Source organism: Brevibacillus sp. MS2.2 (genome assembly GCF_013284345.1).
Taxonomy (GTDB): domain Bacteria; phylum Bacillota; class Bacilli; order Brevibacillales; family Brevibacillaceae; genus Brevibacillus; species Brevibacillus brevis_C.
The window spans coordinates 1-115,343 of the sequence record NZ_JABSUZ010000017.1 but is presented as its reverse complement, the minus strand read 5'-3'; the positions used below and the strand labels follow the sequence as shown (position 1 = coordinate 115,343).

Annotated in this window: 105 protein-coding genes, 1 pseudogene and 2 other annotated features (1 of these 108 running past the window's edge); of the genes and pseudogenes, 74 read left to right on the top strand and 32 right to left on the bottom strand. The window is 48.5% G+C overall.

Going from position 1 to position 115,343, the window contains the following annotated elements; genetic code table 11:
* Both ahpF and ahpC read right to left on the bottom strand, forming a co-directional pair.
* Positions 1-175 carry the beginning of an alkyl hydroperoxide reductase subunit F gene (gene ahpF, locus HP568_RS16895; protein WP_048031803.1) on the bottom strand. It extends 1,355 nt beyond the left edge of the window, so only the first 175 of its 1,530 coding nucleotides appear in the window; the start codon lies at positions 173-175; its stop codon lies off the left edge, out of view.
* 13 nt (positions 176-188) lie between these two features.
* Complete coding sequence (ahpC, locus tag HP568_RS16890) at positions 189-752, bottom strand: alkyl hydroperoxide reductase subunit C (protein ID WP_056496515.1); 564 nt, start codon at positions 750-752, stop codon at positions 189-191.
* A 307-nt stretch (positions 753-1,059) separates the two neighbouring features.
* Here ahpC and HP568_RS16885 point away from each other — a divergent pair, with 307 nt between their 5' ends.
* Positions 1,060-1,551, top strand: a complete 492-nt coding sequence (locus HP568_RS16885; RefSeq protein WP_173629694.1) for a PH domain-containing protein — start codon at positions 1,060-1,062, stop codon at positions 1,549-1,551.
* Positions 1,552-1,553: 2 nt separating this feature from the next.
* A pseudogene (locus tag HP568_RS16880) lies at positions 1,554-3,074 on the top strand (PH domain-containing protein).
* Positions 3,075-3,114: 40 nt separating this feature from the next.
* Here the strand turns inward: HP568_RS16880 and HP568_RS16875 are convergent.
* A complete protein-coding gene (locus HP568_RS16875; RefSeq protein WP_173629693.1) occupies positions 3,115-3,507 on the bottom strand; it encodes a VOC family protein in 393 nt (130 codons plus the stop codon).
* Positions 3,508-3,661: 154 nt separating this feature from the next.
* On the opposite strand from HP568_RS16875, the gene HP568_RS16870 reads away from it, so the two are divergent.
* Positions 3,662-4,372, top strand: a complete 711-nt coding sequence (locus HP568_RS16870) for a DUF421 domain-containing protein (protein WP_048031808.1) — start codon at positions 3,662-3,664, stop codon at positions 4,370-4,372.
* Between the two features lie 71 nt (positions 4,373-4,443).
* Here HP568_RS16870 and HP568_RS16865 read toward each other — a convergent pair whose 3' ends face one another.
* Positions 4,444-5,049, bottom strand: coding sequence for a hypothetical protein (locus HP568_RS16865; protein WP_254551288.1), 606 nt, complete (start codon positions 5,047-5,049; stop codon positions 4,444-4,446).
* A 111-nt stretch (positions 5,050-5,160) separates the two neighbouring features.
* Positions 5,161-5,991 (bottom strand): MBL fold metallo-hydrolase, encoded by an 831-nt coding sequence (locus HP568_RS16860; RefSeq protein ID WP_173629692.1) that lies wholly within the window; start codon positions 5,989-5,991, stop codon positions 5,161-5,163.
* 139 nt (positions 5,992-6,130) lie between these two features.
* Here HP568_RS16860 and hrpB point away from each other — a divergent pair, with 139 nt between their 5' ends.
* Entirely contained in the window at positions 6,131-8,635 is a 2,505-nt protein-coding gene (hrpB, locus tag HP568_RS16855) for an ATP-dependent helicase HrpB (protein ID WP_173629691.1), read from the top strand.
* A 254-nt stretch (positions 8,636-8,889) separates the two neighbouring features.
* Here the strand turns inward: hrpB and bluB are convergent, their stop codons facing one another.
* On the bottom strand, positions 8,890-9,543 hold the full coding sequence (gene bluB / locus HP568_RS16850; protein ID WP_048031811.1) for a 5,6-dimethylbenzimidazole synthase: 654 nt from the start codon (positions 9,541-9,543) through the stop codon (positions 8,890-8,892).
* A 137-nt stretch (positions 9,544-9,680) separates the two neighbouring features.
* Here bluB and HP568_RS16845 point away from each other — a divergent pair, with 137 nt between their 5' ends.
* Genes HP568_RS16845 through HP568_RS16820 form a run of 6 tightly spaced genes read left to right on the top strand, consistent with a single transcriptional unit; the run spans position 9,681 to position 15,422 of the window.
* Positions 9,681-10,364, top strand: a complete 684-nt coding sequence (locus HP568_RS16845; protein ID WP_048031812.1) for a response regulator transcription factor — start codon at positions 9,681-9,683, stop codon at positions 10,362-10,364.
* A complete protein-coding gene (locus tag HP568_RS16840; RefSeq protein ID WP_173629690.1) occupies positions 10,330-11,763 on the top strand; it encodes a HAMP domain-containing sensor histidine kinase in 1,434 nt (477 codons plus the stop codon). The genes HP568_RS16845 and HP568_RS16840 overlap by 35 nt, the downstream gene beginning before the upstream one ends.
* Before the next feature lie 48 nt (positions 11,764-11,811).
* Positions 11,812-13,221 (top strand): efflux RND transporter periplasmic adaptor subunit, encoded by a 1,410-nt coding sequence (locus tag HP568_RS16835; protein ID WP_309142225.1) that lies wholly within the window; start codon positions 11,812-11,814, stop codon positions 13,219-13,221.
* Positions 13,222-13,225: 4 nt separating this feature from the next.
* Positions 13,226-13,957, top strand: coding sequence for an ABC transporter ATP-binding protein (locus HP568_RS16830; protein ID WP_173629689.1), 732 nt, complete (start codon positions 13,226-13,228; stop codon positions 13,955-13,957).
* A complete protein-coding gene (locus HP568_RS16825; RefSeq protein WP_173629688.1) occupies positions 13,944-15,155 on the top strand; it encodes an ABC transporter permease in 1,212 nt (403 codons plus the stop codon). The genes HP568_RS16830 and HP568_RS16825 overlap by 14 nt, the downstream gene beginning before the upstream one ends.
* A 51-nt stretch (positions 15,156-15,206) precedes the next feature.
* On the top strand, positions 15,207-15,422 hold the full coding sequence (locus HP568_RS16820) for a hypothetical protein (protein ID WP_017250899.1): 216 nt from the start codon (positions 15,207-15,209) through the stop codon (positions 15,420-15,422).
* 370 nt (positions 15,423-15,792) lie between these two features.
* On the opposite strand, the gene HP568_RS16815 is transcribed toward HP568_RS16820, so the two are convergent.
* Positions 15,793-16,134, bottom strand: a complete 342-nt coding sequence (locus HP568_RS16815; protein ID WP_048031817.1) for a hypothetical protein — start codon at positions 16,132-16,134, stop codon at positions 15,793-15,795.
* A gap of 216 nt (positions 16,135-16,350) precedes the next feature.
* Here HP568_RS16815 and HP568_RS16810 point away from each other — a divergent pair, with 216 nt between their 5' ends.
* Genes HP568_RS16810 through mscL form a run of 3 tightly spaced genes read left to right on the top strand, consistent with a single transcriptional unit; the run spans position 16,351 to position 18,614 of the window.
* A complete protein-coding gene (locus tag HP568_RS16810; protein WP_173629687.1) occupies positions 16,351-17,199 on the top strand; it encodes a nucleoside hydrolase in 849 nt (282 codons plus the stop codon).
* 4 nt (positions 17,200-17,203) lie between these two features.
* A complete protein-coding gene (locus HP568_RS16805; RefSeq protein WP_173629686.1) occupies positions 17,204-18,136 on the top strand; it encodes a nucleoside hydrolase in 933 nt (310 codons plus the stop codon).
* A 13-nt stretch (positions 18,137-18,149) separates the two neighbouring features.
* On the top strand, positions 18,150-18,614 hold the full coding sequence (gene mscL, locus HP568_RS16800) for a large conductance mechanosensitive channel protein MscL (protein ID WP_048031820.1): 465 nt from the start codon (positions 18,150-18,152) through the stop codon (positions 18,612-18,614).
* Between the two features lie 36 nt (positions 18,615-18,650).
* Here mscL and HP568_RS16795 read toward each other — a convergent pair whose 3' ends face one another.
* Positions 18,651-19,424 (bottom strand): YheC/YheD family protein, encoded by a 774-nt coding sequence (locus tag HP568_RS16795; RefSeq protein WP_048035733.1) that lies wholly within the window; start codon positions 19,422-19,424, stop codon positions 18,651-18,653.
* Positions 19,425-19,585: 161 nt separating this feature from the next.
* Between HP568_RS16795 and HP568_RS16790 the strand changes: the two genes are divergently transcribed.
* From HP568_RS16790 to HP568_RS16730, 13 genes are all read left to right on the top strand, one after another.
* Positions 19,586-20,422, top strand: coding sequence for an AraC family transcriptional regulator (locus HP568_RS16790; protein ID WP_173629685.1), 837 nt, complete (start codon positions 19,586-19,588; stop codon positions 20,420-20,422).
* 77 nt (positions 20,423-20,499) lie between these two features.
* On the top strand, positions 20,500-20,865 hold the full coding sequence (locus HP568_RS16785) for an MmcQ/YjbR family DNA-binding protein (protein WP_048031822.1): 366 nt from the start codon (positions 20,500-20,502) through the stop codon (positions 20,863-20,865).
* Between the two features lie 5 nt (positions 20,866-20,870).
* A complete protein-coding gene (locus HP568_RS16780; RefSeq protein ID WP_048031823.1) occupies positions 20,871-21,248 on the top strand; it encodes a VOC family protein in 378 nt (125 codons plus the stop codon).
* A gap of 316 nt (positions 21,249-21,564) precedes the next feature.
* Positions 21,565-22,785: an anhydro-N-acetylmuramic acid kinase gene (locus tag HP568_RS16775; protein ID WP_048031824.1), complete on the top strand. Its 1,221-nt coding sequence runs from the start codon at positions 21,565-21,567 to the stop codon at positions 22,783-22,785.
* Positions 22,786-22,811: 26 nt separating this feature from the next.
* Positions 22,812-24,347 carry an ABC transporter substrate-binding protein gene (locus HP568_RS16770; protein WP_173629684.1) on the top strand — a complete coding sequence of 512 codons (1,536 nt, stop codon included), beginning with the start codon at positions 22,812-22,814 and terminating at the stop codon, positions 24,345-24,347.
* A 72-nt stretch (positions 24,348-24,419) separates the two neighbouring features.
* A complete protein-coding gene (locus HP568_RS16765) occupies positions 24,420-25,361 on the top strand; it encodes an ABC transporter permease (protein ID WP_048031826.1) in 942 nt (313 codons plus the stop codon).
* Positions 25,362-25,376: 15 nt separating this feature from the next.
* Positions 25,377-26,210, top strand: a complete 834-nt coding sequence (locus HP568_RS16760; protein WP_048031827.1) for an ABC transporter permease — start codon at positions 25,377-25,379, stop codon at positions 26,208-26,210.
* A 25-nt stretch (positions 26,211-26,235) separates the two neighbouring features.
* A complete protein-coding gene (locus HP568_RS16755) occupies positions 26,236-27,456 on the top strand; it encodes a serine hydrolase domain-containing protein (protein ID WP_173629683.1) in 1,221 nt (406 codons plus the stop codon).
* An 18-nt stretch (positions 27,457-27,474) separates the two neighbouring features.
* Positions 27,475-28,449, top strand: coding sequence for an ABC transporter ATP-binding protein (locus HP568_RS16750; protein ID WP_048031829.1), 975 nt, complete (start codon positions 27,475-27,477; stop codon positions 28,447-28,449).
* Positions 28,446-29,414 (top strand): ABC transporter ATP-binding protein, encoded by a 969-nt coding sequence (locus HP568_RS16745; RefSeq protein WP_048031830.1) that lies wholly within the window; start codon positions 28,446-28,448, stop codon positions 29,412-29,414. Before HP568_RS16750 ends, HP568_RS16745 begins: the two co-directional genes overlap by 4 nt.
* A gap of 44 nt (positions 29,415-29,458) precedes the next feature.
* Positions 29,459-30,367, top strand: a complete 909-nt coding sequence (gene murQ, locus HP568_RS16740; RefSeq protein WP_048031831.1) for an N-acetylmuramic acid 6-phosphate etherase — start codon at positions 29,459-29,461, stop codon at positions 30,365-30,367.
* Positions 30,368-30,394: 27 nt separating this feature from the next.
* Positions 30,395-31,810, top strand: a complete 1,416-nt coding sequence (locus HP568_RS16735; RefSeq protein WP_173629682.1) for an FAD-binding oxidoreductase — start codon at positions 30,395-30,397, stop codon at positions 31,808-31,810.
* Positions 31,803-33,122: a (Fe-S)-binding protein gene (locus tag HP568_RS16730; protein WP_173629681.1), complete on the top strand. Its 1,320-nt coding sequence runs from the start codon at positions 31,803-31,805 to the stop codon at positions 33,120-33,122. Before HP568_RS16735 ends, HP568_RS16730 begins: the two co-directional genes overlap by 8 nt.
* 36 nt (positions 33,123-33,158) lie before the next feature.
* On the opposite strand, the gene HP568_RS16725 is transcribed toward HP568_RS16730, so the two are convergent.
* Both HP568_RS16725 and ytvI read right to left on the bottom strand, forming a co-directional pair.
* Positions 33,159-34,403, bottom strand: coding sequence for a pyridoxal-phosphate-dependent aminotransferase family protein (locus tag HP568_RS16725; RefSeq protein ID WP_173629680.1), 1,245 nt, complete (start codon positions 34,401-34,403; stop codon positions 33,159-33,161).
* 60 nt (positions 34,404-34,463) lie between these two features.
* Entirely contained in the window at positions 34,464-35,495 is a 1,032-nt protein-coding gene (gene ytvI / locus HP568_RS16720; RefSeq protein WP_048031835.1) for a sporulation integral membrane protein YtvI, read from the bottom strand.
* 263 nt (positions 35,496-35,758) lie between these two features.
* On the opposite strand from ytvI, the gene HP568_RS16715 reads away from it, so the two are divergent.
* From HP568_RS16715 to HP568_RS16645, 15 genes are all read left to right on the top strand, one after another.
* On the top strand, positions 35,759-37,033 hold the full coding sequence (locus HP568_RS16715; protein WP_173629679.1) for a cation:dicarboxylate symporter family transporter: 1,275 nt from the start codon (positions 35,759-35,761) through the stop codon (positions 37,031-37,033).
* Positions 37,034-37,479: 446 nt separating this feature from the next.
* A complete protein-coding gene (locus tag HP568_RS16710; RefSeq protein ID WP_173629678.1) occupies positions 37,480-38,388 on the top strand; it encodes an NUDIX hydrolase in 909 nt (302 codons plus the stop codon).
* A 24-nt stretch (positions 38,389-38,412) separates the two neighbouring features.
* Positions 38,413-39,273, top strand: coding sequence for a TIGR02452 family protein (locus HP568_RS16705; RefSeq protein WP_048031839.1), 861 nt, complete (start codon positions 38,413-38,415; stop codon positions 39,271-39,273).
* Complete coding sequence (gene pnuC / locus HP568_RS16700; RefSeq protein ID WP_173629677.1) at positions 39,270-39,983, top strand: nicotinamide riboside transporter PnuC; 714 nt, start codon at positions 39,270-39,272, stop codon at positions 39,981-39,983. The genes HP568_RS16705 and pnuC overlap by 4 nt, the downstream gene beginning before the upstream one ends.
* Entirely contained in the window at positions 39,971-41,029 is a 1,059-nt protein-coding gene (gene nadR / locus HP568_RS16695; protein WP_173629676.1) for a multifunctional transcriptional regulator/nicotinamide-nucleotide adenylyltransferase/ribosylnicotinamide kinase NadR, read from the top strand. The genes pnuC and nadR overlap by 13 nt, the downstream gene beginning before the upstream one ends.
* 41 nt (positions 41,030-41,070) lie before the next feature.
* On the top strand, positions 41,071-41,658 hold the full coding sequence (locus tag HP568_RS16690; RefSeq protein ID WP_173629675.1) for a DUF1802 family protein: 588 nt from the start codon (positions 41,071-41,073) through the stop codon (positions 41,656-41,658).
* 33 nt (positions 41,659-41,691) lie between these two features.
* On the top strand, positions 41,692-42,672 hold the full coding sequence (locus tag HP568_RS16685; protein WP_173629674.1) for a quinone oxidoreductase family protein: 981 nt from the start codon (positions 41,692-41,694) through the stop codon (positions 42,670-42,672).
* A gap of 67 nt (positions 42,673-42,739) precedes the next feature.
* Positions 42,740-43,219 carry a GNAT family N-acetyltransferase gene (locus HP568_RS16680; protein ID WP_173629673.1) on the top strand — a complete coding sequence of 160 codons (480 nt, stop codon included), beginning with the start codon at positions 42,740-42,742 and terminating at the stop codon, positions 43,217-43,219.
* A 234-nt stretch (positions 43,220-43,453) separates the two neighbouring features.
* Positions 43,454-43,891 (top strand): RrF2 family transcriptional regulator, encoded by a 438-nt coding sequence (locus HP568_RS16675; RefSeq protein ID WP_048031845.1) that lies wholly within the window; start codon positions 43,454-43,456, stop codon positions 43,889-43,891.
* Between the two features lie 62 nt (positions 43,892-43,953).
* Positions 43,954-44,343: an IDEAL domain-containing protein gene (locus tag HP568_RS16670; protein ID WP_048031846.1), complete on the top strand. Its 390-nt coding sequence runs from the start codon at positions 43,954-43,956 to the stop codon at positions 44,341-44,343.
* Between the two features lie 30 nt (positions 44,344-44,373).
* A complete protein-coding gene (locus tag HP568_RS16665; protein WP_048031847.1) occupies positions 44,374-44,937 on the top strand; it encodes a thioredoxin family protein in 564 nt (187 codons plus the stop codon).
* A 32-nt stretch (positions 44,938-44,969) separates the two neighbouring features.
* The gene (locus tag HP568_RS16660) at positions 44,970-46,175 is read left to right on the top strand and encodes an MFS transporter (RefSeq protein WP_082195888.1); all 1,206 of its coding nucleotides are present in this window, start codon (positions 44,970-44,972) and stop codon (positions 46,173-46,175) included.
* Between the two features lie 157 nt (positions 46,176-46,332).
* A complete protein-coding gene (locus HP568_RS16655) occupies positions 46,333-47,718 on the top strand; it encodes a VWA domain-containing protein (protein WP_254551284.1) in 1,386 nt (461 codons plus the stop codon).
* A gap of 67 nt (positions 47,719-47,785) precedes the next feature.
* Positions 47,786-48,044: a binding site (T-box leader), on the top strand.
* Positions 48,045-48,113: 69 nt separating this feature from the next.
* Positions 48,114-51,194: an isoleucine--tRNA ligase gene (ileS, locus tag HP568_RS16650; protein ID WP_173629672.1), complete on the top strand. Its 3,081-nt coding sequence runs from the start codon at positions 48,114-48,116 to the stop codon at positions 51,192-51,194.
* Positions 51,195-51,379: 185 nt separating this feature from the next.
* Complete coding sequence (locus HP568_RS16645) at positions 51,380-52,354, top strand: Gfo/Idh/MocA family protein (protein WP_048035735.1); 975 nt, start codon at positions 51,380-51,382, stop codon at positions 52,352-52,354.
* A 79-nt stretch (positions 52,355-52,433) separates the two neighbouring features.
* On the opposite strand, the gene HP568_RS16640 is transcribed toward HP568_RS16645, so the two are convergent.
* Positions 52,434-53,024 carry a TetR/AcrR family transcriptional regulator gene (locus tag HP568_RS16640; RefSeq protein ID WP_048031850.1) on the bottom strand — a complete coding sequence of 197 codons (591 nt, stop codon included), beginning with the start codon at positions 53,022-53,024 and terminating at the stop codon, positions 52,434-52,436.
* Positions 53,025-53,174: 150 nt separating this feature from the next.
* Between HP568_RS16640 and HP568_RS16635 the strand changes: the two genes are divergently transcribed.
* Both HP568_RS16635 and trpS read left to right on the top strand, forming a co-directional pair.
* Positions 53,175-53,813: a DUF2306 domain-containing protein gene (locus HP568_RS16635; RefSeq protein ID WP_173629671.1), complete on the top strand. Its 639-nt coding sequence runs from the start codon at positions 53,175-53,177 to the stop codon at positions 53,811-53,813.
* 126 nt (positions 53,814-53,939) lie between these two features.
* Positions 53,940-54,194 (top strand) — a binding site (T-box leader).
* Between the two features lie 104 nt (positions 54,195-54,298).
* The gene (trpS, locus tag HP568_RS16630; RefSeq protein WP_173629670.1) at positions 54,299-55,285 is read left to right on the top strand and encodes a tryptophan--tRNA ligase; all 987 of its coding nucleotides are present in this window, start codon (positions 54,299-54,301) and stop codon (positions 55,283-55,285) included.
* A 166-nt stretch (positions 55,286-55,451) separates the two neighbouring features.
* Here the strand turns inward: trpS and HP568_RS16625 are convergent, their stop codons facing one another.
* The gene (locus HP568_RS16625; protein ID WP_048031853.1) at positions 55,452-56,345 is read right to left on the bottom strand and encodes a LysR family transcriptional regulator; all 894 of its coding nucleotides are present in this window, start codon (positions 56,343-56,345) and stop codon (positions 55,452-55,454) included.
* A 196-nt stretch (positions 56,346-56,541) separates the two neighbouring features.
* Between HP568_RS16625 and HP568_RS16620 the strand changes: the two genes are divergently transcribed.
* From HP568_RS16620 to HP568_RS16580, 9 genes are all read left to right on the top strand, one after another.
* Positions 56,542-57,477, top strand: coding sequence for a dipeptidase (locus tag HP568_RS16620; protein ID WP_173629669.1), 936 nt, complete (start codon positions 56,542-56,544; stop codon positions 57,475-57,477).
* A gap of 35 nt (positions 57,478-57,512) precedes the next feature.
* Positions 57,513-58,571: a DmpA family aminopeptidase gene (locus HP568_RS16615; protein WP_173629668.1), complete on the top strand. Its 1,059-nt coding sequence runs from the start codon at positions 57,513-57,515 to the stop codon at positions 58,569-58,571.
* A gap of 72 nt (positions 58,572-58,643) precedes the next feature.
* The gene (locus HP568_RS16610) at positions 58,644-59,453 is read left to right on the top strand and encodes an alpha/beta fold hydrolase (protein WP_048031856.1); all 810 of its coding nucleotides are present in this window, start codon (positions 58,644-58,646) and stop codon (positions 59,451-59,453) included.
* 94 nt (positions 59,454-59,547) lie between these two features.
* Positions 59,548-60,054: a hypothetical protein gene (locus tag HP568_RS16605; RefSeq protein ID WP_254551282.1), complete on the top strand. Its 507-nt coding sequence runs from the start codon at positions 59,548-59,550 to the stop codon at positions 60,052-60,054.
* Positions 60,051-60,575 carry a hypothetical protein gene (locus tag HP568_RS16600; RefSeq protein WP_048031858.1) on the top strand — a complete coding sequence of 175 codons (525 nt, stop codon included), beginning with the start codon at positions 60,051-60,053 and terminating at the stop codon, positions 60,573-60,575. The genes HP568_RS16605 and HP568_RS16600 overlap by 4 nt, the downstream gene beginning before the upstream one ends.
* Before the next feature lie 421 nt (positions 60,576-60,996).
* On the top strand, positions 60,997-62,094 hold the full coding sequence (locus tag HP568_RS16595) for an NAD(P)-dependent alcohol dehydrogenase (RefSeq protein WP_048031859.1): 1,098 nt from the start codon (positions 60,997-60,999) through the stop codon (positions 62,092-62,094).
* A 17-nt stretch (positions 62,095-62,111) separates the two neighbouring features.
* The gene (locus HP568_RS16590; protein WP_173629667.1) at positions 62,112-63,572 is read left to right on the top strand and encodes an aldehyde dehydrogenase family protein; all 1,461 of its coding nucleotides are present in this window, start codon (positions 62,112-62,114) and stop codon (positions 63,570-63,572) included.
* Positions 63,573-64,103: 531 nt separating this feature from the next.
* Positions 64,104-66,041, top strand: a complete 1,938-nt coding sequence (locus HP568_RS16585) for a sigma-54-dependent Fis family transcriptional regulator (protein ID WP_173629666.1) — start codon at positions 64,104-64,106, stop codon at positions 66,039-66,041.
* An 89-nt stretch (positions 66,042-66,130) separates the two neighbouring features.
* The gene (locus HP568_RS16580) at positions 66,131-67,456 is read left to right on the top strand and encodes a serine hydrolase domain-containing protein (protein ID WP_173629665.1); all 1,326 of its coding nucleotides are present in this window, start codon (positions 66,131-66,133) and stop codon (positions 67,454-67,456) included.
* Between the two features lie 71 nt (positions 67,457-67,527).
* On the opposite strand, the gene HP568_RS16575 is transcribed toward HP568_RS16580, so the two are convergent.
* Positions 67,528-67,863 (bottom strand): DoxX family protein, encoded by a 336-nt coding sequence (locus HP568_RS16575; protein WP_173629664.1) that lies wholly within the window; start codon positions 67,861-67,863, stop codon positions 67,528-67,530.
* Positions 67,864-67,948: 85 nt separating this feature from the next.
* Complete coding sequence (locus tag HP568_RS16570) at positions 67,949-68,374, bottom strand: MarR family winged helix-turn-helix transcriptional regulator (RefSeq protein ID WP_048031864.1); 426 nt, start codon at positions 68,372-68,374, stop codon at positions 67,949-67,951.
* A gap of 208 nt (positions 68,375-68,582) precedes the next feature.
* On the opposite strand from HP568_RS16570, the gene HP568_RS16565 reads away from it, so the two are divergent.
* From HP568_RS16565 to HP568_RS16555, 3 genes are read left to right on the top strand one after another with little or no spacing between them, the layout of a single operon-like run.
* Positions 68,583-69,902, top strand: coding sequence for an ABC transporter substrate-binding protein (locus tag HP568_RS16565; RefSeq protein ID WP_173629663.1), 1,320 nt, complete (start codon positions 68,583-68,585; stop codon positions 69,900-69,902).
* An 18-nt stretch (positions 69,903-69,920) separates the two neighbouring features.
* On the top strand, positions 69,921-70,871 hold the full coding sequence (locus HP568_RS16560) for a carbohydrate ABC transporter permease (protein ID WP_048031866.1): 951 nt from the start codon (positions 69,921-69,923) through the stop codon (positions 70,869-70,871).
* Positions 70,871-71,704, top strand: coding sequence for a carbohydrate ABC transporter permease (locus tag HP568_RS16555; RefSeq protein ID WP_056496357.1), 834 nt, complete (start codon positions 70,871-70,873; stop codon positions 71,702-71,704). The genes HP568_RS16560 and HP568_RS16555 overlap by 1 nt, the downstream gene beginning before the upstream one ends.
* Here the strand turns inward: HP568_RS16555 and HP568_RS16550 are convergent.
* The 10 genes from HP568_RS16550 to nikC all read right to left on the bottom strand — a co-directional run bounded on the left by HP568_RS16550 (position 71,701) and on the right by nikC (position 80,936).
* A complete protein-coding gene (locus HP568_RS16550) occupies positions 71,701-72,579 on the bottom strand; it encodes a phosphotransferase family protein (RefSeq protein WP_173629662.1) in 879 nt (292 codons plus the stop codon). The genes HP568_RS16555 and HP568_RS16550 overlap by 4 nt on opposite strands.
* Positions 72,580-72,650: 71 nt before the next feature.
* Positions 72,651-73,097, bottom strand: a complete 447-nt coding sequence (locus HP568_RS16545) for a hypothetical protein (RefSeq protein WP_048031869.1) — start codon at positions 73,095-73,097, stop codon at positions 72,651-72,653.
* A gap of 132 nt (positions 73,098-73,229) precedes the next feature.
* Positions 73,230-74,123 carry a DMT family transporter gene (locus HP568_RS16540; RefSeq protein ID WP_048031870.1) on the bottom strand — a complete coding sequence of 298 codons (894 nt, stop codon included), beginning with the start codon at positions 74,121-74,123 and terminating at the stop codon, positions 73,230-73,232.
* Between the two features lie 22 nt (positions 74,124-74,145).
* Positions 74,146-75,474 carry a sodium:solute symporter family transporter gene (locus HP568_RS16535; protein WP_048031871.1) on the bottom strand — a complete coding sequence of 443 codons (1,329 nt, stop codon included), beginning with the start codon at positions 75,472-75,474 and terminating at the stop codon, positions 74,146-74,148.
* A complete protein-coding gene (locus tag HP568_RS16530; RefSeq protein ID WP_017250974.1) occupies positions 75,471-76,175 on the bottom strand; it encodes a response regulator transcription factor in 705 nt (234 codons plus the stop codon). Before HP568_RS16530 ends, HP568_RS16535 begins: the two co-directional genes overlap by 4 nt.
* Positions 76,176-76,179: 4 nt before the next feature.
* Complete coding sequence (locus HP568_RS16525) at positions 76,180-76,974, bottom strand: sensor histidine kinase (RefSeq protein WP_173629661.1); 795 nt, start codon at positions 76,972-76,974, stop codon at positions 76,180-76,182.
* A 95-nt stretch (positions 76,975-77,069) separates the two neighbouring features.
* Positions 77,070-78,062: an ABC transporter ATP-binding protein gene (locus HP568_RS16520; RefSeq protein WP_173629660.1), complete on the bottom strand. Its 993-nt coding sequence runs from the start codon at positions 78,060-78,062 to the stop codon at positions 77,070-77,072.
* A gap of 5 nt (positions 78,063-78,067) precedes the next feature.
* The gene (locus tag HP568_RS16515; RefSeq protein ID WP_048031874.1) at positions 78,068-79,090 is read right to left on the bottom strand and encodes an ABC transporter ATP-binding protein; all 1,023 of its coding nucleotides are present in this window, start codon (positions 79,088-79,090) and stop codon (positions 78,068-78,070) included.
* Between the two features lie 12 nt (positions 79,091-79,102).
* Positions 79,103-80,023 carry a nickel ABC transporter permease gene (gene nikB / locus HP568_RS16510; protein WP_048031875.1) on the bottom strand — a complete coding sequence of 307 codons (921 nt, stop codon included), beginning with the start codon at positions 80,021-80,023 and terminating at the stop codon, positions 79,103-79,105.
* 13 nt (positions 80,024-80,036) lie between these two features.
* Positions 80,037-80,936: a nickel transporter permease gene (gene nikC / locus HP568_RS16505; RefSeq protein ID WP_048031876.1), complete on the bottom strand. Its 900-nt coding sequence runs from the start codon at positions 80,934-80,936 to the stop codon at positions 80,037-80,039.
* A 180-nt stretch (positions 80,937-81,116) separates the two neighbouring features.
* Here nikC and HP568_RS16500 point away from each other — a divergent pair, with 180 nt between their 5' ends.
* The 7 genes from HP568_RS16500 (at position 81,117) to HP568_RS16470 (ending at position 90,639) form a co-directional block, all read left to right on the top strand.
* Entirely contained in the window at positions 81,117-82,352 is a 1,236-nt protein-coding gene (locus HP568_RS16500) for an amidohydrolase (RefSeq protein ID WP_173629659.1), read from the top strand.
* Between the two features lie 16 nt (positions 82,353-82,368).
* Positions 82,369-83,592, top strand: a complete 1,224-nt coding sequence (locus HP568_RS16495) for an amidohydrolase (RefSeq protein ID WP_048031878.1) — start codon at positions 82,369-82,371, stop codon at positions 83,590-83,592.
* A 34-nt stretch (positions 83,593-83,626) separates the two neighbouring features.
* Positions 83,627-84,844, top strand: coding sequence for an amidohydrolase family protein (locus tag HP568_RS16490; protein ID WP_048031879.1), 1,218 nt, complete (start codon positions 83,627-83,629; stop codon positions 84,842-84,844).
* A gap of 180 nt (positions 84,845-85,024) precedes the next feature.
* Positions 85,025-85,699 (top strand): ABC transporter ATP-binding protein, encoded by a 675-nt coding sequence (locus HP568_RS16485; protein ID WP_048031880.1) that lies wholly within the window; start codon positions 85,025-85,027, stop codon positions 85,697-85,699.
* Entirely contained in the window at positions 85,662-86,840 is a 1,179-nt protein-coding gene (locus HP568_RS16480; protein WP_048031881.1) for an efflux RND transporter periplasmic adaptor subunit, read from the top strand. Before HP568_RS16485 ends, HP568_RS16480 begins: the two co-directional genes overlap by 38 nt.
* Positions 86,841-86,858: 18 nt before the next feature.
* Positions 86,859-89,741: an ABC transporter permease gene (locus HP568_RS16475; protein WP_217366634.1), complete on the top strand. Its 2,883-nt coding sequence runs from the start codon at positions 86,859-86,861 to the stop codon at positions 89,739-89,741.
* A gap of 4 nt (positions 89,742-89,745) precedes the next feature.
* Positions 89,746-90,639 carry an ABC transporter ATP-binding protein gene (locus HP568_RS16470; RefSeq protein WP_173629657.1) on the top strand — a complete coding sequence of 298 codons (894 nt, stop codon included), beginning with the start codon at positions 89,746-89,748 and terminating at the stop codon, positions 90,637-90,639.
* A 328-nt stretch (positions 90,640-90,967) separates the two neighbouring features.
* On the opposite strand, the gene HP568_RS16465 is transcribed toward HP568_RS16470, so the two are convergent.
* On the bottom strand, positions 90,968-91,855 hold the full coding sequence (locus HP568_RS16465; protein WP_173629656.1) for a LysR family transcriptional regulator: 888 nt from the start codon (positions 91,853-91,855) through the stop codon (positions 90,968-90,970).
* Between the two features lie 112 nt (positions 91,856-91,967).
* On the opposite strand from HP568_RS16465, the gene HP568_RS16460 reads away from it, so the two are divergent.
* Positions 91,968-93,350, top strand: coding sequence for an MFS transporter (locus tag HP568_RS16460; protein ID WP_173629655.1), 1,383 nt, complete (start codon positions 91,968-91,970; stop codon positions 93,348-93,350).
* Between the two features lie 12 nt (positions 93,351-93,362).
* Here HP568_RS16460 and HP568_RS16455 read toward each other — a convergent pair whose 3' ends face one another.
* On the bottom strand, positions 93,363-94,247 hold the full coding sequence (locus tag HP568_RS16455; RefSeq protein WP_173629654.1) for a LysR family transcriptional regulator: 885 nt from the start codon (positions 94,245-94,247) through the stop codon (positions 93,363-93,365).
* A 133-nt stretch (positions 94,248-94,380) separates the two neighbouring features.
* Between HP568_RS16455 and HP568_RS16450 the strand changes: the two genes are divergently transcribed.
* The gene (locus tag HP568_RS16450) at positions 94,381-95,583 is read left to right on the top strand and encodes an MFS transporter (RefSeq protein WP_173629653.1); all 1,203 of its coding nucleotides are present in this window, start codon (positions 94,381-94,383) and stop codon (positions 95,581-95,583) included.
* Positions 95,584-95,652: 69 nt separating this feature from the next.
* On the opposite strand, the gene HP568_RS16445 is transcribed toward HP568_RS16450, so the two are convergent.
* Positions 95,653-96,495: a DUF92 domain-containing protein gene (locus HP568_RS16445; protein ID WP_173629652.1), complete on the bottom strand. Its 843-nt coding sequence runs from the start codon at positions 96,493-96,495 to the stop codon at positions 95,653-95,655.
* A gap of 215 nt (positions 96,496-96,710) precedes the next feature.
* On the opposite strand from HP568_RS16445, the gene HP568_RS16440 reads away from it, so the two are divergent.
* Positions 96,711-97,085 carry a nuclear transport factor 2 family protein gene (locus HP568_RS16440; RefSeq protein ID WP_048031889.1) on the top strand — a complete coding sequence of 125 codons (375 nt, stop codon included), beginning with the start codon at positions 96,711-96,713 and terminating at the stop codon, positions 97,083-97,085.
* Between the two features lie 86 nt (positions 97,086-97,171).
* Here the strand turns inward: HP568_RS16440 and HP568_RS16435 are convergent, their stop codons facing one another.
* From HP568_RS16435 to HP568_RS16425, 3 genes are read right to left on the bottom strand one after another with little or no spacing between them, the layout of a single operon-like run.
* The gene (locus HP568_RS16435; protein WP_173629651.1) at positions 97,172-97,882 is read right to left on the bottom strand and encodes a B3/B4 domain-containing protein; all 711 of its coding nucleotides are present in this window, start codon (positions 97,880-97,882) and stop codon (positions 97,172-97,174) included.
* 28 nt (positions 97,883-97,910) lie between these two features.
* Entirely contained in the window at positions 97,911-98,549 is a 639-nt protein-coding gene (locus tag HP568_RS16430) for a LysE family translocator (protein ID WP_173629650.1), read from the bottom strand.
* Between the two features lie 33 nt (positions 98,550-98,582).
* Positions 98,583-99,206 (bottom strand): FMN-binding negative transcriptional regulator, encoded by a 624-nt coding sequence (locus HP568_RS16425; protein ID WP_173629649.1) that lies wholly within the window; start codon positions 99,204-99,206, stop codon positions 98,583-98,585.
* Between the two features lie 102 nt (positions 99,207-99,308).
* Here HP568_RS16425 and pdxR point away from each other — a divergent pair, with 102 nt between their 5' ends.
* Positions 99,309-100,688, top strand: coding sequence for a MocR-like pyridoxine biosynthesis transcription factor PdxR (gene pdxR / locus HP568_RS16420; protein WP_173629706.1), 1,380 nt, complete (start codon positions 99,309-99,311; stop codon positions 100,686-100,688).
* Positions 100,689-101,009: 321 nt separating this feature from the next.
* Here pdxR and HP568_RS16415 read toward each other — a convergent pair whose 3' ends face one another.
* A complete protein-coding gene (locus HP568_RS16415) occupies positions 101,010-102,251 on the bottom strand; it encodes an amidohydrolase family protein (RefSeq protein ID WP_048031894.1) in 1,242 nt (413 codons plus the stop codon).
* A 285-nt stretch (positions 102,252-102,536) separates the two neighbouring features.
* On the opposite strand from HP568_RS16415, the gene HP568_RS16410 reads away from it, so the two are divergent.
* Complete coding sequence (locus HP568_RS16410) at positions 102,537-104,006, top strand: amidohydrolase family protein (RefSeq protein ID WP_173629648.1); 1,470 nt, start codon at positions 102,537-102,539, stop codon at positions 104,004-104,006.
* Positions 104,007-104,062: 56 nt separating this feature from the next.
* On the opposite strand, the gene HP568_RS16405 is transcribed toward HP568_RS16410, so the two are convergent.
* Positions 104,063-104,845: an SDR family oxidoreductase gene (locus HP568_RS16405; protein ID WP_173629647.1), complete on the bottom strand. Its 783-nt coding sequence runs from the start codon at positions 104,843-104,845 to the stop codon at positions 104,063-104,065.
* Positions 104,846-105,076: 231 nt separating this feature from the next.
* Here HP568_RS16405 and HP568_RS16400 point away from each other — a divergent pair, with 231 nt between their 5' ends.
* The 7 genes from HP568_RS16400 to HP568_RS16370 all read left to right on the top strand — a co-directional run bounded on the left by HP568_RS16400 (position 105,077) and on the right by HP568_RS16370 (position 115,067).
* A complete protein-coding gene (locus HP568_RS16400) occupies positions 105,077-106,150 on the top strand; it encodes a branched-chain amino acid aminotransferase (protein WP_048031897.1) in 1,074 nt (357 codons plus the stop codon).
* A gap of 366 nt (positions 106,151-106,516) precedes the next feature.
* Positions 106,517-107,233 carry a GntR family transcriptional regulator gene (locus HP568_RS16395; RefSeq protein WP_048031898.1) on the top strand — a complete coding sequence of 239 codons (717 nt, stop codon included), beginning with the start codon at positions 106,517-106,519 and terminating at the stop codon, positions 107,231-107,233.
* Positions 107,234-107,259: 26 nt separating this feature from the next.
* Entirely contained in the window at positions 107,260-107,892 is a 633-nt protein-coding gene (locus HP568_RS16390) for a sterol desaturase family protein (protein WP_048031899.1), read from the top strand.
* A gap of 243 nt (positions 107,893-108,135) precedes the next feature.
* The gene (locus tag HP568_RS16385; RefSeq protein WP_173629646.1) at positions 108,136-109,740 is read left to right on the top strand and encodes a glutathione ABC transporter substrate-binding protein; all 1,605 of its coding nucleotides are present in this window, start codon (positions 108,136-108,138) and stop codon (positions 109,738-109,740) included.
* A gap of 812 nt (positions 109,741-110,552) precedes the next feature.
* On the top strand, positions 110,553-112,139 hold the full coding sequence (locus HP568_RS16380) for a glutathione ABC transporter substrate-binding protein (protein ID WP_048031902.1): 1,587 nt from the start codon (positions 110,553-110,555) through the stop codon (positions 112,137-112,139).
* Between the two features lie 100 nt (positions 112,140-112,239).
* Positions 112,240-113,811, top strand: a complete 1,572-nt coding sequence (locus HP568_RS16375; protein ID WP_173629645.1) for a glutathione ABC transporter substrate-binding protein — start codon at positions 112,240-112,242, stop codon at positions 113,809-113,811.
* A 35-nt stretch (positions 113,812-113,846) separates the two neighbouring features.
* Positions 113,847-115,067 carry an amidohydrolase family protein gene (locus HP568_RS16370; protein ID WP_173629644.1) on the top strand — a complete coding sequence of 407 codons (1,221 nt, stop codon included), beginning with the start codon at positions 113,847-113,849 and terminating at the stop codon, positions 115,065-115,067.
* Positions 115,068-115,343 lie beyond the last annotated feature (276 nt).

The following is a 115,343-nucleotide window of genomic DNA, read 5'->3' as shown; positions in this document are numbered from 1 at the left end:
TTAGTTCTGCCTTCTCCACACTGATCTTCAAAGACATGCTGGCTAACTCATCAATCAGTGCAAGCATCTCAGAAGATGCCTCATCGGTGCCTGCACTGACTTTGAGTACAATATCGCCTTCCAAGAGCTCGAGATATTGTTCTAGTTGCGCTTTGATTTCTTGGTCAAGGGCCATTATCTATCACACCTTAAATTTTGCCTACGAGATCAAGGCTTGGTTTCAGTGTTTTGCCACCTTCTTGCCATTTTGCTGGGCAAACTTCACCTGGATTGTTGCGAACGTATTGTGCTGCTTTGATTTTGTTGATCAGAGCACTTGCATCACGGCCAATGCCACCAGCAGTAATCTCAACAGCTTGGATGACTCCGTCTGGGTCGATGATGAAAGTACCGCGATCTGCCAGACCTTCAGCTTCGATTAATACGTCGAAGTTGCGGGAGATCACATGGGAAGGATCGCCGATCATGATGTATTCTACTTTACCGATTGCTTCAGAGCTGGAGTGCCATGCTTTATGAGTGAAGTGAGTATCTGTAGAAACGGAGTATACTTCCACACCGAGTTCTTTCAAAGTTGCATATTGGTTTTGCAGATCTTCAAGTTCAGTAGGGCAAACGAAAGTAAAGTCTGCTGGGTAGAAGCAAACTACGCTCCATTGACCTTTGAAGTTTGCTTCAGTTACTTCGAGGAATTTACCTTTTTGGAATGCTTGTGCTTTAAAAGGCAATACTTCAGTTCCGATGAGTGACATAGTGTTAGCTCCTTTATATGTTTTTTGTATTTACATATTCAGGACATGCGTAACGAGGCATGCTTGAATATAATTTACAATGATTATTATTTAATAAATGATTCAGTAAGTCAAGTTTTTTATAATGATTATAATGTGATAATTTTTACAAGACGTTTTAACCATTATTTAGTATGATTCGAACGGCATCAGAGTATTCGTTTGCTGTGCGAAAAATTGACCATTCGTGCGTAGAAACCGAGCGGATTGTTTTACGTATGAAATAAAGAGCGAATTGACAGCGGAATAAACATACAGGAGTGATGATATGCCATCTCCAATTAGCGCACCGCAAAAATGCTTGTCCAAGGACGCGTTCAAGGTACAGCTTATTACCGAGGGGATTACGGTTGTGATCGGGCTTGTTATTTTGGCCGTACTTTATTATCTAGATAATCGTTTTGCCTGGAAGGAATGGATTGGATGGAGTCTGCACGGATTGCTCGTTATCGGCATGATCGCGACGATTTGGTCTTTTGTCGAGCCGTATTTTTTATACAAAAGCTGGCGGTATGATATCGATGAAGATTTCCTGCAAATGAAATTCGGGGTGATCACAGAGAGACATTTCCTTGTCCCTATGACGAAAATCCAAGCAGTCTCAACAAAACAAGGACCGATTTTACGAAAATATGGACTGTACACCATTTCGATAAAAACGATGGGCTCCTCGCACGAAATTCCAGGATTGCCGGGGGATGTCGCTGCTCAATTAAGAGAACAGATTGCACAATACGCCAAATTAAAGGAAGTGGAGTAGCGATGGAAGCAAAACGATACCATCCACTAACTATCCTTTTTGATCTCATCATCCAAGTAAAGCATCTGTTTTTTCCTGCGTTGATTTTGTTTGTGTTCAATTATGACTCGACAAACGCATTCATTACATACGGGAGAATTGTTTTTTACTTCTATGTAGGAGGGATGCTGATCTATCTGCTTTTGAAATGGGTCTCGTACAAGTATAGGCTGGATGAAACGGCTTTCCATCTATACGCAGGGATTTTTACGAAGACAAAGCAGACCATTCCTTTTACCAAAATCCAAAACGTCAATCGACATACGACGTTGCTGCACCGGATTTTTAAAGTGACTTCTATCCGATTTGAGACAGGGATGGTTGGCGATGATTCTAGAGTGGAATTCGCGGTGATTTCTCTGAATGAAGCAGATCGACTGGAGGCTTACACGAAACAGGGAATGCGTTTATAAAAAGAGCCTGAAGCTGAAGCCGAAGGGAAAGAAGGAGACGCGACCTCTTCGGGGGAAATCGGTACGCCGTCTGCCACTCCTGAGCGAATTATTCACTTTACGCCAACGAAAAAAGAGATTACCAAGGCTTCCTTCACTTCTCTCAGCTTCCTCGGGATGATTACGTTACTGGTATGGGCGTATTTCAAGCTCACCGAATATATCGACGTGGAGGAGCAGGTAGTAGGTATTTATTCGCTGATTACGAGCTCGTGGACATTTATCACGCTGACAGCCGTTGGACTACTCGTCCTATCCATCGTATTCGGCATGGTTACGACCTATATTCGTTATGGAAAATACGAGATTTCGTCGGATCATGAGCGGATTTACATTGCCAAAGGAGTCATTGAAGAAACAGCTTTTTCGATTGCAAAAGAGAGAGTGCAAGCGATTAAAATCAAACAATCCTTGTTAAAGCGCATGTTGGGTCTCGCCGAAGTCAAGCTGACGGTTGTCGGCGGGGATAGTGATTCGGATAAAGATAAACAGGATGTCAGCTCGCTCTATCCATTTTTACCGGTAAAACGTGCGTATGAGATGATCTCCGAAATATTGCCTGCTTATGAAGTGAAGGAAGAAATGACGAGTCTCCCCAAAAAAGCGTTATGGGTTCGCTTGGTCAGATCGAGCTGGATTTGGATCATAGGCACAGGTGCGCTTTCCTATTTCAAGCCGAATATTTGGGGGTGGGAGCAAGCGTGGTGGGTCATATCCATTGCGTTGACACTGATCATCCTGGCCTTTGAAGTCATTGAATTCTGCAACACCCGATACACCTTGAATGATCACTTTATTCAGTTCCAAACAGGGAGCCTAACTACGACTTTATTTGTCTCCAAACGAGAAAAGATTATCGAGGTAAACGTCAAAAGGGGTCTCCTGCAAAAACGGCTAGGGCTTGCTTCGATCAAAACGGTCAATCGCGCCAAACCAGTGAGTCATAAAGGGGTAACAGATGTGCCGATAGAGTTGGCGGAAGGGTTTTATCAGTGGTATATGGGACGTAGAAAAGAGATCAAAGTAGAATAGAAGAAGAGGGGACGTAGAAGGAAAAGGAGAACCTTTCCCTCTACGTTCTTGTGCTTTCAAACAGCTCCAGCCATTCCCCATCCGGACCTTTGAAGAACATATAACGCGAACCGTTCGGCAGTGTGGTTATTTCCTGATCGATAAAGGATACATGTAGTTGCTCTAAACGGTCGATTTCAGCTTCGAGGTTGTCCACAGCAAACGCAAGGTGGTGGACCTTGCCCTCTACTGGCAGAGAATCGTTATATCCGTGAATGAGCTCCAGCTCTGTCTCTGTGCTTCCTGGAAAGCCAAGAAAAGCAAGCGTAATGACTCCGTTGGAATGGGAGAGCTTTCCTTTTAGCTCCATCCCAATCACTTCCGTGTAAAAGGCAATCGAGGCCTCCAAATCTTTTACCATCAATCCCAAATGCTCCAGTTTTTTGATCGCCATATCACTTCATTCCTTTCTACAGGTCTGATTTTTTCTATTGTAGAAGAATTTGAAGAAAAAGTCTGTATGCCCAAGCAGTCATGATAGGTTTTCAAATGATGAACATGGCTATAATTGGGCTATGGTGCAAATTTCGTCATCCCCGGGGTGGAGCATGGAATCTATTGTGGAAATGATTGCGAGAGCAGTACTGGCTTTTGCGATCATGATGATCATTACAAGGATGTTGGGCAAGCAGACAATTGCGCAAATGACGTATCACGACTTTGTCGCGGCGATTACTTTGGGGGCGCTGACAGCAAATCTTGCTTTTAACAACATGATCAAAATATCGCATATGATCGTGGTGTTACTCACTTTTAGTGGCATCGCCTATTTGCTCATGATCCTTTCTCTGAAAAACCGGAAAATGCGAAAATGGTTTTCGGGTCAACCGACGGTGATTATCCAGGATGGAAGAATTCTGGAAGATAACATGCGCAAGCTAAAACTGTCTTTGGATACGCTGAATCAAGAGCTGAGGGAAAGAAACATTTTTAATATCGAAGAAGTTCAATATGCTGTGCTGGAGTTGAATGGAGAGGTATCGGTTCTGCGAAAACCGCAGTTTCTGCCTGTCACTCGTGGAGACTTGAAACTGAAAATGGGGGCGAGGCAGACATTCCCGATTGAATTGATCATGGATGGCCAAATCATCCAGAGCAATTTACGTCAACATAGCCTAACCATCGAGTGGCTACTCTCACAGGTGGGCAAAAAAGGCTTGAGCGTCGCGGAAGTGAATTACGCCGTGATTAGCTCCAATGGACAAATTTATTTCGACCCGTATGATGACCATATCAGCAATCCGATCGACAAAGAATAAGGATTAGCAAAAAACCTCCGTGATGGAGGTTTTTCATTTGCTCGAGTATTGGCTGAGTGTTCCTGATTGCTTCAAATAGGTATAAAATCTGTGCAAAATAGTGATAGCTTCTTTGAGCGAGTCAGCATGTCTCCACCCTCGAACTTGCCGTTCCATGCAGTCATGATCCCTGTTTTTTGCAAGAGCGCGAGATTGGTTCCGAGGATTCCGCTGTAGTCATCCGTAAACAATATTTCATCGCCATTTTGGCCAAAGAGAAGCGGATACAGGATGTTCGTTTGGTCTCTCCCAGCTTCGTTGTACCGACCATCCTGCTTGAAAAAAGCTTCAGGTGAATTTGGGTCAAGCGAATACTGATTCAAGATGATGGGAATATCCCGCATGCCAGAAAGGATTTGTAAGACCTCTGCCGCTGGAATGTCTTGGTTTTCTAACATAAAGACGGGCAGGATCTTTGCCGCACCAATTCGATTTAGTTTCGTGTCTGGGTAAAAAAAGTAGCCGTTGGAAGAATAGCGGACAGCGTTCCACCAGTCTCTTGTGACGATCGAGCTGATCTCCGTGTACGCCCAGTGATTTTTGGGCACGTCGGCAAATCGCTCGATGCGATAGTCACTGTAATCTGTCTTTTGGTTAGCTTTATACGGTCTGTAACGATCAAACAGGCGATAGATCATGACGGTCAATTCTGCTTTGTCTACCAATCTTTCAGGCTGGAAGCGTCCGTCAGGATAACCGCTAACAACCCCCTTATGTTCTCCTCTCTTTTTTCTATGAAATGGTAAGGATTATCCTTCCAGTATACTATCCGGTGTAGGAAAAGGAAGGTGTTCTGCAAGAACAGATGTGACGATATGCAACGAGTCAAACTCGCCAGATGAAGCCGTAATGATCGGCGGTTTAGAGGTAAACAGTTGCTTGTTAATTGCATGGGGAGAAAGCCCTTTGCTATGGAAATGCAGGATTTCCCCAGACAGATTCTCCAAATGCTCCAGCTTTTGTTGCAAGCATGTTTTCCCGTCTGGATGATATCCGGAATGGGCGCAAAAGATCGACTTGAAGTCACACGCGAGGACCTTACGAAGGGAATTCATCAAGGTGGGGACCGATTCTTCTCGTAATATGACCTTCGTTTTCACACCCATAAAAAGATCGCCACAGAACAAGCGACCGGTCCTTTCATCCAATAAGGCTATATGGTCATGGGCATGGCCGGGGGTATCAAGAACTTTCCATTCGATGGAGCGAGAGTGATGGACGTCACCCAAAGGTTGGGCCACAAACGGATCGCGAATCCCCCAAGTAAGCTTACGGTAGAAAGGATATTGTGCTTTTTGCGAGCAAATATTCACCCCTTTTTCGTGAATGAAAAGAGGGACCTGCTTGTGCTGGGCAATCCACGAGGCGGTACCGACATGGTCTTCATGGCTGTGCGTCAGTACGACCGAATCAAACGAGGCTTCCTGAAACCTGTGAACGAGAGCTTGCTCGAGTACTTTCGGGCCAGTATCAATCAGCATGCCATCCGTCACATAGACATAAATCCCTGATTCCCAATCCCCAACGCGAACAATCCCTTCCAGACATGCCACGTCTTCCTGATGATGAATGTGAATCATGCCGCACACCTCCCATCGTGATGGAATCATTATACTATTGAATGATTATTCAGTCATTTTTTGTTTGCGATCTACACTCATCCTTCATCCCTGTATCATGTATGATGAATAGGGATGATTGCTTGTATGAGGTGAAAACATGAATGCATTGCCGATAAATGAAGTATTGCCAGAGCTGGTAGGCACGCTGTGCAAAGAGACGAACGCAGTATTGGTCGCAGCTCCGGGTGCGGGGAAGACGACGCGGGTACCACTGGCCTTGCGTGAAGAAGCTTGGTTACGCAATCGTCGAATAGTAATGCTGGTCCCGCGCCGACTGGCCGCACGTCAAGCTGCTACCTACATGGCTGCCTTGCTGGGGGAAGAAGTTGGACAAACGGTCGGATACCGGGTCAAGCGCGAGTCAAGAGTAGGGCCAGACACTCGGATTGAAGTGATTACAGAAGGAATTTTAACGAGAATGCTACAGGATGATCCAGAGCTATCTGATGTCGGTCTTGTTATTTTTGACGAGTTCCACGAACGGAATTTGCACGCGGATTTAGGACTGGCCCTAAGTCTTCAAGCACAAAGCTTGTTTCGGGAAGACCTGCGAATTCTCGTGATGTCCGCTACGCTCGATGCCGAGCCTGTGTCAGCCTTGCTGGAGAATGCTCCTGTTATCAGTAGTAAAGGCAGGATGTTTCCGGTGGAGACGCACTTTTTGACTTCCCCGATGGAGGGGCGTCTGGAGGAAGCGGTTGTCCAGATGATCTTCCAAGCGTTGAGACAAGAAGAGGGAGATATGCTCGTCTTTTTACCAGGAGCCAAAGAAATTCACCGGGTGCAAGGTTTGCTTGAACAAAGCGGTGTGGGCACGAATATCCGGATTGCGCCTCTTTACGGAAACTTGTCGCAGGAGGAACAAGATAAGGCGATCCAGCCCGGGAAAACAGGGGAGCGCAAAATTGTCCTCGCCACCTCTATTGCCGAGACGAGCTTGACTGTCGAAGGTGTGCGCATCGTGATTGATAGTGGATTAAAACGGGTCCCGCGCTTTTCTCCACGAACAGGGATGACGAGGCTGGAGACAGCAAAGGTATCAAGGGCGTCCGCAGACCAACGCAGAGGAAGGGCTGGGCGGCTTGCGCCCGGAGTCTGCTATCGACTGTGGACAGAGCAAGAAGATCGCATGCTCATTCCCCAGCAGGCACCTGAAATTATGGAAGCGGATCTGGCTGTGCTCGCTTTGGAGCTGGCTCTGTGGGGTGTTGGGTCGTCGGACGAGCTGGATTGGCTGAATCCTCCGCCGAAGCCAGCGATGGCACAAGCTCAAGAGCTGTTGCTTCAGTTGGGCGCATTAGATGAGTGGAAGCAGATCACACCACATGGACGAGTGCTGGCTGGGATGGGTGTGCATCCGAGATTGGGCCACATGATTCAAAAAGCGAATGAGCTGGGGGAAGGTGATCTGGCTTGCGAGCTGGCTGTCCTCTTGGAAGAACGAGATATTGTGCGGGGGCGCCAAGCGTCAGCAGATGCGGATATGCGTACGCGTGTTGAACTGCTTCGTCAGGTAGCAAACAAACAGAGTGAGGCAGTGGAGCTTCCGATTGATGTAGGAGCATGCAAAAGACTTTGTAAGGAGGCGGCGCACTTCAAACGGGGATGGGCAAACAACCAGTCTGGTGACACCTCCACTCGTACAGAAGCGACGGGAAGACTGCTGGCGTTTGCGTACCCGGACCGGATTGCCCAGCGAAGGGCAGATGGACGTTATTTGCTTCGCAATGGGCGCGGGGCGGCTTTTTCCGTGCAGCAACCACTGGCTGCTTCACCGTATATTGTGGCAGCAGAACTCGATGACCAAGGCGCAGATAGTCGGATATTACTGGCGGCTAGCGTGGAAGAAAGCGACCTGTTGAAGGATTGTGCGATGCAGATTACCGAACGAATGAACGTATGGTGGGAGCATACAGCGGGGGCAGTTCGCAGCCGCAAGCAAAAGCGGTTGGGGGCGATCTTGTTGGCGGATATAGCTGCGGAGGCTTCACCAGATGAGGTGTTAACAGCGTTTTTGGACGGAATAAAAGAAGAAGGCTTGGAGATTTTGCCGTGGAATCAGCAGGCGAGACAGTATCGGGAGCGTTTGCTCTTTATGCAACGTCTGGAGGAAGGCTGGCCGAATGTGGAAGATGAGGCACTACTTGTTTCCCTGGAGGAATGGCTCGCTCCCCATGTGTATGGTTTCAAAAGAAAGGAAGACCTGCAGTCGCTGTCAGTGGCGACGTTGCTAGAGAGTATGCTGTCATGGGAGCAGCGCAGACAACTAGACGAATACGCTCCGACTCATGTGATCGTCCCAAGCGGCTCCAAAATTCCTGTCGATTACAGCGATCCAGCAGCACCGGTGCTTTCGGTCCGGCTACAGGAGCTGTTTGGTTGGCAAGACTCGCCGAGAATAGGCAGAGGCAGAGTGCCACTGACATTGCACCTGCTTTCGCCGGCTCATCGTCCGGTACAAGTGACACGGGACTTGGCGAGCTTTTGGGCACATGCGTATTTTGAAGTGAAAAAAGATTTAAAGGGCCGTTATCCCAAGCATTATTGGCCGGATGATCCGCTAGCTGCCATTCCAACAAACCGGACGCGGCCACGCATATAAATCGATTCGCTAGGTATATTCGGGTATAGAGGGAGGGCATCGCGTCAGGTGAAATTTCCCATTTTGCTAGTTCCATGTTCGTGAGTCACGTCAATTGTGAAACCTTCTTCGTGTTCTGGCACGTCAGGAAGATACCGTGAATCACGTACTACCCCCTCTATTTCTTAGGGCTGCCTGTTACAACAGGCGGTCTTTTTTTTGTAAAAAAAAGGTGCCGCAGTTGCAGCGCCCTTTCTTTCGTATGGGGTCAAGGCTCAGGCTTTGTTTCCCCATTGCTCCCGATAAATCAACTGTTGCAGGTCCTCGCGTTGTCTCCATTGGTGCAGCTCCAAGAGTGGACGTTCCGGATAATGATCCGTGTAGCCGATCGACAGCAATGCGACAGGATCGATATGCGGCGGTATGTTCAGGATACGACGCACGTCGGCCTTCTTGTAAAAACTGACCCAGCCCATCGCCAAATCTTCTGCGTAGGCTGCCAGCCACATGTTTTGGATCGCACAGCTAACAGACATAATATCTGTTTCCGGGATGGAATTGCGACCGAGTACATGGTCTCCGCCACGTGTAGGATCACAAGTGACACAGATGGTGACAGGCGCTTCCTTGATTCCTTGAATTTTCAACTCTAAAAAGGTCGATTCTCGTCCCGTTCCTTCGTAGTGGATGGCAAGTGCCCGGCGTTCTTTATCCGCACATTCTGCAAGAGCTTGTTTGGTTTCGTCGTCTTCTACCAGGACAAAATTCCAAGGCTGCATGAATCCGACAGAAGGAGCATGGTGGGCAGCAGCCAAGATCATGGCGAGCTTTTCCGGGGCGACAGGGTCTTGGCGAAAGGTACGAATATCGCGACGATTGCTGATGGCTTTATACAGCCCGTTTTTTTCTTCTGCAGTTAAGCGTTTCATGAGAAAAACCTCCCTATTTGCATTCAGGTCTCTTTATTTTACTTACAAAGTATGGTTCCTTCCAGACATCTACTTGACATATTCATGTCCTACGCTAAAGGGGAGGTTAGTCCGAGCAGAGGGGAGATAGTACGAGCATGCAAAACATCTTAATTGTAGAAGACGAGTTACCCATCTCTCGGGTATTGAAGGCGTATTTGGAAAAAAACAACTTTCAGGTGGAACAGGCATTTAACGGCGAGGAAGCAGAGAGGAAGTTTGATTCACTCAATCCTGCGCTGGTCTTGCTGGATGTGATGCTGCCTGGACGAAGCGGATGGAGTATTCTCGAATATATTCGGGCGAAAAGCTCGTGTCCTGTCATCATGCTGACAGCGTTGGGACAAATCGATAACAAGTTGGCGGGTTTGAACAAAGGCGCCGATGACTATATCACCAAGCCCTTTATTGCCGACGAAGTGGTCGCTCGCGTACATGCAGTATTACGTCGCTCGAAACAATTGATAGAAGGCAATCATGTGAAGCAGTTTGGCAGTCTGAAAGTCGACTTTAAGGCTTATTCTGTCATGCTGCACGGCATCGAACTGGCGTTTACGCCAAAGGACTTGTGTCTGTTTCTTTTTTTAGCGCAGTACAAAAACCAGACGTTCACCAGAGAACAGCTCATCGAGCAGGTGTGGGGAATGGACTACGAAGGAAGTGATCGCGCAGTAGACCTCGCAATCAAGCGCATCCGGCGATCTTTGGAGAATTGGCCGACATCCGAAGGGGAAATCCGTACTTATCGTGGCTTGGGCTACAAGCTGTGCGTATATGAGTGAGAAAAAACGCACCTCGTTGTTTCGGTATTGGACGACGCGATACTTGATCATCTTGTGTATCGGCCTTTTCGTGATCGGGATTGCATCCAGCTACTGGATTTCTTATAGCGAGACTCAAAAACGCCTTGATTTTATGAGACTGATGGCAGCGGAAGTAGCGGATCGGGTCGTTGATGTGGAAGGCAAGGTGAAAACGGCTCCGTTTTTGTTTCGTATCGTGGACAGTCGCCAGGAGTCACTCGGCGTCAATTACAAGCCAATCATGATGATTTTAGATGAACACAAGCAACCCGTATTTGGCGTACCGGGTCCTTTTTTAGGGGAACTGAAGCGTATCGCGCCTGATCTGGTGGATGCGGATGACAGCCTGTCACAGTTCGAGCTTGCGCGGGGTGACGAAGTGCTTTTCGTGAAGGAAAGCATTAAAGTTGATGAGCGAGTGGTTGGATGGGTCATGCTGTTCACCCCACAAAAACAGGTGATACGCGGCATGACCGAATTCCAATTGCTCGCGATCATGCTTCTGGGTCTCGGCTTACTTGGCTGGCTCGTCATATATTTGCTGACGAAAAAGCTGTCTCAGCCGATTAAGGATGTGGCAGACGCTGCCAAGCAAATCGTACTGGGAAACTACGAGATTCAATTGGATAAAAACAAGCGCGAACAAGAAGTGTATGAGCTGATTCATTCCTTTGAAGAAATGGCAGAACGATTGAAGCAGTTGGAAATGATGCGTACCGAGCTTTTGGCAGGGGTGACCCACGAACTCAAAACACCTGTTACGTCCATCAGTGGGCTGGTACAAGCCGTGAGGGAAGAGATTGTGAGCGGTGAGGAAGCCAAGGAGTTTTTGGATATTTGTACGAAGGAAACGACACGTCTGCAAAAGATGATAGAGGATTTGCTCGATTTTAACTCGTTTGCTGTGGGTGACATTCGCATTCGCCGGCAACCCCAAAACATGCAGGAGCTGATTCGGGAAGTTACGCACCAATGGAAGATTGTGCAGGAAGAAGAAAAGCTCAGCCTGCACATCGAAAATACGTCTGAGCCAATGATGATAGAGACCGACCCGTTGCGTGTGCAGCAAATCATGTACAATCTCCTAAACAATGCAGCACAGGCGATGGAATCGGAGGGACGGATTATCGTGTCCCTATCTGCATCAGCAGATGAGATTCGCATTGACGTGAAGGACAATGGACGTGGGATACCGATAGAGGAACAATCTTTGATTTTCGAACGATTCTACCGAGGCGAGGACAAGAAGCACATCGTCCGTGGATTGGGGCTTGGTTTGTCTTTTAGCAGAATGATTGCGCAAGCGTTAGGAGGTATGTTGATCCTGACGGAGAGTACAGCGTCAGGCAGCACCTTCACGTTGATTTTACGCAAATAAAACAGGCATGCTTCAAAAAACGATCTGGTTCACTCCGGTCGTTTTTTTGTGTCTTCATCTGACTTTTCCCTGACGTATTCGTTCCGTATAGTGGTCGCAACCAAAAAGACAAGTCTTCAATCAAGTAGACGCAAGGATGCGATTTCTACCATTCAGGTCGGCGTTGGTGATGCCGTGAAGGCAGGGCAAGTTCTGGCGACGATGGACGATTCCGTAGCGAGAATCCAGGTGACGAATGCGGAAGCAAATCTTTTATCGGCGCAAGCCAAGCTAGAGGAGGCACAAAAGCGCAAGAGTCCCGCAGAAATCACTTCTTTGCAAGCTGCCGTCAATCAGACCAAGAACGAATGGGAGCTCGCCAAGCAAAACATTGACGGGAAAAAAGCGGCAAACGACGTAGAGAAGGCAAAGGCAAATCTGGAGAGTGCCCAGAAGACGTACACTTCCCAGCAGGCCTTATTTGCGGCAGGTGCGATTGCCAAGAGTGAATTCGACAGTGCTCAATCCTCGTTGGATCAGGCTCAGCGTGATTACAACTCGGCCATATTGACAGCCGGACAGACGACAGGGCAGGCAAGTGTGAAGGTAGAGCAGGCATTGGTTGCGTATCAAACAGCGCAAGAAGCGTTACAGGAAGCGAATGAAGGCCCTGATGCCGCCACAGTATTATCGGCCAAAGCAGCGGTGGAGCAGGCAAAAGCGGGGCTGCAACAAGCACAAAAGGCACTGAGAGCAGTCACCTTGAAAGCACCAATGGACGGAGTGATCGTCCAGGTGAATGGCAATGTAGGCGAAATACCCGGCAATGATTTCATTATCATGGATAATTCGAATAGCGGAGATTTAGAGGTATTGGCCCAGATTAGCCAGAGTGACATCGGAAAAGTACAGGAAGGCTTGCCAGTGACGTTTACGACGAGTTCTTATGCGGATGAGACGTTCCGTGGAAAAGTAAAGCTGATCTATCCAGAAGCGAAAACTGACGCTGGAGTCACCACTTACGATGTGCTTTTGTCTGTGGCAAACCAGGATAATAAATTGAAGATCGGGATGACGATGAACGTCGCGATCGAACGGGGAACTCATAAAAATGTGCTCGTGGTACCTGCGCAAGCGCTGCAAACGCAAAATGGCAAGGATGGCGTGTATGTGCTAAAGGATGCTGCTGCACAACTAGCTGGTGAAGGAGCTGAAGGGAATCAGTCTGAGGCGAAGCAAGCGAATAATCGCAGTGGAGGCAAAGAGGGCAGAGCGAATATGCCGTATCGATTTGTTCCGATCAAAATGGGATACTTCACTGCCGATCAGGTAGAGGTGACGGAGGGGCTTACCGAAGGAGAGCGTGTCGTCATCCTCGTGAATACACAGACCTCATCTGGAACGAGTCAAAATGGAAATCGAATGGGCAGCGGTATGCCGGGATTCGGCGGAATGGGCGTCCAGATAAGGGGACGGTAAAAAGATGAAACCGGTCATTCAAATAGAAGAGCTGAGAAAACAGTACGTCATCGGAGATCAGGAGATTTATGCGCTCAGGGGTGTCAGCTTGTCGATCGAGGAAGGAGATTTCGTGGCAATCATGGGGCCGTCTGGTTCAGGCAAATCTTCCATGATGAATGTAATTGGCTGTCTGGATAAGCCCACCTCGGGAGAATTTTATTTAGACGGCTATCCTGTATCACAAGCACATGACGATGAATTGGCGGTCATCCGCAATCAGAAAATCGGCTTTGTTTTTCAAAATTTTAATCTGTTGCCACGTACAACCGCAGTGGAAAATGTAGAACTGCCTCTTTTATATGGAGGCACATCTGCACGGGAACGAAGAGTAAGAGCCATCCGGGCATTAACGAGTGTCGGACTAGCAGAGCGATTAAACAACAAGCCCAATGAGCTGTCAGGTGGGCAGCAGCAGCGCGTGTCGATCGCGAGAGCTCTCGTCAATGATCCCGTCATCCTGTTGGCAGATGAGCCGACAGGAGCGCTGGACACGAAGACGAGTGAAGAGATCATGGGTATTTTTCAAAAGCTGAACGATGCGGGCAAAACGGTTATTTTGGTGACACATGAACCTGATATTGCGGAGTATGCGAAGAGGATCGTCCGGTTTCGTGATGGGCAAATCATCGCGGATGAAGTGGTGGAGGATCGCAGGGGGGTGTCGATGGAGGGTAGAGCAGATGAGCTTTATTGAATGTGTACGCATTTCATTTCGCAGTATCAGGGCAAATGGCTTGCGCTCCGTTCTCACGATGCTGGGAATTATCATCGGTGTAGCAGCTGTTATCGCGATGGTGGCGATCGGTGAAGGGACTTCGACCTCTGTTGCTTCGCAGATCAATGGGTTAGGAAGCAACCTGCTGATTGTCACACCTGGTCAGGCGACACAAGGCAGGGTAAGCCTTGGGGCTGGCTCTTTGAATACGCTGACGATAGCAGATGCAGAAACCCTGATGCAAAAAGAGTCCATTTCGGGTGTGGCTCCCAGCGTCAATGCGCGGGGGCAGATTGTCTGGGGAAGCAATAACTATTCCAGTATGCTCGAGGGGACGTCAGCCGATTTCCCTCAGGTGAGGAATGTAGAAATTGGACAGGGGCGTTTCTTTAGTAACTTTGAGGTGAAGATGCAATACAACGTGGCAGTCGTGGGGACAGAGGTGGTCAGCAACCTGTTTAAAGGAGCGAATCCAGTAGGGCAAACCGTTCAGATCAACCGGATTCCGTTTACGATCATCGGCGTATTACAGAGCCAGGGAAGCTCAGGCATGACAAACAACGACGATCGGATCATCATTCCGATTACCACTGCGATAAACAGGTTGACCGGAGGCAAAAATGTGGGCTCGATCTACGTCTCGGCAGCATCGTCAGACTTGATGGAGAAGGCGCAACAAGATATTCAGCAATCCCTTCGTGCCAATCACAAGCTACGGCCACAAGCAGCCGATGATTTCCGCATTACGTCCCAGTCAGACATCTTAAGCACGGCACAGTCAGTCTCCAGCTCGATGACGGCGCTTTTATCTGGCATTGCAGCCATCTCACTGATTGTTGGCGGGATTGGCGTAATGAATATTATGCTTGTATCGGTCACGGAGCGGACACGGGAGATCGGGATTCGCAAGGCGATTGGAGCCAAGCGGGGCGATATTCTCCGCCAGTTTTTGATCGAAGCGGTTACGCTTAGCCTGATTGGCGGGGTGATTGGTATTGCCTTAGGGGTAGGGGCGGCGTTTTTGGTTAGCAAGCTCGGTCAGATGGCGACTTCAATCAGTCTGTCTCCGATAATGTATGCGTTTTTGACCTCTACATTGGTTGGTGTCATCTTTGGTGTGTATCCGGCGAGAAAAGCAGCACAGCTCAAACCAATCGACGCTCTGCGGTATGAGTGAGTGTGTAATTTTACCAATCCGGGCATACTAGCCGTGAGAGGTGTTGGTCTGATGGAAAAAAGCGTTCAATTTTCCGTGCCATGGCGAGAAGCGACACGCATTGTGAAAAGGATCAAAACAAGCAAATTGCGTTATTTTGTCAGACAACAAGAGGGCAAGACCAGTGTTGCGTTCGTCTTTCCTCGAGTTAGCGTCAGCCAATATGTCTATTTGTATATCATTTTTGGACCAAGAGCTGCTGATGTGCTCAATAACGATAGCAAATAGAATGATCCCTGATGGCCTTAAGCAGGCGTCAGGGATTTGTAATAATTCACAGGAAAACAAAACCTGACACTTTTCGATAGGACTGTTTCATAGTACAATTCGAATATGAACGAACTTGGGGAAGTTCGGGATGGCGGCACCCAATCTGTGCAGAAGGGCCGCCTCTTTTTTTGCTATTGTCCAAGCGTTCGTTTTCGACAGCATTTTTGCTCAGAGGATATAATAGGTACAATTGCCTGAATATACAGATGGAATGAGTGGGTAGTTGGATATAAAATATGCTTATTCACGTGAATACAACGTACTACTCTCTCCCAAGATTTGATCTTGGGGCTTTTTTTGTTCAAAAACGATGAAAAAAAGCCGTTTCTCATGACGGCTTTGTTATCGATAGGGTAGGTTGAAAGCTTCCTTTCAGCAAGGCATCGATCAATTGCTCCTGTGTGAGAGAAATCGTGATACCCATTCCAGGCAGATCGACAGAAAAAACATTCTCTCGGTACAAATACCAGAGACCGCCTGTCGGCTCAATAGAATAGACGTGTATATTTTGCTGTGAATGCTGGCCTGCCTTTTGGATTTCCCGCAACGCTGTAAACATTTCTCCCCAAATAGGCAGATAAGGCTTCGTTTGGTGCTGCACAATCGCTTGAATCAGTTGGTTTTTCACGAGAGAAATAGCATCCATGGTTGAGTGGTTCAACGAAAGCATGACCGTTATACTCCTTTTGCATGGCTTGGCGCATTAGTCTTGTGTGATGGCGATTTTTGTCGAAGTTATGAATAAGTGTAAAATAGTTATCCGTTCGATGCAAGAGAAGAGAAGGTAGAGATGAGCATTTGGATATTTGACGGTTGCTGCTGATTTGGATAGCATAGGAAAAGCGGTTTTGACAAATGGCAATAGCGAGAAGCGGGAGATGAGATTGTGGCAAAAAAACACCGGTTGATCATCGAGTTTTGCGGTGGCTTTGGACAAGGGCTGGCCTTGCTGTATGCTTTGCGGTCGCCTGATGTTCAAGTGGCAGGAATCATTTGCAGAGACACGCAGTCAAGCTTGGCTGGGAAGCTGATTGATTTTGCACAGCCTGGCTATGAAATTCCAATTGTAACAGGTGCCAAGCAACCGCTTTTCTCAGGAACGATAGAGACGACCACCTCGGAAGGTGTACGGTTCCTTGTAGAAAGCACGCAGGATGAGGAAAGTGACTTGACGCTCGTGACGTTTGACCGTTTGACGACGCTAGCTTTGGCTGTCGCGCGTGATCCACTGTTGGCGCGTAAATTTACGCGAATCGTGGTGCAGGGTGGAGCCATACGTGTACCAGGAGATGTTACGGCCATTGCTGAAACAAACATACATGGTGATCCGGAAGCAGCTGCGCTCGTTTTGGCAGCCCGCTTGCCGCTTGTGCTTGTTCCATTAGATACAACCAGCTTGTTTCGATTGACGGAAGAGCAAGTACATACGCTGGGAAGTCTCGCACAAGCAGTTGGCCTGATCGATAGAACAACGATCTCAGACATACAGTTGGCCGCTTCTGCACGTACGCTCCATGCATGGGTAGCGATGCTCGCGGCTCTCTCGCCTGAAAAGATGCGGATGGAGCAGATGAAGCTCTCAGTCGAATGCAAAAGCGAATGGTCACGCGGTGCCATTCTGGCCGATCTGCGGGCGAAACCGAGTGTAGGAACCGATACGGCTGTATGCGTTGAGGTTGAGATGGCAGAGGCAGAGCGCTTTTTGCAAACCGTTTTGGATCGGGGAGGGGTATAAGCGCATGGAAAAAATCATTTTGGATGTAGATACCGGGATTGATGATGCGCTGGCGATTGCTTATGCCGTTCACTCGCCTGCTCTTGAAGTGTGTGGGATTACCACGACTTTTGGCAATATTACGGTGGAGGAAGCAACACGCAATACCTTGCAGGTGCTAGAGCTGCTGGATGCCTCTGCGATTCCTGTCTATCAGGGGGCATCGAAGCCGATTGTTCGCGACCTCACAGGAAAAGCAAGGCTGTTCCACGGTGAGAACGGGCTGGGCAATGTCGTCCTTCCTGCGCCATCGACAACAGCTCAGCCACAGTGTGCCACACAATATCTCATCTCTGCAATAAAGGAACATCCACATGAATTGACACTCGTGACCGTCGGGAGCATGACCAATCTGGCGCAGGCGATTATGGCTGCTCCAGAAATCGTATCCCTTGTCAAACGAGTAGTCGTGATGGGAGGCGCTGTAACAGTGCCGGGCAATCGCACGCCTGTAGCAGAAGCGAATATTTGCGCCGATCCGGAAGCCGCAGCGTATGTCATCCAGTCTGGTATTCCAGTGACGCTGGTAGGCCTGGATGTGACGATGCAAACGCTGCTCACCCGCGAACACTTGCAGGAGTGGAGAGCGAAGGATACACGCTTGAGTCATGTTTTTGCGGATATGTGCGAGGTGTACATGAATGCCTACGCCACAGTGGGCAATTTGCGCGGCTGCGGTCTGCATGATCCGTTGGCCGTAGGTGTCGTTATCGATCCGACGTTTGTGAAGGCAGTCCCGATGCATGTTGTGGTAGATACATCCGGGGGAGCCAGTGATGCCCGTACGATTGGGGACAGACGGGAACATCCAGCGCATCCACCGAATGTGGACGTGTGCCTGGAGGTTGACCATGAGCGTTTTGTCGGTCATTTTCTGAAGTACGTACTAGGTAATTAAGGAGGAAGTTATTGTGTTAAAAGAATTTAAAGAGTTTGCGTTAAAAGGAAATGTGATGGATCTCGCTGTCGGTGTCGTGATTGGTGGGGCTTTCGGGAAGATTGTTACCTCGCTTGTTAATGACATCATTACTCCCCTGATCGGAATGCTTCTGGGTAAGGTGGATTTCTCCGGCTTGTTCATCAATTTGAGCGGGGTTCCTTATAAGACGATCGCCGAAGCAAAAGCAGCAAAAGCTGCGACGCTCAACTACGGATTGTTCCTCAACTCTGTGATTGATTTTGTCATTATCGCCTTTTCTATTTTTATCGTCATCAAGCAGCTCAACCGCTTCAAACGCAAGCAAGAAGTGGAGAAAGCACCTGAGACAACGAAAGAGTGCCCGCATTGCATCTCGGCTATTCCAATCAAGGCTACACGCTGCCCGAACTGCACCTCCATGCTGGAGACAAAAGGAACAGCATTGGCACACGAATAAGACCCATACACGAATCAAACGAACAGAGGAGGGCGATTATGCCTTCCTCTTTTTTCGTTTCACGCGGTTTTTGTACTGATAGTGAAGTCTTTTAATCGTATGGTAATAAGTCTTGTCTTTGAGCTTGGCAAACAGCCCGTGGGAAGGAAAGTCGTAATTGACCTCAATAATAGAGAGGTTTCCCGCTTTATCAATGGCAAAATCAACGCCGATTTGCGCACTGTGCCGATATTTATTAAAGTGGGCACATACACGGTGACTGATTTGGATCAACTGAGAGACGACACTTTTCAATTTGGTTGGCTCGACTGCGCCAGATTTTTTCAAGGCATGCGGGACTGTGACGGCATATCCGCCGCCACGAGCGACATTGGTAATGATACTGTCGGCGCCGGCTACCTTGGCTAGCATGCCGGCATATTGCCATTTGCCCAAGCCATTGCGCATCATCATGACGCGAATATCAAAGGGGCGGCCATCGATTTCAGCTAAATCCAGCCCTTTTTGAATCACATAATTTTTTTCCGTACACTGCGCGGCGAGCTGCTGCTTCAAGTCAGCCAAAGAATCTGCCTGCATAGGTTCTCCGCGCTCCTTGACAAATTGATAGCCCCCGCCATCCGTTTTCCAGACACGAATAATGCCTTTCCCCATATGGGTTCTCGTCGGCTTGATATAGACGGTAGAATACTTCGCTACATACGAATCCAAACTGGCGGGCTGATATAGCGAAGTAGGCGGCAGGTAAGGGCGAATGTAAGGACTTTTTGAAAAGAACTGATGAAGGCTCCACTTGGAGGAGGAGATCACATCTTGCACCTCACTTTGCGAAAAATCCATTCGTCCCAGCATATGCAGAAGCGTTCGCGACCGTTTTTATTTTGAAAGGGGACGTTTTTCAAAAATGGCCAAGGACTTAAGAAGGAGTTAAAGAATTATGGGGGAATATATGTTCTAATCATAAGGGAAGGATGGTGAAAATCATGCGGCAATTCCGTCCGGTGCAACCTCCGACTCTGCAACGAGCGAGCGCCCAAAATGCCTATCGCTACCAAGAGTACATGCCCAGCAAATGCCTGGTAAACGATATCGCTTGCTACTGGACCTCAGAGTACGACGGCAAAGGGATAGCACCTGCAAGCCGAGTCATACCCGATGGATGCATCGATATCATTTTCAATCTCGGCGCCACTTCCTATCAGAAGGGGGCATTTTTAACGGGATTGATGAGGACGTACGAGGTGATCCCATTGACCGAACCACAATCCTTGATCGGCATTCGGTTTTACGCTGAAGGAGCAGCTCGCTTTTTGCGCTACCCCGTCGCCATGATCAACGGACATCATCCCAATCTGGAAGACATCTGGGGCAAAGAGGCAGATGAGGTGATAGAAGGCTTGCTCGAAGCTTCCGACACAGCGGAGCGAATCGCTTGGTTGGAGCAGGAGCTTATCAAACGTTTGTCGATGGATGATCCAGCAGACCAGTTGCTTTTGACGAGCATGAACTATTTATATGAATACAGAGGAAATCTTTCCATGGCCGCGCTTGCCGAGAAAGTGAATTATAGCGAGAGAACCTTGCGAAGGACATTTCAACAACAGTTGGGTATGGGCCCGAAGGAAATGGGCCGAATCATTCAATTTCAAGGGCTGCTGCAAATGCTGGCTAAGGGAACATGCACTTCGTTTACGGATGCAGCTCTCCAATGTGGCTATTACGATCAGTCGCACTTGATCAAGAGCTTCCACACTTTTTACGGTGTAGCTCCAAGTAAAATGGTCTCGCCAGATCGTGCGAATCGATAAATCTTGAAAAGTTGTCCGTTTTTTACAATCTTCCTTTTGCGAGACGCGTTACCCTAAAGAAAGGATGGTGAATTCATGTGAATGAACAAACATTAGATACATACTGCCGAAAGCAGCCCGGTGCCACCCATGACTATCAGATGGATTGGGAATGCGATCGCTACCATGTCGGAGGCAAAATATTTGCCATGATCGGAGGCGATTCCAAAGGAGTTCGCATCCTCACCTTGAAATGCGATCCGATGCGTGCGGAGGAATTACGCGAGACCTACGAAGGGATCGTACCCGGCTATCACATGAATAAATCCCATTGGAATTCTGTCTACTTGGATGCTGACATTCCCGAAGGCTTATGGGAAAAGATGATCGAGCATGCGTACGATACGGTGCTCCAAAAACTGCCTAAGCGCGTCCAGCAAGAAATCAAGAGCGAACAGGAGTGAGTAATGTGGGAATCAAGCTTGATATGGTAGGGATAGTCGTACAGGACATGAAAAAAGCGTTGGATTTCTATCGGGTACTCGGTTTCGATATTCCAGAGGGAGCAAATGAAGAGCCGCATGTGGAGGTTGCGCAGGATGGTGTTCGTCTGGCCTTTGATACAATCGAAGTTGCCAAGGGTGTGTATGGGGGATGGGAAGCACCTGTTGGGCATCGGATTGAGCTGGCTTTTTTGTGTGAGGATGCTGCGGCACTTGATGCGTTGTATGCGAAAATCGTTTCACATGGCTACGAGAGTCACCGTGAGCCGTGGGATGCGTTCTGGGGCCAGCGGTATGCCATCGTGAAAGACCCGGATGGGAACCTGATCAGTTTGTTTGCGTAATACGATCCTTACATAAGAAGACAAGCCGAGCCTATCTGAAAAAGGTTGGGCTTGTTTGCATTTGTGGACGGAATCATTGGCTGATATATAAAACTTTTTAATAGGAAAACATCCCCATATCATCCCGGGTTTTTCTCAATAGAACGGGCTATTGCTGTGACAGCTTGAACGGGGGGAGACTTGTGCATGGTCGTTGTTTCAAGAAATAAAATTTACTAATAATCGATTGACTTGCGTAATTTTGCTACATATAATGAAAGCGATAACAGGAACGAATTTTTCAACGATTCTCGATTCTCAAATGGGGGCTTTTGACATGGATCAACCTGCAAAATTGCTCGATTATCGTGCGAAAAATGAGCATGTACTCATCGGTCTCATGTCGGGTACTTCGCTGGATGGCATTGATGCCGCACTTGTAGCGATCCGCACAGATGAACAGGGTGAGATCGAAAAGGTGACTCTCCGCGACTTTTTTTATATGCCATACTCCGATGACTTGCGTGAGTGGGTCATGAATCTGTGCAGTGTAGAAACAGCGAGAGTGGATCAGTTGACTGCGGTTCATTACGGCTTATCTGAATGGTATGCGTATGCGGTACAGCAATTGATGCAGAAAGCTGGAGTCACGACAGCCGAAGTAGACGCAGTCTGTATGCACGGACAAACCATTTGGCATATTGCTGGGCGCACGCCATTTCCCGGACCACAAGGAATAACAGAGGTCAGGGCGTCCTTGCAAATCGGCGAGCTGTCCACACTGGCAGAACGTACGGGTATACCGGTAGTGGGAAATTTCCGCGCTCGAGATCTGGCTGCTGATGGAGAAGGAGCACCGCTTGTTCCGTATGCCGACTATATTTTGTTCCGCCATCCCCAAAAAGGCAGACTGCTGCAAAACATCGGTGGAATCGCTAATGTCACATTACTACCTGCAAGTGCAGCTATCGATCAAGTCGTCGCTTTTGACACGGGCCCTGGCAATATGATCATGGATCAAATCGTTCAGCTCATGACCAACGGACAGATGAGGTATGACGAGGGTGGCAAGCTGGCCGCAGGTGGCACCGTCTCTTCAGTGCTACTGGAAAAATGGTTGCAGGACCCGTATTACCAGATCAAGCCACCGAAAAGCACAGGCCGCGAAGTATACGGCAAAGCTTTTGCCCAAGAGCTGTTCCGTGATGCGAATCAACTCGGGATTAGTCAAGCGGATCTGTTGGCAACCGTGACAGCATTGACTGCCACGACAATTGCGAACGCCTATGTGCAATTCGTATTACCAACAACCAAAGTGGAGGAAGTGATCGTCTCAGGGGGAGGCGCTCATAACCAGACGCTTCTCGCCATGCTGCAGCGTCAATTGCCGACTGGAATGACCGTAATGACGGCCCAGCAGTTTGGGATGCCTGATGATGCGAAGGAAGCCGTCGCTTTTGCCATTTTGGGTCATGAGACACTAATGGGACGACCATCCAATGTGCCATCTGTAACAGGGGCGAAGAGGGCCGTACCGTTAGGAAATATATGCTTCTAACATGAGATCAACAAGGGGGTAACATCGTGAAAAAACGAGTATTGGCAGGCTTTTTCCTATCATTGTCTCTCGTGCTTTCCGCTTGTTCTGGTGGAGGAACAGCACCCGCAGAGCAAGGCAAGTCAGCAGAAGGACAAGCAAAAACAGAACTGATTGTGGCTGCCGAGCAAGAGCCAGTGGGCTATGACCCGCATAAAGTTCCGGCGGCATCCAGTGTGCGCGTCTATGCGCTCATTTACGATAGCCTGACCAAGTTGGACGAGAACATGAACATCGTACCGAACCTGGCAGAGAAGTGGGAGATTGCGCCAGACGGAAAAACGGTCACGATGTTCCTGCAAAAAGGCGTCAAATTCCACAATGGCAAAGACATGACGGCAGATGACGTAAAATTCAGCTTTGAGCGAATCATGAACCCAGACACGGGTTCGATCGCGAAATCGTATTTTTCCAGTGTAGAAGCAATTGAAGTGAAAGATCCAACGACGGTTGTCTTCAAATTGAAAAATGCGGATGCCTCATTCGTTGCAAATACGGCAAGTGCCTATGCTTCTATCGTGCCAGCAGGCTCCACTGATCTGACCAAGGAAGCAATTGGTACCGGTCCATTCAAAATGGAAAAAAGTGAGTCGGGACAATTTGTCCTGCTGAAGAAAAATGCGGATTACTTCAATAAAGAACTGCCAAAAGTAGAGTCCATCAAGTTCCAAATCATGAAGGACGAGGCGGAGCGACTCGCTGCAATTCGCTCCGGTAAAGTTGACATCAGCATGGTGTCTGCTGATTCTGCGAAGCTTTTGGACGGCAAGCCAGGCGTACAGATCAAGAACTACCAATCCCTGGAGTACAGTTACCTGGGTATTAATGTAAACAAAAAGCCTTTTGACAATCCAAAAGTGCGCGAAGCGATCAGCTATGCCGTTGACCGTAACCAAATTATCCAGACTGTTTGGAAAGGGGAAGCGACTCTGACTGGTCCGATCGCTCCTGCGTTGACCAACTCGGCTTTGGACCCTGCTACTTATCCGACCTACAAAACAGATGTAGAAAAAGCGAAGCAATTGCTGGCGGAAGCGGGCTATCCAAACGGTTTCGAGACCCAAATCGAAACAGCAGCAACTTACCCAGATATGGTAGAAACGGCACAAGTGATTCAACAACAGCTCAAAGCAATCGGCATCAATGCGAAGATCAACCAGCTTGAGTGGGGGAACTACATCGATACGTGGAAATCCAAGGACATGAACTTGATGGTAGGGCGCAACACTTCTGGTGTAGATGCTGACCGTTCCATGCGCTTCTTCTTCTCGACAACTGGTTCAGCCAACGTGTGGAACTACTCCAACCCTGCCTACGATGAGCTGGTGCAAAAAGCACTGACGACCGTAGATCAGAGTGAGCGCAAAAAGCTGTATGACGAAGCACAAACCATGCTGGTAGCAGATGCACCAAACCTGTTCCTGGCATCTCCGAAAAATTACTACGCGGTTCGTGACAACATCGATTTCACGCCGTCCGCAGCGGGCGAAGTATACTCGCTGATCAAGACTTCGATCAAGTAATGTAGCATACGTGTGATGAAGGCTCCGCCAGAGGTTAGGCGGAGCCAAGTTTCTAAATATGGAGGGAAACTCGTGGGATCTTATCTAATCAAACGTGTCGCCAGCCTGATTCCCATCCTGTTTGGCATATCTGTTTTGATCTTCACGATCCTGCATCTGGTGCCGGGCGATCCAGCTTCCATCATGCTAGGAACGAATGCCACACCGGAAGCAATTGCGGCGTTGAATAAAAGCATGGGGCTGGATCAGCCGTTGATTAACCAGTACCTGCATTGGGTCACAGGAATCCTGCAAGGGAATTTTGGCGTATCGGTCCACACAGGAGAAGAGATTTTGCCCCAAATTCTCAAGCGTTTTGCCATCACCATGCAACTGACTGTATTTGGCGTTCTGATTGGGTGGGTACTCGCGATTCCGTTCGGGATTCTCTCGGCCATTCGCGCTCATTCCAAAACAGACATCGTGGTTCGTGTGTTTACATTGTTAGGCATTTCGGTGCCGAACTTTGCCATAGGGACCCTGCTCTTGCTCGGTTTTTCGCTTTATTTCAACTGGTTCCCGCCTATTGATGTGGTGAACTTCTGGGATGATCCGATCGAGGCGTTCAAAGTATTCATACTGCCTGCAACAACGATGGGGATTGTGGTGGCTGCTGGCGTGATGCGGATGACACGCTCTGCGTTTTTGGAAACGATGGACAAAGATTTTATTCGGACAGCGCGGGCCAAGGGTAACAGTAAGTGGACAATCGTTATGGGCCATGCGTTCCGCAACTCTTCGATCCCGATCGTTACGATCGCAGGTATGCAGATTGGTTACCTGCTGGGCGGGTCCGTGATCGTCGAGCAGTTGTTCTCGATTCCTGGTTTGGGCCAGTACATTCTGGAAGGAATTTATCAGCGGGATTATCCGGTTGTACAGGGAGGCGTTTTGTTCGTCGCTCTGGTGTTTGTCCTGGTCAATCTGCTCATCGACCTGATCTATACCTGGATTGATCCACGTATCAAGTATTGACAAGGGGAATGCGACATGAGCACATTTCGAAAGCGTTTTTTGGCGAATAAGACAGCCGTCTTCTGCTCCATTTTGCTGGCGTTGCTCTGTTTGACGGCAGTGCTGGCTCCGGTGTTGGCTCCGCATGACCCGACACAGATGTTTCAGGATCATCGGATGGAAGGCAGCTCGGGTGAGTTTTTGCTAGGTACAGACCAGTTTGGTCGTGATATTTTGAGCCGCATCATCCACGGTGCGCGCGTATCGCTGGTGGTCGGGCTTTCTGCCGTTCTTGTCAGCGCCGTTTTTGGTACGCTGTTTGGCTTGATCGCTGGCTACTTCGGGCGCTGGATTGACGGTTTTATCATGCGCTGTATGGACGTTCTGTTTGCTTTTCCGGAAATTTTGCTGGCGCTGGCGATTGTTGCCGCATTAGGACCAGGAACTTTTAACACGATCATGGCTATCGGGATCGTGAACATTCCGATCTTCACCCGGACGGTGAGGGGAGCGGTTCTCTCTATCAAAAGTTTGGAATATGTAGAAAGCGCTCGTGCCATCGGTGCGAGTACACCGCGTATCTTGTTTCAGGAGATTTTTCCGAATGTAACGGCACCGCTGCTGGTTCAATCATCTCTGGCGATTTCAGGTGCGATCCTGACAGAGTCGGCCCTCAGCTTTTTGGGCTTGGGGATTCAGCCGCCAGACCCGTCATGGGGCGGAATGATTTCAGAGGCGCGCCGCTACATGGAGCTGGCTCCGGGCATGATCATCTGGCCCTGTATTGCCATGACGGTGACGATTCTTGCATGCAACATGTTTGGGGATGCCGTCCGTGATATTCTCGACCCGCGTCATCGTGGGAAATAGGAACGATAGGCAGAGGTGAGAACGAATGAACGAGCAACAGATCAGAGAACGAATGGAGTCCAGTCTGGCGCAAGGGATTCATCAGGACATTTTTCCGGGAGGCGCTGTCAGCCTGCTGCGAAAAGATGCGCCTGCTGTGACAGTCTGCATGGGAAAAACAAGCGATGAACACGATGGAAGGCCGGTTCATAGTCAAACGCTGTACGATATGGCCTCTTTGACCAAAGTGATGGTGACCTTGCCGCTCATCCTCATCAGTGTGCAGGAAGGCAAGCTGTCGTTGACTGACTCCGTGACGACCTACCTGCCAGAATTGACGAGCGCCCACGATCAGGAACGCAAAGGGCAGATCAAAATCATTCACCTGCTCACACATACATCAGGACTTCCTGCATGGCGTCCGTACTTTTTGCTGGGGAGAAATCGGGGGGACTATTTGCGGTTGATCGCAAACGAGTCGATGCTGGATGACCCAGGGCGTAGCGTTGTGTACAGCGATTTGGGATTCATGCTGTTGGGCTTTTTACTGGAGCGCATCTGGGACGAGGAACTGGACGCACTTTCGAAGCGACTGATTTTTCAACCGAGTCGAATGCTTCATACGAGCTACTTGCCGCTGGAACAATCACGTCTGCAAGGAATGGACATTGCTGCTACGGAGAAGGGCAATGCCTTTGAACAAGAGATGGCTGTGACTTTCATATTGGAGCTGGCAGAAGCCAGAAATCCTTTGGCACTGGAATGGCAGCAAGCTTTGACCGGATACGGTTGGCGAGAAGGCGTTATTAGTGGCACTGTTCACGATTGCAACGCCCACTATGGCTTGGAAGGTGTCAGCGGGCACGCCGGACTTTTTTCCACCTTGGCTGATACAGAGCGCTACATGCAGATTTGGACGAGTGGGAAGGCTTCCGTACAGCTTGATCCGACGCTGTGTGCCTTGGCTACTCGCTCATTCACAGACCATTCGATTCATCGCAGAGGATTGGGGTGGATCATTTCCCCGACTGGCGGTTCCCTAGAACAGCTTGCCGCAGGTTGCAGTGGGGGAGACCTTGTTTCGGAACGCGCCTTTGGGCATACCGGCTTTACAGGAACGTCGATCTGGTCGGACCCTATGAGAGATGTGACACTGATTACATTGACAAACCGCGTGCATCCTGTCGCAAGCCCATTGATTGGGGCGTGGCGGACCGCTCACCATAACCGATTATTTTCTGTAATCAAACCTGACCGCACATCCTGATAAAAAGGGGGAGTACTCATGGCAGCAATGCTTACGATTGATGATTTGCGAACTTCTTTTATCCAAGCAGGCAAAAAGCTGACCGTGATCGAGGGTGTCAGTCTCTCTGTAGAGCCTGGTGAAACCGTCGGTGTGGTCGGTGAATCCGGATGTGGAAAAAGCGTGACTAGCATGTCCATCATGCAGCTCTTGGGACGGAATGTGGAGATGACCGGGAGCATCCGTTTTCAAGACAAGGAGCTGCTCTCACTTACGGATAAACAAATGCAGACGATTCGCGGCAATCAGATCGCGATGATTTTTCAGGAGCCGATGACTTCGCTCAACCCATTGCATTCGATCGGCAAACAGATCAGCGAGCCCTTGCGTCGGCATCTCGGACTGTCCAAACAGGAAGCCAAGCGACGGACGATCGAGCTTTTGAAAGAAGTCGGGATTCCGCGTGCCGATGAAATCATTTCCGACTATCCGCACCAATTGTCAGGCGGGATGCGTCAACGTGTGATGATTGCGATGGCGATGTCTTGTGCACCAAAGCTCTTGATTGCCGACGAACCGACGACGGCGTTGGACGTGACGATTCAGGCGCAAATATTGGAGCTCATGAAAAAAGTCCGGCAAGAGCAAGGCACTTCCATCCTGCTTATCACACATGACCTGGGAGTCGTGGCGGAGATGTGTCATCGCGTCATCGTCATGTATGCAGGTCAAATCGTAGAGGAAGCCGACGTCAAGCAGTTGTTTGACGAGCCAAAGCATCCGTATACGAGAGGGCTTTTGAAATCAATGCCTTCTGTCAGTGTCAACCAAGAGCGTTTGGATGCGATTCCGGGATCGGTGCCTCTTTTGAGCGAAATGCCTGTGGGATGTCGTTTTGCACCGCGCTGCTCACAAGTCATGGATATTTGCCGCGAGAAAAACCCAGAGCTTACGCCTGTCGCAGATAACCAAAAGTGCCGCTGCTGGCTGTATCGCGAGGAGGACGTGCAATGAGGCAACCACTGCTGGAAGTCAAATCATTGACCAAGCATTTCACGAGCAAGCAAGGATTCTTCGGCAAGGAGAAAGTCGTCCGTGCCGTCGACGGAGTCAACCTGACTGTTTATCCGGGTGAGACTGTCAGCATCGTAGGCGAATCGGGTTGTGGGAAGTCCACGACAGGACGATGCATCCTTCGTCTGATTGAGCCGACTGATGGAGAAATCTTTTTTGAAGGACAGGATATCCGCAAGCTCAATGAATCAGAGCTGCGCCGGGCTAGACGCAACATGCAGCTCGTGTTTCAGGACCCGTTTGCCTCGCTGAACCCGCGAAAAACAATCGGACAGCTTTTGGAGGACCCACTCATCATTCACGGCATCGGCAATTCAGTAGAACGCCGCAAGCAAGTCGAGGAGATGATCCAGATCGTCGGCCTCTCCAAGCAGCAGTTGGATCGCTTTCCGCATGAGTTTTCCGGTGGTCAGCGCCAGCGGATTGGAATCGCAAGGGCACTGATTTTGCGCCCGAAGCTGATTGTGGCCGATGAGCCTGTGTCTGCTCTGGACGTGTCGATTCAGGCACAAATTTTGAACCTGATGCAAGATTTGCAAAAGGAGTTCAATCTGACGTATTTGTTTATCTCGCATGATTTGAGTGTCGTCCGCCATATTTCGGACCGGGTAGCGGTTATGTATCTCGGAAAAGTGGTGGAGGTAGCGGATAAACAATCGTTGTATGAGAAACCAACACATCCCTATACACAAGCACTGTTATCAGCGGTGCCTGTACCGAATCCCCATTTGACGACCCAGCGGATCATTTTGGAGGGAGACCTGCCTAGTCCAGCGAATCCGCCGTCTGGCTGCACATTCCATCCGCGCTGCCGCCATTGTATGGACATTTGCAAAACGGTTGCTCCTGTGGCTAGCGAGGTATCAGCAGGGCACTTTGTCACTTGCCATATGGATCAGTCATGAAGTGAGCATGGGGTAGTAAGATTGAAAAGGAGGTTCGATAGAGCATGAATCTGGAGAACTTGCAAGCATTGACGACTGAAGGAAAAAACGAGGGCAGTAGTGATTTGGATCAATTGAGTGCCCGAGGCATTGTACAAATGATGAACGATGAAGACAAGAAAGTTCCTTATGCAGTAGAGCGCGTCCTCGATCAAGTATCCGATGCAGTAGAGGTCATCACACACGCATTGGAAAAGGGCGGAAGACTGTTTTACTTTGGTGCTGGAACGAGTGGACGTTTAGGGATATTGGATGCGTCCGAGTGTCCGCCGACCTTTGGTACTCAGCCTGAGCTCGTTCAGGGTGTGATTGCAGGCGGACCATCCGCAATGGTACGTGCGGTAGAAGGAGCAGAGGATTCTTTTGCATTAGGCCAAGAAGATGTGCATAAATACGGCGTGACCAAAAAGGATGTGGTCGTAGGTATCGCAGCCAGTGGACGGACTCCTTATGTACTCGGTGTTTTGGCGGAGGCACAGAAGATCGAAGCCAAGACAATTGCTGTCTCTTGCAACAAGCCATCGTACATCAATGAAGGCGTAGATGTAGCAATTAATGTCGTCGTAGGACCTGAAGTATTGACCGGATCGACGAGGCTCAAGGCAGGAACGGCCCAAAAGCTGGTGCTGAACATGCTGACAACAGCGACGATGATTCGCTTGGGCAAAGTGTACGGAAATCTGATGGTCAGCGTGCAGGCGACCAACCTCAAGCTGAAGGAACGAGTAAAGCGGATCATCATGGAAGTGACCGGAGCGAGTTACGAGGAAGCGGAGCAATTGGCTGATCAGGCAGACGGTGATGCGAAGACAGCCATTATCATGAAGCTGACCGGATCGAGCAGGGAAGAGGCCACTCGTTTGTTGAATGTTACCAATGGGAGAATCAGGGAAGCTATTCAGCAGTTGGACTAAGTTTTTGGGAAAGGATGGGGAGATCCCATGTTGCCAGAATCCATTCGCGAAGAGCTGCGTGCCATTGTCGGAGAGAAAAACTGTCTCGACAAACAGGAAGCATTAGTCGCCTATTCGTATGACGCGACGCCAATGCAGCAAGCATTGCCGGATGTGGTCGTCATGCCGAAGAGCACAGCCGAAGTCCAACAGGTCATGCGAGTTGCAGCACGACATCACATCCCGATTGTGACGCGTGGAGCAGGCTCCAATCTATGCGGCGGAACGATACCCGTCGGGGGCGGAATTGTCCTGGTGTTGAGCCGGATGAATCAGATCGTAGAGATTGACGAGCAAAATTTGACGATAACGGTGCAGCCAGGAGTCCGAACGGTCGACATTCATCAGGCGGTAGAGGCACTCGGTTTGTTTTACCCACCCGATCCAGGCAGCATGGTCATCTCCACGATTGGCGGGAATATTGCGCTTAATTCGGGTGGACTGCGCGGGTTGAAGTATGGAACAACCAAGGATTACGTGCTGGGTCTCGAAGCTGTGTTACCGAACGGTGAGGTCATCCGCACCGGGGGCAAGCTGATGAAGGATGTGGCGGGCTATGATCTGACGAAGCTCTTGGTCGGTAGCGAGGGCACATTGGCGATTATTACCGAGGCTATTCTCAAGCTGATTCCGAAGCCACAGACACAGCGGGTTATGCTGGCGATGTTCGCCGATATGGCACAGGCGGCGAGGTCTGTTTCTGATATCATTGCCAATCGCATCATTCCCGGCACGCTTGAATTTCTTGATCAGGGCACGATCCGTGTTGTCGAGGATTTCAAACAGATCGGGCTTCCGACAGATGTGGCGGCGATTCTCCTGATCGGTCAGGACGGAGAGCCGAAGACGGTCGATCGGGACATGGAGCGGATCGCTGCGATTTGCGAGAAGAATGATGCCGTCCAAATCAAGGTAGCGACGACAGCGGAGGAAGCGGATGAGGTAATGACTGCCAGACGCAGTGCGCTCGCCGCATTGTCACGGATGCGCCCGACGACCATTTTGGAGGACGCAACCGTTCCTCGTGCCGCAATTGCGCCGATGGTCGCGGCGATCCAAGAGATTACAGAGCGTTACGGACTGCAAATATGTACCTTTGGCCATGCAGGAGACGGCAATTTGCATCCGACCTGCATGACAGACGCTCGCAACACGGAAGAGATCGAGCGTGTCGAGCATGCCTTCGAGGAAATTTTCGCGGCGGCAATCGAATTGGGCGGAACGATTACGGGAGAGCATGGCGTAGGGATCGTCAAGGCACCGTATTTGGAGTGGAAAGTAGGAGCCGCAGGTATGGAGATCATGAAAGGCATCAAGCACGCTTTCGATCCTCACAATCTCCTGAACCCTGACAAGATGTTTGCCAAACAGTCCCGGAACAGAGTGGTGGTCCAGCGTGCTTAAAGAAGCCTTGGTAAATAAACTCGATTACGATGAATTGTCCAACTGTATGCGCTGTGGCTTCTGTCAGCCAGCCTGTCCGACCTTTCGGGAAACAGGTTATGAGGCAGCTTCTCCACGAGGTCGCATCGCCTTGATGAAAGCCGTAGCAGACGGCGTCATGGAGCCGGACAAAGATTTCGTCGACCAAATGAATCTGTGTCTCGGCTGCCGAGCATGTGAGCCGGTATGCCCTGCAGGTGTGCCGTACGGTCAGCTAATCGAGCAGACGAGAGAAGCGATCGAAGAGGTGCAGGAGCATCCATGGTGGGTCAAAGCCGTCCGCAAGCTCGCGTTTTTCCACCTGTTTCCTCATCAGAAGCGCATGTACCAGCTCGGTGGATTCTTGCGCTTCTATCAGCGCTCAGGTGTGCAAAAAGCCGTTCGCAAGCTGGGGGTGTTGTCCATCCTGCCTAAGCAAATGCGGGAAATGGAAGCGATCATGCCTGAAGCATCTGGGAAGGGTATCGTGGACTTTTTCGGTGGCACGGTGATTCCAGCCGTAGGCGAGCGCAAGTATCGTGTAGGAATGTTTCACGGTTGCATCATGGATGTTTTATTCCATGAGACAAATCGCAACACCGTGCGGCTTCTCAGTGAGGCAGGCTGTGAGGTCATCATCGCTCCAGACCAGGTGTGCTGCGGTGCTCTCCATGCACATAGCGGTGAGCGCGAACAGGCTCGCCATCTGGCAAGAAAAAATGTGGCTGCTTTTTACAAGGCTGACGTGGATATCATTGTATCCAATGCAGGTGGTTGCGGGGCAATGCTACAGGAATACGACCATTTGCTGGCGGAAGATGCCGAGTGGCAAGAGAAGGCACAATGGTTCGCAGCACGCGTGAAGGATATTAGCGAGGTGCTTGCACTCCTCGTCGAGCCAAAAGCATGGCAGTCATTGCCACAACGGATCACCTATCAGTCCTCCTGTCACCTGCGCAACGGGATGAAGGTGACAAAAGAACCAGTGAACCTGCTGCAAGCCATTCCGGGAGCCACATACGTACAGCTCCGCGAGGGAGATCGCTGCTGTGGCTCTGCGGGCATTTACAACCTGGTGCAGCCTGAGATGGCCGGGAGCCTTTTGGATGAAAAAATGAGTCATGTAGCGGCTACCCAAGCAGATATTCTCGTGACCTCGAATCCAGGCTGTCTGTTGCAAATGAAAGCAGGCATTCATCGAGCTGGACTGGAAGGAAAGATGGAGGCCGTGCACATCGTCGATTTATTGGCGCGTGTACAGCAGGAAGAGAAGCCCTTGTCTACCCCAGAGTAAGTGGGGATGACAAGGGCTTTTTCCGCTTAAGAGAGGCTAACTGTTTTGTGCTTTTTCCTGATCGTAGATATCCAGAGCGGCTTGAACGGCGCGCCCTGCGTGTACGCGGGCTCCATGCCGGATGAGAACTGCTTCCAACGCCCCTAGCACATGCAAAATATTTTTCTTCCGGCAGCTGTAGCCCATTGTGCCAATCCGCCAGATGGTCCCTTTTAGCGGCCCGAAGGAACTGGCTATTTCAATATGAAAATCTTCGAGCAGCATGGTTCGGACTGACTCTCCGTCCAGCCCGTCAGGAATTTTGATACAGGTCACGACAGGAAGCTTGCAACTCGGATCGCCGTAGAGCTGCAATCCCATCGCCAATACACCAGCGACCAAGGCTTGTTCATGCAAGCGATGTCTGGCGAATCTCGCTTCCAGACCTTCTGTGAGGGCAATGCGCACACCCTCGCGCAAGGCGTACAGCATCGTTGTCGCCTCCGTATGGTGGTTCAGCCGCGAAGGTCCCCAGTAATCCATGAGCTGGCTCAAGTCAAAATAGTTGCTGCGGATCGTTCGGGTTTGAGCAGATTTCGGAGCAGACGGATCAGCGAGTCCACGCTCAATTTTTTTCCGTTGGAGCAAGAGTGCTTCTACACGAGAATTAAACGTGATAGGAGCCATCCCAGAGGGGACAGACAAGCATTTTTGCGTGCCGCCAATACATGCGTCGATATACCAATCATCTACCATCACTTCTGTTCCGCCAATCGAAGCGACAGCATCGACGACAAATAGGACATCCATCTGGCGGCAAGCTTCTCCGATTTCTTTCAAAGGCTGAACACATCCGGTGGATGTTTCGCCATGAACCATTGCTACGATTTTGGGCTGAACCCGCTCGATTTCGGCAATGACGTCCTGCGGTTCAAAGACACTTCCCCAGCGCGTTTCCATCGTAATCACATCTGCGCCGTACCTTTCCGCAATCTCCGTAAGCAAGTGCCCGAATCGTCCATAAATGGGAACAAGCACCCGATCCCCTGATTCGATTATGCTACACAAAACAGCTTCAATGCCCGCCCGGGAGGTGCCATCAATAGGGAATGCCCAATGATTGGATGTCTGAAACAATTTCCGAAGCATCTCCATTGTTTCGTTCATGATGTTCGTGAATTCTGGATCGAATTGTCCCAAAATGGGTGAACCCATCACGCGAAGAACACTAGGCTCGGCCTCGACGGGCCCTGGCGTCATGATTGTCCGGTGTGAAGTGGTCAGTTCTTTGTATGCACTCATAAGCTCTCCCCCAGCTCTATCTATATCAACAGCCGCAGTACTACCGATCTTTTGTGCCCATCAAAAATCTATTTTGAAATGCAAGAAACCAGCTTTCCGCAGCGCCTCGTAAATGATGACGAGCGCTGGACCGAGTATCAGCCCGAAAAATCCCATCACCTGAAATCCGAGGAACAAGCTGACAAGTGCGGCCAGGGCGCTAATTCCCAGATTAGATGCGAGTACCTTGGGCTCAATAATGCGGCGGACGACCGTAATTACCAGGAAGATGACGATCAGGCCGATTGCCAAATAAGAGTTGCCCATCAAGAAGTTGTAAATAGCCCACGGGACGAGGAACGAGCCTGCGCCCAAGATGGGGAGAATATCGACGAAAACGATCATGAGCGAAATGACGGCTGCATATTTGACCTGCAAAATGAGCAATCCCAAAAAGGACAGCGTGAACGTCATTAGGCTCAAGATGATTTGCGCACGTAAAAACCCAAGGGTGGCACGGTTCAATTGAGAGATAACCACCTCGACCTTTTCACGAGCAGACACCGTGAACATTCTCATGAACCCAGCACGTAACTTCGGCAAATCGAGACTGATCAAAAACAAGGCAACCAAGTAAATAATTGTCGAGATCAAAAAGCCCGGAACGATGGCTGCCACACCGAGAATGCCTTTGGCAACCGTAGAGGCTGAAGTAAGCGCCCAGCTTTTCAGCCCAGCGAAGACACTCTGGATTTCCGAGACGGTTTCGGCAGGTAACGATTCATAGTAAGTTTCCCAGCTCATTAAATAGGACTCGACCAACTCAAAAATATGCTGCGAAAAAGCAGGTAATCGCTGAGCCAAATCAATTCCCTGAATCACGATCTGCGTGCCGATCCAGTACAGTACGATCCCAAAAGAAATGAGGAAAAGAAAAAAGGATGCGATTACCGCACTCATCCGATTCATTCGTAGCCTTTTGATAAGAAACAAGACGAGCGGCTCAACCAGAATTGCTGTTAACAGTGCTAGCAAAAAGGGGACGGAGTAAGGCAAAAGAAACAACCCGACTGCCAAAACCAGTAGCAGGATGATCATTTTCCGAATCGTCATGACTGCGCTCCATTCTGAATGAAAAATCGCTGTAAACTGATTCCCTTATTTTATCATTTTTCCAGAAACGAATACAACGAGCCCAATGATATCGCGAATTCTATAGAGATTATCAGAAAAAATAAAGAAATAAAAAGAATACAAAAAAGGGGAAAACACAAAAAAACATGATATGATGCTCACCTATATACCACTCAAGTTTGATGCATATAAGCATATCGTCTTGAGAGTCACATCTTAATCTTTCATAGCGAGGTGTCAGAATGAAGCGGTTTGGATTAGCGATGCAGATTGTCGTCGGTCTCATTCTGGGTATCCTGGTGGGTGCTATTTTTTACGGCAACCCGGCAGTGGCGACCTATTTACAGCCTATCGGTGATATTTTTCTCCGATTGATTAAAATGATTGTCGTTCCGATCGTTGTTGCCACGCTTATTGTTGGCGTAGCAGGCGTAGGAGACATGAAAAAGCTGGGCAAAATCGGTGGTAAGACAATTCTGTATTTTGAAATCGTTACCACGATTGCCATTATCGTTGGTCTTTTGGCGGCCAATATCTTTCAACCGGGTGTCGGCGTGGATCGAACAGTCCTTACGAAGACTGATATCCACACGTATGTAGATACTGCCGAAACGACACAAAGTCATGGCATGGTGGAAACATTCGTCAAGATTGTTCCTACTAACGTGTTTGATGCACTGGCTCGTGGCGACATGTTAGCTATTATTTTCTTCTCCGTTCTATTTGGACTTGGTGTAGCAGCTGCCGGAGAAAAAGGAAGGCCCGTTCTCAACTTCTTCAATGGGGTTGCAGACGCGATGTTCTGGGTTGTAAACACAATCATGCGTTTTGCTCCGTTTGGTGTTTTTGCACTGATTGGTGTTACCGTTTCCAAGTTTGGTTTGTCATCGCTCATTCCATTGGGCAAACTGGTTATTTTGGTTCACTTGGCAATGTTGTTCTTCATTTTGGTGGTATTGGGCATCATCGCACGTATCAGCGGAGTCAAAATCACTTCCATTCTGCGTGTACTGAAGGACGAGCTGTTGTTGGCTTACTCCACTTCCAGCTCCGAGACTGTACTGCCTAAAATTATGGAAAAAATGGAGAAGATGGGCTGTCCGAAGGCGATCACGTCCTTTGTTATTCCGACAGGCTACTCCTTCAACCTGGATGGTTCCACACTGTACCAGGCACTGGCTGCTCTGTTCATTGCGCAAATGTATGGTATTCACATGCCAATCAGCACTCAGATTACGCTGATGCTCGTACTGATGGTTACGTCCAAAGGGATCGCTGGTGTACCGGGAGTATCGTTCGTAGTATTGTTGGCTACCCTCGGCTCTGTAGGTCTCCCAGTCGAAGGTCTTGCTTTCATCGCCGGTGTAGACCGTTTGATGGATATGGCTCGTACGGTTGTTAACGTAGTAGGTAATGCGTTGGCAGCAATCGTGATCTCTCGTTGGGAAGGTCAGTTCGACAAAAAGAAAGCAGACGATTATGTTCAGGCTGTTAAAGCCGATCCGAGTGCTGCTTAATCTAAGCTATTAATAATTTTAAGAAGCCTCCTGTCAGTGAATAAGCTGGCAGGGGGCTTTTTGCTTTGGTTTGAAAAAGTAGCTGGGGTGGTGGGAAGAAGCGTATTTCCAGTCTACGCTTCGGCCTCCGCCCTGCTGTGGGTGAAGACTGTCCGCTTCGTAATAAATGGCGGGAGCGCTTCAAACGTAGAAAGTTTCGAGGAAGTAGTCCATAGGTGAAGCTGAAATTCCCCGCCATTTATTACGAAGCTGGGGCGGGCTCCAGAGGCGCTTGGACTGGAAATACGCTTCTTCTACGCGGCTTTTTTGCTAATTACCCAATACTCAAATTTTAATAAGTTGACACCAAAAACAGGAAAGAGTAATATGATACCAACAACTTGATAATAACATTTTGTTAATAACAAAAAGACAACAACAATTCAGCAGCAAAAAGAGGCGATTGGATGAAAGAAAAATCACATGTAAATAAACGAGGTCAAACCGAACTGGAGTACTTGGAGGCTTATGATGTCAGCCAATTCGAGCGACCGTCTGTGACAGTCGATATGCTGGTATTCACCGTGATGGATGAGCTGGAGGAGAATTACCGCAAGCTCTCGCCCAAGTCGTTGAAAATATTGCTCGTGAAGCGTGGGGAGCATCCCTATATCGGCCAATGGGCGTTGCCAGGCGGATTTGTTGCACCTGGGGAGAGTCTCGAGGAGGCAGCCAGACGCGAGCTGCGTACAGAAACAAACGTAGACGACATTTACTTGGAGCAGCTCTACACCTGGGGTGATGCGGGCAGAGATCCTCGGACATGGGTCATCAGCACATCGTACATGGCCTTGGTAGACAGCTCGTCTTTACAGCTACAAGCAGGGGATGATGCAGATGAAGCGGAGTGGTACCGCATCGAGGACAGGTGGGTGAAAGAAACGAAGACGGCGACTATTGACGGCTCCATTACTGAAAAATGGCTGGAGCTGCGCCTTGTACATGAGAGCGAAGAGCTGTCTGCCACCATTAAGATCACCAAAACAGTAACGGGTCGCACGATACGTGAGACACGCGAAATTGTAGAGACGAACAACATCGCTTTCGATCATGCCAAAATCATTCAATACGCACTGGAACGATTGCGTAACAAGATTGAATACACGGACATCGCCTTTGCCTTAATGCCGGAGCTGTTCACGCTAAGCGATCTGCAACAGGTGTACGAAGTGATTTTGGGACGTGAGCTGTTGGCTGCGGCATTTCGCAGGAAGGTAGCCGACAAAGTGCTGGAAACGAATCAATATCGAAAACATGCCGGGCACCGACCATCCAAGTACTTCCGATTTAACCCGGAATGGATGGATCAGGCGTAGCCCCGTACCAGGGAGGAAATCAGAATGAATCAGGGACACAATCGAAGCGTGCGCGTACGAATCGCGCAAGAGACGCTGCAAATCATAGAGCAGGGCTACTACGTGAACAGAGCGGGAGAAAAGAAGAACATTACGGAGGATCTAGCTGCTGCCATCAGCCAGTCAATCTTGTATCGTCCAAATGATTTGACAGCAAACACAGTGCCATTGCTATCGAATCAAGCAGCGGCTGCACAGTTGCGTGCCAAAGTCGAGGTAACCTCGGAATCCAGTCTGGATGCAGCCAAGCGCCTCGTCGTTCACGAGAAACGAGCAGATACCGTTTGCTTGAATTTTGCTTCCGCCAAAAATCCGGGCGGAGGTTTCCTTGGGGGAAGCCAGGCGCAGGAAGAGAGCTTGGCGCGTTCCTCCGGGCTGTATCCTTGCATCGTGCAGATGCAGGAAATGTACACCTATCATCGTCAGTTGAAAACCTGCTTTTACTCCGATTACATGATCTATGCACCGCGTGTTCCTGTGCTCCGCGACCAAAGCGATCAGCTTTTGCATGATCCATATCTCTTGTCTTTTATTACGGCGCCTGCTGTGAATGCAGGGGTTATTCGTGAGCGAGAGCCTGAAAATATCGCGAAGATTGGCCCTGTCATGAAGGAACGCATTCGAAAAATCTTGCGGGCAGCAGCCATTCATAACCACCGGACGATCATTTTGGGAGCGTACGGCTGCGGAGTATTCCGCAACAAAGCGGAGGACGTAGCAGATTACTTTGCGACTGTTTTGATTGACGAACAGTATGCACAGCTTTTTGACCACATCGTTTTTGCCGTCTATGACAATTCTGCGCGCCAGGAAAACCTGCGAGCGTTCAAGGAGAGATTCGCATGAATGCGAAAAGCACCCGCTTTTTAGCAGACTGGAATTGGTTTGAAAAAATTTGGCTCATTTCGTTTACACTCGTTACCCTCTATTTGTATTTCGCATTGGATGATACATTCATCGGCTTGATCGCCTCCTTGACAGGGATGCTGAGTGTCGTGCTCGTCGCCAAAGGCAAGACGTGGAGCTATTACCCGGGTATCATCAATGTGGTTTTGTACGCGTTCGTCGCCTATGGGCAAAAGTACTATGGCGAAGTGATGCTGAATCTTCTCTATTTTTTGCCGATGCAATTCATTGGACTCTACCTGTGGCGTAAAAACCGCGTGTCCGAAGTGAAACAAAATGATGTCATGATTACCGTTTTGTCAAACCGAGCACGCATCTGGTGGACGATCTTGAGCGTCATTGCAACGATTGCCTACGGATTTGTATTGAAGCAAATGGGCGGTGCCTTGCCTTTTGTCGATTCCTTGACGGCTGTGCTCTCCGTCATCGCGATGCTTTTCATGGTGAAGCGTTTGGTCGAACAGTGGGTGGTCTGGATCATCATTGATTTGTTCACGATCTACATGTGGCTGGTGGCGTTTTTGAAGGACGGAAGCGATATCTCGATGCTGGTCATGTGGTCCGCTTATTTGGTGAATGCCATCTACGGCTTGATGAACTGGGTAAGACAGTATCGCAAGCAAAGGGAGGAGCAGACATGGGGGGCGTAGGCTTCATTGGTGGAAAATTTTTGCCACTGCATCAGGGACATGTATACGCAATTACACAGGCGGCTTGCCGCTGTGACGAGCTGTACGTCGTTCTCTCGCACAGCCCGACTCGCGACCGAAAACTGTGTGAAGAGGCAGGGATCAAGGCCATTCCCTATGAAGTGCGCTTGAGATGGCTGTCCACACTGGTCAAGGACATGGAAAATGTCCGCGTACTGGCAGTCGAGGATCATGCGGATAGCGACGAGAGCTACGATTGGGAGGCAGGAGCAGTGGACATCAAGCGCAAGATCGGGAAAAAAATCGATCTGGTTTTCAGCTCCGAGTCCACCTATGATCCGATTTTTCGCCGTTTGTACCCGGAGGCAGCGCACATCATACTCGATGAATCGCGCAGCCAAGTGCCGATTTCCGCTACCCAAATTCGCCAAGAAGGGGTCTACACCCATTGGCAGCACATCCCTGCTGTTGTTCAGCCCTATTTCGTCAAAAAGGTAGTAGTGGTAGGAACAGAGAGCTGCGGGAAATCGACCTTGACCCGTTATCTTGCGAAAATCTACAACACCGTGTTTGTCGAGGAGTATGGGCGCACCATCTGCGAAGAGGTCGGGGGCTGCGATACGATTTTGACACCGGAGTATTTCCCGCATATCGCGTATGGACACAAAATGAAAGAGTACGAAGCGCTCCAGAAAGCCAACAAGCTCTTGTTCATCGATACCGAAGCGATTGTCACCCAGTTTTACTCCGAACTGTACACCGGGCAAACCTTCCCTGTCCTGGACCAGGTTGCCGAAGAGCAAGCGTATGATTTGTGGCTGTTCATGGAGCCAGATGTCGCGTGGGTGGATGATGGACTGCGTGTGCACGGAGAGGAGCCAGTACGCCTACACAATCATGAAAAGCTGCGCCAGATGCTGGATGAGCGTGGAATAACCTACGTGACACTGCGAGGAAATTATGCCGAGAGACTGCAAGGAGCTATGCAGCATGTCGATCAACTGTTGAAGACGACTTCTCAACGAGCTGGAATTGGGCTAGACTGAAGTCATCAAACGATTCTGACAGTAGAAGGGAGACGTGCTGCATGCAGTCGATCGTACAGCCGCTATCCCCCCTTAGCTTGAAGGAATGGGCAGTCGCCGTCAAAGCACTTGGAGAAGGTGAGCAGATCATCACGATCCGTAAGGGTGGATTATACGAAGAAACACGAGAATTCCGCTTGGAAAATAATCAATTTTATTTGTATCCGACCTATGAGCACCAGAAGCGCGACATGGTAAAGGCAGACTACCAACACCTGTTGGACGCGACCCTCGAAGGCTGGACAATGGACAAGAAGAGCGTGATGATTGAATACTTTGCCGAAGTAACCGATGATGTTGAACTGATGGACGATGCCAAGCTGCGTGCGCTTTCGCCCTTCCACATCTGGACGGATAATTTCGCAGATGTGCGCTTGCATTGGAAGAAAAAACAGCCGCTGCACATTTTGTTCGTGCGGATGTATCGATTAGAGCATTCGGTAGAAATCCCGATTGACGCTGCTTATCAAGGCTGCAAATCTTGGCATGATCTATTGGTGGATATTCCGCGAGCTGCGTTTACCCCTGTGCTTTCCGACGAGGAGTTTGCAGCGAAAAAAGCTGCGATCATGACCATTCTGCAAAGCTAACCATGTCATTCCAATCTTGTCTGGAGGGTTCTCATGAAAGCGATCTTGGTAACGGAATTAGGCGGGCCGGAAACAATGAAATATACCGAAGTCGAGATGCCGAGCATGTCACCTACACAGGTCCTGATCCGCGTCGAGATGACCAGTGTCAATTTTGCCGATATCAAATCACGATATGGAAAAAAGGGAGCAGCCAAGCTGCCGTTTATCCCGGGACTCGATGCGACTGGTGTGATTGAACAGGTGGGGGCAGAGGTGCATAGCCTGAAGGTGGGACAACGAGTCATCGCATTTCCGGCCAACGGATCGTACGCCGAATATATCGTGGCGGAAGAGAGCTTGACCTTTGCACTGCCAGATCAAATCAGCACGGAAACAGCAGCGGCTTGCCCAGTCGTGTCATTTACTTCGTACCAGCTATTGGCGAAGGTTGCCCGCATTGCCAAAGGGGAGACCGTACTGATTCACGCTGCGGCAGGCGGAATCGGAACCACGGCCATTCAATTAGCCAAGCTGCTGGGAGCAGGACGTGTCATTGGCACAGTTGGTAATGAAACAAAGGCGAAAATTGCCTTGTCAGCCGGTGCCGACCATGTCATTTGCAATGATCGCGAAGATTTTGTGGAAAAGGTACGTGCGCTGACGGATGGTGCGGGAGCCGATGTCATTTTGGACTCGATTTCCGGAACGGTGAGCGAGCGTAGTCTCGAGTGCCTCGCTTGGTACGGCCGACTCGTCCATTTTGGCAATGCCAGCGGTGAAATCGGTCAGATCAAGACGATCGATCTGCATGCAAGCTGCCGTTCTGTATTAGGCTTCAGCTTTGGTACGACACGCAAGCTCCGTCCACACTTGTTGCAGAATACAGCCAAGCAAGTCTTGGAGTATTTGGCGAATGGTCAGCTCGACATCAAGATCGGCAAGCATTTTGCATTGGAAGAAGCAGCAAGTGCCCATGCGTTGGTCGAGAGCAGGGCGAGTACGGGAAAAGTACTGCTGGATGTGCGTTCGTAACGATGTGGAGCCCTTGCTGACTCAAAAGCGAGGGCTTTTTCTTTAGCATTTTGGAGAGGTGATTGTTATGCAGATGATTTCAACAAGCGAACTGGACAAAAATGTCATCACAGAATTTTTCATCAAACACTGGGGAAGTCCGCAAATGGTCATCTCCAGTGGCGTCTTCCAATGCGATGCGCTGGACGGCTACGCAGTGAAAGGGGAAGATGGTGCAATCAACGGATTTATTTCCTATGTACTCGAAGATCAGGAATGTGAAATCATTTCCTTGGACAGCGTGACCGAAAACAAAGGAATCGGGACCGCCCTTCTCTGTCAAGTAGAGCAGACCGCCAAAGAAAAAGGCTGCCACCGCATGAAGCTCGTCACCACCAACGATAACCTGCACGCCATTGGCTTTTACCAAAAAAGAGGCTATCAGCTTCACGCGCTGTACATCAATGCCGTGGACAAAGCCCGCCAAATCAAACCAGAAATCCCCCTCATCGCAGACAACGGCATCCCTATCCGCGATGAAATCCTTTTTATAAAAAAACTTATTTAAAAAAGCCTCGCAGAAGCAATAGCTGTCCGAAAAGCGCAGGTACATGTTTGGAAGGAGACCGCCCGAACGAAGTGAGGAAAAAGGCGACTGGAAAACATGTGCCTGCGCTTCCCCGCGACCACCGCAGAATGAAAGCCTCCGGTTTTTTAAAAAGTTTCCCCCCACACAATTGTTGACATTCGTAACTGTACGAATTATTATTACAGTACTCTTCGCAAGGAGGCCGTCTGTGACGTGAATAGTGAATTTACCATAGCTGTTCACAGCTTGGCGTTGTTGGCTCATATCCCAGAGCATATGGCAAGCAGTGAGCTCATCGCAAAAAATGTATGTACGAATCCTGCCAGAATTCGCAAAATCATGAGCATTCTACGTAAGAACGGATTTGTGAAGACCAAAGAGGGAATTGGCGGCGGTTATATACTCGCGTGCGACCCGAATGAGGTCACCTTGGCTGAGATATATCGTTCGATCTCGAACGGTACGCTGAAGCCGCACTGGTGTTCGGGAGATCCGCAAGAAGCGTGTCAGGTTTCTGCGAATATGCACGGAGTCATGGATCAGATTTTTACCGAAGCAGAGATGTACTTCACGAAGTATTTGGAACAAATCACGATCCAGACCGTATTAGATAAAGTTCGTCAAGGATGTCAGGAGAATTCGCAACAGTAACCATACAAATTTTTAACGTGGAAACTGTAATAAATTCCGTTACAATTAGGAGGTGCACGAGAATGAATCGAGATGAGTTATTGGAAGTCGGAGAATGGATATTGGGCAAAACCAAATTCGGCGAATTAGTTCAAGGCTTCGTCGAAACAGATGATTCATTGCGAGGTACCGCGAAAGTTTATGTGGTTCATTGCGACAACGAAGAGACGATCGGCAAGCAGGTGGTGATTCCAAGACAGTGGATGGAACGCATTCCGGTAGGTTCTTTTGATGATGAAGAGCACATGCATGATCTAATCGACCTCGCCCTCGCAACCAAAGATAGAGAGTGGTTTATGGACCTGACTGCCAAGGCAAGCACCATGAAACAGACGTCAGGGAAAGAAGCCCGCAAAACAAGAAGCTCTTCCATTCGCAATCGCTTGGGAACTTCTGCTATTTGGGAGCAATAATTTTTCACTATACCGAGAGGAGTACGGAGTATGTCTAACGTGAATCATAACAGTTGGTTTGAAAAAGGAATGAGCTTTGCTGCGTACAAAGAAAGCATGAACGTCAACAAAGAAGAGCTGTCCCGCGTATACGATCAGCTCACATTTACTGACGAGGATCTGGCTGTCTGGAAGGACCTCTCCCAGCGCAATTGGAAAGGGGTCGTGCTGACCGCAGACTGGTGTGGGGATGCTTCCTTGTGCGTTCCTGTCATTCAGCGAATTGCCGAGGAAAGCAACATCGAATTGCGCTTTCTTATCCGTGACGAAAATCTGGAGCTGATGGATCAATACCTGACCAATGGCACAGCACGTGCGATCCCGATCTTTATTTTCCTCGACCAGGATGGCTACGAGGCAAGAGTTTGGGGACCGCGTTCTCCAGAAGTGCAGGAAATGATTACGACGGCCCGGGCAGGATTGCCTGCTGCTGACGCTCCTGATTTTGAGGAGAAGCAAAAGGAGCTGTACCGCAGCTTCAAGCAGACGATTTCAACAGACCCAGCCATTTGGCGCACGGTGATTGAAAGTGTGAAAGCGAAGCTGCAAGGCTAAAGAGAAAAATCTATAAGGATAGGACTGGATAAATGAATATGAATGCACAAGAGAATAGTCAGCGACCGATTCTCTTCCTGATGATCAACATGTTTATTGCCATGCTGGGAATTGGCTTGATTATTCCGATTTTGCCCGAGTTTCTCAAAGAGTTCGGCGCGGGTGGGGAGACGGCTGGATACTTGGTGGCGGCCTTTGGTGTGACCCAATTTCTTTTTTCTCCGATTGCGGGGGAATGGTCGGATAAGTACGGTCGTAAAATCATGATTGTAATGGGACTTGTCCTGTTTACGATCTCCAATCTGGTCTTTGCCTTGGCTGAACAGACTTGGGTGCTCTACCTTTCTCGTCTGATCGGCGGGATCGGGGCAGCAGCGATGATTCCGTCCATGCTGGCGTATGTAGCAGACATTACGACAGAGGATAAACGTGGAAAAGGACTGGGGATGCTCGGAGCTGCCATGTCGCTCGGATTTGTTATCGGGCCTGGTATTGGCGGATTTTTAGCAGAGCTTGGCTTGCGTATGCCGTTCTATATTTCCGCGGCAGTTGGTGCGGTAGCCACACTCGGTTCCATCTTTTTCTTGTCAGAATCACTTCCGAAGGAAAAGCAGCTTGTGGCACGAAACGCCAAAGAGAAGCAGGAAAACATCTTCGTACAACTCGGCAAGTCATTTCAATCGTCTTATTTCATCATGCTGGTACTGGTCTTTACGATGACGTTTGGCTTGGCGAACTTCGAAGTTATCTTCCCGCTGTTCGTCGATGCGAAGTTCGCGTATACTCCTCGTGATATTTCCATCATTATCACAGTGGGAGCACTTGCTGGTACGATTGTGCAGGCAGCGCTGATCGGCAAGCTCATTACTCGTTTTGGCGAGAAGAAGCTCATTAACTGGACGTTCTTCTTGTCTGCTGTATCGATGGTGATGATGCTCTTGTCCGGTAACTTCTGGTATATGCTGATTATGACGGTTATCTTCTTTACCCTGACGTCGATTATGCGTCCGGCGATCAACACGCTGATCTCCAAGCGAGCAGGGGATGAACAAGGCTTTGTAGCAGGGATGAACAATGCCTATATGAGTCTGGGAAATATTTTTGGCCCAGCAGTGGCAGGTACGCTGTACGGGGTTCATTTGAACGCACCGTATTTGTTCGGCGCGATTATCCTGGTTCTCAGCTTGTTCTTGTCGCAAGTGGAAAGCCGTCGCAGCGTGAAAAGGGCAGTGGCTTAAAAATTTTTGTAAGCGGAAAAGAGTAGCGCAAAGTGTGGAAACGCTTTGTGTTGCTCTTTTTTTTGTTATAGGAAAAACGGCCTACATCTTTTATAATTTGTTCGAATTGGAATGATTTAGCATAATGTAGGGTGGAGTAAGAGGAGGGGGAAGCTTTTTGAAGAAATGGGCATCGTTTATTGTGTTTCTTATGCTAGTGATGACCGGCTGTACAGACGCTGATCCTGCGCAAAAAGACACTGCTGCGACACAACAAACCGCAAACATGCAGGAGCAGACGAAAACGTCTGATCAGACAACTTCAGATACATCCATACAAACGCAGGCCAGAGAGCCGCTGCCGCCTGTCAAGCGAGAGTTGACGGCATTTGAGCTCGCATTGGCAAACCAGGTGGTGGGGACGTATGCTGGCGAGAATTACGATGAAGAGAAGGTCAAAAAAGAATTGGATAAGCTCCCAGCTACACTTACTTCGGAGCAATATCTCGATGAACTGCTGAAATTACTCGGAGAGGACTACCGCCCGTTTGTACTCGCGTTTGCGAATTTTGATTCCAGTGTAGACGTTCACTTGCAGCGTCCGACTGAGGAGATTACCTTGCCGGAAACGCAAAAAACGCATTTTGCCTTGCTAATTGATGCGAGTGGCAGCATGAAAGGAAAAGTCGGCAAAAAAACGAAGATGGAGGCAGCTCGAGAGGCGATTGACCAATTTGCGTCAGTCCTTCCCAAAAACGCGACGATTTCTTTACGTGTATATGGGCATAAAGGAAGCGGCAGTGACCAAGACAAAGCGTTATCATGCGCCAGTACAGAGACCTTTTATTCGGAGACGGGTTATCAGAAGGAAGCATTTCAACAAGCATTGGGCAAAGTACAGCCAGCGGGCTGGACACCGATTGCAAAAGCGCTGCAAGCGGTGCAAGAAGATATTCCTGCCGGGACAACCGAAACATTCGTGTACGTGGTGAGTGACGGGATCGAAACGTGCGGAGGAAATCCCGTAGAAGCAGCAAAAGCACTGAACCAGTCGAGTATAAAGACCGTAGTGAACATTATCGGTTTTGATGTTGATAACGAAGGGCAGCGTATGCTCAAGCAAGTGGCGGATGCGGGAGCGGGGACATACATAACCGTGCAGGATGAAGAGGCTTTGAAAAAGCACCTTCGGGGCGAATACGACAAGCTCAAGCAAGCTTGGTATGCGTGGAAGGAAAATGCCAAAGAAGACGCACTCAGTCAAAAAGAAGCGAAGAAAAAACTCGCTGAAGATACCAAGGAAAAAGTAAAAGCGTTGGTGGAGGAAGAGAAACAAAGATTGCTGGACGCCAGGGAATATTTGAAAAAGAGATTTAACGGAAAAGGTGGAATTATGGATACAGATAGTGCCATTATCGACCGGAAGCAGGAAATATGGCGATACGCTGTGGATACAGGCAATGGGCTATGGAGAGATTCCGTTGACAATGGCAATCAGGAGTGGCGTGAAGTCATTGAGGAAGGACAACAAGGGGTTCGGGACGCAAACGACAAAAGACCTTGACTGTAATACGCTTGCTTGACATTTTTTTGAAACCAGTGTAAAAAATAAAGTAACGAAAATAACACCAACAAATTCATTGACGAGAAAGAGTAAGCTAATCCCCTTGTTCCCCAGAGAGTTGGCCCTAGTGCTGAAAGCCAACGTTCAAGACTTAGCCGAAAATCCTCTCCGAGAAGGAAAGCCGAAGCATTTGGAGTAAGCTGACCCGGAATCCCACCGTTACAAGGGACGCGTATGATGGTACGTAGTAGAGGTGCCGAAATGACATGCTAGCATGAAGATTTCGGAACAAGGGTGGTATCGCGAGATCAAATCTCGTCCCTTAGGGGGCGGGATTTTTTTGCGTTCTACGAACCTACACTTCTACGCAAACTACAGAAGAAGGAGTGTACATGATGAGGAAAGTAGACGTAAAAGAAAAAGCAAGGACACGAGAGTTGCGCGTTCTGGATCAGTGGAGGGAGGACGACACGTTCCGCAAGTCGATGGACAATCGGCTGGGAAAGCCAAACTTCGTCTTTTATGAAGGACCTCCGACTGCAAATGGACAGCCGCATATCGGCCACGTGCTCGGAAGGGTCATCAAGGATTTCATCGGACGTTACAAAACGATGTCCGGCTACCGTGTCGTCCGTAAAGCAGGTTGGGATACGCATGGTCTCCCGGTAGAGCTTGGGGTGGAAAAACGACTTGGCATTTCTGGCAAGCAGGAGATCGAAAACTACGGAGTGGCCAAGTTCATCGAGGAATGCAAAAACAGCGTATTCGAGTACGAAAAACAATGGCGCGAGCTGACGGAAGGGATCGCTTACTGGACAGATATGGAGCATCCATACGTCACCTTGACTAACGACTACATTGAAAGTGTCTGGCACATCCTTTCTGAAATTCATAAGAAAGAACTGCTGTACAAAGGACATCGTGTCAGTCCGTATTGCCCGGATTGCCAGACGACGCTCAGCTCTCATGAAGTGGCGCAAGGCTATGAAGACGTGAAGGATTTGAGTGCGACCGTCAAATTCAAAAGCAAGACAAGCGATGACATCTTCCTGGCGTGGACGACGACACCATGGACACTTCCGGCGAACGTGGCTTTGGTTGTCAACAAAGAACTCGATTACGTGCGGGTGAAGCACAAGGATGAAGTGTACGTCGTAGCAAAAAATCTCGCGGAGAAAGTGTTCAAGGAAGACTACGAGGTTTTGTCCACGCACAAAGGGGCAGAATTCGTCGGTACCCCGTATGAGCCGCCTTTTGGCTATATCAAGGTAAACCATGGGCATATCGTCGTCGATGCGGACTATGTCAGTGATACGAGCGGAACTGGCATCGTGCATACTGCGCCAGCGCACGGGGAGGATGACTATCGCACGACCCGTCAGCATGGTCTTGATTTTGTAAACGTCGTGAATTTGGCTGGCCGCTATACCGAGCAAATCTCAGATTTCGCGGGTCGCTTCGTGAAGGATTGCGACGTCGATATCGTAAAGGAACTGTCTCATCGCGGTCTGCTGTTTTCCAAGGAGCGCTACGAGCACAGTTATCCGTTTTGCTGGCGCTGCAAATCACCACTGCTCTACTACGCGATGGAGAGCTGGTTCATCAAAACGACAGCGATCAAGGATCAGCTAATCGAAAACAACAGCAAGATCGACTGGTATCCAGGCCACTTGCGCGAAGGGCGCTTCGGGAAATTCCTCGAAGAGCTCGTAGATTGGAATATCAGCCGCAATCGGTATTGGGGGACGCCGCTCAATTTATGGCTTTGTCAGGATTGTGGCTCTGAATATGCGCCAGGCAGTGTAAAAGATTTGCGTGAAAAATCTGTGGAGCCAATCGACGAGAATCTGGAGCTGCACAAGCCATTTGTGGATGATGTGAAGCTGCGTTGCTCTTGCGGTGGTACGATGGAGCGGACTCCTGAGGTCATAGATGTGTGGTTCGACAGCGGTTCGATGCCGTTTGCTCAGTACCATCATCCATTCGGCGACGAAAAGGTATTCCAGGAGCAGTACCCTGCGGACATCATTTCGGAAGGAATCGATCAGACGCGGGGCTGGTTCTTCAGTTTATTGGCGGTTTCTACTCTGTATAACGGAAAAGCGCCTTACAAGGCGGTCATCTCTACCGGTCACGTTTTGGATGAACACGGTCAGAAGATGTCCAAAAGCAAAGGAAACGGGATTGATCCGTGGGAGGTTATCGAGGAGTTCGGTGCAGATGCGTTCCGGTGGGCGCTCTTGTCTGACAGTGCGCCGTGGAGTAGCAAGCGTTTCTCCAAGCGGATCGTCGCCGAGGCGAAGTACAAAGTGATCGATACGATCCACAACACGCATGCTTTTTACTCGCTGTACGCCTTGATCGATGCATTCAAGCCAGAAGAGCATCTGCCACAGCCGCCTGTAAACGATTTGGATAGGTGGATATTATCCCGCTTGAACACCACCTTGCAGCACGTGGTAAAAGGACTGGAAACCTACGATTTCATGAATCCGGCGGGGCATATCGAAGCGTTCGTCGACGAGCTGAGCAACTGGTACATCCGTCGTTCGCGGGATCGTTTCTGGAGTAGCGGGATGACGCCTGACAAAGTGTCTGCTTACGAGACGCTGCGCGAAGTGCTACTGACGCTGGCGAAGATGATCGCACCTTACGCACCGCTGATCGCTGAAGATATGTATGGCAATCTGGGGGGAGAAGGCAGTGTTCATTTGACTGACTATCCGGTGGTGAACACAGAAGCAATCGATGAAACCCTTGAGCGGGACATGGAAACGGCCCGACACATCGTGGAGCTGGCACGAAATGTCCGCAACGAAACTGGACTCAAGACCAGACAGCCTCTGTCCGAGCTGATTGTATCGATGGAGCAGCCATTCAACCTGGAACGATTTGCCAGCATTATCCAAGACGAGATCAATGTCAAAAACATTCGGGTGGAGCAAAGCGACAGCAGCTTCGTGACGTATTATTTCAAGCTCAACCTGAAGGTAGCTGGGAAAAAATATGGCAAGCTCGTTGGGCCGATTCAAGGGTATCTAAAAGAATTGAAAGCAGCAGATGCACAGAAGGCAGTAGACAATGGCTACTTGGATGTGGAGGTCGCAGGAGAGAGCGTGCGGCTGACACTAGATGAGCTGCTCGTGGAAAAGCAAGGGAAGCAAGGCTTCGCTTCTGCATCTGGATATCAGCTCCACGTGGCCTTGAATACGACACTCACAGAAGAGCTTGAGCAAGAAGGCTTGGTTCGTGAAGTCATCCGCGTCGTTCAGGACGCGAGGAAAAAGCTGGATTTGCCCATCGATAAACGTGTCCAGCTCACACTGGATGTGGACGATGAGCTACGAGCAGCATTGGAGCGTTTTGATCATGTTTTACGTGAGAGTGTACTCGTTTCGGATGTGGCTTATGCGAAAGCAGCAGATATGGAAACCGTTTCGTTCGGAGACAAAACATTTGGCTTGCACATCGGGTAACAAAGCAGTTGGATAAACAAACAGCTAGAGAACATGGATGATACACCAGTTCTCAGAGTCAAACCAAACGTCTTCATAATCATCCGCAGCTGACAATCTGAGCTTTTCAGAAGGAATGTTCAGATGAATGGAGAAAGGGGTAGAGGCACGAAGACGAACATTCACCAGGAAGAGAGGAAATGCAGATGGACCAAGTGAAATGGAACGTTGGGGTGATTGGCGCAGGAGTCATGGGCGAGCGCATGATGAACGCTATCCGTACCCACGAAAAATTTCGAGTAGCCGCAGTGAGTGATGTATCAGCGGAGAGAGCACAGGAAGCCGCACAAAAGTCCGGTGATGTGCCTTGGTACACAAATTATAAGGAATTATTGAAAAAGGTAGAGCTGGACGTCATCTATTTGGCGGTTCCTCCCAAGTTCCATCATGCGATTGCTCTGGATGTACTGGCACACAAAAAGCATTTGCTCTGCGAAAAGCCGTTGGCTAATTCGTTAACAGAAGCGCAAGAAATGCTGGAGGCAGCAAATGATGCAGGGGTTGTCCATGCGATGAACTTCCCGCTCTACTATCAAGGCGTTTTTCCTGAACTTTCCCGCAGACTCGAAGAAATCGGAGATGTCCGCCGCATCGATATCCTGACGCATTTTCACCAGTGGCCGCGTCCATGGCAGCAAACACCTTGGCTGGCTGGTCGTGAGCAAGGCGGTTTCATTCGTGAAGTGCTGCCTCATTTCACTCACCTGACCTACGAGCTCTTCGGAGACCTGCATGTAGTCCGCTCAGAGGTAGATTATCCAGCAGATCATGACCTATGCGAGACAGGTGTATCGGCCTTCCTTCGTCTGACAGATGGTACTCCGGTTACGATCAATGGCTTAGCCGGTATCGCACATGAGGAGCATTTGGATTATCGCGTGTACGGGTCAAAAGGGACGCTGAGTGTCGTGAACTGGAGCAATCTGTTTGTGGGTGGACACGGTGAAGCGCTCGTTCCGGCTGAAGTTCCACAGCAAGACCGTCTCTCCCTGCTGTTGGATGAGCTGTCCATTGCGATGAATGGTGGAGATGCTAGACTGGTTACGTTTGAGACAGGCGTGAAAGTACAGCAAGTGCTGGAAGCATTGCTTGGACATGAAAAAGTACACTACATCAAATAGAAAGTAGCAGGAAAAGTCCACGAAAAAAGAGCAGGTAGGCAGGGAGATCACATCCTGCGCGCCTGCTCTTTTCTTTTTGCTATGGCTTGTATGTCTGTAAAAGCTGCTCAATTTGCTTGATGGCAAAATGGACATGCTTGTTGTCGCGGGTGAGTCTGCTTGCCATGATGGCTCCTTCAATGGAAGAGAAGATAACCGATGCGACAGCTTCTGCTTCCATTTCGGAACGAAATTCTCCCTGGGCAATTCCTTCTTCCAGCAATCCCTGCATGAACGATATCGTCTCTTGGTAAGCGGCGACAGCATAATCGCGAAGAACAGGGAACGAATGGTCACTTTCGACGGCTGTGTTGAGAAGCGGGCAGCCACCTTGGAGCGGGGGATTGTTTACCGCATCAGAATATACCTTTGCCATGGCTACGAGTTTTGCAGCGGCTGTGTCCTGTTTTTCTAGCGCAGCCGCAAAATGTTCATTCAATACCTCACCCGCATATTTGAAGGCCTCTATAGCGATTTCATCTTTACTGGAAAAACCTCTGTAGAGAGCGCCTTTGGTAAGGCCCGTGGCATCCATGATGTCTTGCATGGAGGTTCCTGTATAGCCGTTTTGATTAAACAGCTCTGCTGACTTCCGGATAATATGCAGCTTTGTTTTTTCGCCTTTTCGCATCGCGATAGTCCTTTCATTCGGCCAAAACGGTCTATATTCGTCCAAGTTATTGTAACATTTCTCTCGTGTACGAAAGAAGGCATTCATGTAAAATCAAAAAGAGACCGAACCGTTCGGTCTCTAAAATCGAACAAAGGGTTGTGTGGCAGGATGAACCGTATCAAACCGTATTCGATTGTCATTTTCGTAGCATGTATAGCGATCACGTATGTACTCGTGCAAAACTTTATCATCGATCCAGAAGCGCAAGGCTTTCTCAGTCACAAATCTGATTACAACAAAGAGCGAATGAACACATCGATCTGGCTTACGGTCATGTATGTCCATTTGTTTTTCGCCTTGATTGCCCTCGTCTGTGGAGTGGCTAATTTTTCGGACAAGCTGCTCGCACAGAACCGCAAGCTACATAAAGTAACAGGCTATGTCTATCTTTTTAGTGTGTTGGTTGTCGTAGTTACATCCGGATATATGGCCCCTTATGTAACGGGCGGAAAAGTGGCAAGTTGGCCCTTCCATTTATTGAACATCATCTGGCCTGCTATCACCATTACGGCGCTTGTCAAAATCAAAAAGCGTCAAGTCATGAAGCATAAGGAATGGATGGTCAGGAGCTTCGTCTTCTTGTTCACTAACATGCTGATTCATCTGGTGAAGCTGATTGTAGAGAAGGTGGTAGGTTTGCCGTATGAGCTCAGCTACACAATCGCTGTATATGTCGCCATGATTGGACTTGTCGTGACCGCAGAAATGATCATTCGTACGAAACTGCGTGCACCCAAAAAAGGATGAGAGAGACGCAGCGCTTCCTTGTTTCAGGGGATGCAGGAGATTGGGTTCAACTGCGTAGGCTTGTTATATTTAATTTGATTTACGAATTGTTTTCAATTATTATATCTAGAATAATAGATGAACGGATCAACGATGTTGATGAAGAGCAAGTACGTATCAGATAATGAGGTTCAGAGAGTCGGTGGTGCTGTGAACCGATCCTCACCTGATACCGAATGGGCTTCTGAATCGCTCCGCTGAACAATGAGTAGGCGCTGCCGGGATTCTCTCCCCGTTACCAAGAGAGGAGTATCGTAATGATGTTCGACATCTTACCGTACTTTAGAGTGAATCGCTTTTTGCGATTAAAAAAGGTGGTACCACGATAACCTCGTCCTTTATTGGGCGGGGTTTTTTGTATTACTTGAAAGGGGTGATGTCCATGGATGATGGTTGGTGGATCTCAAGATTACATGACAGAAACAAAAGTATGAGGAGGATCCTACGTGAAAGAACGTATTTTAACAGGCGATCGGATTACAGGAAAACTTCACCTTGGACATTACGTTGGTAGCTTGAAAAATCGAGTGGAGTTGCAAACCCAATACGAAACTTACTTAATACTAGCAGACGTTCAAGCCCTAACTACTCATTTTGAAAAACCAGAGTTGATTAAACAAAATTTGCGTAATGTGGCATTGGATTATTTGTCAGCAGGTATTCATCCTGATCATGCAACAATATTTATTCAGTCCATGATCCCAGAGATTGCGGAGTTAACCACTTATTTTTCTATGTTTGTTACGGTCAATTCTTTACGTCACAATCCTACAATAAAAGCGGAAGCCACGGAACGCGGGTTTCAAGATATGTATTACGGATTTCTCGGATACCCCGTAAGTCAGGCGGCTGATATTACCTTTTGCAAAGCGATGCTGGTTCCCGTAGGAGAAGACCAGGTTCCTCATATCGAACAAACAAGGAAAATTGTCCGTCGATTTAACCAACTTTATAAACCTGTGTTATTGGAACCCAAGCCACTCGTTGGTGATGTCCCACGACTTGTCGGATTAGACGGAAATAATAAAATGAGCAAAAGTCTTGGCAACGCCATTGATTTGGACTCCACCCAAGAAGAGGTTAGTGAGAAGATAAAGAAAGCGACGACTGATCCTGCGCGAATCCATAAAACGGATGTCGGCCATCCTGAAATTTGTCCAGTCTATGCTTATCATCAAGCATTTCGGAAAGAGGGCTCCGATGAGATTTATGAAAGTTGTAAAAAGGGGCAAATAGGATGTATGGAATGCAAACGAAAAATTTCTCAAAGTATTAACGATTTGCTTGAACCCATGAGGGAACGGAGAAGAGTGTATCAAAACGATCCCAAAAAGGTCGATGAAATTCTTATGTCGGGTACTGAAAAAGCACGCCTTGTAGCAAAAGAAACAATGCAAGAGATACGTGAAGCAATGAGTATGAACTATTTCTAATCGATTGTTTTCTTTATACAGGGAATATCCTGGATTAATAAAAAAGCCGATATTCTCTACTACTGTAATGAATATCGGCTTTTTTCCATCGCATTCACCTCCGGGAGGACCAGCATTTTTGATGGTTTCTGCGCAGGTGTCTTAAAGGGCATCCTTCGTTTTCGCCTTACTGCTGCAAAGCCTTGCTCTGCATCAAAAAGTCGATAAACGTACGCATAATCCCGTGAACAGGTGTATCCTTGAGGTAAATCAGCTCGAAGTTCCGGTTGATTTGCGGCAGATTCAGGACGTCTACTTCCTGCAACTCGCCTTCGCACAAGTCTTTGGAGATGGCAAAGCGAGGCAAAAAGGCGATGCCCAGCCGTTGTTTCACCATACGCTTCACGACCTCGATGTTGTCAGCCTCCATGACGACATTGTTTTGTAGCTGAAAATGGCTGAACGCATTGTTGATCAGCTTCCAGTCGAGCGAACCCCGATTGAACAAGATCAGTCGTTCACGTGCGACTTCTTCAATGGAAACCTGATGGCGGAATCCAAACGGATGATCCGGATAAATCGCTAAGACCATGTCATCCGGCATCAGTTGAATCCGGTTAATCTGTGGATGGGTAACGGCACGAGCAATTCCGAATGACACCTCGTGGTTCAGAACCATATCGAGCACCTGATGGGAATGCCCGGTAAGGATCGTCAGTTTGATTTTAGGGTACAACTGCTGGAATTGCTGGACGAGGTCAGGCAAAATGTAAAAGGCGGAGACAAAAACGGTGGAGATGGTCAATTCTCCCTCTACATCGCCTTGCGATCGCTGAATCGCCTGCTGTCCCTCTTGCAGCATATGCATGATGTTTTTCGCATAAGGAAGGAACAGATCGCCTTCTTTTGTAAGAGAAATCGTATGACCCGTACGCTGAAACAGCTTACAACCCATAGTCGTCTCGAGTGCTTTGATCCGCATGCTGACCGTGGGCTGTGACAGATAGAGTAAATCAGCCGTTTTGCTGAAGCTCCCGGTCAGGGCGACAAAGATGAATGCTTCCATTTGCTCCATGTTCATGAGTAGTGGCTCCGTTGTGTGAATTTTTAAACTTTCCGCAAAAAGGCGGTCGCGCCTCCTCGAATAAGCCTCGATAATGTTTTCTTAAGTGACTTATAGCAATAATTTATTGGATTCGCTCTCCAAAATACATTACCTTAACATTAACAGAATAGGTAGTGTTCTCAAAGGAAATTAGCACAAGGGATGGATACAGATGACCAAGATGCCGATTATCGATTTGCACTGTGATGCACTGCTGAAAATTTGGGAGAAAAATGGGGCTCTGTCCTTTGCGGATGCGGACGAGCTGGACGTCAACAAAAAACGGCTACACGATGGCGGGGTAAAGCTACAGTGCTATGCCATCTGGACATCACCTGAATTGTCCACGGAGCAACGTTTTCAAAAAGCTTTGGATCAAATTCATTACTTTTATTCAGAGGTGCTCGGGAAACATCCAGAAATGAAACAAATCCGTGATTGGAGCGATCTCGACCATTTGCAAGAGGGAGAGATCGGAGCGTTGCTGACGTTGGAAGGTGTTGAGCCAATCGGCAATGATTTGAAGAAGCTGCACATTTTGTATCAGTTAGGGGTTCGCTCTGTGGGCCTCACCTGGAACTTCGCGAATCTCGCTGCGGATGGTGCGCTGGAACCGAGGAATGCCGGACTGACGACTTTTGGTAAAGAAATCATTCAGTTCCACAATGAGCATAAAATGTTGACGGACGTCTCGCATCTAGGGGAGGGTAGCTTCTGGGATACGATTGAGCTCGCTACATACCCGATCGCGAGTCATTCGAATGCACGGACGATCTGCGACCATCCACGCAATCTGAGGGATGAACAGGCAAAAGCGTTATTTGCCAAAGGCGCGAATGTACACGTCGTCTACTGCACTCAGTTTATCAATGAAACGACACCAACCACGATAGATGATCTGATCAAGCATATCGATCATTTTTGTTCACTCGGTGGCGTGCGTCATATCGGGCTCGGCTCAGACTTCGACGGCATTACCGCAAAGGTCGTGGACTTGGAGCATGCGGGTCAGAGCCAAAACCTGATCAACGAGCTGCTCAAGCATTATAAGGAAGAAGAGGTGCGCGGGTTTGCCTATGAGAACTTTCTGCGCAATCGTCCCGTGTAAGCGATCGGCATAGCCTTACGAAAGGAGTGAAATGCATGACGAAAAAAATTCGGCAGCTCGGTGCGACAATCGGGAAGCTGCCGGTCGGTGAGAAAAATGACATTACGGATGTAGCCGGAGTCCGAGTGGGACATGTGACGATCCAGCATGAGCTGGACAACGAGGACTATGCCTGCACCGGTGTAACAGCCATTTTGCCACATAGCGGTAGCTTGTTTCGCGAAAAGGTAACAGCAGCCAGCTATGTGATCAATGGCTTCGGCAAAACGACGGGACTCGTGCAAGTAAATGAGCTAGGGGTATTGGAATCGCCGATCATGCTCACGAATACGTTTTCCGTTCCCGCAGTTACACAAGGGACTCTGCAATACATGCTGGATACGAACGAAGAGATCGGGGACACGACCGGAACGATCAACATTGTGGTGGGCGAATGCAACGATGGTCATCTCAATTCTATTCGCCGCTGTGTCGTGCGTCCGGAAGATGCTAGAGAAGCGATTCTGAACGCAACGGATCAGGCCGTAGAAGAAGGCGCTGTCGGGGCAGGGACGGGAATGATTGCCTTTGGCTATAAAGGTGGTATCGGCTCGTCTTCTCGTATCGTGGTGGCTGAGGAGCAGGTCTATACATTGGGGGCTTTGGTACTCAGCAACTTTGGCAACAAGAATGATTTCTTGGGAGCGAATCTGTTCACAAGCTGCAAAAGTAATGAAAACGCAGTAGAGAAGTCCGAGGATGGCTCCATCATCATCGTACTGGCGACAGATGCGCCGCTCAGTGATCGACAACTGCTTCGGGTAGCAAAGCGCGCAGGAATCGGTTTGGGACGCACGGGGAGCCATTTTGGGCACGGAAGCGGCGACATCGTTATCGCTTTTTCCACAGCGCAAAAAATTCCACATCAGACAACAGTCATTACGGAAACGCGCGTGCAACTACGTGAGGATCACCCGATCATGAACGAACTGTTTGCTGCTGCGGCAGAAGCGACAGAGGAAGCCATCTACCATTCTCTTGCGCAAGCAGTCACGACTATGGGAAGAAAAGGACGCATCGTTCATGCGTATCCGAGTCAGGACATAGGAGAGTAGTAACATAACCCTACAACTGGTGACATACCTTGAGTGTAAAGAGGTGCATGGTGTGAAACAGGAGGTAGGGTTATGTATATTGAAGTCGAAAAGGGTGTCACGGTTTTTGTTGAAGACCTCAATCCTGGCCCGAATAGCAAAACGATTTTTTTCGTTCACGGCTGGCCGCTCAACCATAACATGTTTTCCTACCAATTCAACGTACTTCCCCAGCACGGGTTCCGCTGTGTTGCCATGGACATCCGCGGCAACGGCCAATCAGACAAACCGTGGAGCGGCTATACGTATGATCGCTTAGCAGATGACATCTATGTCGTTTTGGAAGCATTACAGATAAGAGATGCCGTCTTGCTAGGTTTTTCAGTGGGTGGAGCCATTTCGATTCGGTATATGTCTCGTTATGAGGGGCGTCATATTTCGAAATTAGCGTTAGTGGATGCGGTTTCTCCTTCCTTTGTGAAAATGCCGGGTTCTCCATACGGCGTCTCGAAGGAGCAAGCAGAGGGGCTGATTAGTCAAATGTACGCCAATATGCCTGAGTTATTAAACACGGTTTCTTTGCAGTTTTTCAATCGAAATTTAGGGACTGCTACACTCCAGTGGTTTGTCAAAATGGGGCTGGACTCGGCTTCTTATGCGCTCATCAAAATCATGCAAGCAGCATCGAGAGAGAATGTAATCAATGACTTGAGTCAAATCCGTGTGCCAACCGGAATCTTTCATGGGATTCACGATCAATTGATTCCATTCAAAAGCGCCGAGCTCACCCAGCAGCAAATCAAAGGGTCGAAGCTGTTTCCGTTTGATAACAGTGGACACGGCTTGCCGATTTGTCAGGCGGATGATTTTAATAAGAAGCTGATGGAGTTTATTCAATCATAATTCGTAAGGGAACTGACAGCCGATATTTCTGCCTAATGTGCAGGATATCGGCTATTTCTTTTAGAACTTACCAAAATATAGTTTTCAATAGCACATGAAAAATCAACGATTAAGGATGGGGAAATTGAAGAAAAAACTATCGATCTCTATACTATTTATAGCAATATTGGTGGGAGGTTTTTATTTCCTTGTAAAAGGTAATCCGCCATTGGATATTGGTACGCTTGCTTCAAGCAAAGATCGTAAATCTGTTGTTGTGGGAATGGGCAATAAAGGCTTTGGTGAAGTAAAAATAATAGATGTTTCGGTTAATAACAATGAAAAACCATCAAAAACAAAAGTACAGGTTAGTAATGCTTTACAAGGATTCATCATAACTGACGATTATGATAATAAGGAATCAATACCCTATGGATTTCAGAAGATAGAGGATACATCGATGAAAGCTGGCACATCTAAGGGTACTGCTACGAAAAACGATGAAATTTATGGACTTAGTGTTATTCATCATGAAGCGATAAACAGAGTCAATATAAAGTACAGCTATCTGGGAATTACATTTGATGAAATGGTGTTCTTTCAAGCGGAGGTAAATCGATGAGCCAAATGAAAGTTGTACCTGTCGAAGTTCCCTGGATGATCAGCCCCTCACATGATTTCGTCGGTTTTACTGGTTATGAGGAGCGGGAAGTAAGCGTGGAAGTGATGTGTGGATATAATCAAAAGCGCTACGATAAAGTCTTGTCTAGGCTGCAAGAGCAGTATGGGGAGGACATCCCGGACGACGAATACAATAAAGCGGGGAACGCTATCATTAAAATTACTTTCCAGCCGATTTGTCTTTTTACGATGTACGGTAAAATGGAGGGCTACGAGCGATATGATTTCAGCATGCTCGATCAGTACTATAATGGGAGACTGTCTTTTCGTAACGAATGGGACAAAACCGATGTTTGCCCAAACCCAGGATTTTACGAAGTAGTTGAGTCAAAAGTAAAAGAAGCATTTGGCTTTACGTCCCCTAAAGTAAAGCATTGGGTATTATGCGCGCATGACTCATGTATCGATGTGTTGGCCTATTCATTTGAATGGGAAGAGGTTGAATGGGGGAAGGCCAAATAACGGCCTCTCCCAGCTAGAAATACCGAGAAAAAATCAAAAGGCATTGCCCGTTCTTGCAAACAAGAGGGCGATGTCTTTGTTTTTTGTCCTGAATTGAACAATTTGTTCAATGCGAGCCAGACAATTTGTTCAAATCGTTCAAAGACAATCGAACAATGTACACGTAGAAGAAGTACGGATAGAGTCCAGATTTCGTTTATTTTCAGACGAAAATATGTTTGGCATGAAAATTGCTAATAAAATCCTCGGAGAAGAGAAACGATTACGTTACTCTCGACGCACGACACTCGATTGGATTTTTCTTCATTTCCTACAGCAAGGTGTTATTTTCATGTGTTTTTACGAAATCATAAATGAATCTGGTAGGTTAATCTTCGAAAAATGATCGAGTGGTGCGAAGAAATCACCGGAGGGATATTTTATGCAAATGAAAGCTGCTGTTACTCACTCAAAAGGTGAAGAATTTCGTATTCAAACAATTCAACTCGATGAACCTAAGAATGGAGAAGTTCTGATTCGCGTCGTAGCTTCTGGAATTTGCCACACAGATATGATTGCGCGTGATCAAGAATATCCAGTTCCACTCCCAGCCGTTTTGGGCCATGAAGGTGCGGGTGTAGTTGAAAAGGTAGGCGAGGGTGTTACTTATGTAGAGCCTGGCGATCATGTGGTGCTCGGTTTTGCCCATTGCGGAAAATGCCACTATTGCTTGAGCGGACGTCCGTATGTATGTGAAAGATTTTTCGAGCTGAACTTCCTTGGCAATATGGAAGATGGGACAAAAAGACATCACTGCGAAGAGAAAGGATTGTCCAACTTCTTTGGTCAGTCCTCCTTTGGAACGTACACGATTGTAAACGAGCGTAATTTGGTGAAAGTAGACAAAGATGTAGATTTGGCTCTTTTGGGACCGCTTGGCTGCGGTATTCAAACAGGTAGTGGCACGGTCATAAACAGGCTGAAGCCAGAGGCAGGATCAAGCATTGCCGTATTTGGTGCAGGAGCGGTGGGGCTTAGCGCGATCATGGCTGCGAATGCAATTGGCTGCGGTACGATCATTGCGGTCGATGTGCATGATAACCGTCTTGAACTGGCAAAAGAACTGGGTGCGACTCATGTCATTCATGCGCGAAATGTTGATCCGGTAGAAGAGATCAAGAAGATTACCAATGGCGGCGTAAACTATGCAGCAGAAACTGCTGGTAGACCAGGCGTATTGCGTCAAGCTGTCGATGCACTCACGTTCTGCGGAGTCGTAGCGCAAATCGGGGCACCACCACTCGGAACCGATGAGAAAATCGATACGAACGACTTGCTCTTGCTCAACAAAACCATTACTGGCGTAGTAGAAGGGGCTTGCGTACCGCGCATTTTCATTCCGCAGTTGATCAATTTGTACAAGCAAGGGAAATTCCCGATGGACAAGCTGGTAAAATTCTATCGTTTCGATGAAATCAATCAAGCGGTGGCCGATTCTCATAGCGGTAAAACAATCAAAGCAATCATCAAGATGGACTAGCTAGGAGGACACTTCATATGAGCAACATTTTCAATGAGTACACAAAACAATACATTAATGGCGAATGGCGAGAAGGCAAGAGCCAGAATAGCTATACCAACCGCAACCCATACGATCAATCCGAGCTGGTGAGCATCAAGCTGGCTACGGTTCAAGATGTAGAGCAGGCGTACGAATCTGCAAAAGCAGCACAAAAAGAGTGGGCAAAAACGAATGCGTACGTTCGCTCTGGCATCATTCACAAAATCGCAGAAGTGGTAGAAAAAAATCGTGAGCTGCTCGTGAATATTTTAGTCTCCGAGACAGGCAGCACATTTGCAAAAGCAAACGCGGAAGTTGATTTTGTGGTCGGCGATATTAAAGAATACGCGTCTTTGCCATTACGGATGAAAGGTGAAATCCTGCCTTCTTTCATTCCGGGCAAAGAAAACCGCGTCTACCATCTGCCTGTTGGGGTAGTAGGGGTAATCAGCCCGTTTAACTTCCCGCTGTACTTGTCTATCCGCGCTATCATCCCTGCTTTGGCTACTGGTAACGGCGTTGTGGTCAAGCCGGATCTGCAAACGTACATCTCCGGTGGATTGGTCATCGCGAAGCTGCTCGAAGAAGTAGGATTGCCAAAAGGCTTGTTTAACGTAGTCGTTGCAGATATTGCGGAAATCGGCGATGCCATGATTGAAAATCCGATTCCAAAAGTCATTTCCTTCACAGGCTCTTCCGCTGCTGGTCGTCGAATCGGCGAAATCTGCGGCAGAAACCTGAAAAAAGCTTCTCTGGAACTAGGCGGAAACAACGTGATGATCGTCCTGGAGGATGCAGATGTCGAGCAAGCGGCAAGTGCGGCTGTCTTCGGGAAGTTCCTCCACCAAGGACAAGTTTGTATGGCGTTGAACCGCATTATCGTTCATCGCAAAATCTATGATCAATTTATTGACGCTTTCGCTAAAAAAGCTTCCGTCATCCAAGCGGGCAATCCAGCAGACCCGAATACCTTTGTCGGTCCGCTTATTAACGAAAGACAAGTAGATAAAATTCAAGGCTTGGTCGATCAAGCAATCGCGGAAGGTGCGCGTGTTATCAAACGCGGTGAAGTGAAAGGCACACTGATGGAGCCAGTGATTCTGGCAGATGTCACAAATGATATGGCGACAGCTAAGAATGAAGTATTCGGTCCCGTTGCCAATATTTTGCCGGTGGATAGCGAAGAGGAAGCAATCCGCATCGCAAACGAAACTGATTTTGGCTTGAGCGGATCATTGTTTACACGCGATTTGGAGCATGGCGTAGAAGTCGCTCTGCAAATCGAAACAGGTATGATGCATATCAACGATCAAAGCATCAACACCGAGCCAAACGTACCATTTGGCGGAGAAAAATCATCCGGCTTGGGACGCCATGGCAGCGATTGGTCTCTGCATGAATTTACGTCTCCACGCTGGGTATCCGTTCAGAAGGAAGCTCGTCCGTTTCCGTTTTAATCACGAAATGTCAAATCCCCTCGGTTCAAAAGGCCGGAGGGATTTGTTGTTTTTTGTTTGAGTTGCTGTAGTGGGGGAAGAAGCGCATTTCCAGTCTACGCTTCGGCCTACGCCCCGCTGTGGGTTGGACTGTCCCCTTCGGAATAAATGGCGGGAGCGCTTCAAACGTAGAAGCTTCGATGAAGTATTCCATAAGTGAAGCTGAAAACCCCCGCCATTTATTCCTACGCTGGGACGGGCTCCAGAGGCGCTTTGACTGGAAATGCGCTTCTTCTATGCAGCTTTTGTCAAAGTCTTTGTTCGTTTATTCATGAGGGGATGCAATGATCTCGCAAGCTTTGCATCGAAGTATCTTCGTAAGCTTAACCTAAGCAGTAATCTTTTAAGCGAGTACAACCACCGAAGGTAGGGATGACCCCGTAGCAGGTAGCCCAAGAACTTGAGCGTTTTCTTCTTTTTTCTCCCCACCACTATAGCCCGACATAGAGTTATAATAAAAGAAGGAGAGATAACTAGATGGGAGGGTAGGCTATGTACAAAAATCGGATAAAGGCCAGAGATTCGTTTCTCTCAGCCGGACAGGTAAAAGCTGATGTTCCCGTCAGTATTTCTGAATCGTGGAGCAGGAGCCTGTCCTATAAAATCGATCCGAATTTGCGAAAAACGCCTGAAGTACTCAACCAAATGGATGTCCACATGCTACAGGAATCCAGCTTGTTATACCATGTATATCAATCGATTATTCCAAAGATCCAATCTTTCATCCATACAAAATATTCCATGATACTAGCGGATCACAAAGCGAGATTACTCCATGTCAATGCCGACCACCAATTGATGGAGTTGTTAACCAGCTTCAATGCGGTTCCAGGTGGAGTGTGGAGCGAGGAGCTATGCGGAACGACTGCGTTCGGCACCACCCTCGTGGCGGGACAGCCAGTCGTCATCCACGATGCACAACACTTTTGTGAGAGCTGGCAAAACATTTCCTGCGCGGGTGTGCCGATTTTTCATCCGATCACGAAACAGGTGATTGGCGTATTGGATTTGACGAGCTTTGCACAAGATTTTCCTGCCCATGCCTTAGTCTTAACGCAAACGGTCGCGAAAAGCATGGAGATGGAGATTTTCAATCAGCTTCAAATTCATCGACTGTATCTCGAAAATACGTTTTTAGAAAAAGAGTTGTCCATTTCCAATGATTTACTGGTGGCCATTGATTTGGAAGGGCAGATCGTACGGAGCAATGATCCGGCTACAAGCGACCAGCAAGAGTGGTATAACAGATTCGACTGGCAGCACTTCTTCCAAACCTGTCAGGAGCAATCGGACCTTTCCTTGTTATCCACTATCGTTCCGGTTGAGCGGCCTTTGCCTTTTTCGCCTGATCCTGCTGCGGGCAGACTTCAGCTCGTGTTTTACAAAAATCGGTTAATCGGTGCGCTTATTCAAATGCGTCGTCAACCTGCGCGTTCTGCGAAAATCGTTGGAATTGCCGATCGTCCATCCCAAAATCGTGGACTGCCGAGCAAGGGAACTGCGAAAGAAATGGTGGGGGAATCACCTCAGTGGCTTGGATTGCTGCAAAAGTTGGACAAGGTCGCTGGGCGTGATATGTCTGTGCTCTTGATCGGGGAAAGCGGAACGGGAAAAGAAGTGCTATCCCAGTACATTCACGAACATAGCTTGCGAAGACATAAGCCTTTTGTGGCGGTAAACTGTGCAGCCTTTGCCCATGATCTGGTTGCGAGCGAGTTGTTTGGCTATGCACCGGGGACGTTTACGGGCGGCTTGAAGGAAGGAAAAGTGGGGCTGTTTGAAGCTGCGGACGGGGGCACCTTGTTCCTGGATGAAATCGCGGAGCTCCCATTACCCATTCAGGCCATGCTCCTGCGGGTATTGCAGGAGAAGCAGGTGACCCGCATCGGAGAATACAAAGCTCGTCCTTTGGACATTCGGATCGTCGCTGCCAGCAATAAGGATCTGAAAAAAATGGCTGACGCCGGAGAATTCCGTTTGGATCTCTACTTCCGGTTGAATTCGATAGAACTAAAAGTCCCGCCACTGCGCGAGCGAACAGAAGACATCGTCCCAATGGCCGAACGCTTTTTGGGCGCGCATAGGCACGGTTCGTTTGCATACCGCTTGATGCCCGACACAATAGACGCACTACGACTGTACGATTGGCCGGGAAATGTCCGAGAGCTGAAAAATGCGATCGAGCATGCTGTCGTCTTTGCGGAGGATGACCGAATCTTCCCATGGCATATACCGGATATGATCCAGGAGTCAACAGGGACAACGGATGACAGCAAACGGCTTTTGCAGCCCACGCTGCTAGATGATGAACGTACGCAAATCGTGGAAGCATTGAACGACAGCCGCTACAACTACACAAAGGCAGCGAAGCTACTGGGGATTTCCCGGGGCACGCTGTACAATAAAATGAGAAAATATGAGATTACGTAGAAAAGGAGTGTTCCGAAGGCATGTTGAAAGGCTTTTGGAACACTCTTTTTGCTAACTAGAATCTAATAGCCGAAGGCAGGGGAATAGGAATGGACCACGCGAGCGTTTCAGCTTTGGAAGCATTTGTGCAGCAGTTCATGGAGAAGGAAAAGGTGCCGGGGCTCTCTATTGGCATCTCCCGGGATGGTGAGACCATCTATCAAAAAGGCTTTGGTGTGACCGATCTGGGGACGAATCAGCCAGTAACACCCGAGACTATTTTCGGCATTGCTTCGGTTACCAAATCGTTTACGGCTGCAGCCATCATGCAGCTTGTGGCAGAAGGCAAGCTGTCTGTTGACGACTCAATTCGCAGCTATTTGCCTGATTTGCAAGTAAAGGGGGACATACATACTGACAAAATCACGATTCACCATTTGCTCTCCCATACTTCAGGTGTTCCACCGCTGCTGCGCCGTGAAGAACTGACGAGACTGCCCGAGCATATTGCCTATTTGAACGAAGTCCAATTTGCCCCCCTTGGTGTGCCAGGTGAGTATATCAGTTACAGTAACGACATGTTTCTCCTGCTGGGAGCCATTATCGAGCGTGTCACTGGGAAGCGCTACCGTACCTATGTAACAGAACGCCTGCTAGCGCCGCTCGAAATGAATCGTTCGACGTATAACCTGGAAGAAGTCGCTCGCTTTTCCGATGTCTCCGTCCCTTATGTCAAAGGGGAGGAGCAGCAACTAAAAAAAGTGCCGTGGCCCACGCTCGGCAACTATGAAGTGGGGGGAGGCATCCGCTCCTGCGTCGTTGACTTGCTAAAATACGGTCAGCTCTATATTAATGCCGGGCGTTATAAAGAGAAGCAGGTCGCAGATGGAGCCTCGCTTAGAGCCATGTGGCAGCCGGTTCATCGACTGACAAAAGACGCCTGGTATGGCTATGCGCTCAAAACAACCCCCAATTATGCAGAAATAACGCTAGTTGAGCATGGGGGCGGTCAGCCTGGGGTATCGTCGAACTTCGGGTTTGTACCGGAAAAAGGGCTGGTCGTCACCGTTCTTTCCAACCTGGAAAACGTGCCAATTCGCAACGTCTGGCTGGCTGCTGTGAATGCTGCCCTTGGTTTGCCGCTTGTACACAAAGAAGACGAAGCTCCGCTCTATACGCCAACGAGAGAAGAGCTAGAGAAGCTCGTCGGGACGTACACGTCAGGGGAAGGCGGAAGATTGCGACTCTTCCTTCGAGATGATGCTCCTGTTGCAGAGGTAGCTGGTGTTGAGTACGAATTACGGGCCAGCAGCCACGATACGCTGATCGATGTACAAAACGGACAACCTCTGCGCTTCTTTTTCAAAAAGCAGCAGCAAGCATGGGCGGTCCTCATGGGGCTGAGGATGCTTTGTAGGAGTGAAGACAAGTTCTAGACTGACTCCATAAATGAAACAGCGGCGACCCAAGGCATGATCATAAAGTCTTGGACTCGCCGCTGTTATGACTAATAATGATACATCGAGATGAAAAAGGACAGAAAGCAAAGAACGAGCGCCGGTAATGCTTTCGGAAAAGGATCTCTAGCAATCACAAGTAGGATGAAAGCAGCTACCAACATGGTCCCGCCTAAAAGCAATCCTGATAGGAATGCAGCGATCGAAAACCATATTCCAATAATCAAGCCAATGGAACTGATGATCTCAATAAAGCCCGTTAAGAAGTTAAAGATGGGAGGGAGTCCAAAGCGGTCAAATTCATTCGCCATTTTACCGGAAATAATTTTTGTACCTGTAAACATAAAGAAGATCGCAACGATGACTTGCAAAACGATTAGGGTCATGACAGCTTCCTCACTTTCGTTATTCAGTATCAATCAAATGTATGCTATAGCATGTATTTGCTAGAAAAAGTATCTGCATCTCCATTTATTCATCTTTTACTACTTGATAGAGCTTGTCGAGCAATGCATGTAATTCCGCAATCTCTACATCGGTAAGGTTTTGCGTTACATGGCTATGCGCTTCGGTAACGACGGGTAGTAGCTTTGATTTGAGCTCCATCCCTTTGTCACTCAGCAACAAGTTATGAGAGCGTTTATCCGCGTCATTTAACGTGCGAATGACGATTCCCTTTTTTTCAAGCGAGTAGATCATTCTGACGACGGTGGTTTGATCGCGGTCAATCGCATCCGAAAGATCCTTTTGTGTGATCGCTCTTTCTCCATCCATGACACTAAGAATGCCCCATTGCTCTGGCGTGATCTCAAATTGTTTTAACCTCTTCTTAAAATAGTTCGTCATTTTCATATCTGTTCGGTGAAGAAGAAATCCGGTCAGATTGAATAATTCCATTGAAAATCCAACCCCCTTCATTTACATGCTGTAGCATATAAGATGCTAACGTATTTATTCCAGTTAGTCAAATAAATAGTATCGGGAAAGCCTCACTGAAAAAAGAGTAAAGAAAACGAAAAAACTGGTAAAGATATTAAAACTTATAATTCAGAATATTTAATATAATACGAACTGTCTTACAAAAAGATCATGAGGGGGTTCGTGTATGGGATTTCGTTCCTGGATTTCTGTGGCGCTCCAATTAACGATGGCGACAGCATTGCTTGTAGGCTGTAGTCAGCCAGCGGCCACTCCTGACTCAGCATCGCCGTCAGGTGCGAATTGCGTCACGCTAAAAATGGTAGAGAGCATTACTAGCCCACAACGAACTGCGCTTTTAAAAGAAATGCTAGCCCAGTTTGAAGCGAAGAATCCGGGGATCAAAGTCGATCTGATTTCACCGCCATTTGAAGGAGCGGATCAGAAGATCACACAGATGCTGATGGCAAAAGAAGAGCTGGACGTGCTAGAGGTTCGCGAATTCAATGCCAAGCAGTTTTCGATGAACGGCTTTATTGAAAATTTGAAGCCCTACACAGAGAAATGGAAAAATTACGATCAGCTAACTGACGTCGCCAAACGTCGAGCCACTTGGGTGGACAAAACTCCTTATTACATTCCGAATGGACTGTACCAGCGCGTCTTGTATTATCGGACGGACTGGTTTAAGGAAGCAGGGATCGAGGTGCCGAAAACGTGGGATGAGCTCTTGGTAGCAGCCAAAAAGCTGACGGACCCAACCAAAAACCGCTACGGGTACAGCTTCCGGGGAGGTGCGACCGGGTGGGATTACGCACTGATCACCATGTGGGCCTACAACGGGACAGAGGTCGACGCTGACTCCGCCTTTTTCATGAAGGATGGACGCACACTCTTTTCCACGCCGCAATCACTGGAAGCGATGCAGTATTACAAACAGCTTTACAAAGAAGGTTCTCCAAAAGATTCTGTGAGCTGGGGCTTTCAGGAGATGGTACAGGGCTTTGTAGCCGGTTCGACTGCCATGCTGATTCAAGACCCTGACGTCATCGATGGAGCCAAGGAGAAGATGCAGGAAGGGACGTGGGCGACCGCTCCGATTCCGATTGGCCCTTCAGGTGTCGCCCAACAAGTAGTCGGTGGGCCGGGCTGGGGGATTACTTCGTACTCGAAGCACAAGGAAGAGGCGTGGAAGCTGATTGAATTCCTGTCTGATCCTGAACAGAGCACTCATTTTGCGAAAAAGACTTCCACGATTCCTGTCGTGAAAAGCGCGGCAGAAGATGAATTTTACAAGACAGGTTACTTCCAGCCGTTTATTGAGATGAGCCAGCAGCCGACGAAGTTCCTCGATGTTTCACGTCCTGTGGACTACAAAGGCTGGGGAGCTTGGCAAAGCACGGCGGATAAAGATATTCAGAGCTTTTTGCTCGATCAGCTCACCGCAGAGGACCTGTTGAAAAAATGGGATCAATACTGGACGAAAGAAAAAGCCGAGCGAAAGTAGACGTGGGGGGATGGTAGCTTGGACACACAAAAACCCATCGTCATGACGACGAAGCAGGTTGTGCCGGAAGGGAAGAAATCGTTCCGAATCTCCAAAGAAGGTCGCTTTATCTTTTTGTGCCTTTTGCCCGCCATTTTGTTTGTTTCGGTCTTTACGTATTATCCACTCGTGCGTGGAATCATCATGTCTTTTCAGAACTACACGCTCTTTGACTTGATGAATATTCAGTTCATCGGGCTGGACAACTTTGTGAACGTACTGACAAGCCCAGACTTCCCTCGTGTTGCCATGAACAGCTTTTACTGGGTGTTTTTCTCGCTTGTTTTTCAATTGCTGTTTGGATTCATGCTGGCCCTCTTGATGCGTAAAAAATTTCGTGGGAGAGGAATTTACCAGGCATTTGTCTTTTTCCCGTGGGCGATGTCGGGCTTTCTGATTGGGCTGATTTGGCGGTGGATGTTCAATGCCCAGTTTGGCGTCATTAACGATTTGCTTCTGAAAACAGGTCTGATCGATGCGCCGATCTCCTTTTTGGCGGATGGCACTTGGGCGATGGCTGCGGTCATTATCGCGAATATTTGGTATGGCGTCGCGTTTTTTGCCATTATGATTCTGGCTGCCCTGCAATCGATCCCAGAGGAGCTGTACGAAGCGGCGGCGATGGATGGAGCGGGGCGGATTCAGCAGTTTTGGAGGGTAACACTGCCGTATATCATGCCAACGATGCTGGTGACGATCCTGTTGCGGGTCATTTGGATTCTCAACTTCCCGGATATTATTTACGCGATGACGAATGGAGCTCCTGCAGGCTCCACGCATATATTCGCTACCTACATGATCGATAAAGTCATCTTTGGACAAGACTACGGGCAAGCCTCGGCTGTGGGTGTCATCATCGTGCTGATTTTGATGTTATTCACGATCTTTTACGTGAAAGCGACCAAAGTAGAGAAGGGAGGGGACTTCTGATGCACCGTGAACATCTAGGGTGGAGGACTGCCAGAGCGATTGTATTGACCTTGTTTCTTGCGTTCGCGATTTTCCCGCTGTATTGGATTATCATTACGTCGCTCAAAGGTCAAAAGGAAATCTTTTCGCTCCCGATTCAATATTGGCCGGAACAGGTGACACTGATCAACTACTTGGAGATCTTTCAGATTTCTCACTTTCAGGTGTACATCTGGAACAGCTTTCTCGTTTCCTTGGTCGCTTCGGCTATGGTCGTGTTCATCGCGATGCTCGGCGGTTACGTGTTGGCCCGCTTTTCGTTTAAAGGAAAGCGGCAGGTGATGTTCGGATTTCTCGTCACCCAAATGATCCCGATGTTCATTGGCATGGCGCCGTTGTACATGATGATGTCCAAGATGCACATCTTAAACAGCCTGTTTTCGTTGATGCTCATCTACACGGTCATGCTAATACCGTTTTGTACGATCATCATGTCCGGCTTTTTTCAACGGATACCCAACGCCTTGGAGGAAGCGGCGATGATGGACGGCTGTTCGCGGCTGAGCGCCCTGTTTCGCGTCATCGTGCCGATCATGCTCCCCGGAATTGCGGCCACGTTTATTTTCGCCTTCGTTCAATGCTGGAACGAGCTGATTATGGCCGTTCTGTTCATTGATGAAGAGTCAGTCAAAACGATTCCGGTCGCGATGAATGCCTTCATCAAAAAGTACGATATCGAGTGGGGAGCGATGTCGGCAGCTACGGTGTTGTCAGTCATCCCGACAATGCTGTTGTTTGCCTTTTGCCAAAAGTATTTGGTGGAAGGGCTCACACAGGGTGCTGTAAAGGGCTAGACGTAGTCCCGCATGCCAGCCTGGTACGCTGTCTCATCGTCGTTTTCCAGACCAAACAGCGCTTCTTCCAAGGCAAATGTACTGCGGTAAAATCTCATCCTTGTCATCACCTGCTCAAGCTGGGGGTACACCGGAGTGAAATGCTGCAAAAAAGGTTCGCCGTAGCTCGCACAGAGTCCAGCGAGGTCGTATGCCGGATCGCCCACACCGGAACCGCCAAAGTCGATGATGCCTGTGATGCGTTGTTTTGCCGGGGAGTACAAGATATTCCCTGTGCCGAAATCTCCATGAGTCAAGCAAGGCTGAAAATCAAAATGGGCAGGGTCTGCCAGGTATGCTTCAAACCGCTCTGCCACATCCTTTTTCGCTTGCTCACGCATCGCTGGGAACAATTGCGAAACAATCTGTTCATACAGCTCAGTCAACTGCTTGACCATGTCAAAATCGCCAGGGATAAGTTCCGGGAGCAAGGAGGAGACGGGAAGCTGGTGCAGTTCATGAAGAAATTGTGCAAGCTGGGCAGCGATAGTCGGTACCGAGTTTTGACGAGAGGCTGCTTGAAAAGCTTCCAGGGTAAAAGGCTCACCTTCGAGTAGCGGATATCCGACAAACACCCGCCCAGGTAGTTCCTCGGCAAAGGACAAATAGAGCGGAGCCGGAATCGGCAGGGAGAGATATGGTTTTACCGTGCGTAAAATGTTCGTTTCGATCTTCAGTTGCTCGATTCCGGCCGTATATTTCGGAAAGCGAAACACGTATGCGTCATTAACGATGAGCACATCATTGTTTTGACCCATTTCGTTCAAGTAGGCGGAAGTAATGGTCAATTCCGGATATGTTGCTTGAATGTGTTGGATATACGCTTGTGTTGTCATCATGATTCTCCTTCCAATACCCGCATTTCGAAAAAAGAGCACTCTCCCCTAAGGAAAGTGCTCTTTCGTATTTACGATGCTGCCAGTTCAAATCTGACGAGCGTTTCTTTGGTGTCCGCGAGCTTTTCTAGTTCAACAATTCGCCAGTTATGGGAGATTGTCCTGCGCATCCACGCCAAGGCATCGTCTGGCAAGCGAACGTGGTGCAGCGCTGTTTCCTCGACTTGATAATCGCGCTCCGCTTGGATGTTGTAGCGTTTGTTCAGCAAAAACTTGATCCCGTTAAAAGTGGTGAACTTGATCTGATAGCCTTCGCGAATCGCAGCTTCCAGCGTAGAGGGATCATTTTTGGACAGTTCAAAGAGATGGGTGTAATCGTACTTACCGCCCTCCACGTCCGAAAAAGGCGCAGGGTCACCTGTTCTCAGCTTGTGGATGATTTCTTCATCGACGAATCCATGGGAACGGGCTGCCTCTAACAGCATCGTTTCCCATTGGGATAGTTTTACGGTAGACATGGACTGTCCCTCCTCTTATCACTATATAAACAGATATCGCCAGCCCTTCTTCTAGTATAAAGCAATGAAATTGTACTTCTCAACTACAATTCCGACTGTTTTAGTATGAAAAGTGCGGCGAACTGCTTTACATCAGGATGAAAGCGAGGAAAGCTTCTTCTTTTCACGCGGCTCCTTGGAAGTTGTGGTCAAGGTCACACCCGCGATGATGAGAATCGCTCCGAAAAACTGTACGGCTGTTACAGGCTTTGCCAGCAATAATAATCCAAAAAGCATGGCAATAAACGGTTCCAGATTCGCAAACATCGCGGCTTTGGCGGCACCTACCTTCTGAAGTTGACTGTTCCAGATTAGGGTCACAATGCCGTGCATGACGACAGCAGTGACAAACAAGAGAAGCCAGGATGAGAGGCTGGTGCTTACCGTGGCCGTAGGGATGCTGATCAGGACAAAAGGCAGCATCGATCCGAAGCCGATCAGATTGGATACGAGTGTCGTCACGAGTGGAGGGAGTCGATGTCCCAACAACCTGACGAGTATGATCGAGGTAGCGAACGTTAGCATCGTCAATACAATCCAGAGGATACCGACATCAAAATGCAGCTCTGCCCCTGTATAAATGACGAATAAAACACCTGATGTACCGATCACCGAACCGATTGCCATGCGACCAGTCAGCGATTCTTTCAAGAACAAGGCAGCCAAGAGAGCCGTTGTAATCGGCGTCAGCGCCAGGATGAGGGCAGAGGTGGTCGGATCAGCAGTAACGAGCCCTTTGTAAAAGGACCACTGGTTGATGAATACGCCGACCACTCCCAGTACCGCGAGCAAGAGCCAGTCCGTACGAGAGAGCTTTGGCATTTTCAGACGCCCTCTGGACCAGATGAGCAGAAACAACACGATAAACAAGAGACGCATAGCCGACAAAAAGAGCGGAGAAAACTCTGCGACAAGCATTTTCCCGAAGACGAAATTGCTGCCCCAAGCGGTTACGCAAAAAATGAGCAGCAAGTAGGAGCGTAGCATAGGATTCGTTCCTTCCTGTGGGTCAGCGAGTGTGATCCGGCGTTCGGATGTACCGTTTCCATAGCCAGGTCATGCACAAGTAGGCCGTTAAGACCAGAGCTGTACATAAGGAGGCAATCCAGATTGCCATCATCGGATCGACGTACATCCGGCTGCTATAGCCTGCGACGAATCCCATTACTGCGCTGATCAATATGAAAGTAGGTGCCTTCCCCTTCGTCAACACGATGACGACGATAGGCAAAAACAGCGAGGCATACATAATGCCAAAGAAGAACAGCAAATCCAGCAAGGTCGGCTGGAAGTAGATCGTCAAACCATACGAAAGCGCACCGATGGCAATGGCAAGGATGTAGCCCAAACGGATTTTTTGCCTTTCAGAAGCGTCTGGGCGGAAGAGCTGATAAACGTTGTTGACCATCAGACTGATCATGGAATGAAGACCTGCACCAAAAGCGGACATGATCGCACCAAAGGCACAGAGGACAAATAATACAAGCAATATCATCGTGTCAATCTTGCGTACGAGATCAAACAACAGCGAGTAAATATCATCAAAGCCGCCCGTAAAAAGGACGATGATGATCAGCGAGGAAAACGCCAGTGGTACGGTTGCAAAAATGAGTCCGGACACCAGAAAGGTAGGGACGATCTTTTTCTCTTCCATCATATAGAGCCGCTGCCACGATGCCTGATCGACAAAGACTTGACCAAACCCAATCAACAGCCCGGTAATGATAAAAAATAGACCCTCGTTGTTGTTGAGCACCAGAAGGTAAGGATGGTAAAGGCGCAGTCCGTTATAGACGTGCTCGACCCCTTTTCCGACGAAAAAGTAGACGGGAATCAGGATGATGGCTGCAAACGTAATGACTATTTGCACGATGGCAAAACGATGGATCGAGCGGATACCTCCGATGCCTGCAAACAGCACACAAAATCCAAAAAAGCAAAGCAAGCCGAGCGGGATCGGTAAACCAAACAAGATGTTCAACAATACGCCCCCAGCCATTCCCTGGACGAACATCGCTTCAATCGTGGTAATCAAAAGGATGATGATCATCAGCCAGTAACCAAACGGATGCAGCTTGTCTCGCATGTAATCCCCGATGGTCATCCCTTCTGATAACTCACGGCGGACCTTACGCCCAAGCAGGCCAAACATACTGAGGGCAAATGCTCCCATCAAAGCGAAGCCGATCCCGCCAAATATCCCGTATTTGACGAGTGCTTCCGGTGAACCGAAGATCGTGTTTCCGGTCACCCAGCGGGCGAGGATCGAGACGACTCCAAGCCCAATGCCGATCTTTGCTGCACCTACCACGTATTCGCGAAACGATAAGTAGGTCAAGATGCATTCCCCTTGTCCCGGTATTCTTTCGGGGTTTTCCCCACTACCTTGCGAAAAATGGTGCTGAAATAGTGTTGGCTGTTGAAGCCAGTCCGCTCGGCAACCGTCGATATGCTCCAATCAGGATGAGCGATCAGGAACTTCTTCGACATTTGAATGCGGTACTGCATTAAATACTCAGAGAATGAGACGCCTACTTCTTCATGAAAACGGCGGCTCAAATATGTCGGATTGATATGGACCTCTGCGGCAAGATCAGCCAAATTCAGCTTTTCCGCGAATTTTTGATGAATGATGTTCATCGCGTCGGAAATAATTCGTGTGTAAGCAGAGAGGGCAGGGCTCTTCTGATATTTTTTCAGAATGTCGACCAGCTCGCTCTCAATGACGGGCTTCGTGATGTAATCCACGACACCGAGACGGATCGATTGCTTGGCATAATGAAAATCTTGATAAGCCGTTACAATGATGAGCTCGATATCTTTGTGCTGGGCTCTCAGCTCTTCGCCAAGCACCAGCCCGGATTTCCCCGGAAGATTAATGTCCAGAAAGGCGAGATGAAGAGGAACCTTCTGGCTGATCGCCATGGCTTGACTGCCATCTGCGGCCTTGTAGAATTTCCACAAGGGGAACATGGGCTGAATCAAATACTCGAGTTGGTCCAGCTCCAACGGTTCGTCATCCACGAGTAGTACGTTCATCTTCTCACCTCAGATCGATTTGTTCATACGTACAGGGCCACCTGACAGACACAAGAGTTCCTCCCTCAGCTATCGGAGCTAGCTCCAGATGTGCATGATCACCAAAACAAAGGTGGAGCCGCCTGCGGATGTTGTCCAACCCGTGACCGCTCTTCTCATGTGGCTGTTCAGTTTCGATCTCACTTTCATTTTCATTCTGGATTGCTGTGAGTCCGGAAGAACCGTTGTCAACGACCGTAAGCAGGACATCGTCATCTTTTCGGCTTATGCGGATGTCTAAGGTAGCTTCGCCCATTTTTCGTTCCAATCCATGCTTAAATGCGTTTTCCACGAGCGTTTGCAAGACGAATGGCGGAATGGATGCTTGCAAGAGATCATCTGCACAATCCAGTTGAATCCGGAGCCGATCGCCGAAACGCAGCTTTTGAATCTCCAAATATTGCTCCGTGTACGTAATCTCCCGCGCCAATGAAATCAACGGCTCCGTGGATTTGTATTTGAATTTGAGAAACTGGGAGAGGACTTCGAGCGCTCTCACCAGTTCCTTCGTTCGGTTCAATCGCGCCAGACTCAGAATGACATTTAGCGTATTAAACAAGAAGTGAGGCTGAATTTGTTGATTCAACTGATTGTAGAGCGCTTGCTGAAGCTCTTTTTCCAGCTCGATCTTCAGATTTTTGTTCTCTAAGAGATCAATCCGTTTCTCGAAAATGAACAGAAACAATAAAGCAATAGCTCCTATGATAGGAGCCAAAATAAACAGCAGAATGAGTAATGTGAAACCTTCGAAGCTTATCATGAGATCCCTTCTGTATGGATAGATTTTGCAGTTACCATCATATCATGCTGCTTCGTGATCTCTTGCGTTTTTAGAAAATTTTAATCTCTCTATGATTAGACTTGGGCAAGGTGGCAGGCGACTTGATGTGTATCGTGCAGACTTGTCAGTCCTGGTACTTCTGTTTTGCAGCGATCAATCGCATACGGGCAACGCGTATGGAAGCGGCAGCCCTGCGGAGGATTGATGGGAGAAGGTACATCTCCGCGCAGAATGATTCGCTCCTGCTTTTTGTTTACGTCCGGCACCGGGATCGCAGACAAGAGTGCCTGCGTGTAAGGGTGCTGCGGGTTGTCGAACAGCGACTTCTTATCCGCGATCTCTACCACTTTCCCGAGGTACATCACCATGACGCGATCGGAGATGTGACGAACGACGCCGAGGTCATGGGAGATGAACAAATACGTCAGCTTGAACTGCTTTTGCAACGATTTCAGGAGATTCAGCACTTGAGCCTGAATGGATACGTCGAGTGCCGATACGGCTTCGTCACAAATGATCAGCTTCGGCTGCATCGCGAGGGCACGGGCAATCCCGATTCGTTGGCGTTGTCCGCCGCTGAACTCATGCGGGAAACGGTCAATTTGATCCGGACGCAAGCCTACATAGCCGAGTAGCTCGATAATGCGCTCGCGGCGTTGATGCGCAGGTACGATATTTTGGATGGCCAAGGCTTCACCGAGAATAGCGGATACAGATTGGCGCGGGTTGAGTGAAGCAAATGGGTCCTGGAAAATGACCTGCAAATGCTTGCGCATGTCGCGCATTTGCTTCTTGGACATCGCCAGCAAATCTTGTCCCTCGAATAGTACCGTTCCGCTCGTCGGTTCATCCAGACGGAGGATGGCACGACCGGTAGTGGATTTTCCACATCCGGATTCGCCTACAATACTCAGTGTTTCTCCTTCATGGATCGTGAAGCTGATGTCATCCACAGCTTTTACATGGTTGACGGTACGGCCTAAAATGCCGCCTTTGATCGGGAAGTGCTGCTTGAGATTTTTTACTTCGAGCAGTGGTTTTTTCGTTGGATTCGCTTGTGTCGTCATTATGGTCATACCCCCACTTCCGTAGCAGTCTTGGTGTCGCCGTCCCACTCAGACGTATACATCCAGCAGCGTACTTTGCTTCCGTCTGCATACTCCAGGAGCTCAGGAAGCTTCGTATTGCACAGCTCTGTTGCATGCGGGCAACGTGGAGCGAATCGGCATCCAACTGGCATGTTGAACGGACTTGGAACGTTTCCTTTAATCGCTTGCAGCTCTTCCACGTCCTCATCCAGACGCGGGAGGGAGTTCATTAGGCCTACTGTATAGGGATGGCGTGGATTCGCGAACAGGTTTTGTGCAGTTGTGTACTCGACGACTTTTCCTGCGTACATGACCGCAACGCGATCACATGTTTCCGCAACGACGCCAAGATCGTGGGTAATCATGATAATGCTCATGCCCATTTCGACTTGCAGCTTTTTCATCAGCTCGAGAATCTGAGCCTGAATGGTAACGTCCAAAGCTGTCGTCGGTTCATCCGCGATCAAAATTTCCGGGCGGCAGGCGAGAGCCATCGCGATCATAACACGCTGGCGCATACCACCAGACAATTCATGAGGCTCTTGGGTCGCGCGTTTTTCCGGGGAAGGAATACCGACCAGACGCAGCATGTCTACTGCTTTGTCCCACGCTTCCTTACGTCCCATGTTTTGGTGCAGGCGCAATACCTCTGCAATTTGCTCCCCAACTGAATAAACCGGATTTAGCGAGGTCATTGGCTCTTGGAAAATCATCGAAATCTCGTTGCCGCGGATTGCGCGCATGTCTGCTTCTGATTTTTTCGTCAGATCTTGCCCTTTGAAAAGGATTTCTCCTCCTACAATTTTTCCCGGAGGACTGGCAATCAAACGCAGGATCGAGAGGGAAGTGATACTTTTTCCACAGCCCGATTCTCCTACCAGCCCTAGTGTCTCTCCTCTATTTAGAGAGAAATCAACGCCGTCCACTGCTTTACTGACGCCATCTTCTGTGAAAAAATGCGTTTGCAGATTGCGAACGTCCAGGATGATATCTTGTTGTTCCGGCATGGTGATCCCTCCTTAGTTCAGATCAATTCGTTTATTGAAGTAGCGATACAATACATCGACGAGCAGGTTCACGAACACGAAGATAATGGAAGCAATCAGTACACCGCCTTGTACGACAGGCAAATCACGCATGCGGATCGCATCGACGATCAGACGTCCCAAGCCGTTGATGGCAAATACAGATTCTACGAGTACCGTACCACCCAAAAGGAAACCGAACTGCAAGCCAACGACCGTAATAATCGGGATCAACGCGTTTTTCAAAGCATGCTTGTAAATGATGACTGTTTCACGCAAGCCTTTTGCTTTCGCTGTGCGGATGTAGTCTTGACGCACGACGTCGAGCATACTGGAGCGAGTCATACGAGCAACGATGGCAGCCCCGGCGGTACCGAGTGTGATCGCTGGCAAAATCATGTGCTTCCAGGTGCCCCAGCCAGCAACAGGGAAGAGCTGCAGCTTGACAGAGAACGTGTAGATCAAGCTCAAGCCGAGCCAAAAGCTTGGCAAGGATACACCGAGCAAGGCAATAACCATGATCGTAATATCAGCAGCAGAGTATTGCTTGGTAGCAGAGATGATCCCCGCGATCATCCCGAGGACAACCGTTACAAAAATACTGGCAACGGCGAGCTCGATGGTAGCAGGCAGGCGCGCCATGATCTCATCCCACACGGGAAGATTGGAGCGAAGTGATGTACCTAGATCGCCTTGGAACACGTTGGCGACATATTGTGCGTATTGAACCATGATCGGCTGATCCAAGCCGAGCTGTGTACGCATTTTTGCAATTGTTTCTTCAGAAGCGCCTTCACCAGCAAGCAATACCGCCGGGTCGCCAGGAACCATTTGCATGATCAAAAAGACGACCAGAATGACACCGAGCAGGACGGGAATCATTTGCAGCAGGCGACGGATAATGTAAACAAACATGTAGCATTCCCTCCTATTGTTTCATTCGTGGATCGAGAGCGTCCCTGAGGCCGTCCCCAAAGATGTTGAAGCCGAGAACAAGAGTGGCAATAGCGAAACCAGGGAACATGGCCAGATGCGGAGCGGTAAACAAGAAGTCGCGTCCGTTACTGAGCATGGCGCCCCACTCCGGCAGAGGAGGCTGTGCTCCCAGTCCGAGGAACGAAAGGCCAGCAGCGGATAAAATCGCGGTAGCTAGGCGCATCGTTGCCTGTACGATAATAGGAGACAAAATGTTTGGAAAAATGTGTTTAAAGATAATCGTGAAGTCATTGGCACCGAGTGAGCGGATCGCATCGATGTACTCCAGTTTTTTCACGGTCAAAGTAGAGCCGCGGACGATCCGGGCAAATACAGGAATCGAGAAGATACCAACGGCGATCATAACGTTAAAGAGACTTGGCCCTAAGGCACTGACGATGGCCAGAGAAAGCAGGATTCCCGGGAAGGCGAGCAGGACATCGATGATACGGGAGATAACTGTATCTACCCAGCCTCCGTAGTAACCGGATAATAAGCCGAGAATAATTCCGAAAAATGCACCAATAAAGACGGCGACAAATCCGACGGACATCGAGAGCTGTGTTCCGTATAAAAGACGGCTCATTACATCCCGACCTTTGTCATCGGTACCCATCCAGTGTTCAGCAGATGGTGGTTTTAACTTGTTAACCAAGTCAATCTCATAGGGATCGTAGGGAGCGATGAATGGTGCCAACAGGGCAATCGCGATGTAAAAAATCACGATACAGCCGCCTACCATGGCGAGTTTGTTTTTTCGTAGTTTCCTGTAAAAAGTCCGCCATCTGCTAGGGCGTGCAGCCGCTGCTTTCGGCGGAAGAGCTTGATTGGTTGGCGCGATCTCAACCTTCATGGTGTAACCCCTCCTTTGCTTACGTCAAAGTTATCAGAAAAATGTACGAAGTAAAGGCAATTTGAACAAGTCGTAAAAATAGTGAAAATAGACGTAAAGATTGTGCAAATCAAGTCTTCCGGCTTCCTAGATAATGGGGGAGAAAGGAATGGAGAGAGACAAAGAGAGGGTGGATAATGGATGGGCGTTACCTATTGGTTGACCAATGTTCGTTTGGAGACGGGCTACCGTCGGGAAAACGGTGTCGTCACGGGGACAGAGGCATCCTTGTTTCACATTTTGGTAAAAGACGGAAAATTCGCGCGTATTGTACCAGCGACAGAGAAGCTTACAGATGGTATTTTGCAAAAGGATGCAAAAGGCTTATTGGCACTCCCATCTCTCGTAGAGAAGCATGTTCATTTGGACAAGACGCTTCAGGGAGAACCATGGCGGGCTGTCATCCCTGTGTCCAATATCATTGAACGCTGCGAAATTGAAAAGCGCACACTGCCGGGATTGCCGACAACTACACAAGAGCGTGCGGAGAATCTGTTGGAGATCCTCTTGTCCTATGGCTCGACACACGTGCGCACACATGTGGATATTTACCCGGAAGTGGGAATCTCCAATTTGGAATCAGTAAAAGCAGCATTAGCAACCTACGCGGATCGAGTCACCCACGAGATCGTGGCGTTTCCGCAGCATGGCTTATTGCGTACAGATGCAAAAGCACTCTTGCGTGAAGCATTGCGCCAAGGTGCGACTCATGTCGGGGGCGTAGACCCAGCTAATGTGGATGGCGATATAGAAGAATCCTTGCACCAAATGATGGAGCTGGCTGTAGAAGCAAACGCAGGTGTCGACTTGCATTTGCATGACCCAGGGCATTTGGGAACCTACACGATGAAGCGACTGGCAGCCATGACCGTAGACGCTGGCTGGCAAGGCCGCGTAGCAATCAGTCATGCGTTTGCGCTCGGAGACATCCCTGTGCAGGAAGCAGAAGAGATGGCGACGATCCTGCGGGAAGCAGGCATTAGGATCATCACCAGCGTGCCATTTAGCCGCGTCATTCCACCCGTACAGCTATTGAACCAAAATGGTGTAGACGTTGCGGTCGGCTGCGACAACATTTTTGACACGTGGCAACCATACGGGAATGGTGATGTGTTGGAGCGCCTTTGGCGACTGGCTGAACGCAATCGTTGGCTGGACGAGTTGTCCCTGTCTCAATCGCTGCGTTTTATCACAGGTGGCAAAACGACGCTGGATGCCAACGGAACTCAGTTGTGGCCTGCACAAGGCGAAGACGCTAGCCTGATCCTGGTGGATGCGACCTGCTCGGCAGAAGCGATCGCGCGCCGTGCAGATCGACACGCTGTATTCTTCAAAGGCAATCTCGCTTCTGGTCAAGTGGAAGAAGTGAACGTTTAAGAGGGGTGAAAAGCCGGTGAAATCTTCTCCTTATTGGATCGTCAACGCTCGATTGGAAAGCGGGTATGAGTGGGAAGAAGGCGTGATCAGTGGAACGCGGACAGAGCTGTGCGATTTGCTCATTGAGAATGGAAAAATCACACGCATTGTCCCTTCCAGTGAAATTTTGGAGGATGGACTGCCAAAAAAGGACGCGAAGGGCTTACTGATCTTGCCGTCTATGGCCGAGAAGCACATTCATCTGGAAAAAACGTATTTCGGCGGCCCATGGAAGGCAACAACTCCCGTAAAAAGCTTGTTCGAACGCCACGCTGAGGACAGAGGGCTGTTGCCGATGTATCTCAAGCAGGCTCAGACAGGGGCAGAAAATATTCTCTCGCTGCTGGTGGAAACAGGGGTTACGCATGTAAGAACGCATTGTCATGTGGACCCGCAGGTTGGTCTTGGGTTTTTGGAAGGAATGAAGAGCGCATTTGAGACGTATGCAGATCGTGTCTCCCACGAAATCGTTGCTTTCCCGCATTATGGCATGCTGCGTACTCAAGCGCGAGACATGGTACGTGAGGCGCTGCGTCAAGGCGCCACTCATGTGGGCGGCGTCGATCCAGGTGGAGTAGACGGCGATATCGAGCGCTCCCTGCAAACGATGCTAGAGCTGGCAGTCGAAGCGGATGCCGACATTGACATGCATTTGCATGATCCGGGGCATCTCGGCGTGTTTACGATGAAGCGCCTCGCTGCTCTGACGGAAGAAGCAGGCTGGCAAGGACGTGTCACGATTAGTCACGCGATGGGATTAGGCGATGTTTCGCAGGAGGAAGCCAGAGAGCTGGCGCAACGCCTCGCCTCTCTTGGTATCTCTATTGCATCGACCGTGCCGATTAATCGCCCGACCATTCCGATTCCGTTGCTGCATCAAGAAGGTGTAGCGGTCATGCTCGGCAACGATAGCTTGACAGACAACTGGACACCCTTTGGCAGCGGAGACTTGTTGGAAAAAGCAGGACGACTGGCTGAACGCTTCCGCTTGACGGATGAAAGATCGTTAGGCGTAGCACTCGGGTTTGTAACAGAAGGGCGAATCACTCTCGATGAAAGCGGGAATCGCCTGTGGCCATTGGCTGGAGATGAGGCGAGCCTGATGGCGGTCGAAGCGACATGTTCGGCAGAAGCTGTTGCGAGACGTGCCAAGCGCAAGGTCGTTCTTTTCCAAGGCAACCGGGTAGCGGGTGAGTGGTAGAACTACTTTTAAATAGAAAGGATGTCATGGATAGATGTCTACAGCCTATTGGATTACCAACGTCCGCTTGGAGAGCGGATACCGCAAAGAAAATGACAAGGTGGTTGCTACAGATACTGAAGTGGCGCATCTATTAATAGAAGACGGACGAATTGCACAGATCGTGAGTGGAGCTGCTCCACAAACCGAGCTGCCAACGAAGGATGCCAGTGGTCTGTTGGCACTGCCGTCATTTAGGGATATGCACATCCACATCGATAAAACGTACTATGGCGGTCCTTGGAAAGCCGTGACACCAGTGAAAAACATCTTGGGTCGACTGGAAGAAGAGAGCCAGCTCATGCCGAAGCTGTTGCCAACCGCACAGGAGCGCGCAGAAAAAATGCTGGAATTGCTGCTGTCCGCAGGCTCCACCCATATTCGCTCCCATTGCAATATCGATCCGTACATCGGACTTAAAAACCTGGAAGCGACCATGGCAGCTCTGGAAACCTTTAGCGGCAGATTGCAGTGCGAGGTTGTAGCCTTCCCGCAGCAAGGTCTCCTGCGAAGCAACCAAGTGGAGAACATCCGCCAAGCCTTGAAGATGGGCGCGACCTATGTTGGTGGTGTAGACCCGGCGACAGTGGATCAAAACATCGAGAAATCGCTCGCAACTATTTTTGAGCTGGCAGTCGAAGCGAATGCACCAATCGACGTTCACTTGCATGACCCGGATCATCTCGGAGTGTTTACATTCAAGCGTCTGGCTAAAATGACCGAAGAAGCAGGGTGGCAAGGTCGCGTTACCATCAGCCATGCGAACTCCCTTGCTGACATCAGCCTGGAAGAAGCAGGTGACGTAGCTGAAATGCTCGCTGGCTTGGGCATTTCGATCACTTCCACTGTACCAGTGAATAGAGGAACAATCCCAATCCCATTGCTGCATGAAAAAGGTGTCTCTGTCTCGCTAGGAGACGACAGTATTACCGATCACTGGTCGCCATTTGGACAAGGCGACAGCTTGGAAAAAGCAGGCCGCTTGGCAGAGCGCTTCCGCATGCAGGACGAGCGTTCCTTGTCCCAAGCACTGGGCTTCATTACAGGTGGGAAGACGCCGTTGGATAAAGAGGGCAACCGCCTATGGCCGAATGTTGGCGACGAAGCGGATATCGTATTCGTTCATGCATCCTCGGCAGCAGAAGCAGTTGCACGTCGTGCGAAGCGCCAAGCTGTGATGTTCCGTGGGAATGTCGTTTCTGGGGCTTTGTAAAATCGAAAAGGAAATAAGAAAAAGGCAGAACCACAGGGTTTTGCCTTTTTTCTTTTTGTAATTTATTTTCGTTTATAATAATTTATCTCAATTTATTACAATTTTATTAAACAATAGTTTCCAATTAAGTTACTATTGATAAATATTGTATTTTTCAGATATTTATTCGGGGGTGTCATTTTGTCGTTCATTGCAGAGACAAAAAACGTAGAACGCACGTTTGGTAGAGGGGCAACTGCCGTCAGAGCGCTTGCGGGCGTAAAAATGCGCGTAGAATCAGGAAGATTGCTCGTACTAAAAGGTAGATCAGGATCAGGAAAAACGACTCTATTAAACCTTTTGGGTGGTCTCGATCGTCCGACGGTAGGAAGCGTTTACTTTCAGGGACGGGAAATCGGCCAGCTATCAGATCATGAGCGAACGAGGATCAGGCGAAAGAACATGGCCTTTATCTTCCAGTCGTTTGGCCTGCTTCCGCTGATGTCAGCCGCGGAAAACGTCGAGTTTGGGCTTCGCCTGTCAGGGGTGCCTGCTGCCGAATGGAGGGAGCGTGTTCGCGAATCGCTCGATATCGTTGGACTGTCCAAACGGGCGCATCATCGGCCGTTTGAGATGTCCGGTGGAGAACAGCAACGCTGTGCGATTGCCAGAGCTGTTGCGAACAGACCGACACTACTATTGGCGGATGAGCCGACAGCTGAGCTGGATAGTAAAACGGGTCTGCAAATTAGCCGTTTGTTTCGCCAACTGGTCGATGAAGGTGCGATGAGCATTGTCATGACGACACATGATCCTGGTGTAATGGAGGTGGCGGACGATGTCTATGAATTGGAGGACGGTCGTATCAAGGAATAGCAAAATAAAATGGGCGTACTTGAGCTTTTTCGTTTTGTTGACGGGCTGTTCCCTATTCCCTAAGGAAGAGGAGGTTCTGGCTCCGCCATTAGTGGAGCCATCGCCTATCAAATACGAGGTGGCAGAGGTTTTACAAGGGACGATCGTAAAAAGTGTGAAAGGAAACGCCTCCTTCACGACCGTGAAAACGGCGGAGCTCTCTTTCCCGGAGACGAAGGGACTGCGGCTAAAGTCGTTCTCGGTCCAAGGCGGCGATCAGGTGAAAAAAGGACAGGTACTTGCTGAATTGGATGCGGCTGAAATGGAGAGGGCGATCGAGTCGGCCCAGTATGAAGTGGAGAAGGCAAAGCTGGAGCTGCTTGAAGCCCAGCAGGATAATCACTACGAAGTCGAATCCGCCAAGCTGGACGTTTTGAAGGCAGAAATGAACGCTAAGGTAAACGAGACCAAGCTAGCCAAGATCGAATTGGAAAAGGTTAAGCTAGACTTGGCGAAATTGCAGGATCCCAAGAAGCGGCAGTACGCGGTGGAGCGTGCCAGGCTGAACGTGAAGCAAAAAGAGATGGACTTGAAGAACCTGCAACAGCGTTGGAACGAGACCAAGCTGATCGCGCCCTTTGACGGCATCGTGCTGTTTACAAGCAACGAGCAGGTGGGAGATGAGGTGGAAGCTCATCAAAAGCTGGTAACGATAGGCGATCCGAACGAGCTGTTCGTTATGTATATCGCTCACGAGAAAGAGGCACTGCAAGATGTTAAGGAAGGGATGAAAGTGATTCTCTCGGGCAAAGACGGCGAAAAAGGTGAGGGGACAGTTGTTCAGACGCCCCTGCATGTCCCTTCCAATTTACCAGAGGATTTGACGAAGCTGTATCAGAGAAGTCTACTCATTGCACCGAAAATCCCTCCAAAGGGCTTGGAGATCGGGACAGGAGTCAGTATTGAAGTGATTGTGGACAAGCAGGATCAGACGCTTATTATCCCGAGAAAAGCACTTCATGATTTATCGGGCAGGAAGTACGTTCGGGTGCTCGACGGGAATAGCAAGAAGGAAGTGGACGTGGAAACCGGTATCATGACACAGACGGAGGTTGAGATTCGCAAAGGTCTTTCGGCAGGCCAACTGGTTATTTTGGAATAGGGGGACAATGTCGTGGCGATGCTGCAAATGATCTTGCGGAAAATGATGAATAACCGATGGCTGGTCGGCAGTCTGTTGATCGGGCTGATCGTCGCTGTCGGATTGGTATCGAGTATACCCGCATTCACGTCAGGGGTACTCCAACGCATGTTGACCAAGGATATGGAGGAATACCAGAAGAATGTGAAGCGCTTCCCTGGCGGCTTGCTGATCACGGTCAATCAAAACAAGCTGGGAAAGAATGGGGCGGTTCTTGTAGACGAGATGACCGCTCATTTGCAAAACGAAGTAATCGCTCAACTGGATGTCCCGGTGTATGCAGAAGTGACAGTATTGCGGACCATTCCGTTTGCTGCCATTCAGGAAAACATACAGCCGAAGAGCCCGATCAGTTCCGACAGTTCGCGGATTTATTCGCTGAGCGGACTGGAGACGCATATGACGCTTGTCGACGGTCGCTTGCCTGCTGCAACCCCCGTTGATGGCGTGTACGAAGCGCTGGTAACGGAAAAAGCGTTAAAGGACCGCCGGATGGTGCTAGGCAGCTTGTATGAGCTGACCACGAACCAGGTAGAAGGACTCAAGGTGCGTATCAAGCCGGTTGGGGTTTTCAAGGAAAAAGAGGGGAACGATCCTTATTGGTTCGCTTCCACCAGTGAATACTCCAGTGGCTTCGTATTGGATGAACGGCTTTTTCGGAGTGTGTTTTTGGAAGAGAAAAATCTGGTCATTTCAACCCAGATGTATACGGCCCTTCACTATCAATCATTTCGGATCAGCGATACAGAGAAGCTGAATTCATTGGTGGCCGGAATCGAAGGGAAGCTGCAACAGCATGGATTGAAAAAAGCGGAGATCAACGTTCAGTTTCCGGCGGCTGGTCTCGTGGGCAAGTACAATGCGCAAGAGAAGCAATTCAAAACCATTCTCTGGTCACTCTACATCCCCATTTTCATTATGCTGGGCCTTTATCTCGTGATGGTTTCGGGATTAATTGTGGAAAGGCAACGAACGGAAATCGCGGTGCTGGGCAGCAGGGGAGCCAGCAGAATGCAGATTTTTTCCATTTATTTCATGGAGATCTCCATTCTCGGGTTATGCGCCTTCTTGATCGGTCCATTTGTGGGGATACAGCTTAGCAAGATACTCGGCATCTCGAATGGATTTCTCGAATTCGTCGATCGCAAAGGTTTGGATGTTACCATTAGCCGCGAAGTTTTCGTGTATGCGGCGTGGATGGTGCTTGCCTGTATCACTCTCGTTTTGATTTCTGTGTTTCTGGCAACCAGGCAAAATATCGTCACGCACAAGCAAAACATGGCGAGAATGAGTGGACCTGCCATTTGGCACCGGCTGTTTTTCGACGTATTGCTGCTTGCGGTTTCGTGGTATGGATGGTATTCCTATCAAAACGCCGCTGAAACCGCTGCAAAAACGAGCGAAGGGGCTTCGGCCATCTCGATCGATTTCCTTCTCTTTTTTGTGCCCGTTCTGTTTTCGCTCGGTTTTGGCCTGCTGCTTCTCCGTTTGTACCCGTGGCTCCTGCGTCTGATGTCTTGGGCAGGACGCTCCTTCTTCCCGCTTTCTCTGCATACGACGCTGGTTCAGGTAGGGAGAGCTCCACGACAGTATCATTTTCTTATGCTGTTTGTGACGATTACGGTCGCAGTAGGAATGTTCAGTGCAAGCATGGCACGGACGATCAATCAAAATGCAGAGGAGAGAATCCGTTACCTTATCGGCGCGGATATTCGTTTGAAGGCAGAGTGGCAGAGCGATAAACCAGAAGTAACGGTCTATCGGGGAGAAAAGAATGCGGAAGAAGGTGAGGGTGCAGAAGTGGAACAAGCGCCAGCAGCTCCTCCCGTTCAGTATGTAGAGCCGGATTTCGAAGTGTACAGTCGACTGCCTGAGGTTGAGCATGCAACAAAAGTCTTTGTGAACGGTCTGGCGGAGGCTTCTTTTCAGGGCGATCCTGTGAAGGACATCACCTTGATGGGGATCGACCCCAAGGAGTTTGCAAAGACCGCTTGGATGAAGTCAGACTTGCTGCCGCATCACTTCCACGATTATTTGAATCTGATAGCAAAAGAACCACGTGCCTTATTGCTGTCTCGCAGCCTCGCTGACAAGCTGCACGTGGTGGAGGGACAAACCATCCTGATCGGTTGGGGGGATTCTCGCAGGGTAGAAATGATTGTGTATGCCATCGTGGATTACTGGCCGGGATGGAATCCTACGCCTGCAAAAAGCACATACGGCAGCAGAATGGAAGAACAGTATTTGGTAGTCGCTAATCTCCCGTTCGTACAAGACAAGATTCGCCTGGAGCCGTATGAGGTTTGGATCAAAATGAAAGAGGGATCGTCTTCTGAATCGCTTTACAAGGGTTTGTCTCAAGAGGGAGTCAAGCTCGCCATGCTGAATAACGCCAAACAGCAAGTCATCCAGATGAAAAACAACGCATTTTATTTGGGGCTGAACGGATCGCTGACGCTCGGATTCCTGCTTTCCATGCTGGTCACCTTTATTGGCTACGTGATGTACTGGGTGCTTACACTGGGAGCCAGAAAATTGCAATACGGCGTGTTCCGTGCGATGGGAATGCCATTCAGACAGCTTCTTGCCATACTCGCGTGGGAGCAGCTCTTGACGTTTGGCGTCGCTTTTGCGATGGGAATGACAGCGGGCAAGCTGGCAAATAGCCTGTTTTTACCTGCACTCAGTCTCTATTTGCATGCCGATAAGCAAGTTCCTCCCTTTACCGTCATTTCGATGCCGCAAGACGAACAAATCATTTATACGTTCATGGCAGTGACACTTGTTATCGGAATCGGGATCGTCGGTATCCTGCTGTCACGGATGCAGATCCATCAAGCCGTAAAGCTAGGGGAGGACTAAGCAGATGATCGTATGCGAAAATTTGGTGAAAATCTACAAGGCAAATGATCTGGAAGTGGTGGCGCTGCAAGGGCTGGATTTGCGTGTAGAGGCTGGAGAGCTGATGGGGATCATCGGGAATAGTGGCAGCGGCAAATCAACACTTCTGAACATGCTGGGAGGGCTGGACCGTCCCTCGGCAGGAAAACTTTCTGTCGCGGGAGCTGATTTATTTCGATTGACAACTTCCGAGCTGGTTTTGTATCGTTTGCAGACTGTAGGCTTTGTCTGGCAGAACAACGCCCGCAATCTGATCCCGTATCTATCTGCGCTGCAAAATGTGGAGATGCCAATGCTTTTGCGGGGTAAGCGAAAAAGGGAGCGGGCCCACGAGTTGTTGGAACTGGTGGGGCTGGGCCACCGAAAAAAGAACAAGCTGAGCGAACTTTCCGGCGGGGAGCAACAACGGGTAGCCATCGCGATCGCGTTGGCGAACGAGCCCAAACTACTTTTGGCAGATGAGCCTACTGGCAGTGTAGATACTCGAACAGCAGCTATCATTCTCGATTTGTTTCAAGAGCTGAACCGTTCGTTCGGGCTAACGGTGGTCATCGTGACTCATGACTTGGAGCTGGCGCGTAAAGTGGATCGCGTCGTAGCAATCAGGGATGGGAAAACGTCCAGCGAGTTGTTGCGGCGAAAAGGAACGGAAGAAAACACTTCCGAGTCTCGAGATGAGGAAGCTAACGAGGACACTCATGAGGAATTAGCGGTGCTTGATCAAGTAGGGAGGCTGCAGATCCCAATGGAGTACCTCCAGGCGATCCAGGCAGACGGCAAGCTGCGAATCGAGCTGGAAGAAGATCGAATTATTCTTAAGGCGCCTGTGGCCTCCACAAAAACAGACACGCGAATGTGACGTGTCTGTTTTTTGTGATCATTTGCCTGCCCTAAAATGCATGGCACCAGCATAAAGGATCATCTCCCCCACAATGAGGGCAACAACCTCCTGTATAGCGAAGGCGAATTTGATCTGAATGTAGCACACCATAATCGGTAATCGGTTCGACGCCCGGGATTGGTTCGTCTGGAATCTCGCGCACTTTCATGTCCGACCACTTTCCGCTCCAGGAACATATACGGCACGTTAATCTCTCTGCTGTAGGGTGCAATGCATTCTCGATGACGATCATACATTCTTGACTGTTGGTATTACAAGTTGGACAATCGTGAAATTTCATGATTCATCACCTCTCAAGTTTGCAAACATCCCCAAAATAATCGAGAACAACGTCACGGAATTCTTGGGCAGCTCGCGAAATGTACCGACTCTTGTGCCATAATAAAGCGATTTCCCGTACCAATTCGTGATTTTCGACTGGAAGATACCTGACTTGTTCGCGAGAATCTCTTGCTGTGCTTGGTATGAAGGCTATGCCAATTTCTGCTTCCACCAGCTGAATCAGCCTTGCAGGTTCATCTCCCTCATACACATAGGTAGGTGCAAATCCAACCGACTTGCATATAGCGTCTACGAAATCGCGTGTACCGTATCCTCTCTTTACACCGACAAACGATTCATCCTTCAGCTCTGTCAAAGATACCATGCTTCGGTCTGCCAGTCGATGTCCCCTTGGAACCGCTACGAGAATAGGGTCAATGAAGACGATTTGACATTCAATGTCATCGTCTTGTATAGGAGGGGAGGACAAGCAAAAATCGACCTCTCCTCTATGAAGAAGCGTAATCATTTCCTTTGTGGAGAGCATTTGTACATGGAATTGGATATCGGGCCGCTTTTTCCGAAACGCTCGAAGGATATTGGGCAGCGTGCTTGCAGTAGTCACCGCTAATTCAAGCGTGCCATGCTCCGGGTTGGACAAATCGCGAAGCTCCAGCTTCCCTTGTTCCAATTCAAACAAAGCTCTTTCCACCCGGCTGAGGAATTTGCTTCCGAACTCATTCAGTCGTAGCTTTCTCCCTGTACGATCAAAGAGAGGGACTCCCAGATCCTCCTCTAATCGTTGGATCGTTTTGCTTAGGGACGATTGGGTTACATGCAGACTTCGTGCAGCTTCGGTCATATGCTCCATACGAGCAACGGTAAGAAAGTATTGCAGTTGAAGAAGTTCCATTTCGCTCCTCCATTCATTCCTTTCAATCCATGAAATCATAACATGAAATGCGTTGGAGTAAATGTTTGGTTTCCAGTACGATATCATCAATACGCTTTAAGGAGGGCTGAAAATGGGAGCTCACAACAGGTGGTTGATGATTTCCGTTGGACTAGGGATATTGTTGAACCCATTAAATTCTTCGATGATTTCTGTTGCGATTGCAAGGCTGCAAAATGTGTACCGTCTTGACTTCACGGTTGTTTCGTGGATGATTTTCTCGTTCTACATTGCGAGTGCGATCGCTCAACCTGTCATGGGAAAGGCAAGTGATTTGTTCGGCCGCAAGAAGATATTTCTTACCGGACTTGTGGTATCTTTCGTAGCTTCCTTATTGGCTCCATTATCACCAAGCTTTGGGTGGCTCATTGTATTCCGAATTGTGCAATCGATCGGAACAAGCATGATGGTTGCGGTTGGAATGGCCATTGTACGAATTCATATTACGGAGAAACAAGCAACGGCGCTTTCCGTACTGTCCATATTCCTATCCGGAGCAGCAGCCATTGGACCTTTTATTGGCGGGGTATTGATTCATTATTGGGATTGGTCTGCGATCTTTCTCATCAATATTCCGTTCGTGGTGGCGAGCTTGCTGTTAGCCTGGAGGATGATTCCAAAGGATGAATCGACAGCATCTGTTGCACATAACATGTCCTTTCGAAAATGGTTGGAGTTGATTGATGCAACAGGGATCGTGCTCTTCGCAGTGGGACTGGTTGCACTGCTCGTGGGATTGCTTTCAGCAAAATCATCGGGACATGTCACATGGTGGCATATCATGGTTGGAGGGATCGGCCTTGTTACACTGGGGGTTTTTGTACGACATGAGTTAAAAACGACTTCTCCGTTTATTCCTCTACGGACATTTGCCAAATATCCTGCAATGACGTGGGTCAATATCGAATTCATGCTCGTTAATGTCCTTTTTTATTCGCTTTTTTTCGGGCTTCCGTCCTACTTGCAAATGGCTCGTCATCTCAGCGAGTTCCATACAGGAATTCTCATGCTCAGCTTAGGTTTATGCTCACTCGTTGTGTCTCCACTAGCAGGACGATGGATTGATCGATCAGGCCCTCGACCGGCATTGTTCGTATCCGCCATGCTGATGACATTTGGGTCATTGTGGCTCGTGACGTTAAAGCAAGATTCACCTGTGATCAGTGTGTGTGTAGCGTTAGTTGCATTCGGTATTAGCAACGGGTTAAACAATGTCGGAATGCAAGCAGCCTTGTTCAAAAGTTCTCCAAAAGAAATCATCGGAGTAGCATCCGGATTATTTAATACATCCAGATACCTGGGAACCATTCTCTCTTCATTATTGATCAACATTGTAATGGGAGATACGTTTAGCGCCGGGGGTTTGCAAGTGCTTGGCATGATCCTCACGACAATCGCATTGTCTTTGGTATTCATGAGTTGGCGACGGGAATCAAGGCAAGTGGAGGAGTCATAGGTTCATCCATCCCTATTCAAAATCGCAGGCGTGGTTCATAACAAATTGTTTAAATTTTTCAGTGGCAGGGGATAAATATCTCCCTTCTACCCAAGCAATTCCAATTGTCCGTTGGCACTTCGGGCTTTTGACAGGGATTTGTGTAATCTTACTCTGGTCCGTTCCCTTTAAATTGGGCAAAAGGGAGATTCCCAGTCCAGCAGCGACCAGTCCTGCAACAGTATCTGCTTCCTCGCCTTCAAATGTAATGGGAGGTGTAATTCCTGCTTCTTGAAACAACTGCTCGACAGTGATACGCAGGGAGTAGCCTTCTTTTAAATGGATAAAGGATTCATTTGCAATCTCTTCCAACGTAATCGAGGTACGATTTGCATATTTATGGTTTTTCGGGACAATCACAAAAAGCTCTTCATTCCAAAGTGGCTTCCATACAAAGGGAGATTTCATATCCATGGGAGCAAGTAGACAAAGATCAAATTCTCCTCCTTGCAACTGATTCATAAGCATATGGGAGGGACCTTGTCCGAGTCGAAAATGAACGTTTGGGTAGTGGGAGCGAAAAGAAGCCAGTAAATCAGGGATACGACTGGTACTTAACGTATGCAGAAACCCAAGAGACACTTCTCCCTTATCTGGATCAAGTAAATCCATGATCTCTTGTTTTCCTTCATGAAATTCCTTCATCATAGTTTCGACTCGCTTTAAAAAGAGATGACCATATTTATTGAGCCGAATCGAACGTCCCTGACGGTCAAACAGGGGTACGCCTATTTCATCCTCAAATCGGGCAATCGAACGACTTAGGGCAGACTGGGAAATCGAGAGAGCTTCGGCAGCATGTGTCACGTGTTGGATTCTTGCCAGAGTTTGAAAATATTCGAACTGTTGCCATTCCATTCGAAAGCACCACTTTCCGTCCGGATTTTTCATTACATAAATGCATGGAAAACATGATTATAATGAATTATACATCATAGATAAATGGTGATACCATAAAACCATAATCATCCTGAAATGATATGGTGATCACATGATACAACAAGGCACGCCACTCTTCCGCAAAACCAGCTTTGCTTTCTTTGCCGCTGGTTTCAATACGTTTGCTATTCTTTACTGCGTACAGCCATTGATGCCGGAATTTTCAAGAGAATTTGCGGTTAGTCCAACGACAGCAAGCTTTTCCCTCTCTATTACAACCATGGTTCTTGCCGCCAGTATGCTCATTTTTGGTTCGCTGTCTGAAGTATGGGGACGCAAGCCGATCATGATCGTTTCCATGCTCGCTTCATCTGTGTTTTGTATTCTCACAGCATTCAGTTCGAATTTTCATGTTCTCCTGGTATTGCGAACGATTGAAGGAATTTCATTGGCGGGTTTACCCTCCATAGCAATGGCCTATCTTGGAGAAGAAATCGAATCCAAAAGTTTGGGAGCGGCTATGGGTCTCTATATATGCGGCAATTCAATTGGTGCTGTGTTTGGCAGGGTTTTCTCAGGTATGATGAGTGACTACTTCGGCTGGCAGATCGCAATAGGGGGGATTGGCCTCATCAGTTTGGCTGCCACACTGATTTTTTGGAACACCTTACCGCCTTCACAAAATTTCAAAGCACGCCCATTCGTAATAAGAAAGTTAGGTCTGTCGTTAATGGACCATCTAAAGGCTCCAAGTCTTATTTGTTTATTTGTCATCGGCTTTATCCTTTTAGGGAGTAATGTAGCGTTGTTCAATTACATCGCTTATGTATTGCTCGAGAAGCCCTATTCACTCAGCCCAACATATATAAGTTGGACATTTTTAATTATGATCATCGGGATGTTCAGCTCTGTCTGGACAGGAAAATTAATCGATCGTCACGGTAAGCAAAGGCTGTTATTCACAAGCTTATTCCTTGCCTTGATCGGTGTCTGCTTGACGTGGGAAGCGAATCTTATGATGAAGATCGTAGGACTTGGACTTTTTACTTTTGGATTTTTTGGAGCGCATGCGGTTGCGAGTAGCTGGGTAGGACAGCTTGCTTTACAGAACAAAGCACAGGCCTCTTCTTTGTATTTATTTTTCTACTATACGGGTTCTAGTGTAGGAGGGACACTCGGCGGATTGTTTTGGTCCGCATACGGATGGGGAGGCGTCGTCAGCATGAATGTCGGCTTTCTTCTAGTTGGCTTTATACTTTGGGCGTGCGTCTCAAAAATGGTTCAGAATGCGAAGAAAATGACGAAAATAGCCTAGACTTGTGCCTCAAAATAAAGAAACGGAAAAACTCAGTATCGTTTGGTGATACGAAGTCTTTCCGTTTTTTTATAGGTCAAACGATAAGCCGAATGCCAGCGCCAAAAAGACGGAGAAAGCACCACCTGCAAGCGAGCCTGCGACATTGACGGCATCGTTGTTCCAACCAGCGCGACCGCGGATTCGCACGGCTGGTATGCCGCAGTGATGAGCCTGCTCGATTTCACGACCGCAAGCATCACAACGGTACATTTGCTGCCATGTTGCACCGATCCATGAATCGACCAGTGACCCTACCAGGCCCGCCAGTCCTGCTATGCCGATCCACGCTGCCAGTCTAAGGGCAGGTGTGATCACATCTGGCGCGGGTTGACCGGCTACGGCAAGCAGCAACCAAGCTACGCCGCCGATAAATAGTCCACCGGCAAGCGAAGCACCCATGCCCAGGCTAGAAACGCCACCAGAAGTACCAGGCGGAACACGCTGCCCCGTCTTGATCGATCGCGGAGGCTTCCGGCTCAAGCCGCCGATTTCTGTCGCCCATGTATCGGCTGTGACCGCCGCCATCACGCCAAGGAACGCGTACCACCAAAGCGGATGCGGCCACGCCCAATTTGCTACACATATCAGGAGCCCGAGTCCGCCGTTTGCGAGCACCTGCCCGGCATCGCGTCTCCCCGTTTTCTCATAACCGCTCTCGGCCTCTTGCTTTTTATGCTTTTTCCACTTGGACAGTAAGGTGGACGAGACAAAAAAAGCGATGAGGGAGCCGAACCAGATAGGGCTTCCGAGTGCATACATCACAGTGCCCAGCATCACCGCCGCCAAAAAGCCGGAACCGGACAGCGACCGTTTTACATAAGCCGCTCCCGCAATCCCAGCGCTACAGGCCAGACCGATTAACCACTCCACAGTTTCCCGCCCCCTTTGCTTTGAACTATTATACCTCAACGCAGCGGGCAAGATGAGCGGTTTCCTATTTTCGCGCAAGTCGTTTACCACAAAAACAAGTGGATTTCGCAAGCGATGAAGGAGTATATTACGAGAACGTTAAAACATGCAAAAAGTTGGGCATAGATAGACGTGTTGTACGAACGGGTATCATAATAAAGAAAGGATGATCTGTGATGAAGACTTCTCTCAAAGAGAATGCAGTCTCGTTTTTGCAACTGGTAGCGTCGGGAAATGTGCGAGAAGCATACCAAAGATACACTAGTCCGAATTTCCGCCACCATAATCCCTTTTTCCGTGGGGATGCTCATTCTCTCATGCTCGCAATGGAAGAGAACGCCGCAAAGAATCCTCATAAGATTCTCGAAGTGAAACGTGCCATCGAAGAGGGAGATATCGTTGCCGTTCATTCTCATGTGAAGCAAAACCAAGAGGATCTTGGGGGAGCTGTGGTCCATATCTTCCGTTTTCATAACGACCAAATCGTCGAATTGTGGGATGTAGGCCAGCCCATACCGGATGATTCTCCCAATGAGAATGGAATGTTCTAACGTCAGGATATGGTTGTTGAGCGAACGGGAATCGAGCGTTTTATAAACACAAACAAAGGCAGCCAGTGCATTTGGCTGCCTTTTGTTTAACCAAAGATGGTCATTTCCTTATGATTGATAGCTAGCACTTCCATCTTCACCATACCACCAAGATGATGTGACACGAAATCAGACAATTCTTTTAGCGCCAGATGGAATTCATCGCTTCTTGTTTCATCTACCAATTCCATACAGAGGAATGCATTTTTCGTATTTTCTGTTAGCATCGTCCTCTGAGCTTCACGCCAATTCCAGCATCTGCATATGGCACCGACATCATCCTTATAAACAATTTCGCCTTCATAGGGCGAAGCATTTTCATCCTGTCCCAATGGGAGAAACGGTTCATTGCCATTTGCCTGCGTCAGGCGAATATCGCCTACAAAAGTATCGATATCTTCTCCACCACACGGAAGTCCATAACGCAAGGAAATGGAATTATAGATGTCAACGAGCGGGTTTATTGTTCCGATCGGATTGCCATTTTTCACTCTTTTTAATAAAGCTTCAATGGAACACCTTGCCCCTTTCTTAGTCTTGAATTTCTGAAAAGCTTCTCGCCAAACAGAAATGACAGGATTACTGCTGAATTCCTCTAGACGTAAGAATTTATGCGCTTCTTTCTCTGCCTCTTGCAGAAGCTTCTCGTATTTTTCAACGTCCCTAATTGAATTATCAATTCCCTCGCAAATCACGATGCCTATTTTTGCATGCGGAAATAACGACCAAAAATCATCTTCAATGATAAATCTAGTCATAACCTATCTCTCCGTTTCATTTCACTTATTATGTTTTGGAGGGGCTCGCAAAGGCGGAGAAAATTCCTAGAGCAATATAGAAATAACCAGTTATCCGATTCACTACCTTTGAACTCCCCGTACTACCGACAATCCGCTTTCTCATGCTTGCTGCGAGAATGGCATACAGACCATCGCTAACAAAAGCTAGGATCATAAATATCGTTCCTAAAAGCAAAAATTGAACCGTGACTGACCCAGCAGTAGGTGTTATGAATTGCGGAAAGAAGGCTAAAAAGAAGAGGGCTGTCTTAGGATTCATTACCTCGACAAGCGCTGATTCGTAAAAAATCTTTCGTAATTTTTTGCGAGGGGCTTTTGGAATTTCGGAAGCCGTTTTATCCGCTTTAGAAAATAAGGTCTTACATCCCAAATAGATCAGATAAGCAGCACCCAAGTATTTCACGATATGAAAGGCTGTTGCTGATGTCATAAGAATCGCAGAAACTCCGATTGCTCCAGCTAAAACGTGAACAGAACCACCAAGAGACACACCAAGAACAGATACCAGACCCGCTTTCTTCCCTTGATCGATACTTCTAGCCATAATATAGAACACAGCTGGTCCAGGTATGATTAACAATGTAGAAGCGGCAATGACAAATAGCCAAATAGTTGGAAACTCCATAAGAAGCAACTCCTTGTTGTATCTATAGGCTGATCACTTAAATAACTCTTTCCGTTGCTCACGCATCCACTGAGCAACCTGAATTTCCTCTTGATCATTAGATTTTTCAAGCTCTGCCACAATCGATTGATAATCGGTGTTGTTGCGATTTTGGCTCATTTTGGCTGCCCCTTGAATCGAGGTGATTTCAATCTCAAAACCAACGATTCCTTTCATTTCTCTCTCAAGCAATTCAGGATCAAATGTATCCCAGAGTCGACCATTTTCGCGGTGGGATTCATAGTGGGTAAGCATCGTATCCAAAGCCGACTTGAGTTCATCCTTCGTGAGGATACGTGCTGTCCCATACGCGTGTACAGCGAGATAGTCCCATGTGGGAACCTGTTCACTCTCATACCAGCTTGACGAAATGTAAGCGTGCGGTCCTTGAAAAATCAGCAAAACATCTCTATTAGTATCCAACGTTTTCTTCTGCATGTTACCGTATGCGATGTGCCCAGTCGCATAGATTTTCCCTTCCTCTTCACGAATTTCCAACGGGATATGCGTAGCCAACGGGCGATGTTCATCAACTGTAATCAATAGGGCAAACGGGTTAGACTTCATCATTTGAACTGCCTCATCATGTTCCATCCGATATTGCTTAGGAATGTACATAAAAACCACCCTTTCAACTTGTACTTGAAACAAGAGTATGATACAAACTGACATAAAAAAAGATACAATAATAAACAAATATACATGTCAGAAGGAGTGCAAATGAAAAATACCATTTTTACTTTCAAGGATAATTCTCCTAAATACAAACAAATCTACGAGAAATTTAAATCATTTATAGAACAAGGCGACATAAAGGCGGATGAGCCATTGCCCTCCATACGTCAACTTGCCGATTCCTTACATGTCAGCCGTAATACAACATTAATGGCGTATGAACAACTTGTTGCTGAAGGGTATATTCGTGGAGAAGGCCGAAAAGGTTATTTTGTAAATGAGTTAGAGCCCGTTTTATTTCAAGAGGCTCGCAGCTCTGCTACTCACAAGCAAAACGAGCCAGTACCATCTGTTCGCATTGATTTTCGCGCAGACGTCGTCGATCAAGCGCATTTCCCTTTAAAAACGTGGAGGAGGATATCGAATCAAGTATTAACGGAAAAGGACAGCTTTCGGTACGGGGAGCCTTTTGGTGAATGGAGCCTACGTGAGCAAATCGCAGCCTATTTACTCCAGTCTCGTGGGGTGAGAACTGAACCAGATGCCATCATTATCGGAAGTAGTACCCAACAAATGCTTGTCTATCTCGGTCTTGTCCTGAAACATGATTTTTCTAGCATCATTGTAGAGGACCCTGGTTATGATGGTGCCAGGAAAGCTTTTCAATTAAATCGTTTTACACTGGAAACGTTACCCGTTTATGAGACAGGTGCGGATTTTTCACACTTGGAACATATGAAATCACGATTGATATATGTGGCGCCGTCCCATCACAGTCCATATGGGGTAAGTATGCCCATTCAACAAAGGCATGCACTCATCCATTGGGCCAAAAACAGGCAAGGATATATTATCGAAGACGATTATGATAGTGAATATCGCTATACCCAACAACCATTTCCGGCTCTCGCTTCCATCGATTCAACGAGAGTGATTTATCTCGGAAATTTCTCGAAATGCTTTCTGCCAGGAATTCGTTTAAGTTATATGGTGTTGCCACAGCCGCTTATCAACTGTTATAAAAATCAATTCGCCCATTTCGAGAGCACGACTTCACTCCTTAGCCAATTCGCCATGGCGAAATTTATGGAGGAAGGGGAATGGAATCGCCATATTAAACGCATGCGTCTGGTTTATAAAAGAAAAATGCAGCACTTCGCTAGTGAATTAAGGAAGCATTTCAAACAACATATTTCTATCATTGGCGAGCAGTCTGGTTTGTACGTATTAGTCAAAGTACACGTGGAGCGTTCAGAAGAATGGCTCATTCAACAAGCTTCCCTTCAGGGAGTTAAAGTCTATCCTACTTCACTCTACTTCATTAAAAACAAAACCGATCACCCAATCGTCAAACTTGGTTTCAGTAATTTATCAACTGATGAAATCCAACTTGGTGTAAAGCTCTTAAAAAAGGCTTGGTTATAAAAAAGCTTTTAAGCGGGGATAAACACCCAAGCTGGTAAGAGAAAAAAGAAGAAATAAGCGAAAGTCTTTGGGATACCAACCGAAGCGCAATGGAAAAAAAGAGACCTGCCTTTAGCGTCCACCTCTGAAATACTTCGCAGAGGCGAGACTTTGGACGCGGGTTTATTTTTTTTCATGGAGCTGGGCAGGGATGACCCCTTAGGAGGTAGCCCAAGAACTTGAGCGTTTTCTTCTTTTTTCTCCCCACCACCAAAGGCTCGATTTAGACCAAAAAAATAAAGGCTTCACTGAAAAATCAGCGAAGCCTTCGTATCCACATGACTACTTTGTTTCTTCCATTTTCTCCAAAGCACCATGCACAATTTTCCCTTTAAACATGACAGCAGCCCGACGAGATTTTCTCGCAATCGCTTCCGCAGAGCAGGAGCTTTCTGCAAACACGATGCTTGCCTCGTCGCCAACCTTTGGCCATGCGCGGTTGCCATCTTTATCGAGCGTTGTTTTTCCTCCGGTGATGAAGTACAAGGATTGCACCAATGATTTCTCATCGACCCAACGGTAGCGCTCGACCAGACGGTTTAGCTTATCCAGCATATCGCCTGTGCCATATGGCGACCACGAATCGTAGAAACCATCGTAACCAAGCGCGACATGTACGCCTTTGGCATGAAGCATCGGAACAGGTGGCATCGCCCGATTAATCGGGACTGTCGTCATGATCATTGTTCCCAGTTGGGACAATCGGTCTGCCATGTCTGAGCTTTCCTCCATCGACACATCTCCGAGCGCAAAGGCATGACTGATCGCCATACGGTTCTGCCAGCCAGCTTCCTCGGTCAGATCGAGCAGTCTTTTGATCGTATAGAAGCCGAGTGTCCCCGGATCATGCAGGTGAATATCGACATCCGCATCTGCTTCTACCGCAATGTCCATCATTTCACGCAAGGAGCCTTCCAATTCATTATCAATCCCAGCCGGGTCCAAGCCCCCAACCAGTGTAGCGCCTTCCTTCATCGCTTGTCTCATCAAGGAGCTTGCTTGTGTGCGCAGGAGCCCCTGCTGCGGGAAAGCAACGATTTCATACGTCAGGCGATCGCTGTACTCTTCCAGGGCTGTACGCACACCCTCCAGGTTTTTCAGGCCGATGTAAGGATCGATGTTGACGTGTGTACGCACATGTGTGGCACCGCCTTTGATATGGAGCTGGAGCATTGCTTGTGCACGTTCTTTGGTCGTCCCTGTCATCAGCGGCATTTCTTTTGCTTCGAACTCCAAGCGATCGATCAGTTTTTTCGGAGGAAGGCAGGATTTCCAGGTTGCGCCCGCATACGTTTTGTCCAGATGATTATGCTTTTCAACAAAAGAGGGGAGGGCCAATAAACCTTTTGCATCTTCTTGCGGTAAAGTGGTGTCGAGTGGTTCGTTCGCCGAAACGATCTCTGCGATTTTGCCGTCTTCGATTTTCAAATGACAGATTTCTGAGATTGTGTGAAAGACGCCGTCTTCCCCCGTTTCAAATCCTTTATCGAGACGTACGTTGGTTAACCAAAAAGCTTGCATCACTAGAAATCAGCCCTTTCTCTATCTTGCAAGTAGTGGATGAGAGTCCAGTCTAGCTGTCTCTATTAATTGTAGTGAATATTTCGAACAAGGTTGTTCATCTTTTTTACTAGTTTTTGCATGATCTTTACGTATTGCTTGGAATCTTGCCTGTTTTCGAAAAGGAGTAAAGATTGTGCAAATACACGTAAAGGTTTTGAAACAAATTTTACAGAATATTTCCTATAATGACAAAGGATACAATGGAGTGGAGAGGCCGGAACGAGAAGAAGAGTAGGGAGGATCATCATGAAAAAGAAAATAACCGCAAAATATGTCATCGGTTTTGACGGCGAAGATCATGTGATTATCAAAGATGGGGAAGTCGTTTACGAGAATGACACCATTGTGTATGTGGGGCACCATTTTGATGGCGAGGTAGATGAAGTGATCGATGCTGGCAATGCAGTAGTCAGCCCAGGCTTCATTGACCTGAATGCTTTGGGTGATATTGATCATGACATCGTACATCTGGAGCAAGCTTCAGCGAGAAACAAAAATATGCTCTGGTCGGAAGACTACTACCGCAAAGGCTACCATGAGGTAATGACCCCTGAGGAAGAGGCGTTCAAATCCCTTTTCGCCTACAGCCAACTGGTTCTAAATGGGGTAACGACAGCCATGCCGATTACATCCGTCTTCTACAAGCGCTGGGCGGAAACGTATGAGGAGCTGGCAGCAGCAGCCGATCATGCAGGACGCTTGGGATTGCGTATGTACATGGGGCCGAGCTATCAGTCCGGTATGCGTGTCGTGAAGGCAAACGGAGAAATCGAGGTACTGTGGAACGAAGCAGAAGGACAAGCAGGTTTGGAGCGGGCTGTCCAATTTGTCAAAGATTTCGATGGGGCTCACAACGGACTCATCCGTGGAATGCTGGCGCCAGAGCGAATCGAGTCACAGTCTGTAGAGAACCTGATCAACACAAAGCGCTACAGCGAGGAGCTCGGATGTCCCATCCGTCTGCATGCCGCACAAGGTCTCTATGAATATACGGAAATCCATCGTCGTCACAACAAATCACCGATTCAGTTCCTGAATGAGATTGGCTTCCTCGGAAAGAAAACGGCAATTCCGCACGCACATTTCATTCCAGGCTTTAGTAAAGCAAAATTCGGAGAGGGAGACGATTTGGCGATCCTCCAAGAGACAGGTACGACCGTGATTCACTGCCCGCTCGTAGTTGGTCGCCACGGTGAGGCACTCGAATCGTTTGCCCGTTACAAACGCCGGGGCGTCAATATCGCGATTGGAACCGATACGTTCCCGCCTGACTTCATCCAAAACATTCGCACAGCCAGCATGCTGTCCCGTTTGGTGGAAGGCGATGTCGCGGATTCCAGCTACGCGGATATTTACCGCGCAGCAACATTGGGCGGCGCACGTTTCCTTGGGAGAGATGATCTGGGACGATTGGCGCCGGGGGCAAAAGCAGATATCATTGCCATCGATCTGGACGGTTTCCACATGGGTGCGGTTGATGATCCAATCCGTACAATCATTACGTGTGGCTCAGGTCGTGATGTGAAGCTCTCAATCATAGCTGGACGCACCGTAATGAAAGACCGCCTCCTGCCAGGAGTTGATCTGGAAGAGATCAAAGCAAAGGGACAGCGTTACTTTGACAAGATGCGTCTGGGCTACGTAGAGCGCGACTATCAACAACTGGGCGAAAAAGAGCTGTTCAAGCCTTCTTTCCCAATCGTGAGCAAACCATAGATTGAACAAAAAGAAGAAGCACAATCTGCTAGAAACGGCGGATTGTGCTTTTTTACTTACCGGATGAACCCGCCTTCGGAATGCATAATCTGTCCAGTGATCCACTCCGCTTCGTCACTTGCTAGAAAAGCGACAAGACGCGCTGCATCCTCGGGCTGTCCGATCCGTCCCAAAGGAAATCGCTGCAACATGTTTTGTCTGATCTCTTCGTTTATCCAGCCTGAATCGGTGGGCCCAGGATTTACAGCATTGACGGTAATCCCTCGTGTAGCCACTTCGGCAGCCAGTGTCGTCGTAAGAGCATCTACGGCTCCTTTTGTTGCGGCATACGCGATCTCGCCGACCATCGGGCCTTTGGACTGACCAGATGTCATGTTGATGATTCGGCCTCCGCGCTGTTGAGTGAAGCGACGTGCAAATTCCACACTGAGCATGGTGGTTGCCCGCACATTGATGGCATAATGTGCGTCCAAACTGGCCATATCCAGTGCTTCATAGCCGTCATTTGTCGAGTAGCAAGCGTTGTTGACGAGGATGCTTGGTTCGCCCAGTTGTGCTGTAGCTGCGTTGAGCACCTCCTTGTAGGCATCAGGCTGTGACAGGTCGATCTCGATCCCGGCACATCTGACTCCGTAGCGTCTGATCTCTTCCTGCAAGATTGCGGGTTCATCCTTTTGCATCCCATACGCCATGGAGTGGTCATAGGCGGTCCAATACGTATGGAAAATATCGGCACCGTGTGAGGCCAGCATTTGACAGATAGCAGCCCCAATCCCTTGAAGGCGGCTGGCACCTGTTACAATGGCAATCTTTCCGTGCAAACGAAGGTGTGTGGTCATACATATCCCTCCTCATTCTGTCCCTATACATTCTTTTCGGGATACCTATTCCTTTCATCCTGCATACGAAGTAAAAAATCAGTCACGAAAATTTTACGAAGTTTTCGCTAAATAACCATAAATTGTAGGGGGAGGAGAAACTTACGCTGGAAATCATGCAAAATTGTTGCTATTTTGTATATATAGGAAGTTGTTCAAATCGTGGATTTAATACTAAGGGAGATGTAGAAGATGGAGTGTCAGTTAACAATTACCCGGACAGAACAGAAAAAAGAGAAACCAGCATCTGACAAGCTGGGGTTCGGTGTTCATTTTACCGATCATATGTTCACCATGGATTATACAGAAGGTAAAGGATGGCATGATCCACAAATCGTTCCTTACTCTCCGCTGACATTGGACCCGGCAGCAATGGTGTTCCATTACGGGCAAGCTGTATTTGAGGGCTTGAAAGCTTATCGCAATCAAGAGGGCAAGGTTCGCTTGTTCCGTCCTGATCAAAATTTCAAGCGTATGAACCGTTCATTGGAGCGTATGAGCATGCCGTTGATCGACGAGGAATTCATGGTCGAGGCATTGAAACAGTTGGTGGCCGTAGATAAAGAATGGATTCCAACAGAAAGCGGACAGTCTCTCTACATTCGTCCCTTCGTAATCGCGACAGAGCCATGCTTTGGTGTCCGCGCTTCGCATACGTACAAATTGGTGATTGTGCTCTCCCCAGTTGGAGCGTACTATGCGGGTGGCATGAAGCCTGTAAAAATTTACGTAGAAAACAACTATGTTCGTGCGGTAAGAGGCGGAACAGGAAACGCTAAAGTAGCAGGTAACTACGCAGGCAGTCTGAAAGCACAAGTGGAAGCAAAAGAAAAAGGCTATGAGCAAGTGCTGTGGCTCGATGGCGTAGAGAATAAATATATTGAAGAAGTAGGCAGCATGAACGTGTTCTTCAAGGTAAAAGGGGAAGTGTGGACCCCCGCATTGAACGGCAGTATCCTGGAGGGCATCACGAGAGATTCGACCATCCAATTGCTCAAGGACTGGGGAATTCCAGTCGTAGAGAAGCGGATTTCCATGGAAGACCTGCATACCGCTTACGTCAACGGTGAGCTGGAAGAAGCATTCGGTACCGGAACAGCGGCTGTTATTTCCCCGGTAGGTGATCTGAACTGGAACGGACATCAGATGATCATTAACGGTGAAAAAACAGGGGAATTGACCACGAGACTGTACGACGAGATGACAGGAATCCAGTACGGTGATCGTGAAGACAAGTTTGGCTGGTCGGTAGAAGTAACAGAATAATCACGCCAGTGAAACAAGAGGCATAGTCTTCTCTTTTTCGAAAGAGGGCTATGCCTTTTTTGATTCGGTATTTCTCACTTATTCATTATCGTGGTCTCGGGGATATATAGCCTCCCAATGATTCTTATGCCTAATCATTGGCGCACCCCTTTGTTCATTAGTAAATTTACTTTACTACATTTCGACGCCATCGGGACATCCTGTCGAGTTGGCTACAAGCTGGAGAAGGAACACTCAATTTCGCGCAGATACTGGCAAGTCGCAGTATTTTACCTATTGACAGAAGTTGTGTAAAATATTACCTTTTGTGGTAATACCACAAAAATTTGTTGTAGGACCAAGGACCAGCAGCGTAGGGAGGCGACAATGACATTGGAGAAAAAAGGGGGAAAGAAAGAACGGTCGTCGGATCAAATTGAGATGAAGTTAATCAAGGCCATTTTGACCCGAGAGTACCCTACAGGAAGTACGCTGCGGCCAGAACGGGAGCTGGCAGAGTACTACGGGGTAGGTCGGCCAACCGTTAGAGAAGCATTGCAACGTTTGGAAAGGGATGGCTGGATCACTGTGCGGAAAGGACATCCGGCAATTGTCAACGATTATTGGCATCAAGGCAATGTAATGACCCTTGTCCATATCATTCAAAACCACGAAGATGTTACGGATGAGTTTATTTCGTACTTGCTGGAACTGCGGATATCGTTGGCGCCTGCTTACATTCGTAACGCGGTTGCTGCTCATCAGCCGAAGGTAGTCGCATTGCTTGCCAATCTCGATCAACTGAAACCTGATGCTGATGGTTACGCAGCGTTTGACTGGGAGCTCCAGAAAAATCTGACGAGGCTTTCCCCAAATCCTATCTATTTACTGATTGTAAACAGTTTTGATTCCTTTTACTTAAAAATGGCGAGAAAGTATTTTTCCATCCCGGAACACCGCGAGGCATCTTGGCATTATTATCATGAATTGTTGAATGTCGCTTTACAGGGAGATTACATCGAAGCAGAGCGTGTAGCCAGAAAGGCAATGGAAAACAGTTTGGAGCTGTGGAGAAACCGAACCAAGTTGGAACAAGACAAGTGAAGGAGCACAAGAGGAGGGCGGTTCTGTTGAAGGCAAAGTTTCTGAAGGAATTCTTTACGTTTCCGGATATCCTCATCATGAGCATTCTATTCCTGATTAGCTTGTCTTTCACTCTTTCTGGATGGTACCTATTGGAAACCTGGGTGGCACTCGTGGCGGGGATGATTGGGTATGCGGCAAGCGAATACTTGATTCATCGATTTCTCTTTCACCTCAAACCGCCTCGAAATCCATTTTTTCTCCATTTGTTAAAACGCTTACATTACGATCATCACGCCGATCCGAACAACTTGCATCTGTTGTTCTTGCCCGTGTGGTACAGCTTGCCGCTCATTGCAGGAACCGGAGCCGTTTGTTATCTGTTTACTTCCGACGTGATTGTGACCAATGCCTTTGTCACAGGCGTGATAGGATTTTTGCTATTTTATGAATGGACGCATTATATCGCCCATCGTCCGGTTCAGCCCATATCTCCATGGGGGCGCTGGATGAAAAAGCTCCATCTATGGCATCATTTCAAAAATGAACATTACTGGTACGGTGTTACCAGCCCTGTTTTTGACGTCATGCTGGGAACTTACAAGAACGAACAGGATGTTGAGAAAAGTTCAACCGTGAGGGATCTGGAAAGACGGTGGGACAAAGATGTTGAACTGTAAATGGCATATTTCGAAATTTTTTGCACGGCCATCCCTTTTTTGAGGGATGTTTTTTTTCTTCTCCTCCACTATGTAAGATGTAGGCACCTTCAATAGAGTTATTTTGAACATTCAAAAACCACATGGTAAAGAAAATGAAAAGAAAGGTAAAGATAATGAAAAGATTAATAGTGAGAAAATTAGTAATATTTAGTCATGTCATATTCTTTTCATTCTATCATCCAGAATAAGGGGGCATTCACAGTGAAGAAGAAGCACATGCTAGGTTCTATTCTTGCCCTGTCTGTCTTGCTTTCTACAGTCTTGGCAGGCTGTGGTGGCAGTCAGACATCCAGTGGGACGAATTCCGCGTCCAACTCCAATCAAGCTTCGACTAGCCCCGCGTCTTCATCGGCCGCAGCGGGTGGAGGCGGTACCTTGATTATTGCGCGCTTGTCCGATGCGAATAATTTGGACCCGCATTTCAGTACCCAGATTAATTCCATGGCAGTGACGCAGCACAAGCTCTATGAAGGTCTGGTCATGATGGATCGGAATAGTGAGTACAAACCTCTTTTGGCAAAGGAATGGAAACAAAAAGACGATGTCACCTGGGAGTTCACACTGCGTGACGGTGTAACCTTCCATGACGGGGAACCCTTCAATGCTGAGGCTGTGAAGAAGACAATCGACCGTATCTTGGACAAAGATAATCCGACTCCCAAAGCAAACATGTTTGGCATGATTAAAGAAGTAAAGATCGTAGATCCACTGAAGGTAGAAATTATTTTACATTATCCGTTTGCAGGACTTCTGTCCGTACTGGCGAGTGCCGAGGGTGGCATCATCAGTCCGAAGGCGATTAAGGAATTCGGTAAAGAGTTGTCCAAGAAACCAGTAGGTACGGGGCCGTTTATCTTTGAATCATGGACGCCTGGACAAGAAATCGTCATGGTGAAAAACGAGAAGTATTGGGGCACCCAACCGAAGCTGGAAAAAGTTGTTTTCAAGACTATTCCTGAGGATGCGACACGCGTAGCCATGGTGGAAACGGGCGAAGCCCATGTCGCAGAACAGCTTCCGGTCACTGAACTGGAAAGGGTACAGAACTCGCAGAGCATGTCTTTGGGACGGTTCGAATCATTCGCAGTTGACCACATCGGGATGAACGTCAAACAGAAGCCTTTTGACGATGTTCGTGTCCGTCAGGCCATCGCCCATGCGATCGATAAGGAAGCGATTATTAAAGGGGTATATAACAATGTCGGTAAAGTGGCCATCTCGTCGTTAGGACCAAAAGTCATCGGCTACAGCCCGAATATTAAAACGCCGGAATACGATTTGAACAAAGCGAAGCAATTACTCACCGAAGCAGGCTACGCCAACGGATTCAAGGCAACCATCTATCTTAATGACAACAAGGCACGGATCAATGTGGCCGAAGTGCTGCAATCCCAACTGAAGGGAATCGGCATCGACTTGCAGATTCAAGTGATGGAGTTCGGCGCATATCTGGAGTTGGCGGCAAAAGGTGAAGCACAAATGTTCATTAGTGGCTGGGGCAATGCGACCGGGGATGCAGATTACAACCAGTACAACCTCTTCCATAGCACGTCAGCAGGTGTGCCAGGCAACCATTCCTTCTATAATAATCCGAAAGTGGATGCGCTGATTGAAGCAGGTCGTAAGGAAAAAGATCCAGAGAAGCGCAAGGAAATCTACGCGGAGGCCCAGCAAATCGAGATGGAGGAGGTGCCGTTGCTGCCATTCCGCAGCAGTGAAAACCTCGCAGCTATTGCAAAAAATGTACAGGGTGTGTACATCAGTCCATCCGGGTACATTGACGTGAGCCAAGTAACGATTCAATAGCAGGAGCATGAGACCTTCTCAAACAAATGGAGAGGGTCTTTTTTTAGTAGATAAGAATCTATAAAAACTCATATCGACATGGAAGACTTTTGCCCTTTGGGTACGAAGGCTTCACCAAAAATCTTGGCGAAGCCAGTATTGTGGCTGCGGTGGGGAGAAGAATATTTCCAGTCTAGGCTCCAGGCGCCGTCCTGCTAGGGGCTAAGACTGTCCGCTCCGAAGGGATTCGCGGGGAAACGCAAAAGTGGTAGCCGCTTCGTAGCGCGAGCACGTTGCGTTTCTTTTGCCCGCTCATCCCTTCTCTGCTTGGTAGGACTCCACTAGTCGCTACGTCTGGAAATATTCTTCTCTGGCGTAACTGATGTCTTTCTTCATTCTTTCAAGTCTTAAAAGCTCGACGTTCTTAAGCGTCCACCTCTGAAACACATCCTGAGAGGACCACTTTGGACGCGGTTTCGCTTTATGCATGGAGTCGTACAGTGAATCCCCCAGCGGGTGGGACAAGAAGCTGAGCGTTTTCTCCTGTTTCCTCCACACCACTACAGCAATATTTACTCCAAGTCTATTTTTATTGCATTATTCGCACAAAAGTAGAAATACTGAAAAAAGAGTAAAGAAAGTGAAAATACAAGTAAAGAGAGTGAAAATACAATGCCAGAATAGTGGGTAAAATGAAATATGCGCGAATGGTCAAAATATTCAAGTACATCTGGCGCAAAAAACGGTCACGACCGTTTTTTTGACCGCAAGCGGTCACATCAACATTTATGAAAAACGTCGAGACGCTTTTCACAAAAGAGGGGGATCACTACATGAAAAAGACGCGCTTTTTCCAGACGCTGCTTGCCATGACCGTTGCGGTTTCTACAGCGTTGGCAGGCTGCTCACAAGCACCTGAAGCAGGAGGGAGTACCAATTCTTCAGGGCAAACCAATGCTTCATCACCAGCTGGCAAAGAAGGCGGGACACTCGTCATTGCCCGTTTGTCTGATGCGAACAACCTTGACCCGCATTTTCTAACGCAAATCAACTCCGCTGCCATCATTCATCACAAGGTATACGAGGGTCTTGTTCGGATGGACAAAGAAAGCAAATATGTAGGCTCACTCGCTTCTGAATGGAAGCAGCTCGATGACGTGACATGGGAATTCAAGCTTCGCTCCGGTGTGACGTTCCACGATGGCACGCCATTCAATGCGGAAGCTGTGAAAAAGACGATTGCTCGTGTCCAAGACCCGGCAGTAGGCTCTAACCGTGCCAATTTGTTTGAAGCCATCAAAGAGGTAAAGGTCGTGGATGATACAACGGTTCAATTCATCCTGAACTATCCATACGCACCACTCCTGTCCGTGCTCGCCAGTGCAGAGGGTGGAATTTTGTCACCAAAAGCGATCGAACAGTATGGGAAAGACTTGACCAAGCATCCAACGGGAACAGGGCCTTACAAATTCGAATCATGGACACCAGGTCAAGAAGTCGTCCTGGTGAAAAACGATAACTATTGGGGCGAAAAACCGAAGCTGGACAAAGTCGTCTTCAAGACCGTTCCAGAGGATACGACCAGACTCGCGATGGTCGAGACAGGCGAAGCGCATGTGGCTGAGCAATTGCCAGTGACAGAAGTCGATCGGGTGAAAAATTCTCCGAGTATGACACTTGGTCGTTATCCTGCTTTCGCTAGCGATCATATCGGGATTAACAACTCGAAGAAGCCATTCGATGATGTGCGCGTTCGTCAAGCGATTGCACATGCGATCGATAAGAAAACCATCATTCAAGGGGTTTACAACGATGTCGGGACGGTTGCTCATTCTTCTATCACCCCGTCCATGGTTGGTTACAGCCCGAATGTAAAAGACTTGCCTTACGATCTGGAAAAATCCAAAAAGCTATTGGCGGAAGCTGGATACGCGAACGGCTTCAAAGCAACCATTTACTTAAACGATAACAAGGCACGAGTTAGCTTGGCAGAGGTACTGCAGCAACAACTGAAACAAATCAATATCGATTTGGAAGTGAAAGTGCTAGAGTTCGGTGCTTATATTGAAGCAGCCAACAAAGGCGAAACAGAATTGTTCCTCAGCGGTTGGGGCAATGCCACAGGTGATGCAGACTACAACCAATACAATCTGTTCCACACGAAATCGCAAGGGGCAGCCGGCAACCATGCTTTCTACAGCAATCCGGAAGTGGACAAGCTGATCGATGAGGGCCGCAAAGAGAAAGACGAAGAAAAGCGGAAGCAAATCTACGAAAAAGCACAGCAAATCGAAATGGACGAAGCAGCAATGGTACCGTACCGCTTCTCAGAAAACCTTGCAGCGATTCAAAAAGGTGTAGAGGGAGTTTGGATCAGCCCGGCGGGACACATTGAGATCGACGATGTAACGTTGCCATAACTTTTAGCAAAAAAATGCTTCATGATCAGCATAGCTTCGCCCATTGGGAACGAGCTATGCTGATTGATTATACAAAGAAGAATAAAATGGGGGCGAGTCTATGAAAAAACAGAAGATGCTAGGTTCAATGCTGGCAGGTATCCTGAGCGTTGGCCTCGTGCTTACAGGCTGTTCATCAGGTACAGAGCAAGGTGCGGCAGGGACTCCGACTGCGAAGGAAGCTCCGGCAACAGATCAGACGCTGGTGATTGCACGGCAGTCAGACGCAAACAATCTAGACCCGCACTTTATTTCAGCGATCAATGCAGCGAGTGTGGTCCATCACAAAGTGTACGAAGGCCTCATCCAGCGAGATGATAACATGGCGTTCAAACCGATGCTCGCCACGGAATGGAAGCAGTTGGACGATGTCACCTGGGAGTTCAAGCTGCGTCAGGGAGTCAACTTCCACGATGGTACGCCGTTTAACGCCGAGGCAGTGAAAGCAACATTCGCACGCGTCCTCGATGAAAAGGTCGCCTCTCCACGTGCGTCACAGTTCAAGATGGTATCGGAAGTCAAGGTAGTGGATGATTACACCGTTCATTTCAAGCTAGCCTACCCGTATTCCCCATTACTATCGATCCTCGCCAATCACGAAGGCAGCATCATTAGTCCAAAAGCAATTGAGCAATACGGCAAGGAGCTGAGCAAGCATCCCGTTGGTACAGGGCCGTTCGTATTCGAATCGTGGACACCTGGCCAAGAGATCGTGCTCGTGAAAAATGACAACTACTGGGGAGAAAAGGTAAAATTCAAGAAGGCTGTCTTCAAAGTCGTACCAGAGGACACGACACGCGTAGCCATGGTAGAGACGGGAGAAGCGCATATTGCTGAACCATTGCCGGTGACAGAAATTGACCGCGTCAGTAATTCCCCTCATATGAGCTTGTACCGCACAGAGGGCTTGGGGACAGATTTCATCGGGTTCAATACGAAGAAAAAACCGTTTGACGACGCTCGTGTTCGCCAGGCGATCAACTATGCGATTGAGACCGATGCGATCATCAAAGGTGTGTACAACGATGTCGGAACAAAAGCGAACTCTGCAATGAGTCAGAAGGTTCTTGGATACGATGAGGCGTTAAAAGGATACGAGTTTGATCCGAACAAGGCGAAGGCTCTGTTAAAAGAAGCAGGCTATCCGGAAGGCTTCAAGACAACCTTGTGGACAGGCGATCGCAAGGAACGGATTAATGCTGCGGAAGTGATCCAGTCCCAGTTAAAGGGGATTGGCATTGAAGTAGAGGTAAAAGTGCTAGAGTATGGAGCCTATTTAGATGCAGAAGACAACGGTGAAACAGAGCTGTTCATCAGCGGCTGGGGCAATGCCACTGGTGACGCTGACTACAACCAGTACAATCTGTTCCACTCCAGCTCTTTGGGCAAAGGCGGAAACACAACGTTCTACGTGAATAAAGAGGTGGACAAGCTGATCGAAGAGGGGCGCCGCGAGCAGGATACGGAAAAGCGCAAGCAAATCTATGCAAAGGCGCTGGAGATTGAAAAGCAAGAAGCACCAATCGTCCCAATCCGCAATCTTGAGCATGTCGCCGCAGTCGCCAAAAAGATCAAAGGCTTCTGGATCAGCCCATCTGGGTACATGATGATCAATGGCATTACGATTGAATAACGCAATATTTAGAGAGAAAAGGATGGAGACGGAGCATGAAAGAAAGCTTGTGGATCAAAAATGCGAGTCTGGAATGTGGTTATACAGAGGCGAATGGCATCGTGACGGGAACAAAGACGGAGTGTTTTCATGTCTTGCTCACGGACGGCCGCGTGGAGAACATCGTACCTGCTACTTCTGATATACCCGACGGGGTATCTACGTGGGATGCACAAGGCCTATTGATGCTTCCTTCTTTCCGGGAAATGCACATTCATCTGGACAAAACATTTTATGGAGGCCCGTGGCAAGCCGTTCTTCCTGCTCCCAATCGTTTTTTTCGAATCGAACAAGAGCAGGAACTGCTGCCCCGTCAACTACCCGTCGCTCGTGAGCGTGCAGAAAAGTTGCTGGAGTTAGTGCAATCACACGGTGCTACTCACGTGCGAACCCACTGCAACATTGACCCGGTCATTGGGCTGAAAAACCTGGAAGCTACATGGGAGGCACTGGCAACTTATCGTGAAAAACTTTCCTGGGAAATTGTCGCGTTTCCCCAACATGGCTTGCTACGAAGTGATTCTGTTTCCCTCGTTCGTGAGGCGATGAAGCATGGAGCTGGCCTCGTCGGTGGTGTCGATCCCGCCACGTTTGACGATAATATTGAGAAATCACTTGATACAATGATGGACATAGCAGTGGAAGCAAATGCGGATGTTGACTTGCACTTGCACGAGCCTGGACATTTGGGTGTTTATATTATGAAAAAACTGGCTGCTATGACGAAGGATGCGGGGTGGCAAGGTCGAGTCACTGTCAGTCATGCTTACGGGCTAGGAGAGGTTCCGACTGCTGTGGCAGAAGAGGTCGCGGAGCTTTTTGCCGAGCAGCAAATCGCTGTCATGTCAGCTGTGCCCATTGATATGCCGACCATCCCGATTCCGTTGCTTCATGCCAAGGGCGTCCATGTTGGTTTGGGCAATGACAACATCACCGATCATTGGGACCCATTTGGAACTGGAGATATGCTGCAAAAAGCTAACCGTCTGGCTGAACGGTTCCGATGGATCGATGAGCGATCTCTATCACGTGCACTGGGATTCGTTACAGGTGGCTTGACTCCACTGGACCAAGCTGGGAATCAGGTTTGGCCGAAAGTAGGAGACGAGGCAAATGCGGTTTTCGTTCGTGCCAAATGCTCCGCCGAGGCTGTGGCTAGACTATCTCCGAAGGAAGTAGTGGTTTTCTCGGGCAAGATGGTTTGGCAGAAACAATAAAGAGTAGGAAACGTAATCCGATCTTCTTCAGGAGGTCGGATTTTTTGTTTATAAAAGTTGCTGTAGTGGAGGAAGAAGTGCATTTCCAGTCTACGCTTCGGCCTCCGCCCCGCAAGGGGGATTGACTGCTCGCTTCGGAATAAATGGCGGGAGCGCTTCAAACGTAGAAGTTTCGAGGAGGTAGTTCATAAGTGAAGCTTAAATTCCCCGCCATTTATTCCTACGCTGAGATGGGCTCCAGAGGCGCTTGGACTGGAAATGCACTTCTTCCGGCGT

Excerpts from the sequence above, each read along its gene's own strand:
- ahpC (WP_056496515.1), bottom strand. The coding sequence starts at position 752 with ATGTCACTCATCGGAACTGAAGTATTGCCTTTTAAAGCACAAGCATTC.
- HP568_RS16885 (WP_173629694.1), top strand. The coding sequence starts at position 1,060 with ATGCCATCTCCAATTAGCGCACCGCAAAAATGCTTGTCCAAGGACGCG.
- HP568_RS16875 (WP_173629693.1), bottom strand. The coding sequence starts at position 3,507 with ATGGCGATCAAAAAACTGGAGCATTTGGGATTGATGGTAAAAGATTTG.
- HP568_RS16870 (WP_048031808.1), top strand. The coding sequence starts at position 3,662 with ATGGAATCTATTGTGGAAATGATTGCGAGAGCAGTACTGGCTTTTGCG.
- HP568_RS16865 (WP_254551288.1), bottom strand. The coding sequence starts at position 5,049 with ATGATCTATCGCCTGTTTGATCGTTACAGACCGTATAAAGCTAACCAA.
- HP568_RS16860 (WP_173629692.1), bottom strand. The coding sequence starts at position 5,991 with ATGATTCACATTCATCATCAGGAAGACGTGGCATGTCTGGAAGGGATT.
- hrpB (WP_173629691.1), top strand. The coding sequence starts at position 6,131 with ATGAATGCATTGCCGATAAATGAAGTATTGCCAGAGCTGGTAGGCACG.
- bluB (WP_048031811.1), bottom strand. The coding sequence starts at position 9,543 with ATGAAACGCTTAACTGCAGAAGAAAAAAACGGGCTGTATAAAGCCATC.
- HP568_RS16845 (WP_048031812.1), top strand. The coding sequence starts at position 9,681 with ATGCAAAACATCTTAATTGTAGAAGACGAGTTACCCATCTCTCGGGTA.
- HP568_RS16830 (WP_173629689.1), top strand. The coding sequence starts at position 13,226 with ATGAAACCGGTCATTCAAATAGAAGAGCTGAGAAAACAGTACGTCATC.
- HP568_RS16825 (WP_173629688.1), top strand. The coding sequence starts at position 13,944 with ATGAGCTTTATTGAATGTGTACGCATTTCATTTCGCAGTATCAGGGCA.
- HP568_RS16820 (WP_017250899.1), top strand. The coding sequence starts at position 15,207 with ATGGAAAAAAGCGTTCAATTTTCCGTGCCATGGCGAGAAGCGACACGC.
- HP568_RS16815 (WP_048031817.1), bottom strand. The coding sequence starts at position 16,134 with ATGCTTTCGTTGAACCACTCAACCATGGATGCTATTTCTCTCGTGAAA.
- HP568_RS16805 (WP_173629686.1), top strand. The coding sequence starts at position 17,204 with ATGGAAAAAATCATTTTGGATGTAGATACCGGGATTGATGATGCGCTG.
- HP568_RS16790 (WP_173629685.1), top strand. The coding sequence starts at position 19,586 with ATGGTGAAAATCATGCGGCAATTCCGTCCGGTGCAACCTCCGACTCTG.
- HP568_RS16775 (WP_048031824.1), top strand. The coding sequence starts at position 21,565 with ATGGATCAACCTGCAAAATTGCTCGATTATCGTGCGAAAAATGAGCAT.
- HP568_RS16760 (WP_048031827.1), top strand. The coding sequence starts at position 25,377 with ATGAGCACATTTCGAAAGCGTTTTTTGGCGAATAAGACAGCCGTCTTC.
- HP568_RS16755 (WP_173629683.1), top strand. The coding sequence starts at position 26,236 with ATGAACGAGCAACAGATCAGAGAACGAATGGAGTCCAGTCTGGCGCAA.
- HP568_RS16750 (WP_048031829.1), top strand. The coding sequence starts at position 27,475 with ATGGCAGCAATGCTTACGATTGATGATTTGCGAACTTCTTTTATCCAA.
- HP568_RS16745 (WP_048031830.1), top strand. The coding sequence starts at position 28,446 with ATGAGGCAACCACTGCTGGAAGTCAAATCATTGACCAAGCATTTCACG.
- murQ (WP_048031831.1), top strand. The coding sequence starts at position 29,459 with ATGAATCTGGAGAACTTGCAAGCATTGACGACTGAAGGAAAAAACGAG.
- HP568_RS16735 (WP_173629682.1), top strand. The coding sequence starts at position 30,395 with ATGTTGCCAGAATCCATTCGCGAAGAGCTGCGTGCCATTGTCGGAGAG.
- HP568_RS16725 (WP_173629680.1), bottom strand. The coding sequence starts at position 34,403 with ATGAGTGCATACAAAGAACTGACCACTTCACACCGGACAATCATGACG.
- ytvI (WP_048031835.1), bottom strand. The coding sequence starts at position 35,495 with ATGACGATTCGGAAAATGATCATCCTGCTACTGGTTTTGGCAGTCGGG.
- HP568_RS16715 (WP_173629679.1), top strand. The coding sequence starts at position 35,759 with ATGAAGCGGTTTGGATTAGCGATGCAGATTGTCGTCGGTCTCATTCTG.
- HP568_RS16710 (WP_173629678.1), top strand. The coding sequence starts at position 37,480 with ATGAAAGAAAAATCACATGTAAATAAACGAGGTCAAACCGAACTGGAG.
- HP568_RS16705 (WP_048031839.1), top strand. The coding sequence starts at position 38,413 with ATGAATCAGGGACACAATCGAAGCGTGCGCGTACGAATCGCGCAAGAG.
- pnuC (WP_173629677.1), top strand. The coding sequence starts at position 39,270 with ATGAATGCGAAAAGCACCCGCTTTTTAGCAGACTGGAATTGGTTTGAA.
- nadR (WP_173629676.1), top strand. The coding sequence starts at position 39,971 with ATGGGGGGCGTAGGCTTCATTGGTGGAAAATTTTTGCCACTGCATCAG.
- HP568_RS16690 (WP_173629675.1), top strand. The coding sequence starts at position 41,071 with ATGCAGTCGATCGTACAGCCGCTATCCCCCCTTAGCTTGAAGGAATGG.
- HP568_RS16685 (WP_173629674.1), top strand. The coding sequence starts at position 41,692 with ATGAAAGCGATCTTGGTAACGGAATTAGGCGGGCCGGAAACAATGAAA.
- HP568_RS16680 (WP_173629673.1), top strand. The coding sequence starts at position 42,740 with ATGCAGATGATTTCAACAAGCGAACTGGACAAAAATGTCATCACAGAA.
- HP568_RS16670 (WP_048031846.1), top strand. The coding sequence starts at position 43,954 with ATGAATCGAGATGAGTTATTGGAAGTCGGAGAATGGATATTGGGCAAA.
- HP568_RS16665 (WP_048031847.1), top strand. The coding sequence starts at position 44,374 with ATGTCTAACGTGAATCATAACAGTTGGTTTGAAAAAGGAATGAGCTTT.
- HP568_RS16660 (WP_082195888.1), top strand. The coding sequence starts at position 44,970 with ATGAATATGAATGCACAAGAGAATAGTCAGCGACCGATTCTCTTCCTG.
- ileS (WP_173629672.1), top strand. The coding sequence starts at position 48,114 with ATGAGGAAAGTAGACGTAAAAGAAAAAGCAAGGACACGAGAGTTGCGC.
- HP568_RS16645 (WP_048035735.1), top strand. The coding sequence starts at position 51,380 with ATGGACCAAGTGAAATGGAACGTTGGGGTGATTGGCGCAGGAGTCATG.
- HP568_RS16640 (WP_048031850.1), bottom strand. The coding sequence starts at position 53,024 with ATGCGAAAAGGCGAAAAAACAAAGCTGCATATTATCCGGAAGTCAGCA.
- HP568_RS16635 (WP_173629671.1), top strand. The coding sequence starts at position 53,175 with ATGAACCGTATCAAACCGTATTCGATTGTCATTTTCGTAGCATGTATA.
- HP568_RS16625 (WP_048031853.1), bottom strand. The coding sequence starts at position 56,345 with ATGAACATGGAGCAAATGGAAGCATTCATCTTTGTCGCCCTGACCGGG.
- HP568_RS16620 (WP_173629669.1), top strand. The coding sequence starts at position 56,542 with ATGACCAAGATGCCGATTATCGATTTGCACTGTGATGCACTGCTGAAA.
- HP568_RS16615 (WP_173629668.1), top strand. The coding sequence starts at position 57,513 with ATGACGAAAAAAATTCGGCAGCTCGGTGCGACAATCGGGAAGCTGCCG.
- HP568_RS16610 (WP_048031856.1), top strand. The coding sequence starts at position 58,644 with ATGTATATTGAAGTCGAAAAGGGTGTCACGGTTTTTGTTGAAGACCTC.
- HP568_RS16605 (WP_254551282.1), top strand. The coding sequence starts at position 59,548 with ATGAAAAATCAACGATTAAGGATGGGGAAATTGAAGAAAAAACTATCG.
- HP568_RS16600 (WP_048031858.1), top strand. The coding sequence starts at position 60,051 with ATGAGCCAAATGAAAGTTGTACCTGTCGAAGTTCCCTGGATGATCAGC.
- HP568_RS16595 (WP_048031859.1), top strand. The coding sequence starts at position 60,997 with ATGCAAATGAAAGCTGCTGTTACTCACTCAAAAGGTGAAGAATTTCGT.
- HP568_RS16590 (WP_173629667.1), top strand. The coding sequence starts at position 62,112 with ATGAGCAACATTTTCAATGAGTACACAAAACAATACATTAATGGCGAA.
- HP568_RS16585 (WP_173629666.1), top strand. The coding sequence starts at position 64,104 with ATGTACAAAAATCGGATAAAGGCCAGAGATTCGTTTCTCTCAGCCGGA.
- HP568_RS16580 (WP_173629665.1), top strand. The coding sequence starts at position 66,131 with ATGGACCACGCGAGCGTTTCAGCTTTGGAAGCATTTGTGCAGCAGTTC.
- HP568_RS16575 (WP_173629664.1), bottom strand. The coding sequence starts at position 67,863 with ATGACCCTAATCGTTTTGCAAGTCATCGTTGCGATCTTCTTTATGTTT.
- HP568_RS16570 (WP_048031864.1), bottom strand. The coding sequence starts at position 68,374 with ATGGAATTATTCAATCTGACCGGATTTCTTCTTCACCGAACAGATATG.
- HP568_RS16565 (WP_173629663.1), top strand. The coding sequence starts at position 68,583 with ATGGGATTTCGTTCCTGGATTTCTGTGGCGCTCCAATTAACGATGGCG.
- HP568_RS16555 (WP_056496357.1), top strand. The coding sequence starts at position 70,871 with ATGCACCGTGAACATCTAGGGTGGAGGACTGCCAGAGCGATTGTATTG.
- HP568_RS16550 (WP_173629662.1), bottom strand. The coding sequence starts at position 72,579 with ATGACAACACAAGCGTATATCCAACACATTCAAGCAACATATCCGGAA.
- HP568_RS16545 (WP_048031869.1), bottom strand. The coding sequence starts at position 73,097 with ATGTCTACCGTAAAACTATCCCAATGGGAAACGATGCTGTTAGAGGCA.
- HP568_RS16540 (WP_048031870.1), bottom strand. The coding sequence starts at position 74,123 with ATGCTACGCTCCTACTTGCTGCTCATTTTTTGCGTAACCGCTTGGGGC.
- HP568_RS16530 (WP_017250974.1), bottom strand. The coding sequence starts at position 76,175 with ATGAACGTACTACTCGTGGATGACGAACCGTTGGAGCTGGACCAACTC.
- HP568_RS16525 (WP_173629661.1), bottom strand. The coding sequence starts at position 76,974 with ATGATAAGCTTCGAAGGTTTCACATTACTCATTCTGCTGTTTATTTTG.
- HP568_RS16520 (WP_173629660.1), bottom strand. The coding sequence starts at position 78,062 with ATGACGACACAAGCGAATCCAACGAAAAAACCACTGCTCGAAGTAAAA.
- HP568_RS16515 (WP_048031874.1), bottom strand. The coding sequence starts at position 79,090 with ATGCCGGAACAACAAGATATCATCCTGGACGTTCGCAATCTGCAAACG.
- nikB (WP_048031875.1), bottom strand. The coding sequence starts at position 80,023 with ATGTTTGTTTACATTATCCGTCGCCTGCTGCAAATGATTCCCGTCCTG.
- nikC (WP_048031876.1), bottom strand. The coding sequence starts at position 80,936 with ATGAAGGTTGAGATCGCGCCAACCAATCAAGCTCTTCCGCCGAAAGCA.
- HP568_RS16500 (WP_173629659.1), top strand. The coding sequence starts at position 81,117 with ATGGGCGTTACCTATTGGTTGACCAATGTTCGTTTGGAGACGGGCTAC.
- HP568_RS16490 (WP_048031879.1), top strand. The coding sequence starts at position 83,627 with ATGTCTACAGCCTATTGGATTACCAACGTCCGCTTGGAGAGCGGATAC.
- HP568_RS16480 (WP_048031881.1), top strand. The coding sequence starts at position 85,662 with ATGTCTATGAATTGGAGGACGGTCGTATCAAGGAATAGCAAAATAAAA.
- HP568_RS16475 (WP_217366634.1), top strand. The coding sequence starts at position 86,859 with ATGCTGCAAATGATCTTGCGGAAAATGATGAATAACCGATGGCTGGTC.
- HP568_RS16470 (WP_173629657.1), top strand. The coding sequence starts at position 89,746 with ATGATCGTATGCGAAAATTTGGTGAAAATCTACAAGGCAAATGATCTG.
- HP568_RS16465 (WP_173629656.1), bottom strand. The coding sequence starts at position 91,855 with ATGGAACTTCTTCAACTGCAATACTTTCTTACCGTTGCTCGTATGGAG.
- HP568_RS16460 (WP_173629655.1), top strand. The coding sequence starts at position 91,968 with ATGGGAGCTCACAACAGGTGGTTGATGATTTCCGTTGGACTAGGGATA.
- HP568_RS16455 (WP_173629654.1), bottom strand. The coding sequence starts at position 94,247 with ATGGAATGGCAACAGTTCGAATATTTTCAAACTCTGGCAAGAATCCAA.
- HP568_RS16450 (WP_173629653.1), top strand. The coding sequence starts at position 94,381 with ATGATACAACAAGGCACGCCACTCTTCCGCAAAACCAGCTTTGCTTTC.
- HP568_RS16440 (WP_048031889.1), top strand. The coding sequence starts at position 96,711 with ATGAAGACTTCTCTCAAAGAGAATGCAGTCTCGTTTTTGCAACTGGTA.
- HP568_RS16435 (WP_173629651.1), bottom strand. The coding sequence starts at position 97,882 with ATGACTAGATTTATCATTGAAGATGATTTTTGGTCGTTATTTCCGCAT.
- HP568_RS16430 (WP_173629650.1), bottom strand. The coding sequence starts at position 98,549 with ATGGAGTTTCCAACTATTTGGCTATTTGTCATTGCCGCTTCTACATTG.
- HP568_RS16425 (WP_173629649.1), bottom strand. The coding sequence starts at position 99,206 with ATGTACATTCCTAAGCAATATCGGATGGAACATGATGAGGCAGTTCAA.
- pdxR (WP_173629706.1), top strand. The coding sequence starts at position 99,309 with ATGAAAAATACCATTTTTACTTTCAAGGATAATTCTCCTAAATACAAA.
- HP568_RS16410 (WP_173629648.1), top strand. The coding sequence starts at position 102,537 with ATGAAAAAGAAAATAACCGCAAAATATGTCATCGGTTTTGACGGCGAA.
- HP568_RS16405 (WP_173629647.1), bottom strand. The coding sequence starts at position 104,845 with ATGACCACACACCTTCGTTTGCACGGAAAGATTGCCATTGTAACAGGT.
- HP568_RS16400 (WP_048031897.1), top strand. The coding sequence starts at position 105,077 with ATGGAGTGTCAGTTAACAATTACCCGGACAGAACAGAAAAAAGAGAAA.
- HP568_RS16395 (WP_048031898.1), top strand. The coding sequence starts at position 106,517 with ATGACATTGGAGAAAAAAGGGGGAAAGAAAGAACGGTCGTCGGATCAA.
- HP568_RS16380 (WP_048031902.1), top strand. The coding sequence starts at position 110,553 with ATGAAAAAGACGCGCTTTTTCCAGACGCTGCTTGCCATGACCGTTGCG.
- HP568_RS16375 (WP_173629645.1), top strand. The coding sequence starts at position 112,240 with ATGAAAAAACAGAAGATGCTAGGTTCAATGCTGGCAGGTATCCTGAGC.
- HP568_RS16370 (WP_173629644.1), top strand. The coding sequence starts at position 113,847 with ATGAAAGAAAGCTTGTGGATCAAAAATGCGAGTCTGGAATGTGGTTAT.